Source organism: Cryobacterium breve (genome assembly GCF_004402375.1).
GTDB classification, from domain to species: Bacteria; Actinomycetota; Actinomycetes; order Actinomycetales; family Microbacteriaceae; genus Cryobacterium; species Cryobacterium breve.
This window is the reverse complement of the sequence record NZ_SOGJ01000023.1, coordinates 341385-453003: the sequence shown is the minus strand read 5'-3', so window position 1 is coordinate 453003 and position 111619 is coordinate 341385. Positions and strand designations below refer to the sequence as shown.

The following is a 111619-nucleotide window of genomic DNA, read 5'->3' as shown; positions in this document are numbered from 1 at the left end:
ATCCGTGTGCACCTGGGCCGTGTGCCAGCCCGGAGCGAGGTTCACGGCGATGACAGTGTCAACGACGCCGCCGCGGTCGGCCTGCACGCGGTGCGAGTATCCGTTGATCTCGATGGTCACCGTCACGTCGTTGACCGGCACGCTCGTAAAGCTGCGCCAGCCGCGGATGCCGGCCTCGCGGCGGTCGGTGCGCCAATGCCGGCGAGTCAACGTGGAACCGGACCTGGGCGGCTTGGCCAGAAGTACCCGGCACAGGATACGAACCCACTCGGTGGAGCCGTAGCCCGCATACGGGATGACGGTGGGCAGGTATCCGCGCTTGCGGGCCGCCCGTTCACGTTTGTAGTGCAGCCAATCCTCGATGCGGGCGGCGCGGTGCATCATCTTGGCTGGCGTGCCCGTGGGCAGTATTCGAGGAGACTTCGACTTCGGCACCTCCCTAGTCTGACATGCGCGCGCGGATACTCGGCAGCGCGGAGCCCACGGTCGTCGACGCACGGGCGACGCGCCGGGCGAAGCATCGGGATTTCCAGGTCAGTCCGGGCGTAAACACGAGTCGAGAACGGGGGAGGTGAATTCGCACCCTAGTATTAGTGACTTACTCTCAAGGAGGACAAGTGTCACTCAGTGACCTTTTCGGTGGGGATCCTTTTGTGCCGGCCCAGCAGGTCCGCATCGAGCCGATTCAACAGCGCAGCACAGCACGTCTGTCCGGTCTGCTCGACGCAGCCGCCACTGTCGTGGACGAGGTCGGCTTCGACCGCATCACCACCGCCATGGTGGCGGAACGCGCTGGTGCGTCGATCGGAACCGTGTACCGGTACTACCCCGATCGCGTGGCCGTGCTGCAGGCCTTGCGGGAACGCGCCGTTCTGAGGTTCCGACACCGGGTGTCCGAGCAGCTCAAGATCAGTGCCGCGAAGAACTGGTGGGACACGGTCGATGTGGCCATCACCGCCTTCGTCGACCTGTACCGCTCGGAGCCGGGCTTCCGCATTATGCACTTCTCCGACCGCGAAGGCGCGAGCTCGGTTGAAGATCCCGAATCGGGCTTTTTCGCTCGCCGGGTGGCGGCCATGCTGGTCGAAGAGTTCGGTCTGGCCGGCGGGGACGAGCTTATCCTCCGGCTCGAGGTCGCGGTGGAGATGGGCGATTCGATCCTGTCCCGCGCGTTCCGCATCGATCCCCAGGGCGACGAACGCTTCATCGTGGAATGTCGCGTGGTCACGCACGACTACCTCGCCGGATACTACGGGCCGAACGTTCGCTAGGAATACCGGGATCCGGTTGGTCGGCAGCGCCTAGTGATGGTTGGGTGGTGTACCGTCCCGTGTCGACAGCAGTCGAGGAATGAGCCAGTCCTATGATCGAGTTCCGCTCGGTGAGCAAGCAGTTCCCGGACGGCACCCTGGCTGTCGATGACTTCAGCCTGACGCTGCCGTCACACCAGACCACGGTGCTGGTCGGGTCATCCGGTTCCGGCAAGACCACGTTGTTGCGCATGATCAACCGGATGGTGGATCCGAGTTCGGGCACGATCGAGATCGACGGTGCCGACATCGCCGCACTGGAGCCGGTGCAGCTTCGGCGCAGTATCGGCTACGTGATGCAAAACTCCGGCTTGCTTCCGCACCGCACCGTGATCGACAATGTCGCCACCGTGCCGCTTCTGCGCGGGGTCCCGAGAAGGAAGGCCCGCACCGAGGCCCTGTCCCTGCTGGACACCGTCGGGCTCGACCGCTCCCTGGCCGCGCGCTACCCGAACCAGCTTTCCGGTGGACAGCAACAACGCGTCGGCGTGGCACGCGGGCTGGCCGTCAACCCGAACATCCTGCTGATGGACGAGCCCTTCGGCGCCGTCGACCCGATCGTCCGGGCCGAACTGCAGCAAGAGCTGATCCGGCTGCAGAGCGAGCTCGGCAAGACGGTGGTGTTCGTCACCCATGACATCGAGGAGGCCTTCCTTCTGGGGGACCAGGTCGTCATCCTCCGCGACGGCGGTCGGATCGCGCAGGTCGGGTCGCCGTCGGACATCCTGGCGAAGCCGGCCGACGACTTCGTGGCCAGCTTCGTCGGCGCTGACCGAGGCAAGCGCGCCCTGCACGTGGAACGGCGCGGCGGCTCGGACATCCTGGTCGACACCGACGGCCGCCTGGCCGGCGTGCTCGTGGCGCCGAGCGCAGCCGATGCCACACCGGACCATCGGGCGCCGCGGTGACCTGGATCTGGTCGAACCTCGACCTGCTCTGGGATCGCACCCTCGACCACCTGGTGCTCAGTGTGCCGCCACTCCTGCTCAGCTTCCTGTTCGCGGTGCCGCTGGGCTGGGTGGCCAACCGGTACCGGATCAGCCGCGGGGTGATCCTGACGGCCAGTGGGTTGCTCTATGCCATTCCGTCGCTGCCGCTGTTCTTCGTGATCCCGGCCGTGGTCGGCACCAGCCTGCGGTCGCCGCTCAACCTGATCATCGCCCTCACTCTGTACGGGGTCGCGCTGATGGTGCGCGTGGTCGCCGACGGCCTCGCGTCCGTGGACAAGGACGTGCGGCAGTCCGCCGTCGCCGTGGGATATTCCGGTTGGAGCATTTTCTGGCAGGTTGAGCTCCCACTGGCCGCACCCGTGCTTCTGGCCGGCCTCCGAGTCGTGGCAGTCAGCACCGTCAGCCTGGCCACAGTGGGGGCCGTGATCGGTGCGCAGAGTCTGGGCAGCCTGTTCACGGATGGCTTCCAGCGCGGAATCCAGGCCGAGATCATTGCTGGAATCGTTTTGACGGTGGTCCTCGCCCTGCTGCTCGACGGTGCCCTCGTTCTGCTCGGCCGAATTCTGCTGCCCTGGACTCGGCTGGCGTCGACCAGCCGGCGGGCCCTGCGCGCCGCCCGCGTCACGGAGGTGTCGGAGTGAACCTCTTCGCGGACGCCCTGAACTGGATCTTGGATCCGGCGAACTACGTCGGGCCGGGAGGTATCCCCGTGCGCCTGGTCGAGCACCTCGGGTTCACTGTCGTGGCGGTGTCGCTGGCCGCCCTGATCGCGGTGCCCTTCGGGTTCCTGATCGGGCACACAGGCCGTGGCCGCGGCCTGGCCGTGGCCACCTCCGGAGGCCTTCGGGCCATCCCGACCCTGGGCCTGCTGACCCTCGTGGCGCTCTGGGTCGGAATCGGGCTCGGGGCGCCGTACGTGGCGCTCACGATCCTGGCGATCCCGCCGATCCTCGCAGGGGCCTACACCGGTTTCGAGGCCATCGACCGCACCGTGATCGATTCGGCCCGGTCCGTCGGGATGTCCGAGGCGCAGATCATGCGCACGGTAGAGGTGCCGTTGGGGTTGCCGCTCCTGATTGCCGGGATCCGGTCGGCCACCCTCCAGGTGGTCGCCACGGCGACACTCGCGGCCTACGTGGCGGATTTCGGCCTCGGCCGGTTTTTGTTCGCCGGGTTGAAAACCCGCGACTACGCGGAGATGCTGGGTGGGTCCATTCTGGTGATCCTGCTGGCAGTCCTGCTCGAGGGAATATTCACCGGTGTGCAGCGACTTGTCGTCCCCAAGGGCGTCGCCGCGGCACGCCCCTCAGTCGACCGAGGCCGGTCAGCCCGACCTGCCTCGGGGATGGATCCCGCCATCACGAAAGGAACCCACTAATGTTCACAGCAAACAAAGGCCGGCTCGCGGCGGTCGCCGCGGTCGCGGTTGGGGCCGTCGTAGCCCTTGCAGGGTGTGCGTCCGGTGATCCGCTGGACAGCGGAAATACAGACGAGGGGTCTGCAACCCTGGTGATCGGTTCGCAGGACTACTACTCGAACGAGATCATCGCCGAGATCTACGCCCAGGCGCTCGAGGAGAACGGCTTCACGGTCGACCGCCAGTTCAAGATCGGCCAGCGCGAGGTCTACCTGCCCGAGATCGAGTCCGGCTCCATCGACGTGTTCCCCGAATACACCGGCAGCCTGCTGCAGGCCCTGAACCCAGACGCCGCCGGCGGCACCGCCGCCGAGACCTACGAGCAGCTGCGCGAGCAGCTACCCGACGGACTGAACGTTCTGGACATGGCAGAGGCGACCGACCAGAACTCCTGGACCGTCACCCAAGCCTTCGCTGACACGTACAGCCTGACCGACATCGCGTCACTCACCAACGTCACCGAGCCGATCACCGTCGGCGGACCGTCCGAACTCCAGACCCGCCCCTACGGACCGACGACCCTGACGGAGAAGTACGGCATCCCGATCGCCGGTTTCACGCCGATCGAGGATGGCGGTGGTCCGCTCACGATCAAGGCCCTCGTCGACAACGACATCCAGATCACGAACGTCTACACGGCCAGCCCGAACATAAAGTCGGACAACCTTGTCGCCCTGGACGATCCCGATGGTCTCTTTTTCGCTGACAACGTCGTGCCCCTCGTCTCCGACAAGGTCGACGACAAGGCCGGCACGGTGCTCAACGCCGTCAGTGCCGCGCTGACCGCCGAGGACCTGGTCAGCCTGAACTCAGAGAGCGTGAATGACGAACTCTCGGCCGAAAAGATCGCCACCGCCTGGCTCAAGCAGGCGAAGCTCTTCTAGAGCGCGCACCGTCGTCAGGCGAGCATCAGAAGCAGCGTCGGTAGCAGCAGAAGTGCTGCTGCCGACGCCGCAACGGCCAGAACGGCCGGGGCAGGCAGTGGTGCCGGAGGTGTGATCAGCCGGCGCACGCGCGGCGAGACGAGGTCGAACGGATGGTCCGGGCCGTCGGCGAGTTCGACATCCGTTCCCAGCGGGTCCACCTGGTGAGCCGACCCGACCAATGCGATCGCGGTAGCCAGCGTTCGGTCGTCGACCGCCCGCCGCGCCTGATCATCGGCGAGCATCTCCACCAGCAGCGCGACCGCGTTCTCGGCGCGATTGGCGATCGGGAACCACGGCAGCGCACTGTGCCAGGACTTGAATGCGAGCAGCACCAGGTGGTGCTTTTGCATCAGGTGCGCGTGCTCGTGGGCGATGACCGCGCGCAGTTGATCGTCGTCGAGGAGTTGCAGGAGGCCTCGCGACAACACGGTCGCTGACCGGGTCGCGCCGGGCAGGCAATAGGCGACCGGTGCGTCGTGCTCGATCACCCGCGTTCCGGAATGCTCCGCCAGCGGCTGGCTGAGCAGGCCGATCAGGTGCCGGTGACGACGGTGCTGCCGCTCGGCGCGGAAGAAGGTCGCGGCTAGGTTCAGCAACAGGTGGCTGCCGAGGATCAGGGCTGCGCACAGCATGAGGACCGCGACGAATGACGGTTCGTCGGGCAGCGTGCCTGCCACCAGATGCCCGCCCAGCGAGCGGATGCCGTCGAACAGGTTCATCCCGAAGGGGATCAGCCCGAAGCCGAGCAGGGAGCCGATCATCGACAGTCCGCCCGCCAAGGCGATGGACTGCCACAGAACCAGGGCCACGGCAGGGGAGCGGGCGGGCCAGCGGGCGGCGGAAAGCAAGATCGGGACCGGGCCGGCGAGCAGAACGGCCACTATCCCGAGAATCACAGCAGTGGCGAACACGACGCCTCCGGCCGGTATCCGAGTGGTAGGCCTCTCACTCGTGAGCGAGCGGCGCGGAGTCGAGAAGGCGGCGCAGCGTCGCGGCCTCCTGCGGGGTGACGTCACCGATGAAGCGGGCCAGCGCGGCCTGCCTGTCCGGAGCGGTCCCGAGCACCTCGTGCATCAGGTCCGCCGTGTGCTCGGCGCGGGTCGCCACGGCCCGGTAGCGATGCGGACGCTTTTCGCGGTCCCGGGTGACAAAACCCTTTGCCTCCAGGCGGGACAGCATGGTGAGCACCGTCGTGGTCGCCAGCGGTTTGCGCCTGGCGACCGAGGCCGCCGGTGTGAGCAGGCGGTCTCGGAGGTCGGTCGCAGGCAGCGGCTCCGAGGAGTCCCACAGGACATCCATCAGCAATCTCTCGAGCACACCCAAACTACTCATACGGGGGAGTCTAGCTTGCGATCGTGAACAGTTCTACGGAGTGTAGAAGAGTAATGTTCTACACAGTGTAGAAAACCCGATGACGCTGGAGGGCGCATGAACGAGTGGCTTGATCCGTTACTCCTGTCGAGATGGCAATTTGGTCTGACGACCGTCTACCACTTCCTATTCGTGCCGCTCACGATCGGCCTGGCGTTCACCGTCGCCCTCTTCCAGACCGCCTGGGTGCGCACGGACAAGGCCAAGTACCTGCAGCTCACCCACTTCTTCGGCAAGATCTTCCTGATCAACTTCGCCATGGGCGTTGTCACCGGAATCGTGCAGGAGTTTCAGTTCGGCATGAACTGGTCGGACTACTCCCGCTTCGTCGGTGACGTGTTCGGAGCTCCTCTCGCCTTCGAGGGCATCACGGCGTTCTTCCTGGAGGCCACGTTCATCGGGCTGTGGATCTTCGGCTGGGACAAGTTGCCGCGCGGCCTGCACCTCGCCACCATCTGGCTGACGACGGCCGGCTCCATCGCGTCGGCATACTTCATCCTCGCGGCAAACGCGTTCATGCAGAACCCGGTCGCCTTCCGCATCAACGAGACCCGCGGCCGCGCGGAGCTGACCAGCATCGGTGAGCTCCTGACCAACCCGATCGCCCTGGCCTCATTTCCGCACACGATCTTCGCCTGCTTCATGGTGTCGTCTGGCCTGATCATCTCGGTGGCCGCCTGGCACCTCCTGCGCAAGCAGAACGAGGACACCATGCGTCCTGCGCTCAAGCTGGGCATGTGGATGATGGTCGTCTCCGGTGCACTCACCACGTTCTTCGGCGACTCGCTGAGCCTCGCCATGACGGCGGCACAGCCCATGAAGATGGCCGCAGCCGAGGCGATGTACAAGACGGCGACGGGCGCCGAGGCGTCCTTCTCGATCTTCACCCTCGGCACCCCCGACGGTGTGAGCGAACTGTTCTCGATCCGCATCCCGTACCTCCTGTCCTTCCTGTCGACCCACACGCTCAACGGGACCGTCGAGGGCATCGACAACCTGCAGGCGCAGTATGTGACGCTCTACGGCCCCGGCGACTACACGCCGACCATCTGGATCACCTACTGGGCGTTCCGCTGGATGATCGGTCTGGGCATCGCGCACATCCTGGTCGCCGTCGTCGGCCTCTGGCTGACCCGCAACGGTGGCACCCCGAAGGCCACCTGGGTCTGGAAGATCGCCATCTGGAGCTTCCCGTTCTCGCTGATCGCCATGAGCGTCGGATGGGTCTTCACCGAGATGGGCCGGCAGCCCTGGCTCGTCTTCGGACTCCTGCGCACCCAGGACGGCGTTTCACCCAACGTCAGCGGCGTGGAGATCCTGATCTCATTGATCGCGTTCACGCTGATCTACGGTGCCCTCGCGGTCGTCGAATTCAAATTGATCCTGCAGGCAGTGCGGAAGGGACCTGCCCCGGTGGCGGAACCCGACCCGGTGTCCGGCAAGATCAAGCCACAGGTCACGGTCTACTAGGAGCGCATGATGGAACTCAACATTCTCTGGTTCTGGATCATCGGCGCCCTGTTCATCGGTTACTTCGTGCTCGACGGTTTTGACTTCGGCGTCGGCATGTCCCTGCCCTTCCTGGGGAAGGACGACCTCGACCGCCGGGTCATCATCAACACCATCGGGCCGGTCTGGGACCTCAACGAGACCTGGCTGATCGTGGCCGGCGCGGCCCTCTTCGCCGCGTTCCCGGAGTGGTACGCCACCCTGTTCAGCGGGTTCTACCTGGCCCTGCTCGTGATCCTGCTCGCCCTCATCCTGCGCGGTGTGTCGTTCGAATACCGGCACCAGCGCCCGGAAGCGGCATGGAAGAAGCGCTTCGACCTCATGATCGTGATCGGGTCAGCGGTCCCGGCCCTGCTCTGGGGCGTCGCCTTCTCCAACATCGTGCAGGGCGTGCAGTTGGACGCCGGCCACAACTACATCGGCTCCTTCTTCGACCTGCTCAACCCATACGCCCTCCTCGGCGGGCTCACCACCCTGCTCCTCTTCTTCACCCACGGCGTGGTCTTCATCTCACTCAAAACCGAGGGGGACATCCGTCTGCGCGCTCAGAAGCTGGCCGTGAGGGCCGGGATCGTCACCATCGTGGTGGCGGCCTCGTTCCTGGTCTGGACCACTCTGGAGTTCGGCAGCCTGGCCACCGGCGTCTTCGCCGGTTTGGCCGCCGTCGCCCTGATCGTCTCGTTCCTCGCAAACCTGCGCGGGTCGGAAGGGTGGGCGTTCACGCTGATGGCGGCGACCATCGCCCTCGCCGTGCTGTCGCTCTTCGCCTCGCTGTTCCCCGATGTGATGCCGGCAAGCAATGACGCGGCCAACAGCCTGACGATCGAGAACGCGTCGTCCACGCCTTATACGCTGAAGGTGATGAGCTGGACCGCCCTGTTCGCGATGCCGGTCATCTTCCTGTACCAGGGCTGGACCTACTGGGTCCTGCGAAAGCGGGTCAGTCGCGCGACCGTCTCCGCCGCCGTGGAGACGGCCGTACACTAAACGTAAATGCGCCCCTTCGATCCTCGGCTCCTTCGCTACGCGACCGCCGCCCGGTGGTTCCTGTTGGTCGGGGCCCTGCTCGGACTGGCGCAGACCGTCACGGTCATCGCGTTCTCCTGGCTGCTGAGCCAGAGCGTGACCCTCGCGGTCACGGGCGCGTCTCTGGCGTCGCTGGCCGGCACCATCGGCACCCTGGCCGGCGTGATCGTGGTGCGGGCCGTGCTGGTCTGGCTGCTCGAGGTTGCCTCCACCCGCGGGGCAGCCCAGGTCAAGAGCCAGCTGCGCCGCCAGGTGCTCGACCGGGTCGCCGAGCGAGGCCCGGACTGGCTCAGCGGCCATGCCAGTGCCGCCGTCTCCACCCTGGTCACCCAGGGGCTGGATGCCCTCGACAATTACTTCGCCCGCTATCTGCCGCAGCTCCTCCTGGCAGCCATCAGCACACCCCTGCTCATCCTGGTGATGCTCTCGCAGGACCTGCCCAGCGGCATCACCGTCATTGTGGTGCTGCCGTTCATACCCGTTTTCATGGTGCTGATCGGTCAGGCCACCCAGTCCGTGCAGCGACAGCAGTGGGAATCCCTGCAGCGTCTGTCGACCGGGTTCCTCGACCTCGTCGGCGGGCTCGGCACGCTCAAGATCTACGGTCGGGAGCGGCGCCAGTACGCCCGCGTTCACAGCATCACCGAGGACTACCGCACCCGCACCATGAAGGTGCTGCGAGTGTCCTTCCTCAGCGGCTTCGTGCTCGAACTGGCGGCCAGCCTGTCGGTGGCCCTCGTCGCCGTGTCGATCGGCCTGCGCCTCGTCGACGGCAGCCTCGCCCTCGGTGTCGGCCTGTTCGTGCTGCTGCTTGCCCCGGAGGCCTTCCTGCCGGTGCGGCAGGTCGGCGCCCAGTTCCATGCCGCGGCCGACGGCCTGGCTGCCGCAGAAGAGGTGTTCGCCCTGCTCGAGGACGGCGATGCGGGGACCGCGGCCTCGTCCTCGGCTCCGGCCGCCGCCTCCGCCGCCTCCGCCGCCGCCTCCGCCGCCGCCGCCTCCGCCGGCGCGTCCGGCCCGGCGGAGGACGGTGTGCTCCGGTTCGAGCACGTCACGATCCGGCGGGGCACGGATGTCCCGGTGCAGGACTTCAGCGCCGAGTTCCGCCCCGGCGAACTCGCCGTGGTCGTAGGCCCGAGCGGCGCCGGAAAGTCCTCGCTGGTCGCCGCCCTCCAGGGGTTCGTTCCGTTTGACGGGCGGATCGTACTGAACGGTGCCGCGCAGACCCCGGGAACACCGCGACCCTGGCTGGCGTGGGCAGGGCAACGACCGGGACTGTTCCAGGGAACCGTCGCCGACAACCTGGCGCTCGGCGACGCATCCGTCGACCTGGGAACCGTTCTGCGGTCGCTCGAAAGCGCCGGTGCCGGCGACCTGGACCCGGCAATCGTGCTGGGCGTCGCCGGCGAGGGCCTCTCAGGGGGGCAAGCCCAGCGTGTCGCGACTGCCCGCGCCGTCTACCGTGCGACGACCCACGACTGCGCCGTGCTGGTTCTGGATGAGCCCAGCTCCGCCCTCGACGAGGCCGCGGAAACCGTTCTCGTGGTCGGCCTGCGACGTCTTGCGCGGGAGGGACGGATCGTGATCGTGGTCAGCCACCGGCCGGCCCTGAGGAGCGCCGCCGACCGGATTGTTGCCCTGACCGAGGTGGCCCATGTCTGATTTCCGCACCACAGCCAAGGCCAGGACGGTCGCCGGCACGCCGGCCGCAGTCTCGGCCGAGATGCGCGCCGTTCTGCGCTTCGCCCAGCCGTCTGCCCGCCACTTCGCCCCCGGCCTCGCCGCGGGTGTGCTGAGCGCGTGCTTCGCGGTGGCCCTGCTGGCGTCGTCGGCGTGGCTGATCACGCGTGCGGCCGAGCAGCCGCCGATCATGTTCCTCTCGATGGCGGTCGTCGGAGTGCGGGCGTTCGCGCTCGGCCGATCCGCGTTCCGCTACCTCGAGCGGTTGGCCAGCCACGACGCTGCTTTCCGCCAACTGGCGCACCTCCGCCTGGGCGTGTTCGCGCGCATCCTGCCGCTGGCCCCCGCCGGTCTCGGGGGCACGAGCCGCGGCGACCTGCTCAGCCGCCTCGTGCGCGACGTGGACGACCTGCAGGACTTCCCGCTGCGTGTGGTGCAGCCGCTGGCCACGGCGGGCATCCTCGCGAGCGTGAGTGTGCTCGGTGTCTGGTTGGTGCTGCCCGCCGCCGGCGTCACGCTCGCACTCTCGCTGCTCGCCGGGGGACTGCTCGCCACGATCGCCTCCACTGTGCTTTCCGCCCGGTCCGAGAGGCTGCTGGCACCACTGCGCGGCACGCTCGCCGGAGAAGTGCTCGAGGTGGTCGAGAACCTCGACGTGCTGAGCGCGTTCGGCGCCCTCGATGCCCGCCTCGCCACCCTCGCGGCCGCCGATGACCGGCTGTGCCGCGCCTCGCTGCGACGGTCGCTGGGGGTAGGTGTGCAGGGCGCCGTGCTGTCGCTGTTTGCGGGACTGGCCACGGTCGGCGCACTCTGGGTGGGGATTCCGGCCCTGTCCGGGCCGGGCGGAATCAGCGGTCCGGGCTTCGCCGTGGTGGTTCTCGTGCCGATGGCCGTGTTCGAGGTTTTCGCTGTGATCCCGCTCGCGCTCGGCGTCTGGCGCCAGGTGCGCTCCAGCGCCGCGCGGGTGGCGTCGGCCGTGCCGACCAGCGTCCCCGCGGAGATTCCGGCGGAGTCGGTAAACGTGCCGACGGATGCACCGCCGGATGCGCCGACCACCACGAGCGTCGGCGTCCGCCCGGTGCTCGAACTCACCGACGTCGGCGCCAGCTGGCCCGGTTCCGCCACCCCGGCGGTCACCGGCATCACTCTGCGCCTGGCGCCGGGGGACCGCGTGCACCTGGCCGGTCCGAGCGGCGCCGGCAAGACCACGCTGGCCCAGACCCTGGTGCGCTTCCTCGATTACACGGGCTCATACCGGCTCGACGGCGTTGAGGCGCGCACGCTGGCTCCGGCCGAGGTACGTAGCCGGGTGGGACTGTGTGAGCAGCGTCCCTGGCTCTTCGACGACAGCATCCGACAGAACCTGCTCTTCGCCCGGGAGACGGCCACCGACCCCGATTTGCTGGCCGTGCTCGACCGGGTCGGCCTGGGGGACTGGGCCGCCCGGCGGGGCGGCCTCGACGCCCGGGTCGGTGAGCGGGGTGCCTTGGTCTCCGGCGGCCAGGCTCAGCGAATCGCCCTGGCGCGTGCCCTGCTGGCGGACTTCCCGGTGCTCATCGTCGATGAACCCACCGCCAACGTCGACGAGGAGCAGGGCGACCGGCTCGTGCGGGACATCCTGGTCACGGCGCAGGAGGACGGCCGAGCGGTGCTGCTCATCTCGCACACGCCGGTACCGGACGACCTGATCACCGCGAGGGTCGTCGTTCCCGGCCCGGCCCGCTGAACGCGGCCGCCGAGGAGCGGCGCGGCACCACCTGCGCTGAATTGTCAGACGATCGGGGGCTCAGGCTGCTCCATGTGGCGCTCCTCGCGGCGGTGCAGCCACCGTTTGACCAGGAACACCAGCAGAACGAAGACTGCGATCGCGCCCACGAAGAGGTACCCGGCGAAGTGAAGCCGGTCGGAGAGCTCGCGGTAGCCCTCGGCGGCGGCCGAACCGATCGAGACGTAGGCCACCGCCCAGATCACGCAGGCCGGCACTGTCCACTTCATGAAGGTCCGGTAGGGCATCGGGCTCATACCCACGGTCAGCGGGATCAGCGAGTGCAGCACCGGAAGGAACCGCGACAGGAACACGGCGATTCCGCCGCGCCGGGCGAGGTAGATCTCGGCCCTGGCCCAGTTGCGTTCGCCGAGTCGGCGCCCGAGGCGGCTCATCCGGATCCACGGCCCGAAGTGTCGGCCGAGCGCGAAGCCGATACTCTCGCCGATCAAGGCCCCGACGATCACCGCGACGACGAGCCCCAGGAACTCGGCCGTGTTGCCCACCGCAGTGCTGGCCACAATCACGATTGAATCGCCCGGCACGACCAGGCCGACGAGCACGGATGTCTCCAGCAGCATGCCGAGTCCGGCCAGCAGGGTGCGCAGAACCGGGTCAACGCTGGACACAGTGTCAAGGATCCAGCTGAGGATGTCGTTCACGCATCACAGCCTAAGCCGTGCACCCGCGACGAGGCTGGGGACAGCCCTTGCCCCGCGACCGGGGGATACGCTAGCGTCGCCGCAGGGCCGCTCAACGCCGACCGGCCCACGTTCGATCCAGTCTGAGGGACCCTCATGAAACAGAATCGGAACATTCGTCTCGCAGCCATCGGCACCGCCGTGGCCCTATCCGTCAGCGTCGGGCTACCTGCCCACGCCGACAACGGAACGGACACCGGCGCGCTGCGCGAAGCCGTCACCGCCGCCGGAATCATCGACCACCTACAGGCGCTTCAGGACATCGCGGATGCCAACGGCGGCACGCGAGGATCCGGCACTCCCGGGTACGAGGCATCCGCCGTATACGTCGAAGAGCAGCTCGAGGCCGCGGGGTACACGCCGATCCGGCAGCCGTACTCCTACGAACAGTTCGTGCTGAACGCGGAGTCGTTCGCGCAGCTCACTCCCACCCCCACCACCTACGCCGTCGGCACCGACTTCGCGACGATGAGCTACTCCGGCTCGGGGACGGTCACGGCTCCGGTTCAGGCGGTCGATGTCAACCTGGTTGGCGACCGGGCCTCGACCAGCGGCTGCGAGGCTGCGGACTTCGCCGGCTTCACGCCGGGCAATGTCGCGCTGGTTCAGCGTGGCACCTGCACCTTCCGGATCAAGGCCGACAACGCGATCGCTGCGGGCGCTGCCGGCGTGGTCATCTTCAACCAGGGCAACACCGACGACCGCCTCGGTCTGCTCAACGGCACGCTCGACGCCCCGCGTCCTGCCGTTCCGGTTATCGGAACGACCTTCGCACTCGGCGCGGCTTTGGCCGCACAGCCAGCCCCGTCCGTGCGGCTGGCCGTGGACGCCGAGGTCGTCGTCACTGAATCCTTCAACATCCTGGCCGACTCGGCCGGTCGCGCCGACCGCACGGTCGTGGCCGGAGCGCACCTCGACTCCGTGGCCGAGGGCGCGGGGATCAACGACAACGGCAGCGGTAGCGCCGCCATCCTGGAAACCGCCATCCAGCTTGCCGCCTCCGGCAACGCTCCCACCAACCGGGTGCGGTTCGCGTTCTGGGGCAGTGAGGAAGTGGGACTGGTCGGTTCCGAGTACTACGTGTCGCAGTTGACGAAACGCCAGATCAAGGAGCACGCCGTCAACCTGAACTTCGACATGGTCGCCTCACCGAACTTCGTGCGCTTCGTCTACGACGGTGACGGCTCGTCCTTCGGCACCGCCGGGCCGAACGGGTCGGCACAGGTCGAGAAGGTGTTCCTGGACTACTTCGCCTCGCAGGGGCTGGCAGTTGAACCCACTGAGTTCGACGGTCGATCCGACTACTTCGGGTTCATCGAGAACGGCATTCCGGCCGGTGGGCTCTTCACCGGTGCGGAAGACGTGAAGACGGATGCTGAGGCGGTCACCTACGGCGGCACCGCCGGCGCACCGTACGATGCGTGCTACCACGCGGCCTGTGACGACATCACGAACATCAACGCGGAGGTACTGGAGCAGATGGCCGACGCCATCGCGCACACGACGATGACGTTCGGCGAGACCACGTCCGCGGTCAACGGCACGTCCAAGGGCGGTGGTTCCGGCACCACGAATCTCCAGTACAAGGGCAGCCACGCGGTGAAGTAGCAGCACTGTCGCGCCTGTCACGTCACAGAGAGGGGACCGCCTGCGGGCGGCCCTCTCTCTGCGTCCTCTCTGCGGTCCCGGGTGCGGTCCCGAGTGTGGTCCCGCCACGAAATCGCGTGAGCCCGAACGAATTCGACGGAGATTTTGCCCACATCGGCCAATAGTCATGCGAAAGAGCGCCGGCATGCAAAAATCTCCGTCGAATTGGTTCGTGACCCGGCACAGTGGTCGGCCAGTGGCGTCCGGGGCGGCAGATCGCTGCACACCAGGGAGATCCAGGGCACCTAGGCTGGGAGCGTGATCGGGCCGATTCTACGCATCCCCCTGCCGGAGTGGCGGGAGCCGGCCCGCGTCTTCGAGACGCTCTACCACGACAGCCCGTACGCGTTCTGGCTGGATGCGGGGGACGGCGCCGAAACCGGCCACAGTTACCTCGGGGCCTCGTCGCCCGGGTCCCGGTTCGTGACCGCCTCGGTTCCGGCGGGGACCATCACGGTCTCGGTCGCCGGCACCCCGCCGGTGCCGGGCCAGACTTCGCCCGGTACGGTCTTCGAGTTCCTTCGCGCGGACCTGGCCGGCTCCGCCGCCGATTCCGTCGGCGACTCCAGCACCGGCACCACCCCCGATGCCGGCGGTTTCCGGCTGGGCTGGGTGGGCTGGCTCGGCTACGAACTCGGCGCCCAGACCCTCGGCACACCCGTGCACGACTCGCGTTATCCGGATGCCGCCTTGCTGGAAGTGCACCGGGTTCTCGTGTTCGATCACGCGGCGCGCACGGTGATCGCGCTCGCCCGCCGCGCTCCCGGCGACCCGACGGATGCCCCGCAGGTGTGGGTCGACACCGTGCTGCAGTCTCTCGCCGCGTCTGAGCCGCCGCCCGCGGCATCCGTGCTTAGCCCTGCTGCTGTCCCGGCTGCCGTGGCTGCTGCTGTCCCTGCTGCCGTCGCTGCTGCCGTCGCTGCTGCCGACCTCGACGCCGGTGTCGGCGCGGCTCGGTGGCGGCACGACGCGCACCGCTACGCCGCGCTGATCGACGTCTGCCAGGACTTCATCCGGGCCGGTGACGCCTACCAGCTCTGCCTCACCAACGAGATCTTGGTCGACGTGCGGCCGCACCCGGTCGACGCCTACCTGCAACTCCGAGCCGGCAGCCCCAGCCACCACGGCGGACTCCTGCGCTTCGGTGACACGGCCCTGCTCAGCGCCTCACCCGAACAGTTCTTGGCGGTGACCCCGCACGGCCGGGTCACCACCAAGCCGATCAAAGGCACCCGGGCGCGGTCCGCCGGTGCGGTGCGCGACCGCGCGCTGCGGGACGAGCTCGAGGGCAGTGAGAAGGAGCGCGCCGAGAACCTGATGATCGTGGACCTCATGCGCAACGACCTGGGCCGGATCGCCGAACTCGGCAGCGTTCAGGTCACGAACCTGCTTGCGGTGGAGAGCTATGCGCATGTGCACCAGCTGGTCAGCACCGTCGAGGCGCGCCTGGCCGAGGGGCTGACCGGGGTGGATGCCGTTGCGTCCTCGTTCCCGGCGGGGTCCATGACTGGGGCTCCCAAGATCAGTGCCCTGTCCATCCTCGATGCGCTCGAGGGCGGTCCGCGCGGTCTCTACGCCGGTGCCTTCGGCTATTTCGGGCGGGACGGCGCCGTCGACCTGGCCATGGTCATCCGTAGCATCGTGCTCGGCCCGGACGGTGCGTCCATCGGCACGGGCGGCGGCATCACGGCTCTGTCCGACCCGCTCGAGGAGATCGAGGAAACCCGGCTCAAAGCGGAGGCACTCCTGGCCGTGCTCGGCGTTCACCCGGCCGGTGCCGCAACGAGCCAGGGCCAGGTTTAGTAACCTAGGACCTTGGACGCCGCCTCCGCGCGGCCCTGTGCCTGCTGGCGCAATCCCCACTGCAACGAAGAGAGTCACGTGGCACACGAGTACGAGCACACCCGCACCGGCCAGGACAGCGACGAAGAAGTCTACGATTTCGCCGCCATCCAGGCCAAGTGGCAGCCGATCTGGGAAGAGCTCGAGCCCTTCCGCACCAACGATCCTGGCGATACCCGGCCCCGCAAGTACGTGCTCGACATGTTCCCGTACCCCTCCGGCGACCTCCACATGGGCCATGCCGAGGTCTATGCCCTGGGCGACATCGTGGCCCGTTACTGGCGCCAGCAGGGCTTCAACGTTTTACACCCCATCGGCTGGGACTCCTTCGGGCTGCCCGCGGAGAACGCCGCGATCAAACGCGGAATCGACCCTCGCGGCTGGACCTACGACAACATCGCGCAGCAGAAGAAGAGCATGAAGCTATACGCGGCGTCGTTCGACTGGTCACGCGAACTGCACACCAGCGACCCTGAATACTACAAGTGGAATCAGTGGCTGTTCCTGCAGTTGTACAAGAAGGGGCTCGCCTACCGCAAGGACAGCTGGGTCAACTGGGACCCGGTAGACCAGACTGTGCTCGCCAACGAGCAGGTGCTCTCCGACGGAACGTCCGAGCGCAGCGGTGCCGTGGTGGTCAAGAAGAAGCTGACCCAGTGGTACTTCAAGATCACCGACTACGCCGACCGTCTGCTCGACGACCTCAACCAGCTCGAGGGTACCTGGCCGGCCAAGGTGCTGAACATGCAGCGCAACTGGATCGGCCGCTCCATCGGCGCTGATGTCGACTTCGCGATCGAGGGTCGTGAGGAGCGCATCAGCGTCTTCACGACCCGCCCCGACACGCTCTACGGCGCGACCTTCATGGTCGTCGCCCCCGATGCGGACCTTGCCGCCGAGCTGGTCGCGGATGCCTCGCCCGCCGTCAAGGAACGGTTCCAGGACTACCTGGTGAAGGTTCAGAACAGCACTGAGATCGAACGCCAGGCCACCGACCGGGAGAAGACCGGCGTCTTCCTCGAGCGCTACGCGATCAACCCGGCCAACGGCGAACGCCTGCCAATCTGGGCGGCGGACTACGTGCTTGCGGACTATGGCCACGGCGCGGTGATGGCAGTGCCGGCGCACGACCAGCGCGACCTCGACTTCGCCCGCCGCTTCGACCTTCCCGTGATCGTGGTCGTCGACACGACCGCGACGGTCACCGGCATGATCCCCGTGATCACGCACGAAATGATCGACGGCACGGAAGTGGTCCCAACGCTCGATCCGGCCCGAACGGGCGTCGCGCTCACCGGGGAGGGACGCCTGATCAACTCGGGCGCGCTCAACGGCCTCAGCAAGAACACCGCCGTCAAGCGCATGATCGAGCAGTTGGCCGCCGCCGGCACCGGGCGGGCGGCCAAGAATTACCGCCTGCGCGACTGGCTGATCTCCCGCCAGCGCTATTGGGGCACGCCGATCCCGATCATCCACGGTCAGGACGGCGCCGAGATCCCCGTGCCGGAAGACCAGCTGCCCGTGCTGCTGCCGCCTACCGACGGCCTCGACCTCAAGCCCAAGGGAACGTCACCGCTGGGCGGCGCGACCGATTGGGTCAACGTCCCCAACCCGATCGACGGCACCCCGGCCCGTCGGGACGCGGACACCATGGACACCTTCGTGGACAGCTCCTGGTACTTCCTGCGCTTCCTGAACCCCACGGATGACACGAAGGCGTTCGACCCGAGGGAAGCCGACAAGTGGGCGCCCGTCGACCAATACGTCGGAGGCGTCGAACACGCCATCCTGCACCTGCTCTACGCGCGTTTCATGACCAAGGTGCTCTTCGACCTCGGCTACGTCAGCTTCACCGAGCCGTTCACGGCGCTGCTGAACCAGGGCATGGTCATCCTCGACGGCGCCAAGATGTCCAAGAGTAAGGGCAATCTGGTCTATTTCACCGAGGAGGTCGACCAGTTCGGTGTCGACGCCGTGCGACTCACCATGGCGTTCGCCGGCCCGCCGGAAGACGACATCGACTGGGCCGACGTATCTCCGGTCGGCTCAGCCAAGTTCCTGGCCCGCGCGTGGCGCGTCGCCCGCGATGTCACGAGCGCTCCCGGCGGCGAGTGGAAGACCGGCGACCCTGCCCTCCGCCGGGTCACGCACCGGTTCCTGGCCGATGCGCCCGGCCTCGTCGAGTCGTTCAAGTTCAACGTCGTCGTCGCGCGCCTGATGGAGCTCGTCAACGCCACCCGCAAGGTGATCGACACGGGCGCCGGTGCCGCGGATGCCGCGGTGCGCGAGGCCGCGGAGGTCACCGCCATTGCGCTGAACTTGTTTGCGCCGTACGCGGCCGAGGACATGTGGCAACACCTCGGCTACGAGCCCTGTGTCGCCCTCGTGCAGTGGCGGAAAGCCGACCGGACCCTGCTCGTGGAGGAGTCGGTCACCGCCGTCGTGCAGGTCGACGGCAAGGTGCGGGCCCGCCTCGAGGTGTCGCCTAAGATCTCCGGCGAGGACCTGGAGCGCCTCGCGCGCACGTCGGCCGAGGTCATCCGCCGGATCGGAGACCGCGAGATCGTGAACCTCATCGTGCGCGCGCCGAAACTGGTGAGCATCGTCACGAGCGCCGGCTAGCCTCCCCTCCCCAGAGCGGTGCCATCCGGTGCCGTCCACGGGGCTTGCACGCCCACCTGGCGACGGATGCCCACCGGCCTAGCCTGTCCGGATGGAGCCTGACCCGGTTGTCGCGGCCCTCGAGCGCCTGGCCCCGAGCGCACAGGGGCGCGCTCCGGTGCGCGTGCGCATCGGAGTGGGCGCTGCCGTATTGCTGTTGATCCTCTCGCTGGCCACGGCCGTCGTCCTGTCAGCCGTCGGACAGCAGGCCGGGCACCAGGTCGTGGCACCGTCGGACTCGGTGGGCGGCCAGTCAGGCAGACAGGAGGTCAACGCCGACATCGGCTCCGACTCGTCGGCGGCACCGCACTCCGGGTCGATCATCTTCGTACATGTGCTGGGGGCCGTGCGGCGCCCGGGACTCTTCGAGCTCTCCTCCGGCGCCCGGGTGATGGACGCCGTGGCAGCTGCCGGCGGGCTGACCGAGACGGCCGATCCGTCGGGTGCGAACCTGGCCCGCAAGCTCACCGACGGTGAACAGCTGTACTTGCCTCAAGTGGGCGAGGTGTTGCCGGGGCCGCCGACCGGGAGCGGTGCCGCCGGCGGTGCCGCCGGGACCGGCGCCGCCGGCGGTGTGGCGGTCCTAATCAACCTCAACACTGCCACCCTGGCCGATCTCGACACCTTGCCGCGCATCGGTCCGGCCATGGCGCAGCGCATCCTCGACTATCGCGAGGCCAACGGCCCGTTCGCCGTCGTCGACGACCTCCGCAATGTCACCGGTATCGGTGAGAAGACCTTCGAGGGTCTCAGTACGCTGGTCACGGTGTGAGCGTGCACTCGGGGGCCGGGCGACTGCAGAGCCCGCAACCGACCGGGTGTCTGTGACCGTAGGGGCTGGGGAGAGTGCGCACGGTCGCGGCCAGGCGCCCCAGGCCACCATGCGTGCCCTGGCCCTCCAGACGGAAGCCCACGGGCACCGGCCTGGCGATCACGGCTTCCATCGTCGAAATCTCGGCGTTCGCTACCGGCGCGGAGGTCTACCGGGCGCCCGATGAGGACATCCGCTTCTTCGCGGTCTCGTTCGCGACTCCGGAAGACATCTGCGATGCGATGATCGACGCGGCGATCACGTCGTGGACCTGGAAGCAGCCCTACGCCGGAGGCTCTGATGTATCGTCCCGGCGCGTGCATTCTGTCGTCGCCCCGCAGCCGACCCTTCTCGGTGAGGAGAGCCGCGACAAGGTCGATGTCGTCGCGAACACGCGCGGATCGCACGATCGGTCGGTCCGCCACGGCCGGGGTGCCTCCGGCGAAGACGAGAACTGCCTCCGATGCCTCCCGGCTGGGTCACTCCGCCTCCACAAGCTGACACATTCCTGACGCGGGCACAGAACAGGGGAACCGGAATGCGCACTCCGCCTGCGCACCTAGCCTTCACGCATGGAGCCCACGAACAGGATCGACCTGCGCCTGGTCCTGCCGGCGGTGTTCGCGTGGCTGGCGGCCTGGCTGCTCATCGCGTTCCCGGAGTGGGCGCCCGGCAGCCAGGCCGCGCTGTGGACCGGAGCGGTGTGCCTGGCCCTGGCGGCCTGGCGACGGAACGGATATCGGAGGAGACGAGTTTCGCGACAGGGCGGCGATACCAGGTGGCCGCGCCTCGTCGGCCGGTCGCAGGTCTGGGGAATGGCCCTGGTCTGTTGCGCGGCCGCCGCGCTCGTGGCGTCGGCTGTCACGGTTGCGGCGGCCAACCGCTTGCCGGCGACCGTGCGCGATAGCGCCGCCAGGCAGGAGTCACTGACTGTGATTCTCACCGTGGCGTCCATCCCGGTGCAGACGCAGTCGTTCGGTGCATCCGCACCCTTCGGAACGGCAGGTTTTCGCTCCGGAGAGTCAATGCGGGTGCGCTTTCGTGGCACCCTGACGGGGATCGAGCCAGGCGGGTCCGAGAGGCAGGACGCGGCGCACAGGCTATCGGTTCCGGTCGTTGTGTTCGCGGAGACCGCGAGCGACGAGGCCTCGGCACTGCACATCGGCGGCGTCGTCCGGCTGGATGCCACCCTCCGGCTGACGGCGGCCGGGGATGCGGCATCCGCGCTGGTGTTCGGCAGGGGCCCGCCGGAGACGATCGCGCCACCACCCTGGTGGCTCGGCTGGGCCGGTGAGCTTCGTTCCCGCTTCACCGCCGCCGCCACGGCGCTGCCGGGTGACGGCGGCGATCTGCTGCCCGGCCTGGCCATCGGTGACACGAGTGCCGTGGGGGCGGACCTTGACACGGCGATGAAGACGAGTTCGCTCAGTCACCTTACGGCGGTCTCCGGTGCGAATTGTGCGGTCGTGATTGCGGGGGTCATGCTGCTGACCGGGTTTCTGGGACTGTCCCGGGGCATCCGGATCGGTCTGTCACTGGCGACCCTGCTCGGGTTCGTCGTGCTCGTCACACCCGAACCCAGCGTGTTGCGCGCCGCCCTGATGGCCACCATCCTGCTGCTCGGAATCGCGTCGGGCCGGCCGGGCCGCGGCCTGCCGCTGCTCGCCCTCGTCGTGATCCTGTTGCTGGCGGCGGATCCGTGGCTGGCCCGTAGCTACGGGTTCGCCCTCTCGGTGCTGGCCACGGCGGGCCTGCTCGTGCTGGCCGCGCCCCTGACCCGGATGCTGAGCCGCTTGCTGCCCATCTGGCTCGCCGCGGTGATCGCTATCCCGCTGGCGGCGCAACTGGCCTGTCAGCCGGTGCTCGTGCTTCTCAGTCCTACCCTTCCGCTCTACGGGGTGCCCGCGAACCTCCTGGCCGGTCCCGCAGCTCCGGCCGCGACCGTCATCGGTCTGATCGCCTGTTTGCTGTTGCCCTGGCTGCCCGGCGTTGCCGGGGGAGTGCTCCACCTGGCCTGGCTGCCCGCCGCGTGGATCGCCGCGATCGCCCGCATGACCGCGGAATTGCCCGGCAGCCGGCTGCCCTGGCTGGGTGGGGTGCTCGGAGTGCTCGTTACGGCGCTGCTCACCGTTGCAGTCGTTGCCCTCGTGCTTCGACGGCGCACGGATGCCCGCACGCACGGCGGCAACCACGGTCGAACGCTCTGGCCGATCGCCGCGATCGGGGTTCTGGTGCTGGCCACCGGCAGCTACGCGGGCAGCCTGCTCGGGGCGGGCGTGGGCCGCGCCGTCGTATTCCCGGCTGACTGGCAGATCGCGGCCTGTGACATCGGCCAAGGCGATGCGGTCATCGTGCGCGACCACGACCGCTACGCCCTCGTGGACGTGGGTCCTGACCCGGCCCTTCTCACGGAGTGCCTCGATAGCCTCGGCATCGAGCGGATCGACCTGCTCGTTCTCACCCACTACGACCTGGACCACATCGGTGGGGCCGCGGCGGTGATCGGTCGGGTCGACATGGCGCTGGTCGGGATCCCGGAGAACGACGACGATGAACGCCTGCACGACGCCCTTGTCGCGGGTGGAGCCGAGATCCGAGAGGCCGCCCGCGGGGACACCGGCACCCTCGGTGGCTTGCGCTGGGAGGTCCTTTGGCCGGTTCGCGGGGCACCGTCGATGCAAACCGGCAACGACGGGAGCGTGACGATCGGATTCGATGGGCAGGGCATCCGTTCCCTGTTCTTGGGCGACCTCGGCGCGGAGTCCCAGTCTTCTCTCCGCCGGGTGTCAAGTCCGGGTGTGGTGGATGTCGTCAAGGTCGCCCATCACGGTTCCGGCGACCAGAGCCCAGAGCTCTACGCCGAACTGGGGGCCACGGTGGGGCTGATCTCGGTCGGACGTGACAACGGCTACGGGCATCCCACCGACGAGATCCTCGCCATCCTCGCGTCGGCAGGAACGGTGGCCATGCGCACAGACAGGCAGGGGATGCTGGTGGTCGCGCCCGCGCCGGAGGGTGGCGGGGCGCTGACGGTCTGGACCGAGAGGATCGACGGAGGAGAGGAGGACAAGCCAGTCACCGGCCCCGGTTAGTCTTAACGGATTCCGACCTGACCTGACCTGACCGAAGGACTTCCGCGTGGCAGCACGAACCGCCTCATCCGGCCGGCCCGCACCTCGCGGCGCCTCGAAAGCGGTCGCGATCCCGCAGTTGGCCTGGCACCAGGTGCGTCCGGCACCGATCGTCCTGGTGTCCGGAACTGAGGTCTTCCTTGCCGAGCGTGCCATCCGGCAGTTGCGGGACTTCCTCAAGCTCGAAGATCCCAGCCTGGAGATCAGCGATGTGCAGGCGGACAGCTATGCGCCAGGTGAGTTGCTCACTATGGCCAGCCCGTCCCTCTTCGGCGAGCCGCGTCTGATCCGCGTCAGCTCGGTGGAGAAGTGCAGTGACACCTTTCTCACGGAAGTCCTGGACTATTTGCAGAACCCGGCCGAGGACACCTACGTGGTGCTCCGGCACGGTGGTGGGGTGCGTGGCAAGAAGCTGCTCGACGCCATCCGCTCCGGCGTTGGCGGTGCCGTGGAGGTCGTCTGTGCCGAGCTGAAGAAAGACACCGATCGGCACGACTTCGCATCCGCCGAATTCAAGACGGCCGGCAAGAGGGTCACACCCAGTGCGCTGCGGTCCCTGGTCGCCGCGTTCTCCGGCGACCTGGCCGAACTCTCCGCCGCGTGCCAGCAGCTCATCGCCGACGTCGGCGCCGAGGTGACCGAGACTACCGTGGACCGATACTACGGTGGTCGGGTCGAAGCGAACGCATTCAAGGTCGCCGACGCGGCGATCGCCGGGCATCAGGGCGAGGCGCTCGTCATCCTGCGTCATGCGCTGTCCTCCGGCGCCGACCCGGTTCCGGTGGTGGCGGCGTTCGCCATGAAAATTCGCACCATGGCCAAGCTGTGCGGTGTGCGCGGCGGCTCGGCCCAACTGGCGTCCCAGTTCGGGCTTGCCCCGTGGCAGGTCGAGCGTGCCCAGCGTGATCTGCGTAACTGGTCCGACGAGGGTCTGGCACGCTGTGTCGTGGCGCTGGCCGAGACGGATGCCGCAGTGAAGGGTGCCCAGCGCGACCCCGTGTTCGCGCTCGAGCGGCTCATCGGCGTGATCGCCCGTCGCGGCGAGAGCTGACCCGACCCGGCCGGGCCGGGCCGGTACGGCATCGGTCAGCTGTTCCGGTGTGGGGCCTGCGTTCGCGGATGGAGTTCGATCACGCAGTAGCGGCGCTCGAGTCCGGCGGTGGCGCGACCCCACTCGCTGCCGGCGACTCGTTCCTGCGGTCTAAGCCGGTGGCTCGGCCAGCGAAGTACCGCTCTGGAAACGTCTTCGTGCGTACACCCAAGCCTTGGCGATACACGCAGCGAAGCCGGGTTGTCCTGGAAAACCTCGGACAGGGCCGCGGCCGCTTCGACTAATCGCCGTCGACGCTGAACATCGCGTTCGCCAGGCACGGCAGGGAGACCAGTCTGGCTTCGGACTCTGCCGAGATGGTGGGCTGCAGCTCGATGGCCGATCGCCCGAGTTCCCCCGTGAGCGAGAGGAGCGGGAGGGAGTAGCCCCGAACTCCTGGATCCCTGTCGACGTCGTCCACGCAGGAGAGCGTTTCGAGGGGCGGCAACGCGTCGATGGAAACGGATATCGAGCGATCGTCAGTTTCATACCCGCTCGAATAGCCGTCCATAGAGGAATCGATCACCGTGGCGCGTGCCAGCCTTGGCGGGAACTGCGTGGTGTAGGCCTCCACACCGGCAGCGATCGCGGCCGAGGGAAGCGAACCCGGGCTCAGCGTCGTCACCAGCTCGAGGTGCCTGCCGTCGTCGTCGGCACTGCGGGGATCACCGAGCCACGGGGCACGCAGCCATGCGTGCAAGACGGCGTCGCTCCGAACCGCCTCGTCAACCACCAGAATCCGAGCCCAGTTCGCACCGTCATCCGTTGACAGGCTCACCGCATTCCCGGAGGCGAAAAGCGTCACGTGCACCGTGATTTCCTGATCCTCCTGCACGTTCACCCGCACCCACTGCGTGAGCTGCCGGGCGGTGGCATCCATCTCCTGGGCGGTCGAGTCTTCCTTCACGATCACATCGAACACGACGATTGTTCCGGGTCCCAGCGGGCCCGAGTTCCGGGCGCGAGTGCGCGTGTCCACGACGCCCCTGATCGACTCGGCGAAGTCCGTGAAAACGGAGTCAACCGTCATCGGTCGCACCGAAGGCGTGGCCGGATTGGGAGCGCACGACACGATCAGCGTGGCCAGTGGAACACAGGCAATGGCCGCCAGGGCCGCCCTGCGGGTCGATCCGGCGCGTCGAACCTGGGTCTTCTGTGATGAATTCATGTCGTGTCCCCCAACAATTCGAGCCTAGGCCCGGGGAGCACAGCGCGTTCGACACGACCCGGTCAAGAACGCTCGGTCGAGAACGCCCTGTCAAGAAGGCCCGGGTACACGAAAGCCCCCACCGAAACGGAGGGGGCTTGCGCGCGTACGCGGGTCAGGGCCGATGAGCGGTCCTGCGCCAGGTCAGGCGGGGACTAGACGAGAGCGTTGACCGACTTGGCGATCGCGGACTTCTTGTTCGCGGCCTGGTTCTGGTGGATGACGCCCTTGCTGACGGCCTTGTCGAGCTTCTTCGAAGCAACGGCGAGGCTGGCAACAGCCTTGTCCTTGTCGCCCGAGGCGATCGCAAGGCGGGTCGCACGCACAGCGCGCTTGAACTCGCTCTTGACGGACTTGTTGCGCTCCTGGGCCTTCTTGTTGGTGCCGATACGCTTGATCTGCGACTTGATATTTGCCACGTTTATACGCTTTCGTTAGGTTCTTGTTCGGATGGGCCGCTTGGCGGTAGAGGGCGCCGTGCGACAATAATCGTGTGGGGTGGGACCCAACACGCAAGCCAACAGGAAACGATACCAGTTAATCGCCCAGGTCGACAATCGAACCGGTCCGTTCAGCGGTGACGTGATCCAGGATGCCCTTCAGCACCTCGGCAAACCGCTCCGGCTGGGCCAGGCTGACCAGGTGCGATGCCCGGGGGACAACCACGAGGTGGCCGTTGCGGCAGGCGCCCAGAAAGCGCCGCTCATGCAGCCGGAATTGATCGAATCTGCCGTTGACCAGCCACACAGGGCCCGGATAGCGAGCCAGGCTGTCGAGCGGGCGCAGGGTGCCGGTGGCGCCGAGGGCGGCATCCATCACATGCAGGGGAACGCCGTCGGCCAGCGTGTCGGCGGCCCCCTCGGACGTCAGGAGTATCCGCACGAGTGTGGTGTGGAGCCACAATCCGTGGTCAGGTAATCGGCGGATCAGCCGAGCCAGGCGCCGGTAGGCGTTGAGCGGCCAGCCGGTCGGTTGCGCACAGCTCCCGGCGGCGACCAGCCCGGCCACCTTCTGCGGGTGTCGGGCGGCGTACTCGATGGCGTAGTAACCGCCGAGGGAGAGCCCGACCAGCAGAACCTGCCCCCCGAGGGCCTGGACGCCCTCATCGATGGCAGCCAGGGCTCCCGCCACGGTAAAGGGTTCGTTCATGCGCGAGCCGTGCCCCGGCAGATCGATCGCGAGTGCCGGGTGTTCGTACTCGCCCAGCCTGGCAAGCTGTCGCCGCCACATGGTGCCCGACGTTCGGATCCCATGCACGAAGAGAACCGGGACTACGAGTGTCATGCCTTCCTCCTCTGCGAGCGACGGCCCCAAAGCGCGACGGCCCTATAGAGTGCCGGCGATGCCGATGATAGCCACCAGCGGCCCACCAACACCATTGGGTAGCCGAAGGCCACGGTGATCGCGAACCCCGGGATGCTCAGCCGAACGTGGGTGCCAGGATCTCCAGGGCGACGAGGGCGCTGTGGACCTCGCTCAGAACCGGGGAGGACCCGCGATGGGAGACCCGGTCGAGAGCACCTGCGCATGCCGGGAGCTGATCAGGCCCTCAGGCAACGGGTCCAGCGTTGCCGGCATTCCCTCGGCCGGCAGATTCAGGGCGGCGGGCCTCGGCAGCCGCCGCGAGGCACCGCGCGTTCCCGAGCGCGGGCTTGAAACGATGAGCAACCGCGGCGAAACCGGGACGCAGTCAGCTATGGGAGAATTGCCAGACCATGTCACCGAGACCCCTCACGTCGCTTGAACCGGCCGCCACCCCGCCCGAGTTCATCCGCAACTTCTGCATCATTGCCCACATCGACCACGGTAAGTCCACACTGGCCGACCGGATGCTGCAGATCACCGGCGTCGTCGACGACCGTTCGATGCGCGCGCAGTACCTCGACCGGATGGACATCGAGCGCGAGCGCGGCATCACGATCAAGAGCCAGGCCGTGCGCATGCCGTGGGAACTGGACGGTCAGACCTACGCCCTGAACATGATCGACACCCCCGGACATGTGGACTTCACCTACGAGGTGTCCCGCAGCCTGGCTGCGTGCGAGGGAGCCATCCTCCTCGTCGACGCCGCCCAGGGCATCGAGGCGCAGACCCTCGCCAACCTCTACCTGGCGCTGGAGAACGACCTCACCATCATCCCGGTGCTGAACAAGATCGACCTGCCTGCCGCCGACCCCGACAAGTACGCGAAGGAGCTTGCCAGCCTGATCGGCGGCAGCCCCGACGACGTGCTCCGGGTCTCCGGTAAGACCGGCGTCGGCGTCGCCGAACTCCTGGACCGGGCCACCCGCCTCATCCCGGCCCCGGTGGGCGACCCGGCCGCCCCGGCCCGCGCGATGATCTTCGACTCGGTCTACGACAGCTACCGCGGCGTCGTCACCTACGTGCGCATGATCGACGGCAAGCTGGGCCCGCGGGAGAAGATCCAGATGATGTCGACCCGGGCCACGCACGAGATCCTCGAGATCGGCGTCACGTCTCCTGAGCCCACGCCCAGCAAGGGCCTCGGCGTCGGCGAGGTCGGCTACCTGATCACGGGTGTGAAGGATGTGCGCCAGTCCAAGGTCGGCGACACCGTCACCACGGCGCTCCGCCCCGCGACCGTCGCCCTGCCCGGTTACACCGAGCCCAAGCCCATGGTCTTCTCAGGCCTCTACCCGATCGACGGCAGCGACTACCCGGCCCTGCGCGAGGCCCTTGACAAGCTCAAGCTCTCCGACGCCTCCCTCGTCTACGAGCCCGAGACATCCGTCGCCCTCGGATTCGGTTTCCGATGTGGGTTCCTCGGCCTGCTGCACCTCGAGATCATCACCGAACGCCTCGACCGTGAGTTCGGCCTCGACCTGATCACCACCGCGCCCAGTGTGATCTACGAGGTCACCACCGACGACAAGAAGACCGTTACGGTCACCAACCCGAGCGAGTTCCCGAACGGCAAGATCGCCAAGGTCGAGGAACCCATCGTGAAGGCCGCCATCCTCGCGCCGAAGGACTATGTCGGTGTGATCATGGAACTCTGCCAGAGCCGTCGTGGAACCCTGCTCGGCATGGACTACCTCGGTGAAGACCGGGTCGAGATCCGCTACACGATGCCGCTCGGCGAGATTGTGTTCGACTTCTTCGACAACCTCAAGAGTCGCACGGCCGGCTACGGCTCGCTCGACTACGAGCCCATCGGCTCTCAGGAGGCCGACCTGGTCAAGGTCGACATCCTGTTGCAGGGCGAACAGGTCGATGCGTTCAGCGCGATCGTGCACCGCGACAAGGCCTATGACTACGGCGTCCTGATGACCGGGCGGCTGCGGAAGCTCATTCCGCGCCAGCAGTTCGACGTTCCCATCCAGGCCGCGATCGGCGCGCGCATCATCGCGCGGGAGTCGATCAGCGCCATCCGAAAGGATGTTCTGGCCAAGTGCTACGGTGGCGACATCTCCCGCAAGCGCAAACTGCTGGAGAAGCAGAAAGAAGGCAAGAAACGCATGAAAATGGTCGGCCGGGTCGAGGTGCCCCAGGAAGCGTTCATCGCAGCACTGTCCGGCGACGAGCCCCCGAAGAAGAAGTAGACGGATGCGCCGCTCCACCTTCACGGATACCGCCGTCACCTACGCATCCATCGGCGGCACCCTCGCCCCCGACCTGCTCCGGTACCCACCCAAGGGCTACCGGCCCATCGAGCGCGCCGTGCGCCTCGGCAGCGGTGACGAGCGTTTCCAGCTTGCCTCGAAGTCACTGATGACCTGGGGTGTGCAGCGCGGCAGCGGCATGACCGTCACCGACCTGCTGGACGGCACTGGCCAGCAGTACACGGGTCTCGTCTTCGACGCCGACGGCCACGCCGCCCGCGACCAGAAGGCGGCGCCGGACGAGGCTACCTTTGCCGAGGACGGCACGCCGTACATCGTGAACGGCATGTCCGCGCACCTCACGACCAAGTTCGGGCCGTTCACCATCGACGCCCCCGTGCGCGTGGTCTACGTGATCGATGAGCCCGACCGCGTCGGGTTCGCCTACGGCACCATGGCCGGGCATCCGGCCAGCGGCGAAGAATCCTTCGTGGTCGATAAGCGCGAGGACGACTCGGTCTGGCTCACCATCCGCGCCTTCTCGCGGCCCAGCACCTGGGTCTACCGCCTCGGCTGGCCGCTCGTTCGGCGGCAGCAGGCCAAAATGACCGCCCGGTACCTGCGCGCTCTGCACCCGATCGGCGCGGTCTAAGCGGGTGGGCAGTGCCCTTCCCGTCGGCGATCCCGCACCCAGCGACGGCCTGCTGCCGGCGTCGGCAGCGGTCGGAGCTCATGAGCGTGACTTCGGCGTCTACCTGCACGTGCCGTTCTGCCGCGTGCGGTGCGGGTACTGCGACTTCAACACCTATACCGCCACCGAGTTGCGCGGCGCGTCCCAACACGACTACGCGGGCCAGGCGATCAGCGAGGTCGAGGCGGCCGGTCGCATCCTCTCGCTGTCCGGTGTGCCCCCGCGCAAGGTGGCGACTGTCTTCTGCGGCGGGGGCACACCCACCCTGCTTCCGGCCGGCGACCTGGTGCGGATGCTGCACGCCGTGCGTTCCACTTGGGGGCTGGTCCCCGGCGCTGAGGTGACCACAGAGGCCAATCCCGACTCTGTCGACGCCGCGTACCTCGGCCGCCTCGCCGAGTCCGGCTTCACCCGGGTGTCCTTCGGCATGCAGTCCGCGGTACCGAGCGTGCTCGCGACCCTGGAACGCACCCACGACCCCGAGCGCGTTCCGTTGGTGGTGCAGTGGGCGCGCGAGGCCGGCCTCGACGTGTCCCTCGACCTGATCTACGGCACACCGGGGGAGACCCTGGCCGATTGGCGCACCAGTCTCGAGCACGCCATCCGGCAGGCCCCGACGCACATCAGTGCCTACTCGCTCATCGTCGAGGAGGGCACCAAATTGGCCCGACAAATCAAGCGTGGCGAGCTGGCCCCTGTCGACGACGATGTGCAGGCGGAGTTCTACGAGCTGGCCGACGACCTGCTGTCGCAGGCGGGTTACGGCTGGTACGAGGTGAGCAACTGGGCAACGGATGACGTGCACCGCTCCCGCCACAACCTCGCTTACTGGCGAAGCCAGGACTGGTGGGGCGTTGGGCCCGGGGCGCATAGCCACATCGGTGGGGTTCGCTGGTGGAACGTCAAGCACCCGTCGGCGTACGGCGATCGCATCCGCGACGGAATTTCTCCGGCCGCCGGACGAGAGACCCTCGACGCGGCCACCCAGGAGGTGGAGCGAGTGCTGCTGCTCACCCGCATCCGCGAGGGCATCCCCGTCGACTCGCTCAGCCCGCTCGGCCGCCGAGAGGTCGCCGGCCTGATCGCCGACGAGCTCATCGACGCACGAGCCGCCCTCTCCGGTTCGATCGAGCTGACCCGAAGAGGACGCCTTCTGGCGGATGCCGTCGTGCGGCGCCTGCTCGCCGACTGACTAGTTGACGAACTTGATCGTGAGTGGATACGTGTAGTACTCGCCACGGTTCGCGGCCAGTGCAGCCATGATGCTGAACACGATCGCCAGCACAGATGCGGCCGTCAGGATCAGGAAGCCGACGAAGACGATGATCAGGACCCCGCCGACAACGTACGCGATCAGCAGGGTGAGCTGGAAGTTCAGTGCGGCCGCGGTGTGCGCCCGGATGAACGGGCCGCGGTCCTTGAGCACGACGTAGCCGATCAGGGCCGGCAAGAACGAGAAAACAATCCCGCCAATGTGGATCAATGTGGCCCACAGCTTCTCGTCGGACGGACTCAACGGCGCCGGGGCGGAGTAGGCATTGGCCGGCGGTGGGGTGGAATTAGACATGTGTGCTCCTTCTGGGTGAAAAATTTCGTGTCGGGGGGCTAGCTGATCAGGCGCAGCGCGAACGGGTACCGGTAGTGGTTCCCGTCCTTGGCCTGGAGGTAGCCGAGCACCGAGAAGACCACGCCGACGATGTACAGCACCCAGCCAAGGCCGCCGAGCACGCCGCCGATGCCGAACGTGAGAAAACCGATGATCGTCGAAACGATGTTGACGCCGACATAGCCGATCAGGAGCGTGATCTGGAAGTTGAGCGCCTCTTTCGCCTCGACGTTGGTCAGAGGACCGCGATCCTTGAACATCAGCCACAGCACCAGCGCGGGCGCGAACATCAGGATCCCGCCGAGATGGGCCAGGGACGCCCACTGGCGGTCCGCCGCCTCGGACAAGGGCGCCGAGGGCCCTGGGGCCGCCGGCTGATAAGGCGGCTGCGGCGGTCGTTGACCCTGATTCGGATCGTCGGATCCGGGACCGGAGAAATTGCTCATGATCGTGCCTTTCAGTGCACAGAGGAGGGGTGCTATACAACTAAGCTACTGCTCCAAAACAACGGCGAGCAATGGGGAACCTCAACCGGTCGCGGTATGATTGGCAGTCACATACTTCGAGTGCCAACCGGTGACGCACTCACGACGGACGGAGGAGGCGAGAATCATGGTGTCCGATCGCAGTCTCGAAGTCCTGCGGGTGATCGTTCAGGACTACGTCGCTTCCCGCGAGCCCGTCGGTTCCAAGTCGATCGTCGACCGGCATTCCTTCGGTGTCTCGGCGGCCACCATCCGCAACGACATGGCTCTGCTCGAAGAGGAAGAGCTGATCGCGGCGCCGCACACCTCGTCGGGCCGGATCCCGACCGACAAGGGCTACCGCCTCTTCGTCGATCACCTCGCCGATCTGCGACCGCTGTCCGTCGCCCAACGCCAGGCGATCGAGACCTTCCTCGGCCAGTCGGCCGACCTCGACGAGGTGCTGGCCCGCAGCGTCCGGCTGCTCTCCCAGCTCACCCACCAGGTGGCCCTGGTGCAGTACCCCTCGCTGTCCCGCGCGAAGGTGCGCCACATCGAACTCGTTCCGTTGTCCGACACGCGCCTCCTCTCCGTGCTGATCACGGACGCCGGACGGGTCGAGCAGCGCGTCGTCGACCTGCCCCGTCCGCTGGGTGAACCCGTTCTGATCGAACTGCGGTCCCGGCTCAATTCCGCACTCGTCGGGCTCGCCATGTCCGAGGCCGCGAGCGCGCTGAGCGATACCGCCGGCACGGGACCGTTCGAGCAGCAGGAGACCGTTGACCTGATCGCCGGCACCCTGAGGGACCAGGTCGGCGCGAACCGACAGGACCGCCTCGTCATGGCCGGCGCCGCCAACCTCGTGCGCACAGAGGAAGACTTCACCGGCAGCATATTCCCGGTGCTCGAGGCCATCGAAGAACAGGTCGTGCTTCTGCGACTGTTCGGTGAGATGGCTTCCGACCAGCACGGCGTCTCCGTCAGCATCGGCCGGGAGAATGCCCCCTTCGGGCTGGCCGAGACCTCGGTGCTCACCAGCGGGTACTCCTCCCAGGGAGGCAACCTGGCCCGCCTCGGCGTGCTCGGCCCCACCCGCATGGACTACTCGAATAACATGGCGGCCGTTCGTGCGGTCGCCCGCTACCTTTCACGCCTCCTCGGCGAGAATTGACCAGAACCACCGGCCCCAGTGGCCGTGGCGCCACCACATTTCAGAACACACCTAGGAGAGCCAGCTTTGGCTGACCATTACGAAGTACTCGGCGTCGCGCGCGACGCCTCGACCGACGAGATCAAGAAGGCGTATCGCAAGCTCGCCCGGCAGCTCCACCCCGACGTCAACCCTGGGGCGGATGCATCCGAGCGCTTCAAATCGGTAACGCACGCCTACGACGTGCTGAGCGACGCCAAGCAGCGCGACAACTACGACCGCGGCGGCAACGGCCGCTCGGGCGGCGGGGGTGCCGGCTTCGACGGCAACTTCGGCAACTTCGGCGACATCTTCGAGACCTTCTTCGGCGGCGGGGGATCGTCCCGCGGGCCTCGGTCCCGCCGGGAGCGCGGACAGGACGCCCTGATCCGGGTCGAACTCGATCTCGATGAGATCATCTTCGGCACGCACCGCGACCTCGAGGTCGATACGGCCATCGTCTGCACCACCTGCAATGGAACCTGCTGCCAGCCGGGCACCGCGCCCGTCACCTGCGACATCTGCCACGGAACCGGCAACATCCAGCGAGCCGTCCGGTCGTTGCTGGGCAACGTGATGACCTCCAGCCCCTGCGGTTCCTGCCGCGGCTACGGCACCGTCATCGCCACCCCCTGCGTCACCTGCCAGGGCCAGGGTCGCGTGCGCGCACGCCGCTCGGTACCGGTCGACATCCCCGCGGGCGTCGACACCGGTCTGCGCCTGCAGATGCCCGGCAGTGGCGAGGCCGGCCCCGCCGGCGGTCCCAACGGCGACCTCTACCTCGAGATGAAGGTGCGCCACCACGACGTTTTCAGCCGCGACGGTGATGACCTTCTCTGCACCCTCGAGGTGCCTATGACGGATGCGATCCTTGGCACGACCGCCACAGTGAAGGCCCTCGACGGCGACATCGACGTGGAGATCAAGGTCGGCACGCAGAGCGCCGAGGTCATCACGGTCAAGGAGCGCGGCGTCACCCGTCTGCGTGGGAACGGCCGCGGCGATCTCAAGATCGGCGTACACGTGGCCACGCCCACGCGGCTCGACCATAAGGAGCGTGAGCTTATCGAAGCCTTCGCCGCCCGCCACAAGGCCCCGGCACCCGCGCTCAGCGCCTTCCAGCAGGGACTGTTCGCGAAGCTGCGCGATCGATTCCGCGGCTAGTCCTCCATGGCACATTTCTTCATCGATGAAACGCTCCTGGCTGCCGACTGCGTCGCCGGATCGCTCGTCACGGTCGGCGGGGCTGAAGCCCGGCATGCGGTCACGGTCAGCCGCGTGCGGCCCGGCGAACACCTGAAGATCGGGAACGGTGCCGGGCTGATGCTGACGGCCACCGTGATCGGCGCGGAGGCCGCCCAACTCACCCTGCGGGTGGATGCGGTAGCCGTGACGGCGCTGCTGACCCCGCGCATCCGTCTCGTTCAGGCACTCGCCAAGGGTGACCGGGACGAACTTGCCGTGCAGGCCGCCACCGAACTCGGCATCGACGGGGTCATTCCCTGGGCGGCAGCCCGGTCGGTGACCCGATGGGAAGGCGCCAAAGTCCAGAAGGGCCGGGACCGTTGGTCCAGCATCGTGCGCGAGGCGTCCAAGCAGTCGATTCGCGCCTGGCTGCCCACCGTCGGCGAACTGACCGGCACGAAGACGCTGGCGGCCCTGGCCGGCGCGAGCCGGATGCTGCTGTTGGAGCCCACAGCGACGGAGCGTCTCACGTCGCAGGCCGCTCCCACCGACGACAGGGAGATCCTGCTCGTCGTCGGCCCCGAGGGCGGCATCTCCCCGGCCGAGCTCACCCTGCTCGAGCAGGCCGGCGCCACCCGAGTGCGGCTCGGCGACAATGTGCTGCGCACGTCCACCGCCGGACCTGCCGCCCTGTCCATCCTGAACACCACGCTCGGCCGCTGGTAACGCGCGCTTAAGATAGAGATATGCCTTCCACCGGAGAACCGTCCATCTTCAGCCGCATCGCCGCGCGGGAGATTCCGGCGACCATTGTCGCCGAAACCGACCGTGTGATCGCCTTCAACGACATCGCCCCTCAAGCCCCCGTGCACGTGGTGATCACGCCGAAGACTTCCGAGTACGCAAATGTGGTCGAGCTCGCGGCCGGGGACCCCGACCTGCTGGCCGAACTGGTCGCCGTGGCCAGCGGCCTTGCCGCCACACTATCGAACGGCCAGTTCCGTCTCGTCTTCAACACCGGAGAAACCGTCGGCCAGACAGTCTTCCACGTGCACGCGCACCTGCTCGCTCCGCAGGGCGCCGGCGGCCCACTCGAGGAGGGCACCCTTGGTTTCCGCTGAGTCGCAGCTCCCCGGCTCGAGTGACTTCGGCCAGACCGAGGCGCGCATCACGGTCGACGGCGTCGCCATGGTGCGCCTGCTCGGCGCCGACGACCGGCTACTGACCACCGTTGAGAAGGAACATCCGGGCGTCAGCGTTCACGTGCGCGGCAACGAGATCACCCTCACCGGAGCGACCGACCAGGTCGAGGCGGCGCGCCGTCTTATCGAGGAGCTCCTGCTGGTGGTGCGCGGCGGCCGCGACCTCGCCGAATCCGAGGTGAGCACGTCAGCCCGGATGCTGCACGAGGACAGTTCCACAAGCCCGTCCGAACGCCTCGGCCCGGCCATCCTCAGCTCCCGCGGCAAGAGCATCCGTGCCAAGACCCTCGGGCAGAAGGAGTACGTCGACGCCATCGACACCGACACCATCGTGTTCGGCATCGGACCGGCCGGAACGGGCAAGACCTATTTGGCGATGGCGAAGGCCGTGCAGGCGCTACAGCGTAAAGAGGTCGAACGCATCATTCTCACCCGTCCGGCCGTCGAGGCCGGGGAACGCCTCGGCTTCCTGCCGGGTAGCCTGACCGAGAAGATCGACCCGTACCTTCGCCCGCTCTACGACGCCCTCAACGAGATGATGGACCCCGAGCTCGTGCCCAAACTGCTTGCTGCCGGAACCATCGAAGTGGCGCCGCTCGCGTATATGCGCGGCCGCACGCTGAATTCCTCCTTCGTTGTGCTCGACGAGGCGCAGAACACCACACCCGAGCAGATGAAGATGTTCCTCACTCGGCTCGGGTTCGGTTCGAAGATGGTCGTCACCGGGGACATCACTCAGATCGACTTGCCGGCCAGCTCCAGTGGGCTGCGCTTGGTGGGCCGGGTGCTCGACAAGGTCGACGACATCCGTTTCGTGCGTCTGACCAGTGCCGACGTCGTTCGGCACTCCCTCGTGGGCCGCATCGTCGACGCCTGGACCGAGTACGACGCACAGAAGCAGGCCGACCGCTACGAAAGCGACCAGGCACGCGATTTCGCAGGTCGCGGTCCCGGCCGCCCCAACACTCCCCGCGAACGCCTTCCGAAACGGAGATCCTCTTGAGCATCGAAATCAACAACGAATCGACCATCCCGGTCGACGAGGCAACCATTCTGCGCCTCGCGGCCCACGCTCTGGACTCCATGCACGTGCACCCCGACGCCGAATTGGCCATCGTGCTCGTCGACGAGGGCGCGATGGAACAGCTGCACGTGCAGTGGATGGACGAGCCGGGCCCCACCGACGTGCTCAGCTTTCCGATGGACGAACTGCGCCCGGGCACGGAAGACGCGCTGACCCCGCCGGGGCTCCTCGGCGACATCGTGCTCTGCCCGCAGGTTGCCCAGGGCCAGGCCGAGACCGCCGGGCACAGCACCCTCGAGGAACTTCTCCTGCTGACCACGCACGGCGTGCTGCATCTGCTCGGATTCGACCACGCGGAACCCGCTGAAGAGAAGGAAATGTTCGGCATCCAGCGCGACATCCTGATCAGCTTCGCCCTTCAGGAACGACTCCGCGACCGATGATCGGGTGGTTTCTCACGGCGGCCATCCTATTGGTCGCCTTCGGCGGCCTGATGGCCGCGGTGGACTCCGCCATCACCATTCAGTCCCGGGCCGACATCTCGGACCTGGCCGAGAAGTCCCGGGCGAGGCGCTCTCTCACGGCGATCGCCGCGGACACCGGGGCGCACCTGAACACGATCAGCTTCGTGCGGATCATCGCCGAGACCACCGCGGCCGTTCTGGTCACCCTGGTCTTCGCGACCACGTTCGTTGAGTTGTGGTTGGCGCTGCTGTTGTCCTCACTCCTGATGACGGCCGTCTCCTTCGTACTCGTCGGCGCCAGCCCGCGCAGTGTGGGCCGGGCACATCCGGTGCAACTGGTCGCCGCGACCGCACCCCTCGTGCACTTTCTCCGGGTGCTGCTCGGCCCGATCGCCAATGCGCTGGTGGCCCTCGGCAACCGGGTCACTCCCGGGCGCACCCGACTGGCCACGTTCACGTCGGAGGACCAGTTGCTCAGCATGGTCGACGAAGCCACCGAACTCGACGTCCTCGAGGAGGACGATCGGGAACTGATCCACTCCATCTTCGAGTTCAACGAGACCGTTGTGCGCGAGATCATGATCCCGCGCACCGACATGGTGACCGTCGAAGCCGACTCGTCGCTCGGTGCGGCGATGGGCCTGTTCCTGAGTAAGGGTTTCTCTCGGGTTCCGGTCATCGACGGCGAGGTCGACGATGTCACGGGCATCCTGTACCTGCGCGATGTGGCTCGCCTCGTCTACGAACGCCCGCCGAACGTGGAGAGCCTCACGGTGCGCGAACTGGAACGACCCGCCGTCTTCGTGCCCGAATCTAAGAAGGCCGACGCGCTGCTCCGGCAGATGCAGCTCGAGTCGAACCACCTCGCCATGGTGGTCGACGAGTATGGTGGAATCGCCGGACTCGTCACCCTTGAAGACCTGATCGAGGAACTCGTGGGAGACATCTCAGACGAATACGACCGCGACGTCGTGGAAGTCGAAGACCTCGGCCACGGTCGTTTCCGGGTGAGTGCTCGGTTGCCGGTCGATGAACTCGGCGAACTGTTCGACCTTGAACTGGACGACGACGAGGTCGACTCGGTGGGTGGACTGTTGGCCAAGGCGCTCGGTCGGTTGCCGGTCGCCGGCTCTGTCGCCAAGACGAGCGGACTGATCCTCACCGCGGAACGAACCGAGGGCCGCCGCAAGCGAATCAGCACTGTGCTGGTAGAACGAGACCAAGCGCTGATTGACGCGCAGAACGCATTCCTCGGAGTGTCGGACGATGAGAGAGTGAACGGTCATGACTGAACAAGATGGATTCCGAGCGGGGTTCGTGTCCTTCGTGGGACGCCCCAATGTGGGCAAGTCCACCCTGACGAACGCGCTGGTGGGGGAGAAGGTCGCGATCACATCGTCGAAGCCCCAGACCACCCGACGCGCCATCCGCGGCATCGTGCACCAGAAGGACGGCCAGCTGATCCTGGTCGACACCCCGGGCATCCACAAGCCGCGCACCCTGCTGGGCGAACGGCTGAACAGCCTGGTGCAGTCGACCCTCTCCGGCGTGGACGTGGTCGGCCTGTGCATCCCAGCCAACGAGCCGATCGGCCCGGGTGACAAGTTCATCAACGAGCAGCTCGACAACTACCCGCGCGCCAAGAAGGTGGCTATCGTCACCAAGATCGACATGTCCTCCAAGACGAGTGTCGCCAACCAGCTCCTCGCGGTTTCTCAGCTGCGTGACTGGGAAGCCATCGTGCCGATCTCGGCGACCAGCCGCATCCAGCTGGACATCCTCGGCGCGGAGCTGCTGCGCCTGCTGCCTCTGTCGGATGCCCCGCTCTACCCGGCCGACGCGGTCACCGACGAAAGCCTCGAGTCGCGCATCTCCGAGTACATCCGCGAGGCGGCGCTCGAGGGCGTGACCGACGAGCTGCCGCACTCGATCGCCGTGACCATCGACGACATCATCGAGCGTGATGACCAGGAACTCGTGGAGATCTACGCGAACCTGTTCGTCGAGCGCGACAGCCAGAAGGGCATCATCATTGGCAAGTCGGGCAGCCGGTTGAAGGATGTCGGCATGCGGGCGCGCAAGCAGATCGAACCTCTCGTTGGCAAGCGGGTCTTCCTCTCGCTCCGGGTCAAGGTCGCCAAGGAATGGCAGCGGGACCCCAAGCAGCTGGGACGCCTCGGCTTCTAGCCCGGCCCTCCGCTGCGCCCTGACCAGTGCGCAGCCCGAACGAATTCGACGGACATCTTGCCCGGATCGGCTCCAGACAGCCCGAAAACGGGCCATATTCCGAAAATCTCCGTCGAATTCGTTCAGTGTCGTACCTGATCCGGCGGGCGTGACACGATCCACGGCCAACGCTGCAGCCGAGGGTGGTAGCCTGCACGTATGTTGTTCGGTCTGCTGCGTCTTCGCTGCCGCGACGAGTCCTAATCTGAGGCCTCCCTCGTCGCGGAGTTTGCCGTTGGCTACCCACCATTCGCGAGGAGATCACAGAGCATGAAGAACAACCAGACAGCATCACAGATGCCGATCCACAAGTACCGTCCGTACCAGGAGCGGTTCCTGGTCGAACTGCCCGATCGCACCTGGCCGGCAAAGCACATCACCGTGGCCCCGCGCTGGTGCGCCGTCGACCTGCGCGACGGCAACCAAGCGCTGATCGACCCGATGAGTCCCGAGCGCAAACGCATCATGTTCGACATGCTCGTGCGGATGGGCTACAAGGAGATCGAGGTCGGCTTTCCGTCGGCCAGCCAGACCGACTTCGACTTCGTGCGCAGCCTGATCGACGACAACGCCATCCCGGATGACGTGACCATCCAGGTGCTCACCCAGGCGCGTGAGCACCTCATCCGTCGCACCTACGAGTCCATCGCAGGCGCCAAACAGGCCATCGTGCACCTCTACAACTCCACCAGCGTGCTGCAGCGCGAGGTCGTGTTCCGTGAAGACAAACAGGGCATCATCGATATCGCACTGGCCGGTGCGCGTCTATGCCGCGAGGCCGAGGCGAGCGTGCCCGGCACCACCGTCTACTACGAGTACTCTCCGGAGAGCTACACCGGCACCGAACTCGAGTTCGCTGTCGACGTCTGCAACCAGGTGTTGGAAGTCCTCGAGCCAACCCCCGAGCGCAAGGTCATCATCAACCTGCCGGCCACGGTCGAGATGGCCACGCCCAACGTCTACGCCGACTCGATCGAGTGGATGTCCCGCCACCTCGCCCACCGTGAGAACGTGCTCATCTCCCTGCACCCGCACAATGACCGCGGTACTGCCATCGCGGCCGCGGAGCTCGGTTACCTGGCGGGCGCGGACCGCATCGAAGGTTGTCTGTTCGGAAACGGCGAACGCACCGGCAACGTCGATCTGGTCGCCCTTGGCGTGAACCTGTTCACGCAGGGCATCGACCCGCAGATCGACTTCAGTAACATCGACGAGGTCAAGCGAACCGCCGAATACTGCAATCAGCTGCCCGTGCCCGAGCGCAGCCCCTGGGCCGGCGACCTGGTCTTCACCGCATTCAGCGGCTCGCACCAGGATGCCATCAAGAAGGGCTTCGAGGCCATGGCCGCGGATGCCGCCACGCAGGGCTGCAGCGTCGATGACCTGGTCTGGGCAGTTCCCTACCTGCCGATCGACCCGAAAGACCTCGGCCGCAGCTACGAAGCCGTGATCCGGGTCAACTCGCAGTCAGGCAAGGGCGGAGTGGCCTACCTGCTCAAGACCGACCACGCGCTGGACCTGCCGCGAAAGCTTCAGATCGAGTTCTCCGGCGTCGTGCAGGCCAAGACGGACCAGGAGGGTGGTGAAGTCACCAGCGAGCAGATCTGGGAGATCTTCAACGACGAGTACCTGCCGGCCAGCCACACCACGCCCGACGCCAAATGGGGCCGGTTCGAGCTGCACGCCACGCGCACGTCGAGCGACCTTTCCGGTTCGGTGGAACTGTCGGTCGACATGCGCGACGACATGACCGTCGCCAACGCTGTCAGCTCAGGCAACGGCCCGATCGCCGCGTTCCTCGGGGTGATGGCCGCACGCGGAATCGCGATCACGCTCTACGACTACGTGGAGCACGCCATGTCCGCCGGCGGCGACGCCCTCGCCGCGGCCTACGTCGAACTCGATGTCAACGGCAAGCGCTACTGGGGCGTCGGCATCGACGCGGACATCTCAACGGCGTCGCTCAAGTCGGTCGTCTCCGCAGTCAATCGCGGCATCCGTGCCGGGGTCGGCCAGCGCGCCCTCGCCGATGCGACCGCCTGAGCATCGCATGGCTCCACTCGCCATCCACTGACAATCGCCGTTCCGGTCGCGTGTCACCCCTCGGGGAGACATTCGACCGGAACGGCGCTTCTGTATGGCGTCAATGCGATTCTCAGGTCAGCGGCGCGCCGTGGCGGTCGCCCTGGCGTGCTGCGCCGGCGTGACGTGGGCCGGCTCCGCTGTGGGCATGCCCGATCGCGCTTGGGACGCTGGGTGCAGCATCATCGTGCAGTCCTCGATCGCCCCCGCGAGAAGTTCGAAGAGCTGCCCGTCCGGGTCGGGAACGCACGCCTCGGCGATGCCCTGCACGGACACCCGGATGATGGTCTCGGCCGTGCGGTCTGTGAACTTGCTCCGAGACCAGGACCCCATTGACGCGATGAACTCCCGGGCCCAGCGTTCCGTTTCCGGTGCGGCATCGAACGAGATTCGGATGCGGTCGGCCACGTCCGCGGGAATCGTGCCGTCGGGCTCGGTCAGGTGGCGTTCGCAATTGAGGATACCCACGGCCAGAGCCCGCTGGTGGTCCGCGCTGGTCACAGGCAGGGCTGACGTGGCCGCGCGCAACGCGATCAGCAGCCGCACCCTCGCGTCGTCGCCGCGAAGGCCGATCACCGAAGGGATTAGCGGTACCAGCCGAGCACGGGCGGTGTCTGAGGTGCAGTCGTTCACCATGCGGGCCACGGAGGAGAGAAGAGGGTGCGTGCAAGCTGGATGGTCGCTCCAGGCCTCACCGGCGAGATAGGAGGCGAACTCCATGAAACAGGCGCCGGAGCGCGGGTTCCTGTGCTTGCCTCGGGACAGGACCGGCATCACATCCGGCATCGAATCGGGCGCATTGCCTTTCAGTATGTTCATGAGGATCCTCCAAATGACGTGAGTTCTTCTCACCAGTCTCACCCGAGAGCGCGCGAAAGGCGAGTGCAGAATCCGTCGTATGTCGCACCAGTCTCAGGCTGCTGGAAAGGTCACGCCCCGCGGCCCCGGCGCCGACGGAAGGCAACGAAATTTTCGCGACGCCACCGTGGCCAACTTCCGATCGCCCGCTGCTGCGGCAGACTCCAGCCGTACCGTGCCGCCAGCACACGGATGACCGTCGTCACCACGACGCAGGCGATTCCCGCGATGGTGATGGGAACCTGCAGCAGGAACAGCACCACGAGCAGGCCGCTGCCGACCCCGGCAGCGACAGCGTAGAAGGATCCGACGTGCATCACTGCGATCGGCACATTGAGCATCATGTCGCGGAGGGCCGACCCACCCACGGCGGTGACGATCCCGACGAACAGGGCCGGGATCTCCGGCAGGCCGGCGGCCAGCGCCTTGCTGGTGCCCAGGGCGCCGAACAGGCCGATGGTGACCGCATCCAACGCGATGATGAACGGGCCGAGTCGGTTGAACAGGCTCTGCAGCAGCATGCCGAGCAGCGCCGCCCCGGCGCACACCGGCAGATACCAGTTGCTCTGCAGCGCGGCAGGCACACCGCCCAGCAGGATGTCGCGCAGCAGCCCTCCGCCGAGCCCCACGGTGACGCCGATCAGGGCGATCCCGAGCAGATCGAAACGCCGGTCGGTGAACCGGCCGGCGAACATGGCCCCCTGGATCGCTCCGATCGCGACGGCCGTCAGGTCGAGCCAGAGAGGAATGAAGAACGAGGTGGAGGGCACCCCCCAATGAAACCATTGAAACGGGATCGTCGGCGCGGAGGACGCCACCGGGCCCGCCGGGTGGGACAATCAATGGGTGCCCGTTTACCGTGATGAAGTTGTCGTGCTGCGCACCCAGAAGCTGGGCGAAGCCGATCGTATCGTTACCATGCTCACCCGCCAGCACGGGAAGGTGCGGGCAGTCGCAAAAGGGGTGCGCCGCACCGCGTCGAAATTCGGAGCCCGCCTCGAACCGTTCATGGTCGCCGATGTGCAGCTCTACGAGGGGCGCAGCCTCGACGTGATCACGCAGGCGGAGTCCATCGGTTCCTACGGCGCCCTGATCACGGCCGACTATCCGAGCTACACCGCGGCCAGTGCCATGGTCGAGACAGCAGACAAGCTGACCGAAGCGGAGGGGTCGCTGCAGCAGTACCTGCTTCTCGTCGGTGCACTGCGGTCGCTGTCCCGCCGGGAGCACGGTGCCGGCCTGACTCTGGACTCCTACCTGCTCCGGTCCCTGTCCATGGCCGGCTGGGCCCCCAGCTTCCAGGACTGTGCCCGGTGCGGTGCGGTGGGCACCCACTCAGCGATGGTCGTGCAGGTCGGCGGGATCGTCTGCGACAACTGCGCCGCCCCCGGGTCGCCCCGGCTCGATCCCGCGACCGTCGCCCTGCTCGGCTCACTCCTGACCGGCGACTGGGAACACGCCCAGTCCGCCCCAGACCAGACCAGAGCACAGGCCACCGGAGTCGTCGCCGCGTATACGCAGTGGCACCTCGGACGCGGCCTTCGATCCTTGGAGCACGTGAGTCGATGAACCCCAAGCCCTTCGGCCAGAAGCCCTTCACCCACAAGGACGCGGTTGCGTTCAAAACCGTCGATTGGACGGGTCTGTACCCGCCTGCCTTGCCGAAGAAGGTGGTGCCCGATCATGTGGCCGTCGTGATGGACGGCAACGGGCGCTGGGCGAATGCTCGCGGGCTGCCGCGCGTGGAGGGTCACAAGGCAGGGGAGGCCGCACTCCTCGACGTGGTCGCCGGTGCCATCCAGATGGGCGTCAAACACCTGAGCGTCTACGCCTTCTCCACCGAGAATTGGAAACGCTCGCCCGACGAGGTGCGCTTTCTCATGGGCTTCAACCGGGATGTTCTGCACCGCCGGCGTGATCAACTCAACGAGTGGGGGGTGAGAGTTCGGTGGGCCGGCCGCAAGCCGAAGCTGTGGGCATCCGTCATCACGGAGCTGCAGTATGCCGAACGGCTGACCGCCGGCAACGACGTGCTCACCCTGACCATGTGCGTGAATTACGGGGGACGAACCGAGATCGCGGATGCCGTGCGCGCGCTGGCCGAGGACGTCGCAGCGGGCAGGCTGAAGCCCTCCGGCATCACCGAGAAGTCCATTCAACGGCACCTGTATACGCCGGACCTTCCCGACGTGGACCTGTTCGTGCGCAGTTCCGGGGAGCAGCGCACCAGCAACTTCATGCTCTGGCAGAGCGCCTACGCCGAGATGGTGTTCCTGGACACCCTCTGGCCGGACTTCAGTCGCGTCGACCTGTGGCACGCGATCGAGCTCTACGCGTCCCGTAACCGGCGCTACGGCGGCGCGGTCGACGCCCCGACGCCCTGATCAAGATCCCCTCCGGGAATATCTGAGGGGCCAACCAGAGTTGCTCCCACAGTGAGCGAAACAATCAAAGTAGACATCTGGTCCGACGTGCAGTGCCCCTGGTGCTACATCGGAAAGCGCAAGTTCGAGGCCGGGGCAGCCCTGTTCGACGGCAACGTCGAGGTCGAATATCACAGCTTCGAACTTGCGCCGGACACCCCGGTCGACTTCGACGGCAGCCCCGTCGACTATCTGAGCCAGCGCAAGGGCCTGCCGGTCGCCGAAGTCGAGCAGATGCTCGAGCGCGTCACTGGTATCGCCGAGAGCGTCGGCCTGCACTATGACTACGACTCGGTGCACCAGACCAACACCGTCATCTCTCACGAGTTGCTGCACTACGCGAAAGCGCACGGTCGCCAGCTTGACATGAAGGAACGCCTGCTCAAGGCATACTTTGTGGATGGCCTGCACGTGGGCCGGATTGAAGACCTCGCCAACCTCGCCGCCGAAATCGGACTGGACCGCGACGACGTCGTGCGCGCCCTCACCGCTCATGACTTCCTCGCGGACGTCAAGGCCGACGTCGCTCAGGCCAACGCCTACGGCATCCAGGGCGTGCCCTTCTTCCTCATCGACGGGAAGTACGGCATCTCCGGGGCCCAGGACCCCGACACCTTCGCCCAGGCGCTCCGCCAGGCGCACACCGAAAAATCCGAGGAGAAGAACAATTGAGCACCGTATCCAACACCGTCACCCCGGCCGTCCCCGTCGAGAAGTCCACCGCTCCCACGATCGAACTCCTCGGCCAGGTCGACGCCGGCGGATGCTGCGGCGGCGGCTCCTGCGGCATCTGAAGGGAGCCGTTCGCGGGGCGTCCCGGCGTGGGAGAGAATTGAACGGATGACCTCTGTAACCGATACCCGCCCGGCACCCCTCAAGATCGGCCCGCTCACGCTCGATGTGCCCGTCGTTCTGGCGCCCATGGCCGGAATCACCAACACGGCATTCCGCCGGCTGTGCCGCGAATTCGGCGCGGGCCTCTACGTCAGCGAGATGATCACGTCCCGCGCCCTGGTGGAACGCACGACCGAGTCGATGCGCCTGATCAACCACCACGAGAGCGAGAAGACGCGCTCCATCCAGCTGTACGGGGTCGACCCGAAGACCGTTGCCGACGCTGTGACGTTGCTGGTGGCCGAAGACCGCGCCGACCATATCGACCTGAACTTCGGCTGCCCCGTGCCCAAGGTCACCCGCAAGGGCGGCGGCGCAGCCCTGCCGTGGAAACTGGGGCTCTTCCGACAGATTGTGGAAGCGGCCGTGGCGGCGGCCGGGCCCGTGCCCGTGACCGTGAAGATGCGCAAGGGAATCGACTCCGACCATCTCACCTACCTGGAGGCCGGCAGAGCGGCCGAAGGCGCCGGTGTCGCGGCCATCGCCCTGCATGCCCGTACGGCGGCCGAGTTCTACTCCGGTCAGGCCGACTGGTCCGCAATCACAAACCTCAAGAACACAATCACCAGTGTGCCCGTGCTTGGTAACGGCGACATCTGGTCCGCCGCGGACGCATTACGCATGGTGGCGGAGACAGGATGCGACGGCGTTGTCGTCGGCCGCGGCTGCCTGGGTCGCCCGTGGTTGTTCGGCGACCTCGCCGCGGCCTTCCGCCCGGACGCGTCGGGTGCACCGGCCGCCAAGATTGAACCAACGCTCGGTCAGGTCGCCGACGCCTTCCGCCGCCATGCCGAGCTCTTGACTGAGTTCTTCGAGAGCGAGGAACGGGCGTGCCGGGACATCCGCAAGCATGTGGCCTGGTACTTCAAGGGTTACCCGGTAGGCGGGGACCTGCGGGCCAGCCTGGCCTCGGTCGTCTCCCTCGCCCAGCTCGACGATCTGCTCGGCACGCTCGACGGTGACCAGGAGTACCCCGGCGTCGGCGCCGAGGGCCCACGGGGACGCGCCGGCACACCGAAGAAGACATCCCTGCCCGAGCACTGGCTCGATTCCCAGGAGCTCGTGTCGGCCGAGCGTGTCAATCTGACCGAAGGCGAAGGGGACACCAGCGGTGGCTAACGAGACCGGTTACACGAGGCACGACGAGGAACGTTGGCTTCCGGAGGAACACGACTCCCGCCGCAGCGATTTCGCCCGCGACCGTGCGCGTCTCCTGCACTCAAGCGCCCTGCGCCGCCTGGCAGCCAAGACGCAGGTGCTCAGCCCCGCCGCTGGGCTCGACTTCGCACGCAACCGGCTCACGCATTCCCTCGAGGTGGCGCAAGTCGGGCGCGAACTCGCGCTGCGGCTGGGTCTGGACCCGGACATCGTCGACACCGCCTGCCTGGCGCATGACATCGGCCATCCGCCGTTCGGTCACAACGGCGAGAAGGCCCTCAACACCTGGTCCGCTGACATCGGCGGATTCGAGGGCAACGCGCAGACCCTGCGCCTGCTCACCCGACTGGAGCCCAAGGTCTTCGGCCGGGACGGACGCAGCTACGGGCTGAACCTCACTCGAGCGAGCCTTGACGCCAGCTGCAAGTACCCGTGGCCGGCTGAATCGTCGGTGGCCGATCCCAGCGGACGCGCCAAGTACGGGTTCTACCCCGACGACCGTGAGTCCTTCGAGTGGATGCGCACCGGTGCGCCCGAACGCCGGCTCAGCATCGAGGCCCAGGTCATGGACCTTTCCGACGATATCGCGTATTCCGTGCACGACTTCGAAGACGCCGTGGTGAACGGCTACATCGACGTGGGACTGCTCAGCAGCCGCGCCGACCACGACGAGCTTCTCGCCACGATGACGGAGTGGACCGGAGACGGTTTGTCGGAGGAGGACCTGGTGGACGCGTTCAACCGGCTCGACTCCCTGAACGCGTGGCTGGAGAGCTGGACCGGCAGCCGGCACGACCAGGGTCGACTGAAGAACCTGACCAGTCAGCTGATCGGCCGTTTCAGCGGCGCTGCCGTGCGCGCCACCCGTGAGGCGAACCCGGGAGCGCGTCTGAACCGGTTCGGCGCGCACGTGGAAGTTCCCCGGGAGGTGGAAGCGGAGATCGCCGTGCTCAAGGGCATCGTGGCGACCTTCGTGATGACGCGCCAGACCCGCAAGCCCATCTACGTCGAACAGCGGCAGGTGCTTACTCTCCTGGCACGCACCCTTCACGCGACCGGGGACGAGCACCTCGACCCGGGCTACCAGGAAGACTGGCAGGCGGCCACCGATGACGCGGCCCGCAAACGCGTGGTCGTCGACCAGGTGGCCAGCCTCACCGACCAGTCGGCGTTGGCCTGGTTCGAGCGACTGGTGAAGCACTGAGTCCTGCACGGAACGACAGCACCACACAGAACCACAGCACCGCACCGCATACCGACACGGGCAGGACTAACATTCAGCTATGGCAGGCCTGATTCGACAAAACGACATCGAAGAGGTCAAGGCCCGCACCAACATTGCCGACATCGTCGGCGACTACGTGAGCCTGAAGTCCGCTGGCGTCGGCTCGATGAAGGGGCTGTGCCCCTTTCACGACGAGCGCAGTCCGAGCTTCCACGTGCGCCCGCAGGTCGGTTTCTACCACTGCTTCGGCTGCGGCGAGAGCGGCGACGTCTACTCCTTCCTGCAGAAGATGGACCACGTCAGCTTCAGCGAGGCGGTCGAACGGCTCGCCGGGCGGGTCGGCATCGAACTGCACTACGAGGGCGGGGCCGGCGAGGCACCCGACCATACGAATCGGGCGCGCCTCTACGCCGCCAACCAGGCAGCGTCCGATTTCTTCGTGGAACGCCTCGGCAGCGCCGGAGCCCTGGTCGGTCGCGCCTTCCTCGGCGAACGCGGCTTCGACTCCCTCGCGGCCGCCCGGTTCGGCGTGGGATTCGCCCCGAAGAGCTGGGACGAGCTCACCAACCACCTGCGCGGCAAGGGTTTTTCCACCGAGGAACTGACGCTGTCCGGCCTTGTCACCAGCGGCGATCGGGGCGTGTACGACCGTTTCCGCGGTCGGTTGGTCTGGCCGATCCGGGACATAACCGGGCAGACCATCGGATTTGGGGCCCGGCGCCTCCTCGACGACGACAAGGGACCTAAGTACCTGAACACCCCCGAGACGCCGATTTACCACAAGTCCCAGGTGCTCTACGGCCTGGACCTCGCCAAACGTGACATCTCCCGCGGACACCAGGTCGTGGTCGTCGAGGGCTACACCGACGTCATGGCGTGCCACCTCGCCGGGGTGACGACCGCGGTCGCCACCTGCGGGACATCCTTCGGGGTCGATCACATCAAGGTGCTCCGCCGGGTGCTCGGCGATGACAGCGGGGTCGGCGAGGTCGTGTTCACGTTCGACCCGGATGCCGCCGGCCAGAAGGCCGCGATGCGTGCGTTCAGCGAGGAACAGCGTTTCTCGGCCCAGACATATGTGGCCGTCGCCCCGGAGGGGCTCGACCCCTGCGACCTGCGGCTGCACCGCGGCGACGACGCCGTACGCCGACTGATCGACTCCAAGAAGCCGATGTTCGAGTTCATGATCCGGCAGTTGCTAGGCCAGTACAACCTCGACACTGTGGAGGGTCGCGTGGCCGCGCTCCGCGCCGCGGCGCCGATCGTCGGGGACATCCGCGACCCGGCCCTGCGCCCCGGCTACACGCACGAGCTGGCCCGTATGCTCGGCATGGAACTCGGTGAGGTCGGCAGGGCCGTTTCCGCCGCCGTCTCCCGCTCCCGCTCCTCGGCGACCACCACCGTCAACGGGCCGCCCCGCGCCGACGAGCCTGCGCCCCGGGAACAGCCGTTCTCCATGCTCGACCTGGCCACCGACCCGGTCACCCGGATGGAACGCGACGGCCTCATGGCCATGCTGCAGCGCCCGACCCTCGTCGGCGCCCCGCTGATTCAGCGGGCCGTGCAGACGCATTTCTCGAACTCCACCCTGGCTCTGGTGCGTGACGCCATCGCGGCCACCGTGCCGCACCACGATGCCGCCGACTGGCTCGACCGCATCGTTGCGGAGGTTCCGCCGCCCGTGGAGAACCTGGTCAAGGAGCTGGCCATGGCCTCCCTGCCGGAACGTTCCGAGCGCGAAGTCGCCCGGTACGTGCGCGACATCACGGTTGCGCTGATCCACAGCGACCTCCTGCGCCAGAAAGCCGAGCTCTTGGGTCGGCTGCAGCGGGCGGATGCCACCAACCGGGAGGTCTACGTGGCTCTTCAGCGCGAACTGGTGCGGGTCGAGGCCGAGCGGCGCAATCTCCGCGAGGATTAGGCCGCCCGAGCGCCCCCTCCTCGCACCGGCATACGTTGCAGCTCGATAAAGATGCCTGTCATTGGGCCGGTCGACCGGGCATTCTGTGCTAATTCTTTTCCTACAGCAATGCTGTTCGTGCACGATTCGTGCGTCCAGCATCGGTTTTCTAGAGGAAGAGGCTCACGGCTATGGCATTCTCATCCACTTCACGCACGAGAGGGCTCAGTGCCGCAGCGGTTGTCGCTGTCGCCGCATTGACCCTGGCAGGTTGCTCCGCCGGCGGAACAGACAACGAGACCACCGCGGGTGGCGACGCCATCACAATCGGCACGACCGACAAAATCACGTCGCTCGACCCAGCAGGTTCCTACGACAACGGTTCGTTCGCTGTGCAGAACCAGGTCTTCCCGTTCCTGATGAACACGCCCTACGGCAGCCCCGACGTGGAGCCCGACATCGCCACGGCCGCCGAGTTCACCAGCCCGACGGAATACACCGTCACCCTCAAGCCCGGCCTGAAGTGGGCCAACGGCAACGACCTCACCTCCTCTGACGTCAAGTTCACCTTCGACCGCCAACTGGCCATCGCCGACGACAACGGCCCCTCCTCGCTGCTGTACAACCTGGACAGCGTCGCGGCCCCCGACGACACCACCGTCGTCTTCACGCTCAAGCAGGCGGACGACCAGATTTTTCCACAGATCCTCTCCAGCCCGGCCGGCCCGATCGTTGACGAGGACTCGTTCTCGGCCACCGAGCTCACGCCCGACCAGGACATCGTCGACGCGAACGCGTTCGCCGGCCAGTACGTCATCACCAGCTACGACTTCAACAATTTGGTCGGCTACAAGGTCAATCCCGACTACGAGGGTCTCCTGGGCGCTGCCAAGACCGACGTCGTCAACGTGAAGTACTACGCCGACGCATCCAACCTGAAGCTCGAAGTGCAGCAAGGGGATATTGACGTAGCCTTTCGCAGCCTGTCGGCCACCGACATCGAAGACCTGCGTGGTAACGACCAGGTGAAGGTCGTCGACGGCCCCGGCGGTGAGCTTCGTTACATCGTCTTCAACTTCGACACGCAGCCTTACGGCGCGAAGACCGCCGAGGCCGACCCAGCCAAGGCTCTCGCCGTGCGCCAGGCCGTCGCCGACCTGGTAGACCGGGAGGAAATCGCCAAGCAGGTCTACAAGGGCACCTACACCCCGGTTTACTCCTTCGTGCCCGCCGGACTGACCGGTGCCACCGAATCCCTCAGGACGCTCTACGGCGACGGTGAGGGTGCCCCCGACGTCGACAAGGCAAAGTCCACCCTCGAAGCCGCAGGGGTGACCGGCCCGGTCGAGCTGAACCTCCAGTACAGCAACGACCACTACGGCCCCTCGTCCGGCGACGAATACGCCCTCGTGAAGGACCAGTTGGAAGCATCGGGCCTCTTCACGGTCAACCTGCAGACCACCGAGTGGGTTCAGTACTCCAAGGACCGCACGACGGATGTCTACCCCGTCTACCAGCTCGGCTGGTTCCCGGACTACTCCGACGCCGACAACTACCTGACCCCGTTCTTCCTTGAAGGCGGCTTTCTGAAGAACCACTACAGCGACCCGGAAGTCGACGCCCTGATCCTGAAGCAGGCCGTCACCACCGATCCCGCCGAGCGTACCGCGATCATCGAAGACATCCAGGACAAGGTCGCAGCGCAGCTGTCGACCGTACCGCTGCTCCAGGGTGCCCAGGTTGCCGTCACCGGTACCGATGTGACCGGAACCAGCGACACACTCGACGCGTCGTTCAAGTTCCGCTACGCGGCGCTGGCGAAGGGTTAGAGCATCCTTCGCTAGATTTTCTTCAATCGAACAACCGGGGGCATCCAGCGGCGTGCGCGCTGGGTGCCCCCGTCCTAGTGCATTCGTTAGGCAGGAATGACCTCTGTGACCACCCGGTCCGCGCCACCTCGGGCGCTGGGCCGAAAGAAGCGCCCCGCATCAGACGGCGGGATCGGTCGGTACATCCTGATCCGGTTCCTGCTGATCTTCCCCACCATCTTCATCCTGGTCTCCATGGTCTTCTGGCTGATGCGCACAACCGGCGACCCGATCACGGCCGCGCTCGGCGGCCGACTCGGACCGGAACAGCTCGCGGAGCGCATCTCGGCGGCCGGTTATGACCGGCCCATCTTCGTGCAGTACATCGAATATTTGGGCCAGATCTTCACCGGCAACTTCGGAACCACTATCAGCACCAATCGGCCGGTTTCCGAGATCCTCCTCACGTACGGGCTCGCCACACTCGAGCTCGTCTTCTACTCGCTTCTCGTCGCGTTCATCGTCGGGATTCCGCTGGGCATGGTCGCCGCATACTGGCGTGACAAGTCTCCAGACGCCTTCCTGCGGGTCTTCGCGATCCTCTGCTACGCCACCCCGGTGTTTTTCTCCGGTCTGCTGTTCAAGCTCGTCTTTGCGGTCTGGCTCGATGTGCTGCCCGTCTCCGGGCGAGCCTCTACCGGCGCCGAGCTGCAGATGCAGGTTCTGCCCAATGAAACCGGCCTGTACACGATCGACGCCATCAGGACCGGTGATCCTGGTGTGCTTATCGACGTGCTCCAGCACGCCGTCCTTCCCGCCCTCGCCCTGGGACTTCTCACGGCAGGCGTCTTCCTCCGCCTGGTGCGCACCAATGTCATCGGCACGCTCGGCACTGACTACGTCGATGCCGCCCGTTCGCGGGGGGTGAGCGAGTTCCGTCTCGTACGCAAGCACGCCTATCGTCCGGCGCTGATTCCGATCATCACCGTGATCGGCCTGCAGATCGCCCTGCTGCTCGGCGGTGCCGTGCTGACCGAGACCACCTTCGAGTGGAAGGGCCTGGGCTTCATGCTCTCCGAGTTCCTCAAAGCGCGGGACTTCGTCGCCGTCCAGGGCATCGTCGCCCTGCTCGCGGTGATCGTCGCGCTGACCAACTTCGTCGTCGATATCATCGCCGCGTTGATCGACCCGAGGGTGAGGTACTGACATGAGCGCCGCACCATCCGCCACGTCTGTCTCGTCCGCGCCCAAGCGCAGCCTGTGGTCCCGACTCCCGGTCGTTCACCAGCTCCGGCAGAGCATGGGACTCCAGCGCGGCATGTTGATCGCCGGGCTGATCATCACGACCGTGTTCGTGCTCACCGCCATCTTCGCTCCCGTGCTCGCTCCCTACGGGTACAGTCAGCTGCGCGACGCCGACGGCGCCTTCGGAGCCCAACAGCCGCCCGGCGGATCGCATCCGCTCGGCACCACCGTGAGCGGCTATGACGTGCTTTCACGCGTGCTCTGGGGTGCCCAGACGGCACTGTTCGTGATCATCGTCGCCGTGGTGCTGTCGATCTTTGCCGGAGTGTTCCTCGGGCTGGTCTCGGGCTACTTCGGCGGTTGGTTCGACCGCATTATGGTGGTCGTTTCCGACGCCGTCTACGCGTTCCCGTCGCTCCTCCTCGCGATCGTGATGTCTATCGTCATCTCCGGCGGCAAGTCGAACCTGATCGGTGGCGTCTTCGCGGCGGCCATCTCGATCACCGTGGTGTTCATACCTCAATATTTCCGTGTGATCCGCGCCGAGACGGTGCGGATCAAGGCAGAGGCCTACGTGGAATCCGCACGTGTGCTGGGTGCCAGCAATACCCGCATCATGTTCCGTCATGTATTGCGCAACGCCACCCGCACCCTGCCCCTGATCTTCACCCTGAACGCGTCGGAGGCGATCCTGACCCTCGCGGGCCTGGGCTTCCTCGGCTTCGGAATCGAACCGACCGCCGCCTCCGAGTGGGGGTTCGACCTCAACAAGGCCCTCTCGGACGTGACCAGCGGAATCTGGTGGACGTCACTGTTCCCCGGCCTGGCCATCGTTCTCGTGGTGCTCGGCATCACGCTCGTGGGCGAAAGCCTCAACGACCTCGCCGACCCGCGGCTACGCGGACGGCGAGCGGTCGCCCAGGCGGCCGGTGTCGTCGCCCAGACTTCGGTCGTACCCGGTGGCACCCTGGCGGCCGGCCCGGGCGGCCTTGGCGGTCTCGAAGACGCCGTCACCCTTCCCTCCGACGGACTCGAGGCCGGATCATGACCGACGTGCTCACCATCGCCGATCTCGGCATCTCCTTCGCCACGGACGCGGGTGCCGTGCGCGCCGTCGACGGGGTGACCCTCCGGGTCGCCCCGGGTGAGGTGCTCGCCATCGTGGGCGAGAGCGGTAGCGGCAAGACCGTGACCGCCAAAGCCATCCTGGGGCTGCTACCGGAAACGGCGACCGCCTCGGGTGCCGTCATTCTGAGCAGCAAGGACGGCTCGAGCGAGAGCGACATCATCTCCCTGAGCACTAAGCAACTGCGGCAGGTGCGCGGATCCGACGTATCCATGGTTTTCCAGGAGCCGTCAACCGCCCTGAACCCCGTGTACACCGTGGGCTGGCAGATCATGGAGGGCATTCGCGCGCACGGCCGGGTGGGCCGTCGGGAAGCGCGCACGAAGGCCGTCGAGATTCTCGGACGGGTCGGTATCCCCGACCCGGAGACGCGCGTCGACTATTACCCACACCAGCTCTCCGGCGGCCAGAAGCAGCGCGTCGTGATCGCCATGGCCCTCGTACTCGACCCCGGTCTGATCGTCGCCGACGAGCCGACCACTGCCCTCGACGTGACCGTGCAGGCCGAGATTCTTGACCTGCTGCGCCGCTGCCGCGACGAATTCGGCACGGCCATCGTTCTCATCACGCACAACATGGGCGTGGTCGCCGACCTCGCCGACCGCGTGGCCGTGATGTACCAGGGCAAGGTCGTCGAAGAGGCGGACGCCCAGACGCTCTTCAGCTCCCCGCAAGACGATTACACCAAGAAGCTGCTCGCGGCCGTGCCACACATCGGCCAGGGCGTGGTTCACGCAGCAGCCCGGGCGAGTGCACGCACGAGCGACTGGGACCAGCAGGCCCCGGTCGTCATCGCCGACCGGCTCAAGATCGAATACCCCGGCCGGCTCGGTCGATCCGGTTTCACCGCCGTCGACGGGGTCAGCTTCCTGATCCGGCCCGGCGAGGTCCTCGGTTTAGTGGGGGAGAGCGGCTCGGGAAAGACCACGATCGGCCGGTCCATCGCCGGGCTGACGCGTGTGACGGGGGGATCTCTCACCGTTCTCGGCCACGAGATGAACGGCTTCAAGGAACGAGCGTTCAAGAAGTTCCGCAGTGACATCGGCTTCGTGTTCCAGGACCCGGCATCGAGCTTCAATCCGCTGCTGACCATTGCCGAATGCGTCGCCGAACCGCTGGTGGTGCACGGGCGGGCGCGGAACGCGGCCGACGCCCGCAAGCGGGTCGACGAGCTGCTCGAGGCGGTACAGCTACCGCGCGCATACGGTGACCGGTACCCGCACGAGCTCAGCGGCGGGCAGCGCCAACGGGCGAGCTTGGCCCGTGCGCTGGCATTGGAACCGCCCCTCCTCATCGCCGATGAGCCCACGAGTGCCCTCGACGTGTCCGTGCAGGCAAGGGTGCTGGAGCTCTTTGCGGAGCTGCAGCGTGAATTCGGTTTCGCCTCGCTGTTCATCAGTCATGACTTGGCCGTCGTGGACCTCGTCGCGGACCGGATCGCGGTGCTCTACCGCGGCAAACTGGTCGAGGAAGGCACCAGCGCCCAGGTTCTCGGAGCACCCCAGGACCCGTATACCCAGCGGCTCCTTGCCTCCCTGCCCGTGCCGGACCCGGCCGAGCAGGCTCTGCGTCGAGAGGGGCTTCGCCGACTGCGTGCGGCAGGATAGAGACCATGACCCGCGGCGCCGCACCGATTCCTGCTTTTTCCACCAGCGACCTGACGATCGAATATCCTCCCCACGGGGCCAGTGGCGCTTTCGTGGCCGTGCACGGCCTCTCCCTGAGCCTCAAGCCCGGTGAGGTGCTCGGTCTGCTCGGCCAGAGCGGCTCGGGCAAGAGCACGCTGGCCCGGGTGCTGTCCGGCGCCGCGTTCACGGCGCGCGGCAGCGGGGACGTCCGGCCCCAGATCACCGGGGGAGAAGCGACGGTGCAGGGGTACCGGATGCGCGGCATCCGTCGGCGCAAGCTGGCCCGGCTCACCTTTGGGGTAGGGCATCTGGCCCAGGACGCCGCCGCGACCCTGCCGTCGACCCTGACGGTCGCGGAAATCGTGGCTGAGCCCGTGCTCAACCGGGACCGGCGGTACGACCGGACCGAGCTGGAGACCCAGGTGGCGACCATGGTCGACGCGGTGCGCCTTCCCTTGACGGTGCTCACTAAATTTCCCTACGAGCTCAGCAACGGCCAGCGCCAACGGGTGGCTCTGGCCCGGGCCCTCGTGTTCGGCCCGTCACTGCTGATCGCCGACGAACCCACGGCCGGCGTCGACGCCACCGTTCGGGACGCCGTGGTCGATTTGCTCGGCGAATTGCAGCGAGAGCGGGCCTTTTCAGCGTTGGTGATCAGCTCCGATCTCAGCGTCCTGCGCCGGGTTGCCGACCGCATCGCCGTTCTGCACCAGGGAGTCCTGGTCGGGTTGGGCACGATCGACGAAGTGTTCGAGGACCCGCAACACCCGTATGTGGCCGGCCTGGCCGCAGCCCTCCTGGGGGACGCGGCGGGCGATGACGAAAACTACTACGAAAACGACTACGAGAACGACGAGAACGACGAGCACGACCATGAGAGTGAACCAGGCGAACATGTCAGCGAGAGGTGACTTCGAGCAGCACCGGGCGGTGCTCGCCGATGAGGTCTCGCCGCTGCCGGAGGAGCGCCGGCCTGATCCGGGGCCGATCGCGATTCTGCCCTGGCCCAAGGAGACCTTCGCCAGGGCCGTCCGCGATGCCGGCGGAACGCTCGCCGAGCTCTCCGCGGACACCCGCGGGCTGATCTGGCTGGACTACGGTCGGGCCGACGAGCTGCGTTCCACTCTTGAGGCCCATCCGGGGATCGGCTGGGTACAGCTGCCCTGGGCCGGCGTGGACGCCTTCAGCGGAGTTCTGAGGGAATACGATCGCACAGACGTGCTCTGGACCAGTGCGAAGGGCGCCTACGCGCAGCCCGTGGCTGAGCACGCCCTCGCCCTGACCCTGGCCCTGCTACGGGTGCTGCCGAAGCGCGCGCGATCCTCCAGCTGGAGCACGCGTGCGGAGGGACGCTCTCTCTACGGGCTCAACGTAACCGTCATCGGTGCCGGGGGGATTGCGCGTGAGTTGATCCGACTGCTGGAGCCCTTCGGCACCCACGTGACCATCGTGCGGCGCAGCAGCGAGCCGGTGTCGGGGGCCGAGTTCACGGTGGAGACCGAGGCCCTGCCGGACGTGCTTCGCGTAAGCGACGTGGTTGTCGTCGCGGCCGCACTCACGAGCAGCACCCGGCACCTGATCGGAGAGGCCGAACTCGAGTTGATGCGCCCAGACGCCGTGCTCGTCAACATAGCGCGCGGTCCACTCGTCGACACGGAGGCACTGGTGGCGGCCCTCACGGCAGGGACCATCTCGGGGGCAGCCCTCGATGTGACCGATCCGGAGCCGCTGCCGCAGGGGCATCCGCTGTGGAGCGAACCGAGGTGCCTGATCACGCCGCATTCGGCCGACACGCCCGAGATGACCGCACCGCTTCTGGCTGAACGGATTCGCATCAATGTGGGTGCTTTCCTTACAGACGCGCGGTTCGTCGGCGTCGTCGACCCCCGAATCGGCTACTGACGGCCGTCATCGATTTGGCAGATCGCGAACGTTTGATAAAGTAACAGAGCTGTTCAAGCAGTATTCCTCGATAGCTCAATTGGCAGAGCAGCGCACTGTTAATGCGCAGGTTCTTGGTTCGAGTCCAAGTCGGGGAGCGAAAGGCCACCAAGGGCTCCACCCCTGGTGGCCTTTTTTGTATCCCGTTCATTCCCGTGCGACGTGGGTTAAGAAAAGGCGGCATCCGTGGAGACCTGGCTCAATCTGAGTACCGTGCTGATCGGTCTTGTCATCGTGCTGCTGGCCCTCTGGCTGGTCACCCTCATCCGTGCCCGCCGCGTGGTCTTCGACCGCACTGCGGCAGAGCGGATGCGAATCGACCTGCAACTGTCCCTCGCCGAGCAGCAGGGTCGGCTCGGCATCATTCGGGAGTTGCAGGACGTAGCCGTTCTATCTGTTGCCCGGTTGGTCACCCGTGCCGAGGGAGCCCGATACACGGCCGAGAGCGACCCGTCCAGTGCCGTGCGCGTGGCGACGGCCATGGTCGACGAAGGCCGGGTGGCCCTGGCTGACATGCGCCGTGTACTCACGATCGTGCGCGAGGGCGAATCCGTGGCCATCCCCCAACCGGGCCTGCAGTCGGCGCGTGACCTGTTCCGGGTGATGCGCGGTGCAGGCGTGACCGTGGACTTCACCGAATCCGGCGAACGGTTCGACCTCAAACCAGGCGCCGAACTGGCGATCTTCCGCATCCTGCAGAGTGCGCTGGCCAATTGCGTCACGCACGGCGGCGTGGGAACGGAGGCCCGGGTCACATTCACCTGGACCCAGGACGGCCTGACACTGCTGGTGGCCGATGATGGCATCCGTGCAGCCGCCCGCCGCAACAGTGCCGACGCCGCCGACTTCGCCGCCCGCACCGCCTACACGATCGACGACGATCTCAAGGCGCTCAGCGGCAGCATCTCCGGGGCAGGCATCACCCAAATGCGCGAGCGCACCGAGATGTTCGGGGGCATCTTCAGTGCGGGTACCGTGCCGGGAGTGGGCTTCACCGTCTCGGCGATCTTCCCGTCATTGCGCTTCCACAACGGCATCCATGGTGTGGATCTCGCCCGCGGCTGACACCCGGCTCAGTCTTCGAGGTTGTCGACGCCCGGCATCCAGCTGAGGCCGGGGATGCCCCAGCCCCGCTTCCGTGTGATCTTGGTGGCGATCTTCGCGTAGAAGTGATCCAGCCGGTCCACGTAGAGGGTGCCGTCGAGGTGGTCGTACTCGTGCTGGAAGACACGGGCGAGCCAGTCCTCGGCGTGGATCTCGACGGGGTTCTGCTCCAGGTCCACCGCACGCAGGATCGCGGAGGGTGAACGTAGCAGCGGGAACCGCTCACCAGGGTAGGACAAGCATCCCTCGACGTCCTCGTCCTCGTCGGCCTCACCAGCAGGAACCGGGGTGATCCACAGTTCGGGGTTGATGGCCACGCCGCGCCACAGGCAGTCGTCGTCGTCGAGGAAGTTGTAGGTGAACAGCCGAAGCGGCACGCCCACCTGCGTCGCCGCCAAACCGACGCCGGGCGCGGCATCCATCGTTTCGAACATGTCCTGCACGAGTTCTCGCAGATCATCGTCGAAATCCACGACGGGGAGGGCGGGGGAGTGGAGAACGGGATCTCCTGAAATCACAATCGAACGAACGGCCATTCACCAAGGATATCGGGCTGGTTCTCGATAGGGTCAATGAGTGACTCCCGACCTGACCGACCTGGCAACAGAAATTGCCATCAACCCTCGTCAGGCCATCGGTATTCCGCTTGCTCTCGTGGGTGCGATCTTCCTGTCACTGGGCGCTCAGTTCCAGCACCGCGGGGTCACCAAGGTCGAAGCCAATACCGTGGAGGTCACCCGCGGCCTGAATTCGCGTCAGCTGATGCTTCTGCTAGCCCGGCCGTCGTGGGTGTTCGGCACGCTTATGCTGGGCCTGGCCATCGTGTTCCAGCTCACCAGTCTGGCATTCGCCCCCATCATCATGGTCCAGCCGCTCGGGGCCGTGGCCCTGGTGATCACATCAATCCTCAACGCTCGGATCACCCGGGTTCCGGTCAACCGGGCCTCGAAGATCGCGATCGCGATGTGTGTCGGCGGGGTGGGCCTCTTCGTCACCGTTGCCGCCTTCACCGCTGTGGACAAGCCGGTCACCGACCGGAAACTGATTACCATCCTGCTGGTTCTGGGAGTCGTTCTGCTGCTCTTCGCCGCCTCGTTTGTCTATTTGCGCAGCCGGTTCAAGGCAATGTTCTACATCGTTGGTGCCGGCGTGCTGTACGGTTTCGTCGCGACCCTGGCGAAGGTTGTAATCAACCGCACCCAAAACGGCAACTTCGAGTGGCTGACGCTGATCTGTGTGCTGGGTTTACTGCTGGCGGCGGCTCTCGGTGCCTACTTCGTGCAGAACGCCTACTCTTCCGGCCCGCCCGACCTCGTCATTGCCGGACTCACCGTGATCGATCCCCTCATCGCCGTCGGGATCGGAATCGTCGTTCTGGGCGAGGTCGAACAGGCTCCGGCCGGGGCTGCCATCGCCTTCATCGTCGCCGGCATCATCGCGATCGTCGGGGTGTTCCTGCTGGCCCGATACCACCCCCTCGCCGCCGACTGACCAATGGCCCGGCCGACACCACGCGTCATCGACGGTGGCGCGCCGTTGCCGCGATAGCGGTTGTGGGTGCGGTTTAGAATAAGGTGCTAGAAGACCTCGTCAGCGTACGCGCCGTCGAAAACATGAATACCTGCCGGATGACGAACTCCGGCTCACATACGTTGGGACAGTGTCTTTTGTCAGATTCGACAGATTTGCCGAGCGAGTCGACCCGCATTGCGCCGGTGTCCAAGAAGCCGCTCCGGATCCTGATCGCGGCGGACACCTTCGCCCCCGACGTGAATGGCGCCGCACGTTTCGCTGAGCGTCTCGCGGCCGGAATGGTGGCCCGCGGCCATGAGGTGCAGATCATGGCACCGGCCGCGTCGAGCAAGTTCGGCACCTGGACTGAGGTGCACGAGGGCCAGCCGATGGTCGTCCACCGCTTGCAGAGTTGGCGCTGGTACCCGCACGACTGGCTGCGCTACGCACTGCCGTGGTTTATCCCCCGGGAGACCCGCCGCATCCTCGACACGTTCAAGCCGGACGTCGTGCACTTCCAGTCCCACATCAACGTGGGACGGGCCGTGACGATTGAGGCGGCGAAGCGCGGCATCCGAATCATCGGAACGAACCATTTCATGCCGGAGAATATGCTCGAGTTCACGCTGGTGCCCAAGGGACTGCACGACCGCATCATCAAGGGCGCCTGGCGGGCAGCGAGGCGAACCTTCGGGCGGGCCGAGGCCGTTACCACGCCGACCCTGAGAGCAGCGCAGTTCCTGGAGCGCTACACCGGCCTTGAGGGCGTGCTGGCAATCTCCTGCGGCATCGACGCCCACAACTACGTGCCAAGCTTCGAGCCCCGCACCGAGAACCGCATCCTCTTCGTCGGCCGCGTGACCGGTGAAAAGCAGATCGACGTGCTGTTGCAGGCCGTCGCCCTGCTCTCAGCCGACCTCAAGGTCAAGGTGGAGATAGTCGGCGGCGGAGACCAGAAACGCAACCTGCAAAACCTCTCGCAGACCCTCGGCCTGAGCGGTCGGGTCACGTTCACCGGCTACGTGACGGATGCCGAGCTGGCGACCGCGTATACCCGCTCGACAGTCTTCGCGATGCCTTCGATCGCGGAATTGCAGAGCATCGCGACCATGGAGGCCATGGCCTCGGGCCTGCCGATCGTGGCGGCCAACGCCATGGCGCTGCCGCACCTGGTGCACGACGGCCAGAACGGTTACCTATTCGAACCCGGCCACGCCCAGGACCTTGCGGACAAGTTGACGACCGTGCTGACGGCCACGCCAGACGACCTGAACGCGCTCAAACGTGAGTCTCTTCGGCTGATCGGAGCGCACGACATCAACCGCACCCTGAACACGTTCGAGTCGCTGTATCGCGGGGAGCCTGTCATCGACGCCGTGACTTCCGCGGCCGCTGCGCACTCGGGGGAGTAGTCGGGCACCCGAACCATTCGTGGGCCTGTATCGTGGGAGCCGGTGATCCATCCGATCACCGGCAGTCATGTTGCACACTCGTCAGAGTGAGCGATAGGGGCGGTAGCTCAGCTGGTTAGAGCAGCGGACTCATAATCCGTCGGTCCTGGGTTCAAGTCCCAGCCGCCCTACTATGAATTAGATCTGATCAGGGTTTCTTGTCCTCACTGAAAGGACAAGACTTGATATATACGTGGTTTATCCATGGTTTATTCGAAAGTGACCGCCTGATACCGGCGCTCACTATGAAGGTGCACGACCAGGTTCGATTGAGCTGGAGTGGCCTCGAACACCTTCTGATCATGGACACTGAACGACTCTTCGGGCTCGGTTTAGAGCCTGTACTGACGACAAGTGAGCTCGCCGGGTATCTCGGCGTGCAGGTGCGGGTGCAGGCCATCTATGACCTGCGCACCGACGGGCGCGGCCGTTCTGGCATTCGAGTTGGGCGGGAGATCCGCTATCGAGTCTCCGACGTGCGCCGATGCCTGGACGGCCTCCACGAGCCTGAATCATTCTTGAGCAGTCGAGGGGGCGAGCACTGATGGTCGGACGACCACGACTTCCGATCAGCACGTTCGGTGCCACCAAGACGACCAAGGTCGGTCCAGACCGGTACCGGGCAACGACTGTCTTCCGCGACTGGGACGGCCAGTCACGGCAGGTGGGCGCGACCCGCTCGAGCCGCAATGCGGCGCAGTCAGCGCTGAAAGTCGAACTGGGAGGGCGAATGCGTGCCGGTGGGGTCGGCGACTCGCTGAACGCGGGCTCGCCGTTCCCGATGCTCGCCGACGCCTGGCTGGAGGACATGATGCTCGACGTCGACCGCGCCCAAGGGACCAAAGACACCTACAAGCGGGAGCTGCGCGTGCTCGTGCTGCCCTTCTTCGAGCACTACACCATTCGCGAAGTGACCGTCGGACGCATCGAATTCTTCCTGAAGAAGCAGCGCGAGAAGTCCTACACGCGAGCGAAGCACTCCCGCACGATCCTCAGCATGATCTTGGCTTTCGCAGTTCGGCGAGAGATCATCCCGCGCAATCCGGTGAAGGAAACCTCGCGAATGAAGAAGCCTCCTCACATCCCCAAGGCGCTCACGACGGAGCAGATCGCCGCCATCCGACTCGCGGCCCGCGACTGGCGCACGGGGGAGGGCACGATGGGACCGCCATCCGACGGGCAGGTGAGAGACATCATCGAGGTGATGCTCGGCACGGCGACACGCATCGGTGAGGCGCTCGCGCTTCGGCAATGCGACGTGGACATGGCTGCCGACCCGCCGCGAGTGAACATCAGCGGCACGCTCGTCGTGCACAACGGAGCCGGTGTTCTCCGTCAGGCACACCCCAAGACACACGAGTCGAACAGGGTCATCGCTGTGCCGCAGTTCGCGGCCGATGTGATTCGCCAGCGTTTGGCGCTACTCGATCCGGAGGATACCGAGCACCTGCTCTTTTTCTCGCGGGTTGGTACGCCGCTCGCACCGTACAGTGTCAGGCGCTCGTTTCGGGGGATACTCCTGAACGCTGGACTCGAGGGTCTTGAAATCACTCCTCATTCTTTTCGGCGCACGGGGGCGACGCTGCTGGCCTGCGAACTCGGCATTCAGGCTGCGGCCGACGTGCTCGGTCACACCTCGACTTCGACGACCAAGGCGCACTATGCCGAGCCCGACCGCACGGTGAAGTCCGGGCCGGCGGATGTCCTCCAACAGCTGGCGCCACCCGCGAAGTGAGGGAACGGCGCCATCCGGATCATCGTCACTCTGGCGAGAACTGCCGAACCGCCATCGGGCGGTCTGGGTCTGATTCTTCAGACCGATGCGTGCCAGGTTTGTCGAGTGGCGAGCCGGGCGGTCAGGAAGAGCGCAATGCCAAGTACTCCGAGGATCGCGGCGAGCGTGATTCCCCAGCCCCACACGCTCGACTGGGTGTGCACCAGGAGGAGTTCGTGATCGGTCGCGAAATAGGAGCATCGGACTCCAACGGGAAAGGACGAAAATGCACCGTACGCGGTCCATCCTGCTGAGGGCAGAGCCAGATTGCCTAGATCGGGATTCTGATAGCAGGATTCACCGATGCCCGCATGTGAGATGAACGCGAACTGCAGCCCAGCCAAGGCCAGGAGGGCCATCGACGAAATGCCGAGGATCCAAGACCGCGCAGTCACGGCGAGGAGCACGGGAAGAGCCAATCTTGGCAGTTGCATTTCGTGTACCCCCTCCTGAATAAACTACGTGTGCCAGACACCGAGCAAGCGCTTTGAGACTGGAAGGAAGGAAGTCGCCGGCCTACAGAGTCAAGGTCCGTAGCCGAACCCTCCGCGGGGCGCCTCCCGCCCGCTACCTCCCTGGGCCGGCACCTCCCTGACATTTTGTGGATTCGTTTGCTTCAAGAATCGGGCTCTTGCGCCGTCCCCAGCGGATAAAGAATGCCAGGGCCACGATGATCCCAACCACAAGGAAAACCTAAACGACCACCCAAAAGTTCCACCAAGCCAAAGAACCGAATCCCATCTCGACCACCCCTCGACTCGCGGGCATTCGATTGCCCGTTCTATCGCGAGCCTACGATCCGCGTTCACGGGGCATGCAGGCTTGCGATCAGGTGGAGAAGTCGGTCGCGGTCGCGGCGGTACAGTGCGGCATGCTCCAGGAAATCTATGCGGCCCATGTCGGCGGCCCGTTGATCCGTGAAAACGGCCAGATCCTCCATGCGGTCCGCTGCTGCCCGAAGAACGGCAGCCTGGTCAAACTCATGGCCATAGGCACGGATGAGCGCATCGAGCCGGCCCAGGCGAGGATCTCGTCCGGACGCGTCTGGGTTTGAGTACTCGCCGAGCGGGACGAGTCGATACGCGAGGTAAGCCAGATCCCAAATCCGTGGCCCGGGGGAGGCCATGTCAACGTCGATGAGACCCGCGATGTGCCCGTCTTGGAAAACCATGTTGTACGGTGCGACGTCGTTCAGACACACCACCTCGATTGGCTCGTGTGCAGGCAACTGCCACGTGGCGGCGGCGTACGCGAGGGGCTCGCTGGCGTCATGCGCTCGTCGGAGCAAGGACCCAGCCTCGTGCAGGATCGTCGGCGACCCGATCCGGCTGGGCAGTGGGAAGTTGCCGACGATTCCCGGAAGGTAGGAGAGCACTTCGCGGCCCTGCTTGTCCATGCCAAAGGGCTCAGGTACTTCCGTCACGCCGGCCGCGCGGAGTGTGGTCAGAAGTCGATGTACCGCGGGAGTCCATGGCCCCGCGGGGCGGGGAACGGTGTTACCCACCCGAATGACCATGCTCGAGTTTCCCCCGGCCAGAACTTCTTCATCCATCCCACCAACCTAAAGGCTGCAAGCGGAACCGTAGGGCGAAATGTCGTGCATGAGGGTCAGACGGAGCCTCGCCAGTTCGTGACCGCAGCCCTGTTGGCCTCCTTGAGCTCCGGGGATACGAGGAGCGTGACGAGGTCGAGGCCGAGGAGTGCTGAGCGAAATGCGCCCTCTGTTGTCGTGCCGAAGGTCTGGCACAGCGCGTCGATCTCAGGTTCGGCGTTGTTCCGTTTCGATGTTGCTGCCCGACGATCCGCGAGTCTGACTGTTTCTAGATAGTCGTCCACGATCGCGTCTGGCTCAGTATCAATGGCAGCCAGAAGCAGCATTGCGATAAGTCCCGTTCGATCTCTTCCGCCCATGCAATGAAAGAGAACTCCGCCTTCTAGCGCGCTGGCCAAGGCAGACAGAACGGCGACGCTACGCTCGGGCATCGCGTGGAGGTGCGGCAAGAAGTACAGTGCCGTGCCGCTGAACCCGTTGCTCCAGAAGTCCTTCCAGAAATCGGCATCATCGAGGCCGTCCAGATCGACTGTGACAGTGGTCAGCCAGGCGGGCCGCGTCTGGGTGTCCTGCGCCTGTTCTTCTGCCTGGCGGAGGTCGACGATGGTGCGGATGCCGGCTTCACGAATCTGGTCCCATCCTGCCGGGGTAACCGAGTCAACATTCTCGGAACGGAAGAAAACGCCCCTGGGAGTCAGTGTTCCATTTTGACGGGGGAGGCCACCGAGATCGCGGGCGTTCACCAAACCTTCGACCCGAAGAGCCCGGACTTCACGTTCCGCCCCGTTGACCATGGGCTCAGTTTAGGAGCCGAGAGGGCGCTCGAGTTATCGCGCAACAGTCATTGCGCAATAACTGTTGTTCTTATAGTGTCATCGGTATGACCCCCCGTGACGCCTCACGCACCACGCTCAACTCGGCCGCCTCCATGCGGGTCCTCGCGCATCCAACCCGCCTGCGTCTGCTCGGCCTGCTTCGCGAACGCGGCCCGCTGACCGCTGCCCAGCTCGGCGACGTCGTTGATGAGGCCCCCGGCACCATCAGCTACCACCTTGGCAAGCTTGCCTCCATCGCCCTGATCGAGCCGGCCGAGGCTCAGAGCACCGACCACCGCGAACGCTGGTGGAAGGCCACGACCCTGCTGACCAGCTGGGAGCCCGCCGATCTGCTCGACGACCCCGACAAGCTGGCGGCGTCATCCGTTCTACAGAAGTCGATTGCCCAGGCCTACGCCGCCCGGTATACCGACTACATCGACGCGACGCCTGCCCTGCCCCGCGAGTGGGTCGCAGCGGGCGCGAGTGGTGACCGCAGCCTGCGTCTCACCGTCGAGGAACTGGGCACCATGCGGACCGAGCTCGAAGCACTGGTCAACCAGTGGGTCGACGCCAGCGCCGCCCACGACCCGGCCACGGCCGATGGCGCCGAGCCCGTGGTGCTGGTCTACCAGGCCTATCGCCGACCCTGAATCAGACCGCCGATGAGGAAGAACATGAAGGACGCGCTGCCTCGTGACCGCCGCGCAACCGGCTCCCTGTCGGCGCTCCTGGCTGCGCACGCGATCTCGCAAACAGGCAACGTGATCACAGCGTTCGCCATCCCCTTTTACGTCCTCGGCCTCGGCGGGTCGGGCATCGAGGTGGGAATCGCGGCATTCTTCGCCACCGCCCCGGTTGTGGTCGGCGGGGCGCTCGGCGGGGTCGTCGTGGACCGGGTGGGTCACCGCAGAGCGGCGATCGTTGCTGACCTCGTGAGTGGTGCCACCGTGCTGGCCATGCCGGTACTGGCGCTGACCGTCGGGCTGCCATTCTGGGCCCTTCTCCTCCTGGTATTCGCGGGCGGTCTGCTCGACACCCCCGGGCAGACTGCGCGGCGCGTCATGCTGCCCGGGTTGACCGTAAGGGCCGGCGTGCGGATCGAGCAGAGTGTCGGGCTGTTGGATGGTTCTGAGCGCTTCGCCAAGCTGATCGGCGCCTCCATCGCCGGCCTGCTCGTCGCGCTCCTGGGGCCGATCGCAGCCCTCTTCGTCAACGCGGCCACGTTCGCGGTCTCAGCCCTGCTGACCTGGGCGTTCGTGGCAGCAGTCCCTGCCGCCGTCAGGCTGAGCGGCGACAGCGTTGACGCTCCCCGTTCCTCCTATTGGGCCGACCTGGCCGAAGGCTTCCGCTTCGTCATCCACGACCCGCTGATGCGGTTGGTCGTCGGCCTCGTCCTGGTCACGAATCTGCTCGACGCCGCCCGCGGCTCGACCCTGATGCCCCTCTACGCGAACGATCGTCTGGGAGGCGCGGCCGCTCTCGGTCTGCTGGTGGCGGTCATGGGCGGATGCGCCCTAGTGGGCAACGTGGCCTTCGGCTTCGTCGCTCACCGGGTGCCCCGCCGTGTGACCCTGGCGGTTTGCTTCGCCCTGGCTGGCGGCCCGTCGAGCGCTGCCTTCGCCGTCGGTGCACCGCTTCCCGTGCTAGTCGCAATGACCGCGCTCTCCGGCCTGGCGGCTGGGGCGATCAACCCGATACTCGGCACGGTGGAACTCGAACGCGTTCCCGAACACATGCGCGGCCGGGTGTTCGGCCTGATCAACGCCGGTGCGTGGGCGGGTGTGCCGTTCGGCGCCCTGCTCGGCGGCATCGCCGCCGACTCGATCGGCCTGTCGCTCGCCTTTGGGATCGTCGCGGTCGTCTACACGCTCGTCACGCTGAGCCCACTGTCCGGAGGAGCCTGGCGGGAAATGGAGCGGCGTCCGGTCGTGGTGGCCGCGAACTGAATGGCCCGAACGCTCGCCCGTCCACGCTGACAACCTGAGCCCCGATAGTTCGACGCGTCCACCAACCGGAAACGGAACGCGGAGCGGGCACTATAAGAAATCACGCGGGCTCTAGGAATCTCCGCTTCAAGTGATTCGGCGAGGTGCCATCTTGTAGCCTCAAGGCATGAAGCCTCGTCGCGCTCTCGCTCTCGCCGGATTCGCAACTGTGTGCGCAGTGGTCTTGAGCGGGTGCTCCGTAGACACGCTAATTTGGGGGAACGACGGTGCTCAAGTTATCCAAACTACCGAGAACCTCATCAAAGACCTCGCTTCTGGCGGGACATCTGATCTCGTTTGCGAAGACGCCGAAGCCGATCTCGGTACGGCAAAAGATTGGGAAGGCCGCTCTGCAGGCGAGCCGGAACGGTTCTTTGCCGACTACTGGGATGAACAAGTACCACTCGATCCGCAGTGGAACATCAACCTGGAGGGTCTTCCCGAGGGGGCGACTCCCGGTGACAAACATCCCGGCTACGTCTTTTACCGCGAAACCGACGATGGTCTCTGCGTGATCGATGTCGCATGGTCGACACTCATCGGCTGACGCAGCCGAATTTTCCCGCCACCCCTGTGGCTATTGAAGAAGAGTGGCGGTGCTCTATTGCCGCAGAATAGCGGCATCACCGCCCGGGAGCGGAACGGCCATAGAACCGGAGCGCTACTGGGTCAGCCGATTCGCTTGACTTGTTTCAGGGTGGACGGGCGCAGTAGGGACGTGGCGCCGAGGATCTCGACCCCTGGAAGCTTGCCGTCTTTATCGAAGTCAAGGATGACTTCGCCGCGGCCGTCGATTTCGTGAACGTCCTGCCGAACGGCCTCCCCAGCTTTTATGCGAGGTGAGATGTTGAAGTAAGCCGCATCCGCGGACCGGTCATAGGAGCCTCGCCGCAATTTCTTCACGGCGCAAGAATACGGTACTGGGCACCCGCAAGACGGACGTCTACGGCAGCAGATTCGGCGCTAATTCGTCGAAGTTCCGAAGCCTCGGGGGAGTGGCGTTGGGGAACGTCAGGCGGGACTCTTCAGTTCTCAGCGCCGTGGAAAGGCAGCGAGTTCCTCCCGCCAGGTCGCAGCGGCTCTAAGCGCATCCACGAGTGTGATCTCAATTTCGACCCGGAAGGCGTACTCGGCGAAATGATCGATTTCCGAGCCGCGCCGAGTCGGAGGCAACGACTCTAGAGAGAAATGGACTCGAATGACAGCAGTGTCTTCCCTGTAGCTTCTGACGCTGAATGCAAGGTTCGGCTCGGTGAAAGTCAGGGACGGGTCAATGCCAGCACTGTCACTAACATCAGTGGGCGCCTCAAGCTGAGTGCCAACCCGCTCAAGCCAATTTGCGATCTCCAGTGCTTCGTCGACAACCAACGACGGATCTCGAAACGACCACTTCGCTTCTCCCGAATCGACATCACCTTCAATGATGAGCCAATTGTCATCCCATATGTCACCGACCACCGATTCGAACTGGTACTTGACCGGATGAAGGACGACCCGCACCGATCCGGAAAGGTCCGTGAGTTCCATGCCACGATCATCCCATCGCGCGCGGCTCTCGCTCGCCTGCTCCGCGTACATGTCGCGCCGCATCAGTCAAACAAGGAACCCTCAACGGTAACAAGGGCCGTGTTGGATGGTGATGCGGCCTTAGCGGGTCTGGGCGATGATCGCCTCAGCGACCGTAGCCGGTCCGTCGGACGAGACGCCGTAGAGCGTCTGGCCGAGAGTGAAGTAGAGGGGTGAGTGGGGGCCGTCGTCGCGACGTGCCTGCAGAGCAGTCTCGCCTTCTACCGATCCTTCGAGAACGATCGGTTCGAGCGCCGATGCCATGTCGGGCAGCGTCGTCAGCTCCGCGAGGATCGTCTGGAAGTCGCGTACGACGGTGATCTCGGTGTAGCCGAACCCTTCCGCGAACAGTTCACACCGGAACACTCCAATGCGCGCCTCCACAGCGTCGGAGAGTGCGTCGATGGTCTTTTCACGGGAGTCGAGCAGGCTGTATTCCACCGGCGCACCGTTGAGTTGCAGTGCGTTCTCAATGCCCACTTGGTTGAGGCCGCCGTCGCAGCGCGCCTCGCTTTCGCGGAATGGAAGGGCAGGCCAACTCATTTGCTTGGATGTTGCCGCAGTGACGGCCGCAAAGGACTCTTCCGCGGCGGGCATCATTCCATCGAGAACGCTCATAAGAGGAGCGCCCTCGAATCGGCTGCCACCACTGATGACAGCCGACGAGGTGACCCTGACGTCCACCCAGGCGGACTCGACGGGTGCGGAGATCCGCCACCCGCTCTCACCGGCAGCGGTTGTTGCCTCGATCTGGCCAACTTTCCTGTGCTCGGCGGACGGGGCGTCGCCGGCATACGGGGGGACCCAATCCAACGCAGCGTCGGGCAGCACATCAATACTCAGATAGGCCCAGTCGCCTTGTTCGGCGCCAATAGCCAGCTGCCCCGCTCCGACGCGCCAGGAGCAGGCGAGTCCGCCTGCTCCAGTGAGCAGCGCGTGCTCGAGTGCATGGGAGGGTTGGACAGCCTTCGCCACGTCGGGAGTCACACCATTCGAGCCTGTGAGAGCGGCCACTGCGGCGTCTGGTGAAACCAGATCGTCACACGTGAGTGGCGATGTGTCTGCGGGTGCGGCCGTGGCGGTTTGCCCTCGAGGGGTACTTGGCACGGGGGCGGGCGTACACGAAGCCAGTGACGCGGTCAGGGCAATAACGACAACGGCGGAGACGGCACAACGCAAAGTTCTCATACCTTGACACTAACGACGCACATTTCCAGCGGGGCCGGGTGGCGGTCGAAGATCTAGTTGTGTCGCAGTGGAACCTGCCATCGTCACGCCGCCCGTTCCCGCGTCCCGCCTTGCGTAGTCACGGGGACCGCCGTCCATCCCGCTACTCAGGAGTTCATGAGGGCGGGGCGCCGTCGGCAAATTCTGAAGCGAAGGGTGGCACCAGCATGAGTATGAGGGGATTCTGTACGTAGTAGAGAACTCCGTCACGCCAAGCGAATCCACTGCCCATTGTCGGGTCGTCGCTGGGCTTAGACACGTATACCCATCCTTCGACGAATTCATCGACCCTTTCATGACCGTCGGCAGCGAACTTGGACTGAGCCTCAGCCCACTGAGTCTCGTTCATCGCCAGTTAACCAATCATCACAGCACCATCGCTAGTCTGGGCCTCGCTGACAATGCCACCGCAGGCAATGCCATCGGTGACCATTCTGTCGACGAGGGGGTCGACTGCGTCAGGCTCCTTGTCGTGGAGTTGCACGACCGTGCCGGACCTCCCGAGGATATCCTGCGCCAATTTCTTCGGGAGAATTTTGTCGCAGCTGGCCAAGGGGGTCTGGGTGCTCTTGTCGGGTTGAGATTGGGTCGCACATCCCGTGATAACGGTTCCCAGAATCACTACAAGGACAGCGGCGAAACAGGTCTGGGCAGGCGATCTCATGAAATTGATCGTATCGCCGCTCCGTTTCAGCATGGACAGGGCCCCTCGATCAAGGTTGGTCGTCCGGCCGCCACTCTGTGAGACACCGTAAGGCGCTATCTGCACTCGCCGATCCGTCGGACTTGTCGACCTCTATGCTGTGGCTTGATGGGAAACATTAGAGACCTGATGCCCGACGCCGTTGAACAAACTGCTTTGCCAGGGCACACCGGTCGGGTAAGCAAGGCCCTGTTCACCGTGATCATGCTTGTTGCTGTGTGCGTGATGCTGATTTTCGCTGGCTGGTTCGCCGTCAAAGCTTTCATCTGGCCCATGCAAGAAACGTCTACGGGAACTTGCGCGGTCTATGACCCGAACAGCTGCGTCGACCTGAAGTTGTCTTTTCTCGAGGGCGTAGGGCGACTCGACCTTCCTGATAACAGCGAAGTTCTTGATTCCGGAACGGGTAAGTTTCTCTTCGCCGGATCTGAGTGGGGGCTCGTGCGGTTGCCTGAGGCTGCTGAACCACCTGAGCTTCCGCCTGTTCCGGCCGGAATGTTCAACGCGTACCGAATGGAGCGATTCGAGCGACTTGGTTTTGTATCCACCGACGGTGTGATGTCCTTCTCTCACGGCCGATATTTTACCGAGGTAATCACAGGGACCGACAGCTCAGGGCGGACCCTGATTCTCATCGATCGCGACTGGAATGGATAACGCAGTTCACGTAGAGGGGACGTCCACAGACGCAGATTCGGCGCCACTGCGCCGAGGTTCCGAAATATCGGGGGAGTGGCGTTTGGGAACGGTTGATGGAACGGCTGAGGAGTTCCGACGGTGGATCGTAGAGCGTGCGCTTGGAGCGCCGCAGTTCAGTCGCGTAGTGGTGATCCGACGACGTTGAAGCGAAACCCGCCAAAAGCGCCCGACAGAAGCGGCCGTGCGGTCGCTATAGATGCTTGGACCTCGGGCAAGGCGAGCGAAGCTTGATGCGCTTCGGCGCTGTCCCATAGTTCCACGACGAACACCGTGTCGAGGTCGTCGTCGCTGACCCCTACCTCATACGCCAGGCAGCCGATCTGTTTGAGGGTGTCGCTGCGCTGAGTCAGATGAGCAACCAGCTCATCACGTTTACCGGGGACGACACCGAGTGTTCCCGCGTTTGCGAAAGTCATGGCACAACCCTACCCAGCGCCCGAGCATGCCGATGCTCTGTCTTTTGGCAACCCTTGACGCGGCAGGTTCGTCCCGCAGCCTGTCCGCATGGAAGCGCAGCGTTTGGAATACTCGAAGCATGGTCGACGTCACCCTCACCCTGTCCTCTGGTTCGGCAATTCTCCGGCGCGCTAGACAAGAAGACTTGTCGGCAGTCCTTGGACTGCTCGCGGATGACTCGATCAGCGCCTCCCGAGGCGACACTGGTCGATCGGAGGACCTTCCCGCCTACGAGCGTGCGTTCGCCGCCATCGACGCAGATCCGGCGCAGCAACTGCTCGTCGCGACTTCGATTCAGGGTGAAGTGATTGCCACGATGCAGCTCACCGTTATTCCGGGACTCGCTCGAGTCGGGTCCTCGCGTTTGCAGATCGAAGCCGTCCGGGTTCGGTCTGATCAGAGGAGACGCGGAGTTGGTGGAGCAATGATTCGTTGGGCTGTGGACAATGCACCGACATTCGGTGCCCAGCTCGTTCAGCTCACCTCTGACGCCGCACGCGTGGATGCGCACCGATTCTATGAACGGCTTGGCTTTACGGCATCGCACGTCGGGTTCAAGTACGCCGTGCCGGAGATACGCTGACACACGGGCTCAAGTCCGAGTCACCAACCCTTACGGGGCGATTAGGACCGCTGGGTCAGCTCCGTGCCGCCCGATCTGTCGAGCCGATGCCGATTGCGGCAATTATGCCCGCTGGTAGCGCCAGCAGAAGCCCGACGAATGCGGTGAAGGTGCTGCTCTGCGCGAGCCCCAACGCGATGCCGACGATGCCCACTCCGGCTGCTGAGCCCAAGCCGCCCGCGACTATTCTGGCCGCGCTCGCGCGGACTAATCTCCGGTCAATCAAGGCGACTGAAAGAGCCCCTCCGAGCACAGACAAGGCTGCTACCACCAGGCCAACCACGCCGAACTGCGTGGCACCGTTCAAGACTGCGCCCAGCGTCAGGTATGCCCGCCAGTCGGGGTTGCCGAAGACTGAAAACCCCAGGAAGACGATTGCTCCTAAGAGGAAACCGCTCGGTAGCGCTGCGATCAGAATGACTCGGTAGCGCTGGGTGAGTTCCATGCCTGCAGTCTCCTGCATCGGAGCTACAACGTTTCATTCGGGCTGAACCCGTCCGCGAGAGCGTCCGCCATTTCAGTCCAAATGCCAACCCGGAACGCGTCACCAGGCCATCGATACGAGAAGTCCGAATCCGATTCCCGCAAAACGACTCCGATTACGAGCGCCCCGACGGCCCTCGTCCAGCGGGTGGTCGACCAGGGAACAAGAAAGATGGGCAGCCCAATCAGAAACGGGATTGGCAGGAGGTTGCCGATCGTGCCGCCGACATTCCGACTGACTCCAAATCCGGCACCCGTGCATCCGTTGATTCCGCAGAAGTCCCACAGAGCGCTGATTAGAAGGACCGAACTCACAATCACTGGAATCGGAAGAACCCAGAGTAGGTGGAGCCAGGTGCGCTGCTCCGGCGCAGTTTCAGACATCTAGGGCCTTTTTGCTTACGATCGGGGCATTCATGGCGACGCCATCAGCCTTATGAGACCACGTTCGCATACGCCACGGATGTTGCACCACTGCTGACGGAGATATCCTGCATCCCAGGTTCGGAGTCGTGGCACCTGGGACAATCGACCGCTTGACAATTGGGCACCCTGGAAGCAGATTCTCAGGCCGATTCGGCTAGGTTTCTAAGTTTCGGGGGAGTGGCATTCGGGAACCTTGAGCGGGCATCAAGCCTTGGGTATTCGTTCTCGGCCGACGGCCGACGGTCGCTGGTCAACTTGAGTGCTGCCCACGCAGCTGGCGCCCGCGACGCCGAGTCAGTCAGGCCAATGCGGCCAACTGTTCCCGCACCCATGACGACAGCGTGTCAGCTGCCACCTCGCGCCCGGACAAAACAACGCCGAGGGCTTCCTTGTATACGACATCACGCACGGGAAGCGGTCGTCCTATTCCCACCTCGAGCATTGTGAGCCCGTTCCTGAAATCCCGCTTGTGGCCCTTGTAGATCACCCAGTGCGCACCTGGAATCGCGGTAGTCAGTACTTCCCCGAGATACGCCTGCACCTCGTCGATGAGCGCAAGCTGACTTGACGTGAACGGGCCGCTACCCGGAGTGCCGAGTGCAGGAAGCGGGTCCCACCACGCGGGCAACTCCACAGTCTCCGTGTCTTGCCGCTCCTTGATGTGCGTCAGGAACCATTCGTTCACGGCATCCAGGCTTTCGACACTGCCATCGAGTTGCGGATCGCTGGGTGAACTCAACCGTGCCCGGAGACGGTCTCGCGCCGACTCCAAACCGCTGACATACGCCTCGTGCAATTCCTCGCGCTTCTCGCGACTGGCGCTCATGGTGTCCCACATGACATCAGGCTACCCAAAGGACGAAAAGGAACGTCCATGGACGTAGATTCGGCGCCAACCCGTCGAAGTTCCATAGTCTCGGGGGAGTGAGGTTGGGGAACGCCCAACGGTCGCCCACAGAGGATCGATTCCGTGACAGACGCACCGGAGCCGTTGAGCAGTACCGATCATGGGAGTGCACCCGTGCTTGCCCGACGGGTGCGGACCCTCGAGCGAATACGCGCGTTACGTGGAGGATTTCAAACCGGCCAGACGGAGAACGGCCGTTAGCCCGTCGGGCGTTCCTGGCCAGTGCCGTTGGACCGCATCGCTGCCTGCCCGACGAGTCGCGAATCGAAGAGCGATCGCGACAACGATGGCGTCGTCCGCGTAGCCGAGAACAGGGACGAAATCCGGAATGACGTCTATCGGCGACAGCAGGTAGACCAACAGAACGGTAAGCCAGATTCGAACGCCAATCGACAGGGTTGGGTCGGCCGTGAGGCGTTTGAGTAGCCGTGCGACGTCGGGCGCGAGACGAAGGAGGTCACGAAGCGAAGCACCGCTGGCATGCCTTCGCTGTTCGATCCAAAGGACCAGAACGAGGGCCAGCCACAGCACCAGCAACCCGCCGAACACGCCGAGTGCGACTTCCCACCAGGTGGTCATGAGGTGCCGCCGCGCAGATGAATGACCGCGATGGCTTCACGAGCGTCGGTTGAGGTCATGTTCTGATTCTCGCAGTGGGGACGACCGCTGAGCCCTGCGCGGGAACCTTCAGCGCGCCGGTGCCGCAGGTTGATCCCGGTGTCGAGCCGAGGGAGTCACTCTTCGGGGTTGACGATCAGGAAGTCGCCGAGCTTCGTCCACCCGTCCGGGATGATGTCGTCGGCGACCACGACTCTGGCACTGCCCGTCGCGGAGCTGCTAACCCACAAACGTGTTGCGTTGACATCTGATGCGCAGCTGGATGCTGCACCCTCCGTCGGGTTGGAGATCACGAGGCAGTAGCCGGGTGCCCCGGAGGTTGGATCGACGTGCTTCGCGAGGAAGTAGCTGACACCAGCGAGCTCGCCGACGAAACGGCTGGATTCTGGATCGCTCGTCGCGTCCTCGGCCGCGGGCGGGAGCACGTCGTCCGGGCCGCTCTCGGCGGCCAAGAAGCTTCGGATCTGCGAGATCGAATCATCGGGTGCGCACCCGGTGAGGACCAGAGCCGCCGTGCAGATCAGTGCGCCCGCCCGAACCCCTAAACGAACCATTGCCCACGCTCCAGTCCTGTTGTCTGTACTGACGGTACTGTGTCGCGGCACCAAAGATGATGACATCCACGGCCAGTTCTTGGCTCGCGCCGACCGGAGCCACGTTCAATGAGCGAGAGTCCGGGCCGCCAGCCAGCTGCGGAAGTTCCTCCGACTGGGTCAGTAGCCGAATCCGCTGAGGCGGTGCTGGTCGTCTACGGTCGATACTCTTTCGGCGGCGGCGGCGATGTTGGCAGGTCGCCGGGGGCAGCTCGGCCTCCGAAAGTCAGGGTAGCGATCGAGGACAGCCCGGCACCGATGCCCTTGGCAAGGAAGGACAGGATTGCCCCCAGTACTTGCCCTACCCCGGAATGGGCTCGTGGCTGAGTCATGCGGTGCCCCGATCTCCAAGTCGTGTGCGTCTCGGCGTCGAGAGCATGCACGATCGCGCAGCTACTTCACGGCGCGCATTTTTCACTCTACGAGGGTGATCAACGTGTATCCAATAGCCACAAGTAGAAGATCGTCTTTGCGTCTCCCAAGTGCCTCCGGCACCGACGCTGTTGAAGACATTCTGCCGTCACGCGTGGGCTCATCCGCAGTCCCGGAAGCCGGACGTGGACGGACGCAGATTCGATGCCCCCTCGTCGAAGTTCTGAAGTCTCGGGGGAGTGGCGTTTGGGAACCTTGTGCGGGCGGCGAAAGACCTTGGTGTTCCTCAGCGGTCGTTTGACGGTTCCAGGGGCTCGAGTTGAGACAGGAGCATCCGAATGAACGTCGTTCCTTCGCGTGCGGGCCGTGCGTGACCGTCTGGCTGCCAGCCCCGAGAAGTGTAAAAACGGATCGCACGGTCGTTCTCGTTCCACACCTCGAGGACTGCAGTGGCGGAATCGGCGGCCAGCCATTTCGCCTCAAAGGCTTCATAGAGTCGGCTGCCGATTCCCCGACCCCAGGCGTGCGGGTCCACATACAGACCTACCAACTCGAAAGCGTCGGCTCGCGCACCATCCGGAAGTGACGTTGCTTTCATCGCGGCGAAGCCAAGGATCTGGCCGGCGACGGAGGCCGTCATGACGGTGTGTTCGTGCGACCTGAGACGGTCCCGCCACACAGGTTCGTAATCCCACTCCTGACCGGGAACCCCCAGCAGCCGGGGACTCTCCAAGTAGTAGGCATCTCGCGCTGCTACATGGATGCGAGCTATGTCCCCAGCGAACTCGGGACCAGCCTGAGCGATTCGGATATCGGGCATGGACGGAAGTCTAAACGAGCGGCGCAGAGATCCGGGTGGAGACCCGGCCCAGATTCCCCCGATGGGGAGCAATGCTCAAGCCCAACCTCATCCGGGCGTGCGTTCTTGTTCTAGTGCGGCATAGTGAGGCTGAGCCAGCGTTCTTCGATGGCATAGCCGAGATGTTCATTCATGCGGATGCTGCCGGCGTTGATTTGAGCTCCACCCGTGCCGAAGATCCTTACTCCGTCGTTGGCCAACGCCGTGATCGATGCAGCCTTGACGGCAACGGCGAGCCCTCTGCGGCGGTAAGAGCGGTGGACGGACGTGAATTCGGTTTCTGCGCGCGCGGTAGTCAGGCAAAGAGCGCTGACGGCCACGAGTTGCCCGTCATTGATGGCGCCAAATAGGCGGCACCCGGATCTCCACAGTTCGAGCACAGCGGACTCGTCGCGCTCCGGCACCGCCGTCGCTGGCGTGTAGGGGTAATCGGCGTGATTCAAAGCTTCGAGCGCTGTGACCTGGGGCGCCCAGCTGGCGTCGAGTTCCTCGATCAGGAATCCTTGGTCCGTTGCCGCCACGACCGCCGCATTTAGCACCGTCAGGTCGGGCGGATCGCGCAGGCGCAGGCGGGCGCCCCAAGATTCGCCGACAACGACGTACCCCGCCTGGGTTAGGTGTTGCAGGCGCGGATCATTGACTTGGATTACCTGGATATCTGCGTTCACGAGGCCTACTGGCTTGCAATCATGTCGAGAAGTCGGACGCGATCGCGTCGGTATAGTGCGGCATGCTCCACGAAATCACGGCGACCCGTGTCGGCGGCACGTTGATCCGTGAGAACGGCAAGATCCTCCAGGCGATCCGCTGCGGTCCGGAGCACGGCAGCCTGGTCGAACTCATGGCCGTAGGAGCGAATGAGCGCATCAAGCCGGCCGGGGCGAGAATCCGAGCCTGGAGCGTCATCGTCTGCGTACTCGCCGAGCGGGACGAGCCGATATGCGAGGTAGGCGAGATCCCAAATCCGAGGCCCGGGGGAGGCCATGTCAACGTCGATAAGACCCGTGATGTGCCCCTCCTGGAAAACCATGTTGTACGGTGCGACGTCGTTCAGGCACACCACCTCGATTGGCTCGTGCGCAGGTAACTGCCATGTGGCGGCCGCGTGCGCGAGGGGCGCGCTGGCGTCATGCACCCGTCGAAGCAAGGACCCAGCCTCGTGCAGGATCATCGGCGACCAGATCCAGCTTGGCAATGGGTAGTTGCCAACGGCCCCCGGAAGGTAAGAGAGCACTTCGCGCCCCTGCTCGTCCAGGCCAAAGGGCTCAGGTACTTCCGTCACGCCCGCCGCGCGGAGTGTCGTCAGAAGTTGATGAACCGCGGGAGTCCAAGGTCCGGCGGGGCGGCGAACGGTGTCGCCTACCCGCACGACCATGCTCGAGTTTCCCCCGGCTAGAACCTCTTCATCCATTCCTTCAACCTAAGGGCTGTAAGCGGAACCCTCTCCGGGCCATTTTTCCTAGCTGTCAGCCTGGTCGGGAACTTTCACGAGCAGTTGGCCGACCTCGCAGTCGAGCGCGACGCAGATCGCTTGAAGCGTGGAGAAGCGAATTGCGCGTGCACGATCATTTTTCAGGACCGACAGGTTCACGATACTTAGCCCGACCAGTTCACTCAGCCGGGTGAGCGTCATCTGGCGCTCTTCCAACAGTTCGTCAAGCCGGCAATGGATGCCACTGGATAACTCGTCCGCCATCCCGGCTAGACCAATCCTTCTGTCTCGCGCTGCAGGCTGGCGCCGGCGCGGAAGACGCTGGCGATGATGCCCAGGGTCAAACCGACAAAGACGGGCGTCCAATCGAACGCAGGCGCACCTAACCAGCCGGCCAGAAAGGGCGTGTCAGACAGCAGCTCCCATCGGGCCTGGCTCGTGCCGAAACTAACGAGCAGTTGATTCGCGCTCCCAATGATGGCGATAGTCAGGGCGGAAATCGTCATTCCTGAAATGACGGGCCCGGCAAAGGGCTGTCCGCTGCGAACATTTCGGGCGAGCACCATGATGGCCAGGGCAACGACTCCGTGCGCAAGAGGGGTGAGCGCCCTCGGAGCGTAGTAGAGCAGCGACGTGCCGAGGCTGAGATCCTGGGCGGTGAACTCGACCTCGGTGAAATACCCGTCGGGCGACTGCGCACTGACGGCGAGACCCGAGACTGAAGTTGCCGGGCTGGCGCCGACCGGCAGGGTGATGGCTGAACCGCCACCGGCCAGTCCCGAGCTGAGCACAACAAAAAGCATGAAAGTGGCGAAAACGAAGGCGCCCATCGCGTAGATACCTACCGCGACCTGCACGGCTACCAGGGTTCGTGCCTGTCGATTTGAAGTCGATGTCTGCATAGTGACCCTCCTGGCTACTTAACGATTATCGATAATCTAGCCGAGACTGCCTTGGACTGCCAAGACCCGATCAAGCTGTCCACACGCGGAACGCTTCACGAGGCCATCGACATGAGAAGTCCGAATCCGAGTCCCGCGAAAGCGACTCCGATCACGAGTGCCACAACGGCCCTGACCCAGCGGTTGGGCGACCAGGGAACGAGGAAGATGGGCAGTCCGATCAGAAATGGGATTGGCAGAAGGTTGCCGATCGTGCCGTCGATATCCCGGCTGATTCCAAATCCGCCACCCGTGCATCCGCTGATTCCGCAGAAGTCCCAAAGCGCGCTGATCAGAAGGACCGAGCTGAAAACCACCGGAATCGGAAGAGCCCAGAATAGGTGGAGCCGAGCGGGATGCTTCGGCGCAGTTTCAGACATCGGGGGCCTTCTACGCACAATCGGGGCACTCATGGCGGTGCCATCAGCCTGATGTGACCACGTTTGCATACGCCACGCGTGTTGCACCACTGCTGGCGAGAGAGACAGAGTGAATCGCAGGTTCAGAATCGCGGCACCTCAAAGCACCTGGAGGCCGATTCGGCGCCAACCCGTCGAGGTTCCGAAGTCTCGGGGGAGTGGCGATGAGGAACCCCCTGCGGGGGACTTCCACTCGCTACTTACCGGCAGCGGGCCGGTGACCTTCCGTGGGTTGGCTCGCCTCAAGAATGGCGCTCTTGCGCCGCCCCCAGCGGATGAAAAGCCCCAGAGCCACGACGACCCCAACCACAATGAGAACCTGGACTACCACCCAGAAGTTCCACCAAAAAAGAGCACTGAATTCCATCTCGACCACCCCTCGATTCGCGGACACCTGAGTGCCCTACTTAGCGCGAGCCTACGACCGCGTGGTCGTTCGGGGCAATACGCCGTCGATTGCCTGGCCAGTCCGGAGCAGCTCGCCAGACGGAACCCTCGCCGGGACTTGGTTGCTTTGGGACGGTTCAGCTGGTGGGCTGGCCTGCTCGCCAGTTGCGTGCATGGGTCAATATCTGCTGGATGACTGCACTCTTGGCGTCGGCGTAGTGGTCCATGTCGCTCCATGTGTTGGCCGCGAGCGTCCGCTTTGTGGATTCGTAGAGTGCACGGTCTGCCGCGCTGACCCGGAGCCAGTCGCGGAGGTCGAGATAGTCGGTCCGCTCGGCGGTCTCTGGCGGAAGAACATGCACGTGGAAGTCCAACTCCGCCGTGCGGAGCATCCGGTGGCCGTCTTCTCAAACACGGAGCCGCAACCCGATGGATTCCAGGGGCACAAGGTAGGACTCCTCGTCGTCAATGTCGGCCACGACAAGAAGCATGTCGATCACCGGTTTCGCAGCCAGTCCAGAGACTGAGGTCGAGCCAATGTGTTCGACCGACAGCGCAGCCGGGCCCAAGGAGCCCTGGATCTTGTGGGCCATGGAAGCGGCTTTCGCGGGCCATGTGTCGTTGTAATCGACGATGACGATCGCTCGTGGCTCACGACCGCCGATCAGGATGGTGTCGAGTTCCGTGCCTCTTGCCTGGTCCATCCAGCGAGTCTGGCACGACAGACTCGACCGTTGAGGCCTCATTGAAGTCCGCCAGCAGGGAACGCTGAACGCCGAACGCCGAACGCCGAACGTCCTGCGGGCGCCCGAGCACCTGAATCGCCAGAAGCTACATCTTTTGGAGGCGGACGATCTCAACGGTTTCGCCAGCATTGGGGTTGCTTCCAAGCATCCGAATGAGCCCAGTCATTCGCGGGCTCTGGAACGAGCGCTCTGGTTCCTCGTTCATCTCCACAAATACCTCGAAACGGCGTCCGGCTGCGTGCTCGTCCACCCATTGGAGTACTTCGGTGATGTCCTCGACGTCTGTGAGGACGTAGGCGTCCAGATTCCATCCATGCTCGGGTGAGGGCCGTTGCCAGAAGTTCACGCGATAGGCAGGCGAGTCAATGGAGTCGCGCGGCTCGGCATGCACTGTTTCTGTTGCTCGCATGCTCAGTACTCTACGAGCCAGGGTCATTCCCAGAGGAACCCTCAGCGGGAGATGGTTTGCATCAGGGCGTCCAGTGTGAGGGATCCGTTGTCGGACGTCTTGGGGGTTGAACGAAATGCGCGTGCTCGGTCTGTTTCGGCTCCGGTCCCGGTGAGATACCGGTCAATGTCGTTGGGGGAGGCAAAGTTGAAAGGCTTCAATCGCAGTGCGGTGAGTGGTGCGTTGATCTGGAAGGCGATCTTGGGAGCATCCTCGGGATGTTGATCGAGCACCGCTTCCAGGAGGGCCGAGGGGATGTCTCTGTGGAGGTTGTAGAGCATGTGTCTTACTGTCGCCTCGGCATCATGGACGAGCAGTGCGATGACGTCCGGTGCGAGGTTCACCTGGAGCGCGACCTGAGCACGATCCTCCCAGACCAGACTGACGGCCATCTCCTGGTGCATGTCAGCCGGGAGCGAGTCGCTGGGGACCTCACGCATGAACACCTTGACCGGATTCAGTTCATCGTTTTCCACTTGATCAGTCAATCATCGCCGCTGTCGGTTCGTCGAGGCTTGCCTCGGGTCGAGTGGTACTCCGTGGCGTGGATTCTAACGGATTGAGGCTGAATTGTTCAGCTCTGGGGGCGCGCAGGACGAACCCCTTGTGGTCCGATTTCGTAAACCGATAGGTTTGCCTAAATTGGGGGAGATATATGGCCGACAAGTGGACGTTTGTGTGGTTGGTCGTCGTGTCGGCCACGGTATTCACCCTGATGGGCTGTTCGCCTGCTAATGGCTTCTCCGACCTGAGTAGAACGCCCAGTGCTGAGGATGCCATCCCAAGCGGCCTTCCTGACTACGCATTAGACGATTTCGACCCCGGCAGCCTGAGGTTTGTAAATGCCGTTGACGGCACCCGGCTGTACTTGGCACGAGGGCGCGACTACCCGGTGTGCCTGCTCGCCTACAGGACGGCCACTGACTGGCAAGGAGCGTGCGGCTCGAACATGACGACCATGAAGTCGCCAAGCTTTGAAGTCATGGTTGTTCAGGATGGCATGCCCAATCGAAAGGGCTGGAGCAAGGCAGGCGAGAACCTCCGCATCAAGGACCAGTAGGTCCAGCGTTGCCGAAAGGGAAGCTTTGCCGGTCCTCAGCCCCCGCGTCGAAGGAAGGATATTCATGGCTTCTCGAACACCTAGGCTCTCTCTGGTCGTACTTGTCGTGTTGGCCCTCAGTGGGTGTTCGGCTGGAGTTGGCACCGGTGATTCAGCGTCGGTTGCCGGGGGAGCGATCGAGTTGGCGGTATCGCAGACTTGCGCTGATGGGGTGGCCCCGCAATGCGTTCAGGTCAATGGCGAAAATGTTGTTCTCCCATCCGCACTTGAGCGAGCTGGAGTGAAGGAAGCCACCATCGCCGAAGGTGAGGGGCAGAACGCGGTTGTCGTGACGTTCACCGAAGACGGGGCGGTCGTCTTTTATGCCCTCACGGTGAAGGCCGTCCAAGCCGGGGATTCGGCGCGCCTGATTATCAAGATCGGCGGGGAGATACAGGCTGCCGTCGTGGTGATGGGGGCCATGGAGGGTGATCAGGTGCAGATCAGCGTCTCTCCAGACGACAACGCCCAGGAACTCGTAGACCTGATTCACAAAGGCTGAGAAGCGTCGGTGCATCCGGACAAATTCGGGAGAGTGTGGAGGATGAGCGGTGCTTAGCCCAGGTCCTAGCGGCGCCCATGGGGAAAGAAAATTGAGGTCAAACGTCGATGCATAAGAAGCGAATGCAGCAATCCAACCGGGTCTTGAAGGCAGGGTCGCCAGCTTCCGGGCAACTGGCTAGGCCAGCGGCGGTGACTTACGCCTTTCTTTCGATCACGGCAGGCGCTGGTCTAGCCTTCATCGTCGCGACAGGGGGACTCGTCAATGCGCCGTGGGCTACAGCGCAGGCCGTAACCATAATCTTGGTGGCCGTGAGCTTCGCCGTGGCTAGTGTGTGGTTTGTTGTGCTGCCCGTTGTAGCCGGGCTTCTTGCGACTAGGGGGCGTCGCTGGCCAGTGATCTATCTGACCGTGTTCGCAGTGACTCAGGTACTTACGATCGGGTTGTCGCCCGTGTTGGGAGTGCTATCGTCGCTCCTCACTGTGCTCGGTTGTGTGCTGCTCTGGTTGCCAGAATCACTCGCCTATTCAAAGTCGATTTCATCTCATCGACGTGAGTTGCGCCGCTCATGACGGCTGCCAGGTCCGTTTCCTGGCCGGGCTGGGTGGACTTGTTGAGGCAGGCAACCGTGCGCGGGACGAGGACTGCCTCGGCCTGATGCAACCTGCCGGTCAAGCGGTGTCAATCCGTGATCGCCACCGCGAGAGCAAACCCGGTAATTGCTAACCCTCTGTGCGCTCTGTCACATCGTGGAACCGGTGTGTCATCTAGCATGGCCACATGGGCGAGATACAGGCTGGGCAAGGCGGAGTTTTCAGCTCAAACCGCTGGCGTCGGGTGAGCGTTTCCATGGTCGTCCTCGGCGCCGTGGCTGCCGTCATCGGACTCGTGTTCCTTGTCGTGCCGAGTGACCAAGCGAGCTTCGGCTGGTTCGCCTACGCGCCGCTCAGCAACACGACGTTCTCTCCAATAGGCCTACAACTTTCGCCACGGAGTCAGATCGGGATCGCGCTGTTCATTGTCGGGCTGGCAGTGCTCGCATTCGGTGCCGGCTGGATGTTCGGTCAACGTCAAGCTGCCAGCCAGCAACGATTGCCCGATCCGGGCAGTTCAGGCAACTGAAAGGGCCCCCTCCTTCGCCCGCTAGCCCAACCTTCAGCGGGTCAAAACCTTAAGACCATCGTGTCCGAATTGCCGGATCGTCCCGCGACCGCGAATCCGTTGCTCACATATAGAGCGCGGGCTCGCTCGTTTTCATCCTCGACACTCAAGCTCAGTCCCCGGAGGCCACGATCCGCTGAGGCCCGTACGGTCCGCTCAAGAAGAACGCGGCCCACGCCCTGGCCTCGATGAGTGCTCACTACGCCCATGCCCAGCTCGGGGATGTCCTCGTCAACGAATCCATACCCAGGATCTTCGGCGGTCATGAACCTCACCCACGCGGCACCGACCGGCTTGTCCGCCTCGTGTGCAAGGAAACCGAAATCTGAGCTCCGTTTCCAATCGGAGAGGTAGTGCCACAGGTCGGGGGTATTCATGATCGATTGCAGAGTCGCAGTCTGCCGGTCCTGGCGCCAGTTCACTGCTTCTAACAGCATCGCAGCGAGAAAATCGATGTCCTCAGTTGAAGCATCGCGGATATGCAAGGTCATGACAGTGTTCCTCGATTCAGACAAGTGGCTAGGTCGATTCGTCGACATGGATTTGCACGCTTATCGAAGGAACATGTATCGAGTGTTGCAGTCATTGCGCGGGACGTCCAGCCTCAAACAACCGGGTCCTACGTAGGCAATGGACGAACGCACTGCGGGCAGGCTCGCGCTCCGGTTCGGTTCTCTCCTCATAGAACGACTCCAGCGCTGCGCGAGACTAGGCGCCAGTACAACGGCTTGAAGTGGCGGATCTCGGAGGCGATCACGCGAGCAGCGTCATCCAGCGCCTCGGCCGAAACGGTTAACTGTTCAAGGATGAGCATCACAATAATGGCGCGCGTCTCCGCGTTTACCCGATCGAGTTTGTCACTAGCGTCCCGGTGTCGTCGGTCGACGTGCGATGCTGTGTGGGCGAGCTTGTCTCGCATGTCCTTCACGCCCTCGATCCATCGCAGCTCGTCGATTCCAATGAGCTTCAGCCGATCCACTGTGACCTGGCCCACCACCTCGTTAGGGCGAGTCGTAAGCGTTGGTCTGTCGTTGCGGAGCGACTCGTGTAAAAACGCCCTGAACTCGGCGTTCTCTGGTCCGGGACAGAACTTTTTCAGTTCCTTGTCTTTTGCCGCAAGGAAGCCCTCGGGGAAGCGGGTCTGCGTTTTCCCCACCAGCCCGTGGAGATGCTCGACGACTGCGATCGCTGACGATACCGAACCTTCGAGCACGCCCCGCGAACCGTGATGGTAAGCAGTAACCACTTGTGGCGCAGGAAAGAGGTTGTCGACAATGCGCCACCATGCAGGAAAAAGGAGGTCGGTTCCAATCGTAGAAGCTGTGAGCACCATCTGACTCGGGTGCAGCCTTCGCGTCTCAGTACCGCTTGGCTCGAGAACGGTGAAGCTGCCGGTGTCTTCGCGACGGACGTGCGGTAGGCCGACGCGCTCGTAGAAGCGGGTTTCACCGTGCTCGGTCACCGATTGCTGCGGATCCTACGAAATGAAACCGGACAGCCCCGTAGAGATCCAATTCGCCGCTCACCCCGTGTCTACTCTCCGGAGTCAAGGCCGCGCCGCCTGCCCCCCGATTAGTGCACGCCTGGCCGTGGCATTAGTGGGGTTCTATAGGTGGCGGTGGGCACCACACCGGGTGCCCATCGACGAAGGCCGCTGGCGGTGATGCGCCGGATTCGGGCAGCGCCGCCGAACGTTACTGATTAGGAGGAACGGAGTCACTCAGAAGGGCTACGTCGAGGCCGTCGAGAATCAGTTCGAGACCGAAGCCAAATTCGTTGCCGAAGGCGTATCCGGGCTGCAGGATCAGCGATACTGCCATCGCGGCGAGGTTCTGGAAGGAGTCGGCCATGGCTTCATGCTGCGCCATAATGGCTTCGGTCGCGTCGCCGATGTCGCCGGACGGGTCGAGCGGTAGTGAGGCCTCCTGCTGGGCGAAGCCCAGTACGTAACTGTCCAGGATCGACATGGCGTGGCCCGTCATGGCCATCGAGAAGCCCGCAGCCGTTAAGCAGCCGATGACGGAATCGAGGTGACGAAGGGTCGCCGGTCCAGGCGATGTGCGGGCCTTCATGCTGATGGCCCAGGGATGCAGTGCCAGGACACTGCGCGTCGACCCCGCCCGCTTCCACATGGCCGCTCGCCACTCGTCCCCGGCACTCGGCGTGGCGAATTCGGAGTGCACGATGTCGAGCATCCCGTCGAGAAGATCTTCCTTGTCCTTTAAATGGTAGTAGAGCGACATGGCCGTTATGTCGAGTTCGGCGGCCAGCTTGCGCATGCTGAGCGACTCTATCCCGACGGCATCAGCAAGGGCCATGGCGACCCTGACCGCTCGCTCACGGGTGACCGGTGTTCTATCTTCAAGCTTCGCCATAGACACCACCATACGCCGTATGGTACTTTCACACTATTCACCATACACCGTATGGTGCGACGACTGGAGATGAGAAACGTATGGGTAATACACGCACAATCGCCCGCACCGTCGGCACGCTGATGCTTGCCGCCTTTGTCCTTTATTTCATTGGAAGCTCTATCGCGACGACCGCTTCCCCCGGCGGCCTCCTAACCGCAGGAGTGGTGCTCATGGTGTTGAACTCGGTGGCCGTGGTCACGATCGGAGCGGTCCTGCTTCCTGTCCTTCGGCCACACGCTCCAGTAATCGCGGCCACCTACCTCGCCACCCGGATCTTCGAGGGTGGGATTTTGGCGGTCGGCGCGGTCGCGCTACTCGCCGGAATGGGCGGCACCAACTTCCTCGCATACAACATTGCGATGGCGGGCCTTGGCGTCGGTAGCCTGCTGTTCTGCATTGCGCTCTACCGCTCACGCCTCGTGCCACGGTTCCTGGCCGTGTGGGGATTTATCGGCTACGCGTTGTTCGCGGGCGGGTGCGTTCTCGAACTCGCCGGCGTAGTGGGTGCCAGCCTCGTTTCCACCGTTCCGGGTGGCCTGTTCGAGCTATTCTTCGCCATCTGGCTCATTGTGCGGGGCTTTGGCACGACCGCAGCCGTAACGGCGCGGGCATGACCGTACCCTGTCCCACATAAGGCCAGCCGTGCTCGGGCACCGCTCCGTCCCGGCCACCGGTCGCGTCAGCCCGCACCGAGGTGTCCCGTCAGCGCGATCACCGGGGTCTGCCGCATCACGGTGCTCGTTGCTGGTGTCCGACATCGCCGCTCGAGAGCTGCCCCGCGACGTGTGGTGTGCACCGGTCGGTCCTGAGCCTGGGCGCGACGAAGCCGGATGGTGGGTTCTCGGTGGACCGTCGGCTGCGGATCAGGAGTGCCCGGATGATGGTCAGGTGGGGGAACTCGACCAGCATGCCGATGATGATGGCCGCGTAGATCAGGGGCTGATCGGGCAGGGCGATCATGGTCAGGGCGAGCATGAGCGGCGCGTTTCGGGCCGCAGTCGTCATCGTGAGCAGAGCATGCTCCGGGTAACGGAATCTGAAGATCTTCGAGAGTGTGTGGCCGAGAAGAAAGGTGAGGGTGAAGAAGACCACGACGGCGGTGAGGATGGACGCGAACGCGTCAGCCCGGCCGAGGATCTCGCCGATATGGGCTGCGAAGATCTCGACGATCACCACGGCCAGGATCCAGGGAATGGTGGCGCCGACAACGCGGAGGAGCCGGTCGAAAGCCGCTTTTAAGAGATACCGGGTGAGCACAGCGCGGGTGCCGACGGCGATGGTCGCCGGAACGGCGAACCACAAGCCGATCGTCTCGAGCATTGTGCCGGGACCCGCTGCGGAGGCCGTGCGGGAGAACAGCATGAGGACTATCGGAAACAGTGCGAGCTGGGTGATGAGGTTCACCGGCAAGAGAACGGTGCCGAGCGCCGTGTCACCTCCGGCCAGTCGGGTGAACCCGAGAAACCAGTCCGTGCACGGGGCCAGGAAGTAAATCAGCAGACCGGTGAACAGCAAGGGTTCTGCCGCCAGAAAGAGGGAGGCGATGGCCAACCCGACAATGGGGATCAGAATGAAATTCGCGCACCAGGCGACCATGAGGAATCGCGGTGCCGCGCGCATCCGCCGAATATCGGAGAAATGCACCTCGAACAGGAGCAGGCACATCAACGTGAGCACGGTGGCGTCGACCCCTCCACTGAACACCTCGCCCGTGCGTGGGCTGACGGTCCCGAGAATGGAGCCAGCCACGATCGCAGCCAGCAGCAGCGCCGTGAGCGCCCACGGTGTCTTCCCGAGCGTGCGTGCGAAGGCGAAGGGCGAGGGCGGTGCGCTGGTGGGGCTCAGCAGGCGCATTCCACGCCGCAGCAGCTCAGATCGTCGGTCAGCATTCCGGCCGTGCGCCACGCTTCCAATCCAGAACAGTCCCGGCCAAGTCGTTCTCCGATCACCCGGGCAACATGTGCGAAACGCTGCCGATACTTGTAGACGAAGCAGAACTTCAGACTCTCGTGGCGCAGCGCCGCCCCCGTGAGGAAGAGCCCGGGGGTCAGGGTGGATTCGTCGTTGTCATCCAGCAGTGGCCAACCGTTCCCACGATCCTCGAACAAGTGCGTGGCCGGGCCCAGTCCCGGTCCAAATCCTGTTGCCAGGATGGGCCGGGAGTCAGCCGTCACGGCAGTTCCACCGGCAATGGCCACCGTATAGAGACCCTTGGCATCCGGCCTGATTCCCGTTGCCCGGCCGGCGTCCGACAGGATCAGCCGACCGGTGGCAAGAGCCGCCTTGACGCGCTGACGCGTGCGCGGAGACAGGCGGAAAGACGGATCAGATCCGTTCCCGGCCTGCCACGGATGGTCCGGGTCGACGACCGTGACGCTGGCGCCCCCGGCCACGTGGTGACAGGCGACGTCCAGGCCGGACTCGTATCCGCCGACAATCACGATCCGGCCTGATCGGGCCGCCCAGGCCGCCGCGGTCGCGGAATGGTCGGCGTGCTCGCCGCCGGCCAGTCTTGGTTGACGCGGGTTGTGAAATTCACCGCCCGCCCAGACCACGGTGCGCGCCACAACCGAGCCCTTACTCGTTGCCAGAGAGAACCCTTCAGCCGTGGCGGTGATGGTGGTGACTTCGGTATTGGGCATGACGGGCACCGCGAAATGCTTGGCGAGCCCTCGGAGGTACCAGGCGTACTGGGCGCCGGTCGGGTAGTCAACACCCAAACTGAACGCCGGGGATGTGTCCGGGTGCACGGATTTCAGGTCCGTCGCCCCGAATCCGTTGCCCGTGAAGGACGGGGTCAGGAAAGTCACATGTTCGGGCCACTGCAGGAACGTTTCCCCCAGTTGGCCACGCTCGACTGCCCCCTGGACCAGCCCTTCCACGGCCTGAAGCGCAAGTGCGGTCCCAATGCCGGCGGGCCCTGCACCGATATCGAGCGTGTCGAGGATTGCAGGATCGTCCCTCACGCTAACCCTGTCGAGCCTTCAACCGCGGGTTCTTCTTGTTGATTACGAAGACCCGGCCCCGTCGGTGCACGACCTGTGCGCCTGGGAGCTTCTTCAGTGCTTTGAGTGAATTGCGAACTTTCATGGCCAACTCTTTCCTAATGAGAATGAATATCAATTAGGGTAGCAGTCATGACCATGTCGCCTTTTCTCACAGTGAACCTCGTCAGCGGACTTGCCGGAGTCGGTAAATCGTCCACCGCCAGGGCCAACGGCACCACCAGCATCAGCCTCGACGGATCCGACCACAGCGTCGTCCGCGACGCCATTGCCCGCGTCACCCCGGCCGAATTGATGCTGGAGATCCACCCGTCCGCAGTCCCGATCGAGGTGGCGATTTCTGTCGTCGCTGCCAGTGACGACAGAGCATTGCGCTCCGGAAGCGAAGCACTCCGCATCGGCAATTTCGTCAGCGTGCTGGATGCGTCCACATTCTGGGCGGACATCCGTAGCGACGCTCTCGCGCCGCTTCCTCCCGTTCCCTGTGCCACTCATGGCGAGCATGACCGCACGATTGCCGATGCGCTCGTCGAGCAGATCGAATGGGCCAGCGTCGTGGTCATCAATAAGACCGACCTGTCGTCCGCCGCCGACAGCGCTGACCTGCGTGACTTCGTGCGGCTGCTCAACCCTGCCAGCCACGTCGTGTTCGCCCGGCACGGGCGCAGCTCGACTGGTCCGTGGCTCCCACCCAGGGACAACATGCTGACCTGGCTGCAACAAAGTCCCGGTTGGGTTCGGCAGCTGAACGGTGAAGGGCTGCTCACCTCGAGCCGGACCGGGCTCGGATGTGTCGTCTACCGTGACCCCCGACCATTCCACCCGGGCCGGCTGGCTGACTTCCTCAGCACACGGACCACAGAATCGGGGGAGATCCTGCGCTCCCGCGGCCTCTTCCGTCTTGCATCCCGTCCTCACATCGTCGGCTCGTGGAACAGCGCCGGCCCGACCATCGGCTTCGAACCGACGAGCATGGGAAGCCACGATCCCGAATCGCCCTGGGGTCAGGAGATCGCATTCTTCGGCAAGGACCTCGACGCTGCCCTGCTCACCGCGAACCTCGACGCGTGCCTGCTCACCAATCGCGAATTCGTCGGCGGCCCGATCGAATGGAAATGCCTCGCTGACCCGTTCCCGGGCTGGAACGTCGAGAGCGACTCCAGCCCCACCACATGACATCCACTCCGACAGAACGGATACCCGCCATGAAGCACACAGACGTTTCATCCCCGACCGGCCAGGGTGCCAGCGGTCCGCTCGTAGCACTGTGCGCGGGACACCGCTGCAACGCGCTCCACCGGCTTGCGGATGGCCAGGACGGCTCCGACCGGTTGCGGTCAACAATCGCGACTGGCAAGGGTGCAGTCCTTCTCTCCACAGAATGCCTGGGAGCCTGCGCCCACGGCGCGGTGGCCGCGGTGGCCCGCCGCGACGGAACCACCGGAATGACTGGGCCGGCACTCTGGCTAGGCGGCATGGACCACCCCGACACGCTCATTGCCCTCCTGAGCTGGATAGCATCCGGCGGTCCACCACCCATCGACATGCCAGCAGGCGACGTCCCACCCGCACTGCACGGGGCCATTCTCGGAATCGGCAAACCCATCCAAACGCACACTCCCACAGCCCGACTCTGGCTGTGACCGCGGATGGTGTACTCCTCACGAGTACGGGCGTTCACCATGGGAAGCACCCGCGGGGAGTTCACTCCCGAATTTACGGACGAGGCCGTCAGGCTGGTAATCAACACCGGTCGGCCCGTGTCGACCGTGGCTTGATGAGCGGCCGTGGGTGAACCCACTCATGGCCAGCCAAGACGCCGGCGAAGCCGAGATCACAGAGACCGAGGAGGCTAGAGCGACCCAGAAGGTCGACAGGGCAGGGAGCCGGCTTCGGTCGTGTCACCCCTACGCTCTACCACCAGATCAGACTGAACCTGCGGCTTCATTTCCGGTTTCACCATCCCCAGCGGTTGCCACTGTGCTTTCAGGCTGGAGCGGCAGGCGTAGCCGCTTGAGCAGCAGCGCGTTGACCGCGACGATGACGCTAGAGCCTGACATGGAGATGGCCGCGATCTCGGGACTGAGCCGGATACCGAACGTCGGGAAGAAAACGCCGGCAGCAATGGGGAGCGCGATCGCGTTGTAGCCGACCGCCCAGGCGAGGTTCTGGCGCATCTTGCGCACGGTGCCTTTCCCGATGCGCAGTGCGACGGAGACGTCCAATGGGTCGGACCGCATCAGAACCACGTCAGCCGTATCGATGGCGACATCCGTTCCCGCCCCGATGGCGATGCCCAAGTCCGCCTGTGCCAAGGCCGGAGCGTCGTTGACCCCGTCGCCGACCATCGCAACTCGTTTGCCGGAGGCCTGCAGTTCCTTGATCTTTGCGGCTTTGTCCTCCGGGAGTACCTCGGCGATCACACTGTCGATCTGGAGCATGGAAGCAATCCTCTGCGCGGTCGCCTCGTTGTCGCCGGTGAGCATGACGACCTTAATGCCCGTTTCGTGAAGAGTGGCAACGGCGGTCGCCGCGGTCTCACGAACGGCGTCTGCTAGGGCGATGACCCCAACGGCCTTCCCATCGACGGCGACGAGGACCGCCGTCCGTCCCGTCGCAGCCAGCGTCTGCCGCTGTGCGGCCACCGGATCAATGTCGATGCCCTGGGTGACCATGAGTTTTCTGTTGCCGACAAACACCTGGTGCCCCGCGACTCTGGCACCCGCACCGTGTCCCGGAACATTGCGGAACGCGGTTGCTTCCAACGGCTGTGCGCCGCGTCCGACGGCATAGCTGACGACGGCTGCGGCGAGGGGATGCTCGGACTCCCGTTCCACTGCAGCGACCAGGGCCAACAGCTCGACCTCGGCTATCTCGACAGCAATGAAGTCCGTCACCTCTGGTTCGCCCTTGGTCAGTGTTCCCGTCTTGTCCAGGACGACCGTGTCGATGCGAGCTGAGGTCTCCAACGCGGTTGCGGTTTTGAAGAGCACTCCGCGTTTGGCGCCCAGGCCGGTGCCGACCATGATGGCAGTCGGTGTCGCCAGGCCCAGCGCATCCGGGCAGGTGATGACGACGACCGTGATCGCAAACAGAATTGCGGTCGGAAGGCTTGCGCCGGCGAAGAGCCACGCACCCAGGGTGACACTACCGCCGATCAGGGCCACGAGCACGAGCCAGAACGCCGCACGGTCGGCCAGTCGTTGTCCGGGTGCCTTGGAGTTCTGCGCTTCCTGGACCAGGGCCACGATCTGCGCGAGCGCGGTATCGGCGCCGACCTGAGTCGCGCGCACGCGCAAGGTTCCCGTGGTGTTCACGGTTGCGCCGATCACCTTGGATCCGATGCTCTTGGCGACGGGAAGGCTTTCCCCGGTGACCATGGATTCGTCAATGTCGGACTCGCCGTCCTCCACAATTCCGTCGGTTGGAATTTTTGCACCGGGCCGCACAAGGAGCAGGTCGTTCGGGACAACCTCCGCGGTCGGGACCTCGACCGGTTCTCCGTCCCGGATGACGAATGCCAGTGATGGTGCCAACTCGAGCAGCGTGCGGATGGCATCGTTGGCTCCGCCTCGAGCCCGCATTTCGAACCAATGGCCTAAGAGGACGAAGCTGGTCAGAACGGTCGCAGCCTCGTAGAAAACCTCCCCGCCCCCGGTCAGTGTGACAGACAGACTATAGAGCCAGCCTGCTCCGACACCGACGGCGACCAGAACCATCATGTCCAGGGTTCGGGCCCGCAGCGCCCGGAAGGCTCCATCGAAAAATATCCAAGCCGAATAGAAAATCACCGGAAGAGACAGAATCAACGCGAAAACGTCATCCCGCATCCCGAACGGAGCGGGTGCCGCGAAACCGAAGACGTCCCGTCCGATCGGCGACCACAGAGTGATCGGAACCGACAGGATCGCCGCGATAACGAACCGGTTGCGCATGTCCCGGATCATGCCGACCATGGACATGTTCTCGTGCGAGCCGCCATGTCCCATAGTCTCCTGCATGGTTCGAGGCGGTTGCCCGGCTTGCATGCCAGGGGCGGTGCGGTCGGTGGCGGATTCCGCCATCGGATCGCAGATGTGATCAGGCACGGAGCGTCCAGAGCAGTGGTATCCGCATTCCCGGATCCATTTCGTCAAATCAGTGACGGAGGTCTGGCCGGGATCGAAGGTCACACTCGCGGTTTGGGCTACCGGATTCGCATCAACGCTCAAAACGCCGGGGCGGCGGCCGAGCACCGACTCTACGATTGCCTGCGAGGACGCCCACTGAACGCCCTGCACTTCGAGGACGGTTGTCTCAGTTTCTAGAGTCATGTGCATCTTCCATTCTGAAAAATCGGCGCCACAGCGACAAGCTCTCCCGTGGAACACTTTCACCCTATACCCAGGGGGGGTATGTATGACGGTGATCTGCCTCGTCGGCGGGAGGCTGCCGACGAACTCCTATGACACCAGGCTGGCAGGGCTACTAGGATAGATAGTATTCCGGCCTGCTCCTCTCGACTCGCGGTTCGTTTGTCGCCTGGTGCCACCCAGGATGATGTAACGCACACTGAATCATCACCCACTGCCCGAGTGCACCATGCGCACGTGCGGGGTGGCGTGCGCCGCTGTGATGTCAAAAATACCCCAAGGGGTATAATTTTTAGGGATTGTCTATTCTCGGTCAACGAGGCGAAGGAGTCTGATCATGATGTGGGGCTATGGAGGAAATATGGGGCTGTACTGGCTCTTCGGGCTGCTGGCAATCGTTGGCATCTCGTTGCTGGTCGTGCTCCTGGTTCGGCTCTTTTCTGGTGACCGTAGTGCCGGGCAGAAACTGGGGGGAGAAGTCGAGCCGAGCCGCGCGCGCCAGATCCTCGACGAACGATTTGCCCGGGGTGAGTTGACCGCAGAGCAGTACCGCGAACAGCGCGCAGTCCTGGGCGATGACAAGTACTGAAGCCTCTCAGTCGTCGAAGCGCTCTTCCGCTCGGAGGCTCGAGGTGGCTGGAGAACGGCCTCAACGAACCAAGCGATCTGCACCTGCACGGATTGCATATTTCTCCGTTGGACGACGGCGACTACCTATTCGCGACCGCGTCGGGTCGATGACTTCGCCGGTCGAACTGTCCATCACTGACACATCCCCGATCACGAGGGCTGCTACCGGTGACTTTCCTGTGTTACGGCGCAAAGCTGTGTCGGCAGCCAACTCCGGCGACTACTATGAAAGATAGTAGACAAAGAAGGAGGCGCTCATGCGCTCACGAATCTGGATTACCTCCCTGGCCGTTGGTGCGTTGCTTGCAGCAGGCACCGTCGCTCCGGCCTACGCGGTCGAGGGCAATGCCCCCTCGGCACCGGCCAGTCAGACCGAGGACAACGTCCGCGGTCACATGGCTGCCATGCACAGAGCGCCCGGCTTGGTGAAGATGCACGAGCAGATGATGGCCGGGATGTCCGACACGGCCGCTGTGATCGCCGGCGCACCCGGCATGGCGAAAATGCACGAGCAGATGATGGCCCATCACCCGGCTGGCGAGGCGTCGACGGAGGCTGGCGGCGGAAGCCCGGAGGTGCAACGGTGAGTGCGGCACTCTATGGTCTGGCTCTCCTGGCCTGCCCAGTCGCTATGGGCTTGATGATGTGGTTCATGATGCAAGGGAAGAAGACAGTTGATGCGCCGAAGACGCTGTCGGCGGCCGATGAAACGGAGTTGACAGCGCTGCGCGCCGAGGTGGACCAGCTGCGGGAGAGTGGCGTGAAGTCAGCGCAACAGTCGGATGCGAGCGCCAGGTGAGTGAGCTCATCCTCCCCGCGGCCGTTTTGTTGGCATCATTGTCCTTCACCTATTTCTTCTGCATTCGCCCGATGCTGAGGGATAGGTGCGGCAGCCCCAATATCGTGGAGCTGGCCGAGCGTGCCCGTTTGCGCAAGGAAGTCGCTGCTTTGCGAGCATAGGGCTGACTTGGACCCCAATCCGGCGACTGCCGGATTGGGGTCTTTTCTGCCTGAACGGATCATGTGTGGTGGCCGTGAGGGCAGGTACGGAGTGATCCGGGCTTCCTGGTCGAATGCTCGGTGGAGATCACATGGTCATAGACTGCGTGTCCTTCGGGCACGGGTCCATTGTTCCTGCTGCGGACGCGGGGGCCATGGCGAGGAATATAGGCGATGCGACTAAGAGCCCCATAGCCAAAACTGCGACGGTTGATCTGCCGGCGCCGAGAGGCCGAAACGGTGAAATGAGCCTCCTGACTCGACTGGGGGCTGACTCTCCGCCCGCACCGAGGGCGGCCGCGGGGGTCAGGCCGTGTTCGGCCAGGCGCACCAGGGCGGTGGCCACCGTAGTCCGGTCACTGTGACGCGCTGCACTGTCATCGGCCAGCATCTCGACGAGCCGCCCCAGTTCTCTGCGTGCGGTTCGGAATATTGTGACACGGGGGAACGCATGCTGTAGCGCGTCGGCCGCCGCGAGGATGAGGTCGTGACGTCCCCGCAGATGGGCCCGTTCGTGGGCCAGAACGGCGAGGAGCTGATTGTGATCCAACGCCGACAGGGCGGCACTGGTCAGAACGATCTGACGGACCCTGCCCGGTAGGCAGTACGCGGCGGCCGCGGCATGGTCGATGACGAGAGCGTCGTAGTGCAGGTGAGGTCGGGCAATAAGGGCCAGGGCGTTCACTTGCGTTCTCCTGGTGCGGGCTGCGACTGCCCGGTCCACGGCCAAGCAGTATGTGACTCGAACGATGATGGCACCTGCGGCGGCGGCCCCGGTAGCACTGACAACGGCCCCGCCCGGCGTGGAGTACTGCGCGAGGAGAGCCATCGCGCAGGTTCGGATCCAGTCGGCGAGATTGATGGTCCAGGGAATCGCGGGGACGGCCAGGCTCAGACCGGCAAGCAGCACCGCCAAAACAATTGAGACGCTCAGCGTTTGCCAAGCCGCGATCCCGATCCGGGGGGACCGCTCGAGCCACGAAATCCGGCGCAGGAGTGCTGGCCCCATGACGGTCAGCATCACAGTGAGGACCATCAACACGGCTGGAGCAATCATGGCGTGGTGCTTGTGCGACCCTGAAGATGCGTGTCAAGGGCGAGACGAAGGCTGGCGACTTCCTCTGGCGGAATATGGTCAAGGAAGTGCAAGAGTGTCACTGACGTGTCAGCACCTCCGGCAAGGACTTCCCCCATAAACGCGGCGGTGTGCTGCTCGCGAGTCTGCGCAGGTCGGTAGACGTAGGCCCGGCCATCCTTCGCCCGGGTCAGCAAGCCCTTGCGGCGCAGGTTGTCCATAACCGTCATTACCGTCGTGTAGGCGAGTGTGCGTTCGCGCTGGAGATCTTCCAACACCTCGCGGACGGCGACGGGGTGGCCCCACGACCACATGCGATCCATGACCAGCTGTTCCAGCGTGCCGAGTGGACGCACCATGGGTGGCTCCCTTCTGCGCTCTGATGGTATCGAAGTACCCCTAATCAACTAACTTCCATAGTAACGTACAGTCTCTGCTGCGCCCGCGAGTTCCTGTGAAGATCAGCCCTGGACGCCACCAGAGCAGGGTGCACCTGGTTCGGGTGTCTGCGGGCCCTGCAGGTAGGTTTGCAGGAACAGCCGCAGACGGAGATCATCCACACTGTCCAGTTGAAGTTGTTTTCCCCAGGCGCTGGCGATGATCGGGGCGGGGAGGTCGGGATACGGGCTCAGCAACTCGTATGGGTTCGACGCCGCATCCGCCGTCAGGGTGTCAATCTGCTCCTGCGGCAGATCGGACCGGTAGGTGACCCAAACGGCGCCATGCTCGAGGGAGTGCACGGCACGCCAGGAATCAACCGGCTTCTTATACACGCCACAGTTCGTCAGCTCGGCGGAATGACCTCCGCCGACAGGGGGAAGCGTCGGAAACGCAACCTCGTTGACCACGTGGTCTCGGCTCAACCCATCGAAACTCTCCACGCCACTGATCGGCTGCTCTGCTGCCGTCCTGGCTGCATCCTGGTCCTTCTGATCAACGATGAAGATGGAGACCACGCCCACCACGAGGGCGATCGCAATGATGGCCCCCGAGCCGTAGGTCCAGAGACTTCGACGCCGCTTGCTCCGCTTCATCTCTGCTCGTGCGGCCGCAACGATCGCCTGCCGGTGTTCACTGTCTTTATTGCTCGAGTCTCTCATTCGGACGGTCCAATCTATTTGTGTAGTTCGTTGTGATGCGCGGCTGCGCTGGGTCGCCGGCGGTCCGGCCCCGGCTGTCCAGGAGTGTCCACGGCAGAGCGGGACAGATGGCGCCGAAGCCTTTTCTCCGAAAGGCGCCCGTAGCTGAACATGACGCCGTCGATCAGGACGCCGGGGGCGAACATGACACCGTTCCGAGCGGCAAGAGCCCGGCCCTCATCGGTGTCCAGGCCTATCGTCTCGACCCGGAAGGAATAGTCCGCGGCGAGCCTGGACAGCACCAGCTTGGCTTGATCGCAGGCATGGCACGAGGCTTGCGTCAGTATGGTGATTCGCATTAGGCGTCGGTCCGGCCAGCCTGCATTTGGGTGACGATCTCGTCTACCGGCACGTACATGGTGTAGTTCGGCGGGCCACCATAGTCGGCGCGCCACTCAATTTCCCCAGTCGGCCCCACCAGAACGAAGCTGTGTCCGTTACGGGATTCGCCCATCATTCCGTACTTGTTGGTCTGGTAGGTCACGGAGACATCCAGACGGGTGTCGGCCAAGGCGACCGCTGTCAGCCTGTCGTCGGTCATCTTCTGGGCAATCAGATCTACCGGCCCGCTGGTGATGGTGAGGAGCTGATCGACGCCGGCAGACTGCAGTTCCGTCTGGGCGGCGTCCAGATCGCGGATCTGATCCCAGCACGGCTGGCACCCGATCCCCTCATGGAAAAAGAGCAGAACGGACTCGCCCCGGTAGTCGCTCAGATTGACCGTCCCACCCGCCGTGGATGCGAGAGAAAAGTCGGGCGCTTCCGCGCCCGGGCCGGGAGCACCCACGGCGTAGCTGACGGAGGCGGTGTCGTCCACCGCCGCGGGGGGCTCGTTCCAGGTGGTCTCCATGAAGACCAGGACGGTTGCTGCCACTGCCATGATGCCCAGTGTCATAACTGTCCGCCGCAATCCGGTGCGCTTGACGCGTGATTGCCGGCCCGCGCCCAGACGGCCGTTCTCTCGTGATGCCATCACTCTGGCTCCTCTCGTTGCATGCGCTCATGCGCATGGTCGGGCCGATCGCCGGAGGCGGCTGGGGTGGTCGACGGTGTTGATGCATTGGTGTGCTCGTCATCGCACGAGTCACAGGGCCCTGCTGTGATGGCAGTAGTGGCCTGCCCTGCTGTGTTCCTGCGGCTGCGGAGCGCCATCCAGACCAACGCGCCGAGTGTGGTGAAGACGGCGAGCGTCGAGATCCACCCCGGAATGAAGGATAGGAACTGTTGGATAGTGGCTGCCCAGTGACCCAGTGCAGCGGCAAGTTCTACCTGCCACCCATCCGGTGCCATACCCGGTCCCCGCACGGCGAGAATGACGGTGATCACGCCCATGGCCATCATTAATCCACCTGAGAGCACTGTTCCCAGCGGCAACCGCCAGCGGGCTCCAGGTCCGATCTGAATGGTCGTTGCCGAGAACAGGTGGCTGGCACCCCAGTCTCTCCTGTCCCACACCAACGCCAAGGCGCACAGGGGAGCGACCATCCCGAAAACGTAGGCAACGCCCACTGCTGCAGCGGCCGGGAAGGATGAAGCGGCGCCTGACAGCGCCGCAACCCCGGCAAGGACTGGAGCGCAGCATGCACTGGCGGCACCGGAGAACACTCCGAGTCCGTACACAGAGCCGATCCCCGTTCCGCCACCGCGTCCAGACGGCATTGGCAGCATCATTTTCGAGCCCGCTAGTGTGGCAACACCCACTGCCACCATCGCGAGGCCGACGACACTGAAAATTCCGAAATGGTACTGGAACAGGATGCGGCTGAGGATTGCAGCGCCCACAGCGATGGGGAGGATGATGGTACCGACCCCGGCGGCGAACACCAGGGTCATGCCGAGGATCTGGCTCCGGCTGCGGAAGCTGGAAGCGAAGAACGCCGGCAACATGACGGAGGCGCAACACGGGGCCAGGAGGGCCACCACACCGCCGAGAAACGCTGCCAGGATCGTCGTCGAGAGCAAGACCTGCCCCATGAACGAGCTCCAATCACTCCTAGTCGGGCACTTCCCGAACTACTATCTCTCATAGTATTTCAGCCTGGCTGAGCGTTTACCTTACGGCCGAAAATGATTCCTGAATGCTGGCGCTCGTCCCGCAATGACGACCCTCGGAGGGGCCGCAGAGGTGACCGCCTGGACGTTTTCGAGTGCAATCGAGGCGCGGAGTATCTCGAAGGCCCGTCTTCCGAGATCAGCGACGCTTCGGTTCAGAGTCGTGAGCGTGGCCAACTAGCCCTCCGTGAGCAAATTGACTCTGATTCCCTCGTCACCTTTGACCAGCTTGGTGTCGTGGTGAGTATCAGGCACTAGCCAGCGCTTGGATAATGTGAACGGGTGCTCCACGGGTAGAGGCTCCGGAGCCCGGTGGATAGGGGTTTGTCCCAGCTTCCCGAGAGCGGCGGGCTTGGCCGACGATTAGATCAATCCGATGAGCGCAACGGAAGCGGCGACGGGCGCATTGATTTTCAAGCCCGATACCTCGAATTCGGTGGGATCCCAACGGAACGATTCGAACCAGGTGCGACCTGCCCCATACCCGATCAGATAGAGGCAGAAAGGGTTCCCCCCAGCGCAGGTTGTATTGACGCACAGTGTGCCGGATGACGACAGCGCCGCCAGGGCGCCTGCAAACGAGAAGAAGCGCAAGGTGAGAGCTCGACGGATGTTGCCGTGCGGCTTCGCAACGCCGGCCGGGGCTAGCCAAGGGTGATGCCTCGTGCGCTCATGAAGGGTGCCGGGTCAATGCGCGCTCCATCAACCCGAGTCTCGAAGTGCGAATGGCAACCGCTGGACGCCCCGGTCGTGCCCACGAGGGCGATCGTCTCGCCGGCTGCCACGCTCTGGCCGTTGCCGACAAGGATCTGGCTGTTGTGGGCATAGCCGGTCTGCACGCCGTTGCCGTGATCGAGGAGAACCCAGTTCCCGTAACTGCCGAGATAACCGGAGTAGATGACTGTGCCGCTGGTGGCCGCCGAGACCGCCTGCCCGCACCCGGCAGCGATGTCGGTGCCGTAGTGAAAGGCTCCGACACCGGCGACAGGTTTGGAGGGGCGGGGGCCGAAGGAATCGCTGATCCATCCGGCCACCGGAAGCGCCCATCCCTGACCGCTGAGCTGACCGGAGTCACGGTCCGCGGCCCCAGAGCTGCCGCCGGTGCCAGGGGCTGCTGCGGCTGCTGCCGCTGCCGCTGCTGCCGTTCGTCGTACTTCTTCGCCCGTGGCAAAGTCGGCCTCTGTCGCCGCACGATTTTCCGTCAGGACCGCTAGTTGTGCCTGGAGGGTGCCCGAATTCTGTTCCTGTTCGGCGAGCTTGGCCTCCAAATCGGAGCTGGCTGTGGTGGCGTCGGTCAGAGCCGTCTCCGCTTTCTTGGCCAACGCGCCAAGTGCCTTCTGTGCAACATTCGCCTGGTCGGTCAGCGAGGACGCGGAGTTCCGGTCAGCTGCGGCCTGGTCATAGATCGTGCTTGAACGCTCGGTGAGCTTGCTCATGGCACCGAGCTGATAGAGCAACGCGTCGGATTCTTCTCCCTGAAGGAAGATGTTCATCGAGAGGTCGGAGGCACCCGCCCGCGCCAGCATGGCCGCCAATCGACCGGCTTGCTTTTGTGAAATGTCGGCGCGTTGGGTGGCCTCATCGGCCTGTCCCTGGAGCGTCGTGGCACGGTAGGTGGCCTCGTCGAATGCGCCTTGAGCGTGCTCGTATTCAGCGCCCCGGCGCGTGGCCAGGTCACGGGCCGCAGCGACCTCGGTCGTCAGCCCGGCGACGAGGTTCTTGAGCACTGTGATTTGAGTTTGCTTCGCCGTCTCGGTTGAACGGGAGGTCTCCACGTCCGACCATGACGGGTACTCGGCTGCAGCCGCACGCGGTGCGACACCGATGAGGGCGAGAAGGGTAAGAGTGGCCACCGTCGCTCCAGCCCACTTCAGGAGAAGAGGGTGTCGAGGTCGTAATTCAGTCTGCGTCATTGGGGCGAACTCTTTCTGTGAGCCAGGTAAATGGGTCTGTCGGCTGTGAACCGCCGAGTAGGATCTCGAAATGAAGGTGTGGACCGGTGCTCTGACCGGTGCTGCCGACGTTGCCGACGAGCTGGCCGACGAGTACGGGCTGGCCGACTTCGAGAGCCAGGGTGCCTTCCGACATGTGGGCATAGAGGCTGCTGACCAGGCGGCCGTCGATCAGATGCTCGATGACGGCGTACACGCCGAGGCCGCTGTCGTCGGTTGCCGAGACACCCTTCACGATGCCGTCCGCGATTGCCTGGATCGGAGTGTTCACTCCGGGATTCATGTCCAGGCCTTTGTGGAAGCTTGAGCAGCCGTCGCAGGGCGGCACACGCGGACCGAAGTCCGTCGTGATCGGAACCCCGACTGTGAACGGCCACTGGACCGGCGAAGTCACGTCATTGACATAGGTGCCTGCCGTTTGGGTGTACGCGCCAGGCAAGGACGGCTTCGGCACTCGGCCCACGGTGAATCCGTCGCGGAGGATGGTGACGGCCTCCACTTCGTTGACCGGCAAGTCTTGGGGTGCGTCAGAGACCGGCTGACTCTGCCGAGTCGCCGTGGCCGAGCCGGGGTTCACCGCGAGAGCGGGGAGTGAGACGCTGACGGCGAAAAGTGCGACGAATGCCATCGCCCCGACGCCGAGCAACCGTTGCCGTATTGGTGGCGGCGCCGGGCGGTCGGACTGTCGCAGATGCGACTTGAGGGTCGGCCTGCGGCGCTGCTGCTGACGCCGGTGTTCTTCAGCTGCTCGCAGAAGGCGACGAGATGTGTCTGGGGGAGTGTTCATGACTGGTGTTCCTTGTGGCGATGGCGCCGGGCGGCGAAACCTCAGCGAGGGTTCGCGGCGCGTGAGCTCACGACAGTGAGCGGGGACCGCAATGCGGTCCCCGGGTGGTGGGACGCCCTACAGGGTGGAGAGGATGTCCTTCATGACATCGATCTCATTGGTCTGGCTCGTGACGATGTTCGACGCCATGGCCTTGGCGTCCTCATTCTGGCCCTCATCCAGTTCCAGTTCAGCCATCATGATCGCGCCCTGATGGTGGACGATCATCTGTTCCAGGTACAGCTCGCCGGCCTGCGGCCCCGACGCATTCTCGAGGGCCATCATGTCGTCGTCGGACATCATTCCGTCGGAACCGTCACCCATTCCCGACATCCCATCCATGCCGCCGGTGCTGGTCTCATCGGTGCCCCACTCGGCGAGCCAGTCTCTGAGCTGCTCGATCTCTGGCTCTTGGGCGGCCGTGATCTGGGTGGCAAGATCGGTAATGCGAACGTCGACCCCGTCTCTGGCAAGGATGTCCTCGCTCATCTCGACGGCTTGCTCATGGTGGGGGATCATCATCTGCGCAAACGTGACATCAGCTGGCGCAAAGGAGGCGGACGCCGTGGGAGAGCTGGATGACCCGGACGAACTGCTGGGTTCCGTCCCGTTGGTGCAAGCGCTGAGTGTGAGCACGGCGGCGATGGCCGCCCCCGTCAGAAGGTACGTACGTGATTTGCGCATTGTTTTTCCGTTCATTAGTCAGACCTGAGAAACCGAGGCGCCGGCGGGCGCGAGGATGCCGCGCGTCCGCGAGGGCGCGTCGGCGGCGGTTCGGTCTAAATGCGACTAATAGAGAGAACGGTCAGATTCGGCCTGTGAATATCCAGGACGAGGCGGTGAGAGAGTCGAGCGATGTGTCCGCCTGCGTCGAGCAGTCGTCGGTATGTTGACGGTAACCGAGCCAGAAGGATCAGCGATGCGATCACCAGCAGGATGGTGCAGGTCATCGCGAGGATCGCACAGTCCAACATGCAATCGGAACAATCGACGGGGCCGAGACCGGTGTGTGCGATAACGGAAACCGCCGAGACAGCGCCCGCCATGACGACGGGGGAGACACCGACCTGCGCGGTGGGGTCAGATGCAACCGCGGTCCCACCAGTCTCGTGACCGGCATGCGTGGAGTTCATGGCGAGCACACCGAACAGAAGTGCGGCCAGGGCGACCAACGCCACCAAACCGGACAGGAGGACAGGCCTTCTGGGGGGAGCGATGTGTGTTGTGGTATCCAGCTTCATGTCACCTCCGGTTCCGTGACTGGCGCGGTCGGTTCCCGCACATACCCCCCTACAGTATCCACTCTCACACCGCTCGACCTGTGAATGCGATCTTCCAGGTCACCCGATGGTCACGGGTTGCACCGTGAGCACGCCAGTGGACGTCGGAGCACCCGACACGGTGAGCCCGCGGAAGCCGCGCAGCCGCAGGCTGTTGCTCACTACGAAAACCGACGACAGCGCCATGGCCGCACCGGCGATCAATGGGTTGAGCAAGCCGAGCATGGCGAGTGGGATCGCCGCCACGTTGTAGGCGAAGGCCCAGAACAGGTTGGCCTTGATGGTCGACAGGGTGCGCCGGGAGAGTCGGATCGCGTCCGCCGCTGCTATCAGGTCGCTTCTGACCAAGGTCAGATCGCTGGCCTCGATGGCGACGTCCGTTCCCGTTCCCATCGCAATACCCAGGTCCGCGGTGGCTAGTGCCACAGCGTCGTTGACGCCGTCGCCGACCATGGCAACCACGCGTCCCTCGCTCTGCAGCTCCCGGATGATCTGCGCCTTCTCGGCCGGCAGCACACCGGCACGAACGTCGCTGATACCGACTTCAGATGCGACGAAGGCCGCGACGGTCTCGTTGTCGCCGGTGAGGAGCACTGGCTGCAGGCCCAGGCGACGAAACTCCGCGATCGCGGCGGCGCTGGTGTCTTTGACGACGTCAGAGACGGCGAGGATTCCCCTGGCCTGGCCGTCCCAGGCGACGGCGACCGCGGTTCGACCCTGCGTCTCGAAGGCGGCCAAGGCAGCCTGGAGCTCGGACGGAAGTGGGATAGTCCACTGCTCCGTCAGCCAGCGTGGACGCCCCACGAGAACGACCCGACCGGCTACCAGGGCCTGAACGCCGAGACCGTCCGTCGAAGCGAAGGACTCGGATGGCGGTAGTTCGCCGGCGCGTTCCCGGGCACCAGACACAATTGCTTGGGCGATGGGATGTTCGGAACCCGTTTCGGCCGCCCCGGCGAGGTGAAGCAGGAGCTGCTCGTCGCCGCCGGTAACGGGAACGGCGGCCACGAGCGTCATCCGGCCGGTCGTGACCGTGCCGGTCTTGTCGAGCACGATGGTGTCTACCCGGCGGGTTGATTCGAGAATTTGGGGTCCCTTGATCAGGATGCCCAACTGTGCTCCACGCCCGGTGCCCACGAGCAGTGCGGTAGGGGTCGCCAGACCGAGCGCGCACGGGCACGCGATGATGAGTGTTGCCACGGCCGCGGTGAATGCGACGACGGTGCCTGCCCCGAGCAGCAGCCAGACCATAAGGGTGGCCAGCGACAGCCCGATCACGATCGGGACGAAGATCGCTGAGACCCGGTCGGCGAGGCGCTGTACCTCGGCCTTGCCGGTCTGCGCCTGTTCGACCAAGCGGCCTAGCTGGGCGAGCTGCGTGTCCGCACCGACGCGGGTGGCCTGCACGACCAGGCGACCGCCTGAGTTCAGGGTGGCTCCGACCACTGCTGCGCCGGGCCCGACTTCGACCGGAACGGATTCGCCGGTGAGCATGCTGGCGTCGATGGCCGAGTTGCCTTCCAGAACGGTTCCGTCGGTAGCGATCTTCTCACCGGGACGAACGACGAACTGGTCGCCCACGACCAGCGACGAGGTGGGGACGGTGGTCTCGACACCATCCCGCAGAAGGGTCGTCACTTTCGCCCCGAGTTCAAGCAGTGCCTTCAGCGCTGCTCCGGACTGTTTTTTGGCACGGGCCTCGAAGTAGCGGCCGGCCAGAATGAACACCGTGACGGCGGATGCGACCTCGAGATAAATTTCATCGGCTCCACCTCCCGGGGAGGCGGTAAAGCTGAAGGCCATGGTCATGCCCGGGACTCCAGCCATGCCGAAGAAGAGGGCGTACAGCGACCAGCCGAGTGCGGCGAGCACCCCGATACTGATCAGGGTATCCATGGTCGCAGCACCGTGGCGCGCATTCAGCCAGGCAGCGCGATGGAACGGCCATGCTCCCCAGACGGCGACCGGGGCGGCAAGGGTGAGGGCCAACCACTGCCAGTTGGTGAATTGCAGCGGGGGGATCATCGAGAGTAGGAGCACGGGCGCGGCGAGCACGGCGGACAGGATTAGCCGCTGGCGAAGACTGGCCACTTCACGGTCCTGATCCGTGGGTACATCGGGTGCCGGCGCCTCCGGCGCTTTCGGACGTGCAGCCGTGTAGCCGGTCTCCTCGATCACCGAGATGGCCTCCTCCACCGTGGTGCCAGCTGGAATGAACACGCTGGCCTTCTCGGTGGCGTAGTTCACGGATGCCTCGACCCCCGGCATGCGGTTGAGCTTCTTCTCTATGCGCGACGCACAGGAGGCGCAGGTCATGCCGCCGACGAGAAGGTCGACCTGCTCCCCGCTCATGGGGTCGCCGTGACCAATTCGTAACCGGCCTCGTCGATGGCGGCGGCCACGGCGACTGGATCAATGGGTTCGGAGCTGGAGACGGTTACCACAGAGACGCCGCCCGGAACAAGGTCAACGACCACGGCTTCGACTCCGGCAACCTGGCCCACTTCAGCCGTCACACTGTTCACGCAGTGAGAACAGGTCATTCCAGCCACCTGGAAAGTGGTGGTCATGCCGGTGGGTTCCGCAGTGCGCTCGGATGTGTGCCCGTGCGACTCGCAAGAGCAGGAAGAGTCGGTAAGGCCAAGGTTTTTCCCGGTCAACGTCGACAAAATGTTCACGATTCCTTTCGTTCCTCGGCGATCGAAGCAACCGCCGGGACGTACCCCCAGGGGGTACATTTAGGGTATACCCCAGGGGGGTACTCGGTCAACATGGGCGCAGCGCGCTTCACCGCGTGGGTCTTCGCACTCGAGGCATACCACCCGGGGGAAAATCACGAAAATACGAGGCACGGCCACTGGCGAACGGGAATCCAGGATCGAGCGGCACAGGCCCATACGAGCTACCGCATTGTTGCCGCTGTCGCTGCCGGCGGGGAAGAGGGCGACGCCAAGATCCAGGAAGCGTCAAAAGCAATCGCGCCCCTGGTCCGGTCTTAACCTCCCGGAAACAATGCGCAACCAACGCCCGACACTGCCTAATGCTCCATCGTCGACGAGTTGCCAGACTCCACCGGGAGGTCGAGCTTCGTTTCCGAGGTCGGTTTGAGGGTCTGCGTGGAGAAGCTGATTCCATTCGGTGTGGCTCCGACCGGGATACGTGCCACGACGGCAAGCGATTTCAGGTCGAGGACGGCGACCGTGTCTGCCGCCATGTTGGTGATGTACGCGTGTCGACTGGACGGATCGATGACGACGCCGTGAGCGCCGTCACCGGTGTTCACGCTCTTCACAACTGCGAACGTATCGACGCTGAGGACCGAGACTGTTGTGCCCGGTTTGTCGTCCGTGCCCTGGTTGGCTACGAGCAAGTACTTGTTGTCCGGGCTCACGAACGTTTGGATCGGTCCGGGGCCGACCGCGGTCTTCCCTACCAGGGAGCGGGTGGAGACGTCTACCTTGGCAATGGCGTCCTCCCCACTGAGCGAGGCGTAGACGAAGCGGCCATCCGCCGAGAATGCCACTTGGGCGGGCGCAGTCCCGACTTCAATCTCTGCGACCTGTGAGTTGGTAGCGGTATCGATGACGCTCAAAGTCGTTCCGCCGATATTGGCGACATAGATCCATTTTCCGTCGGGACTCGGTCGAAGCCCGTGGGGGCCTGTTCCGACGGGAATGGTGGTTATCGGCTGCATCGTCGAGGCATTCACTGCCGTCACGGAGTCGTCGGCGTTGTTGGTTATGTAACTTGTGGCGAGATCCGGAGTGATGACAACGTGAGCAGGCATGGTGCCGGTGGCGACCATTCCCGTGACGGCCAGCGTTGAAGCGTCGAGCTTGATCGCCATGGACGTGGTGCCACTGACAGCCCATACGGAATCCCCATCGGCTGTGGCCTGAACGTTGTGCGGGCTTTTGAGACCGGTCAGGGTTGTTGAAACCTTGTTCGTCGCCGTGTCGATCAGAGTCAGACTGGATCCGTCTTCGTTGGCGACCCAGACCGTCCCAGACACGAGGCCCTTATGGAGGGCTGCCCGGGCATCCGGGTCATCGGCTGTGCTCATCAGAATTGCTGCCCCGGCTGCCACGATTACAAGGGGGATTGCACCCATAGCCACTGCACGTCGTCTGTTCATTGCACTCCCATCAATAGTGTCAAGCAACTACTATTTACAATAGTATTGCTTTTAATTCAGGTGAGAGTCAATGCGCGCCTCGGCAGAGGATGGTGCGTCGCCAACTACAGCGGTTCAATACGCACTCGTTTCGCGGCAATGGCTGTGCGCATTTGGTCAAGCGTCGGGGCGCCAGCGAATCCAGCGGAGGTGGCATAGATGCGACAGGAGAGTCCCACTGCGGCCGAGGGATCGGGAAAGAGGTCTAGTGCGCCGACGAGGATGCTAGGTGACCCCCGGAAGTGGATAGCCTCCGCGTCGTCCACATTGCCGACCAACCGACGCTTCACGATTACATCGGGTTGTTCTGCCGCGATTATCGCCAGCCTTTCGGCCGCGACCAACCAATTCGGGCACCCGTCGAAATACTGCAATGTGATCTCCATGTACTCAACATAAACATTGCACCGGGATGCAAGGTCAAGTGGTGGAATGAGAGTATGCAGATTAGAGACCTCGCCGTCGCGAGCGGCGTGACCGCACAAACCATCAGGTTCTACGAACGCCGCGGCCTGCTGCCCGTCCCCGCCCGTGAGGGCAATGGCTACCGCCAGTACGACGAGACGGCCGTCTCCCGGCTCAGATTCATCCGTTCCGCCCAGATGGCAGCCTTGACGCTGGCAGAAATCGGCAGCATCATCACTATCCGCCAAGCCGGTGACGTGCCGTGCGAGCACGTCTCCACCCTCCTCTTCACGAAACTTGACGATGTGCACCGCCAACAACACGCACTCGTGCTCCTCGAAGCAGAGCTTCAGCGCCTCATCAGCGCGAGTCAAGGCCTCGACCCGGCCGACTGCGGAGCAGACACCGTCTGCCACTTCATTCCCCAACCACCGCACGCGGTGGACCTCACGCCACGCCATGGAACGCTGGGAACTTCGCGTGAATGACTAGCGACCCTTATCCCCGGCAGAGCCTGGCCGTGGGGGGCACCTGTTCATTCAGCTCATGGGCCCGTCCGGTCCTGCGGCGGGGCGTGGCTCGGCCCATTCCGGCGGGTCTGCGCCCCACGGACGGCCGATCCACCCGTAGCGATTCGGACCGCCTTTGATGCTGATCGCAGGTGCGGCACAGGTGACAGTCCCGTCTGGCGTCTCCGCCACCACGGTGCGGATCTCGTAACGGCCGCCTTCGGCTGGCGGGGATTGAGGCTGGGCGAGTAGCTCTTGAGCGACCCGGGCCAGTGAAATGTCGATTGTCCAACCATGCCCGTCCAGATGCCGACGCCGAAGTGCTGACATGATCCCGGCGGAAAGTAGGTACCCGGCGGAATGATCCAGAGCCTGGGCAGGCAAAGCACCGGGTCTACCTGCTTCGTCTGCGTGGATCTGGGCGATGCCGCTGACTGCTTGGACAATACTGTCGAATCCTCGGCGCTCGGCCCACGGTCCGTTCATGCCCCACGCACTCACCCGCCCGATAACGAGTCCTGGATGGCGGTCGTGGAGTTCGACCGGAGAGAGGCCGAACCGGTCGAGGCTATTCGGCCTGTATCCCGTAACAACAACGTCGGCTTGCATGAGCAGTCGTTCGAAGCAGTCTCGATCTGGTTTGTATCCAAGGTCGAGAAGAGCGGACCGCTTCCCCTGCCCGGTATCGAGGTATTGCCACGGAAGTTCCGGCATGCGGGGGCTGTCGAGGCGCAGAACATCTGCCCCGAAGAAGGCGAGACTGCGAGTGGCCACCGGACCGGCTATGACCCGGGTCAAGTCGAGCACCCGAACGCCCTCCAGCGGAGCAAAACTGTCGGCCGATCCCAAGCTATGGAGGCACGAGTCTGCCGCCTGCTGCTTCAGGCTGATGAAGGGGTCCGTTGTCAGGCTTTGGGCTTGAGGATGTCCTATCCAACTGCTCGGGCTGCGAACCGAGCTGATGAGCGCACCAGAAGCTGCTGCTTCATCCTCCAGGTCGAGGGCGCTGCGGCGCGAAATCGCGTGAGCGACAGCCTCGGCGGTTCCGAAAACGTCCAGCCCCAGAACTGAGCGCAAAGCTGCTTCGTGGTGAGGATAGTTTGCATGGGTGCGAACCCAGCCGTCGCTCGAGGCGAAGAATCCAGACAGGGGCGCCCACGCTGGCGCGGGCCTCCCGTTCCACCGGAACAGTCTGTCGCTCTGGTAGGCGCCGGCGACGAGGTGAGGCGAAATGCTCACCCGCGGGACTTCGCTCGCCTTCGGATCACGCGCTCCCGTGCGGACAACATGAAGCAAGGAGGCCATGAGCTTGGCTGCCGCGATGCTGTCTCGGGCAAGGTCCGCGACTGGAAGTGGCGAGGCGAGCGGCACCGGCCCGGCCGTGCGAACGCGCGTGGCTAGGTCTGAAAGTTCCGCGGCATCAGAGAGGAATGTGCTGAGGAAGGTGTCCATCGGTTGCCTCCCAGTCCCTTGACCGTTCACACGTGGGTGTGATGCCAGGCGACCATCGTTGGCCCCACTTTATCCCCACGGCGCGAATCGCAATTGATGTCAGGAGGCCGTGCAGTCATCGTGCGCAATCAACGGAAGGAGAAGCGGTATATCGCCCGCCGAGGGACCGCGAACGGGGCAGGGTCGACGTGAGGTGCCCAACCGGATGCAATGTGCCGTCATGGATGAATCCTTCGGTGCACGGCGGAATGCCGCCGGAATCAGACGGCACCAGCGATGGCCAGCACGATGCCCGCGATGAATGCAATCCCGTCCAGGACCAGGCGTGCCTTCTCGGCAGTGAACAGCTCGCTCAGCTCGAAGTCGAGAGCGGATATCTGGAAGGCGGCGCGCTTCCGATCGAGCGAATCGGAGGCTGCGACTTTAGGAAATTTCGTATCAGATACCGACTATTCAATATCAGGCTCCTCGAGCCGCATCGCCAAGAAGGTGGCCGCAAACCGGCTGTGCGGGGCAACGCGCGCAACGGCATCAGCGTCTTCAATCGTATCGACGTCGGTGAGCAATGGCAGGTGACGTACGCGCAGTCCCGCGTTGCGCAGACGGGCGAGCTGGCGGTCGCCGGTGTCAGGACGGGACATCGGGACACCACGGATCAGATGGCCTCGCTGGAGTCCTGGGGTGGGTTTGCCGAGGGCGAGAGCCCAGAACCCTCCGTCGTGCGCTGCCCCGAACCAGGCGTCCGTTGAGTCGTCCCACTCGGTGAAGACCGGGTCGAGCAGGTCCGCGGTCAACTGCGGGGTATCCATTCCGATGAGGAGTACCGAATCCGAGAGGGAATCGAAGATGGCCGAGAGACGCTCGTCGAGGGTGCCGGAAATCTGGGGAACGATCTCAAAGTCTGCAGCGGCGGGCGGCGGGATAACCCCGTCGAAGGCGAGAATTCGGCGGTTCGCAGGGAGGGCAAGCGCGACAGCGAGGGTGTCGTCCAGGCTCGCGGCGGCGAGTTCGGCGGCCTGCTCATAGGTGAGTGCAGGGTGCAGTCGGGTCTTGACCCGGCCAGGCAGACACTCCTTGGCGATGACAACAAGAGTTGTCATCGGTCGGGCGACCTAGGCACAGGGGAACCACTCCGCGGCGCTGTCAGCCGCGCGGCGGTGTGCGACGAACCGACGGGTGATTTCGGCGATCGCGTCGGCAAGGGGGAAGATGTCGCGGGTCACGAACTGGTCGTCGTGATCGGCCGCCACCGGATGCCAATACACACCGTCGGCTGTGATCGTCACCTCGGGGATCAGCGAGTTGACCGTGAGCTCGATGCCGGAGTCGGAGACTCCTCGGTGCGCAAGCGCGCGAATGACCTGATCCTCGCGTGAGATTGCGAGGGTGTCGAGAAATACGTGGAATGGGTCGAGCTCGTGCATCTGATCGGCTGGGAGGGTCGCAGCAACCTTTACGCGGAACCCCTCCTCGTGGGCGATGCGGATGCCGTTGACGGCCTTCGCCCACGACCCGGTTCCGCGGTGGCTGTCGTGGATAGCCGGAGT

The 111619-nt window shown here is 64.8% G+C and carries 116 protein-coding genes, 2 tRNA genes and 1 pseudogene (2 of these 119 only partly in view); 64 read left to right on the top strand and 55 right to left on the bottom strand.

What is annotated here, in order from left to right; genetic code table 11:
- Positions 1-384 carry the start of an App1 family protein gene (locus tag E3O65_RS12155; RefSeq protein WP_166785742.1) on the bottom strand. It extends 642 nt beyond the left edge of the window, so the window shows 384 of its 1026 coding nt (coding positions 1-384); the start codon lies at positions 382-384; its stop codon lies off the left edge, out of view.
- Positions 385-617: 233 nt separating this feature from the next.
- Between E3O65_RS12155 and E3O65_RS12150 the strand changes: the two genes are divergently transcribed.
- The 5 genes from E3O65_RS12150 (at position 618) to E3O65_RS12130 (ending at position 4561) form a co-directional block, all read left to right on the top strand.
- Positions 618-1271 (top strand): TetR/AcrR family transcriptional regulator, encoded by a 654-nt coding sequence (locus E3O65_RS12150; RefSeq protein ID WP_134363961.1) that lies wholly within the window; start codon positions 618-620, stop codon positions 1269-1271.
- A 92-nt stretch (positions 1272-1363) separates the two neighbouring features.
- The gene (locus tag E3O65_RS12145) at positions 1364-2218 is read left to right on the top strand and encodes an ABC transporter ATP-binding protein (RefSeq protein WP_134363960.1); all 855 of its coding nucleotides are present in this window, start codon (positions 1364-1366) and stop codon (positions 2216-2218) included.
- The gene (locus E3O65_RS12140; RefSeq protein ID WP_134363959.1) at positions 2215-2901 is read left to right on the top strand and encodes an ABC transporter permease; all 687 of its coding nucleotides are present in this window, start codon (positions 2215-2217) and stop codon (positions 2899-2901) included. The genes E3O65_RS12145 and E3O65_RS12140 overlap by 4 nt, the downstream gene beginning before the upstream one ends.
- The gene (locus tag E3O65_RS12135) at positions 2898-3638 is read left to right on the top strand and encodes an ABC transporter permease (RefSeq protein WP_134363958.1); all 741 of its coding nucleotides are present in this window, start codon (positions 2898-2900) and stop codon (positions 3636-3638) included. Before E3O65_RS12140 ends, E3O65_RS12135 begins: the two co-directional genes overlap by 4 nt.
- Entirely contained in the window at positions 3638-4561 is a 924-nt protein-coding gene (locus E3O65_RS12130; RefSeq protein WP_134363957.1) for an ABC transporter substrate-binding protein, read from the top strand. The genes E3O65_RS12135 and E3O65_RS12130 overlap by 1 nt, the downstream gene beginning before the upstream one ends.
- Positions 4562-4575: 14 nt before the next feature.
- Here E3O65_RS12130 and E3O65_RS12125 read toward each other — a convergent pair whose 3' ends face one another.
- Complete coding sequence (locus tag E3O65_RS12125; protein WP_134363956.1) at positions 4576-5514, bottom strand: M56 family metallopeptidase; 939 nt, start codon at positions 5512-5514, stop codon at positions 4576-4578.
- A 34-nt stretch (positions 5515-5548) separates the two neighbouring features.
- Positions 5549-5935 (bottom strand): BlaI/MecI/CopY family transcriptional regulator, encoded by a 387-nt coding sequence (locus E3O65_RS12120; protein WP_134363955.1) that lies wholly within the window; start codon positions 5933-5935, stop codon positions 5549-5551.
- 96 nt (positions 5936-6031) lie between these two features.
- Between E3O65_RS12120 and E3O65_RS12115 the strand changes: the two genes are divergently transcribed.
- Genes E3O65_RS12115 through cydC form a run of 4 tightly spaced genes read left to right on the top strand, consistent with a single transcriptional unit; the run spans position 6032 to position 11912 of the window.
- Positions 6032-7444 carry a cytochrome ubiquinol oxidase subunit I gene (locus E3O65_RS12115; RefSeq protein ID WP_134363954.1) on the top strand — a complete coding sequence of 471 codons (1413 nt, stop codon included), beginning with the start codon at positions 6032-6034 and terminating at the stop codon, positions 7442-7444.
- Positions 7445-7453: 9 nt separating this feature from the next.
- Positions 7454-8470, top strand: coding sequence for a cytochrome d ubiquinol oxidase subunit II (gene cydB / locus E3O65_RS12110; protein ID WP_134363953.1), 1017 nt, complete (start codon positions 7454-7456; stop codon positions 8468-8470).
- Between the two features lie 6 nt (positions 8471-8476).
- Positions 8477-10168, top strand: a complete 1692-nt coding sequence (cydD, locus tag E3O65_RS12105; RefSeq protein ID WP_134363952.1) for a thiol reductant ABC exporter subunit CydD — start codon at positions 8477-8479, stop codon at positions 10166-10168.
- Complete coding sequence (cydC, locus tag E3O65_RS12100) at positions 10161-11912, top strand: thiol reductant ABC exporter subunit CydC (RefSeq protein ID WP_422386420.1); 1752 nt, start codon at positions 10161-10163, stop codon at positions 11910-11912. Before cydD ends, cydC begins: the two co-directional genes overlap by 8 nt.
- A gap of 44 nt (positions 11913-11956) precedes the next feature.
- Here the strand turns inward: cydC and E3O65_RS12095 are convergent, their stop codons facing one another.
- Positions 11957-12613 (bottom strand): DedA family protein, encoded by a 657-nt coding sequence (locus E3O65_RS12095; RefSeq protein ID WP_134363951.1) that lies wholly within the window; start codon positions 12611-12613, stop codon positions 11957-11959.
- Between the two features lie 135 nt (positions 12614-12748).
- Here E3O65_RS12095 and E3O65_RS12090 point away from each other — a divergent pair, with 135 nt between their 5' ends.
- The 7 genes from E3O65_RS12090 (at position 12749) to holA (ending at position 23795) form a co-directional block, all read left to right on the top strand.
- Positions 12749-14260 (top strand): M20/M25/M40 family metallo-hydrolase, encoded by a 1512-nt coding sequence (locus E3O65_RS12090; RefSeq protein WP_134363950.1) that lies wholly within the window; start codon positions 12749-12751, stop codon positions 14258-14260.
- 297 nt (positions 14261-14557) lie between these two features.
- Positions 14558-16102: an anthranilate synthase component I family protein gene (locus E3O65_RS12085; RefSeq protein ID WP_134363949.1), complete on the top strand. Its 1545-nt coding sequence runs from the start codon at positions 14558-14560 to the stop codon at positions 16100-16102.
- 78 nt (positions 16103-16180) lie between these two features.
- Positions 16181-18763, top strand: coding sequence for a leucine--tRNA ligase (leuS, locus tag E3O65_RS12080; RefSeq protein ID WP_134363948.1), 2583 nt, complete (start codon positions 16181-16183; stop codon positions 18761-18763).
- A 91-nt stretch (positions 18764-18854) separates the two neighbouring features.
- The gene (locus tag E3O65_RS12075; protein ID WP_134363947.1) at positions 18855-19574 is read left to right on the top strand and encodes a helix-hairpin-helix domain-containing protein; all 720 of its coding nucleotides are present in this window, start codon (positions 18855-18857) and stop codon (positions 19572-19574) included.
- A gap of 113 nt (positions 19575-19687) precedes the next feature.
- A complete protein-coding gene (locus E3O65_RS12070) occupies positions 19688-20125 on the top strand; it encodes a hypothetical protein (RefSeq protein ID WP_134363946.1) in 438 nt (145 codons plus the stop codon).
- A gap of 60 nt (positions 20126-20185) precedes the next feature.
- Positions 20186-22705, top strand: a complete 2520-nt coding sequence (locus E3O65_RS12065) for a ComEC/Rec2 family competence protein (RefSeq protein ID WP_134363945.1) — start codon at positions 20186-20188, stop codon at positions 22703-22705.
- Between the two features lie 46 nt (positions 22706-22751).
- A complete protein-coding gene (gene holA / locus E3O65_RS12060) occupies positions 22752-23795 on the top strand; it encodes a DNA polymerase III subunit delta (protein WP_134363944.1) in 1044 nt (347 codons plus the stop codon).
- Positions 23796-24075: 280 nt separating this feature from the next.
- On the opposite strand, the gene E3O65_RS12055 is transcribed toward holA, so the two are convergent.
- The 3 genes from E3O65_RS12055 to E3O65_RS12045 all read right to left on the bottom strand — a co-directional run bounded on the left by E3O65_RS12055 (position 24076) and on the right by E3O65_RS12045 (position 26325).
- Positions 24076-25002, bottom strand: coding sequence for a hypothetical protein (locus tag E3O65_RS12055; RefSeq protein WP_134363943.1), 927 nt, complete (start codon positions 25000-25002; stop codon positions 24076-24078).
- Positions 25003-25196: 194 nt separating this feature from the next.
- Positions 25197-25460 carry a 30S ribosomal protein S20 gene (gene rpsT, locus E3O65_RS12050; RefSeq protein WP_104100003.1) on the bottom strand — a complete coding sequence of 88 codons (264 nt, stop codon included), beginning with the start codon at positions 25458-25460 and terminating at the stop codon, positions 25197-25199.
- Positions 25461-25578: 118 nt separating this feature from the next.
- Entirely contained in the window at positions 25579-26325 is a 747-nt protein-coding gene (locus E3O65_RS12045; protein WP_134363942.1) for an alpha/beta fold hydrolase, read from the bottom strand.
- A 431-nt stretch (positions 26326-26756) separates the two neighbouring features.
- Between E3O65_RS12045 and lepA the strand changes: the two genes are divergently transcribed.
- From lepA to hemW, 3 genes are read left to right on the top strand one after another with little or no spacing between them, the layout of a single operon-like run.
- Positions 26757-28604 carry a translation elongation factor 4 gene (gene lepA, locus E3O65_RS12040; protein WP_134363941.1) on the top strand — a complete coding sequence of 616 codons (1848 nt, stop codon included), beginning with the start codon at positions 26757-26759 and terminating at the stop codon, positions 28602-28604.
- Positions 28605-28608: 4 nt separating this feature from the next.
- Positions 28609-29256: a DUF1990 family protein gene (locus tag E3O65_RS12035; protein WP_134363940.1), complete on the top strand. Its 648-nt coding sequence runs from the start codon at positions 28609-28611 to the stop codon at positions 29254-29256.
- A 4-nt stretch (positions 29257-29260) separates the two neighbouring features.
- Positions 29261-30487 carry a radical SAM family heme chaperone HemW gene (gene hemW / locus E3O65_RS12030; protein ID WP_134363939.1) on the top strand — a complete coding sequence of 409 codons (1227 nt, stop codon included), beginning with the start codon at positions 29261-29263 and terminating at the stop codon, positions 30485-30487.
- Here hemW and E3O65_RS12025 read toward each other — a convergent pair whose 3' ends face one another.
- Positions 30488-30862, bottom strand: coding sequence for a DUF4870 domain-containing protein (locus tag E3O65_RS12025; RefSeq protein WP_134363938.1), 375 nt, complete (start codon positions 30860-30862; stop codon positions 30488-30490).
- A 38-nt stretch (positions 30863-30900) separates the two neighbouring features.
- The gene (locus E3O65_RS12020) at positions 30901-31347 is read right to left on the bottom strand and encodes a DUF4870 domain-containing protein (RefSeq protein ID WP_134363937.1); all 447 of its coding nucleotides are present in this window, start codon (positions 31345-31347) and stop codon (positions 30901-30903) included.
- A 166-nt stretch (positions 31348-31513) separates the two neighbouring features.
- On the opposite strand from E3O65_RS12020, the gene hrcA reads away from it, so the two are divergent.
- The 9 genes from hrcA to leuA all read left to right on the top strand — a co-directional run bounded on the left by hrcA (position 31514) and on the right by leuA (position 40698).
- Positions 31514-32536, top strand: coding sequence for a heat-inducible transcriptional repressor HrcA (gene hrcA, locus E3O65_RS12015; RefSeq protein WP_134363936.1), 1023 nt, complete (start codon positions 31514-31516; stop codon positions 32534-32536).
- Positions 32537-32602: 66 nt separating this feature from the next.
- Positions 32603-33718, top strand: a complete 1116-nt coding sequence (gene dnaJ, locus E3O65_RS12010; RefSeq protein WP_134363935.1) for a molecular chaperone DnaJ — start codon at positions 32603-32605, stop codon at positions 33716-33718.
- 6 nt (positions 33719-33724) lie between these two features.
- Entirely contained in the window at positions 33725-34465 is a 741-nt protein-coding gene (locus tag E3O65_RS12005) for a 16S rRNA (uracil(1498)-N(3))-methyltransferase (protein WP_134363934.1), read from the top strand.
- Positions 34466-34485: 20 nt separating this feature from the next.
- Positions 34486-34860, top strand: coding sequence for an HIT domain-containing protein (locus E3O65_RS12000; protein ID WP_134363933.1), 375 nt, complete (start codon positions 34486-34488; stop codon positions 34858-34860).
- A 67-nt stretch (positions 34861-34927) separates the two neighbouring features.
- Entirely contained in the window at positions 34928-35944 is a 1017-nt protein-coding gene (locus E3O65_RS11995) for a PhoH family protein (protein WP_134364115.1), read from the top strand.
- Entirely contained in the window at positions 35941-36408 is a 468-nt protein-coding gene (gene ybeY, locus E3O65_RS11990; RefSeq protein ID WP_134363932.1) for an rRNA maturation RNase YbeY, read from the top strand. The genes E3O65_RS11995 and ybeY overlap by 4 nt, the downstream gene beginning before the upstream one ends.
- Positions 36405-37721 carry a hemolysin family protein gene (locus E3O65_RS11985; protein ID WP_134363931.1) on the top strand — a complete coding sequence of 439 codons (1317 nt, stop codon included), beginning with the start codon at positions 36405-36407 and terminating at the stop codon, positions 37719-37721. Before ybeY ends, E3O65_RS11985 begins: the two co-directional genes overlap by 4 nt.
- Entirely contained in the window at positions 37714-38616 is a 903-nt protein-coding gene (gene era, locus E3O65_RS11980) for a GTPase Era (protein ID WP_134363930.1), read from the top strand. Before E3O65_RS11985 ends, era begins: the two co-directional genes overlap by 8 nt.
- Before the next feature lie 309 nt (positions 38617-38925).
- Complete coding sequence (gene leuA / locus E3O65_RS11975) at positions 38926-40698, top strand: 2-isopropylmalate synthase (RefSeq protein ID WP_134363929.1); 1773 nt, start codon at positions 38926-38928, stop codon at positions 40696-40698.
- A 117-nt stretch (positions 40699-40815) separates the two neighbouring features.
- On the opposite strand, the gene E3O65_RS11970 is transcribed toward leuA, so the two are convergent.
- Positions 40816-41556, bottom strand: coding sequence for a hypothetical protein (locus E3O65_RS11970; RefSeq protein WP_174722303.1), 741 nt, complete (start codon positions 41554-41556; stop codon positions 40816-40818).
- A 110-nt stretch (positions 41557-41666) separates the two neighbouring features.
- Positions 41667-42365, bottom strand: a complete 699-nt coding sequence (locus E3O65_RS11965) for a trimeric intracellular cation channel family protein (RefSeq protein WP_241985575.1) — start codon at positions 42363-42365, stop codon at positions 41667-41669.
- Positions 42366-42441: 76 nt separating this feature from the next.
- On the opposite strand from E3O65_RS11965, the gene recO reads away from it, so the two are divergent.
- The 15 genes from recO (at position 42442) to E3O65_RS11895 (ending at position 58008) form a co-directional block, all read left to right on the top strand.
- A complete protein-coding gene (recO, locus tag E3O65_RS11960) occupies positions 42442-43164 on the top strand; it encodes a DNA repair protein RecO (RefSeq protein WP_134363928.1) in 723 nt (240 codons plus the stop codon).
- A complete protein-coding gene (locus tag E3O65_RS11955) occupies positions 43161-43979 on the top strand; it encodes an isoprenyl transferase (RefSeq protein WP_134363927.1) in 819 nt (272 codons plus the stop codon). Before recO ends, E3O65_RS11955 begins: the two co-directional genes overlap by 4 nt.
- Before the next feature lie 51 nt (positions 43980-44030).
- Positions 44031-44690 (top strand): DsbA family oxidoreductase, encoded by a 660-nt coding sequence (locus E3O65_RS11950; RefSeq protein ID WP_134363926.1) that lies wholly within the window; start codon positions 44031-44033, stop codon positions 44688-44690.
- The gene (locus E3O65_RS17435) at positions 44687-44812 is read left to right on the top strand and encodes a hypothetical protein (RefSeq protein WP_277870388.1); all 126 of its coding nucleotides are present in this window, start codon (positions 44687-44689) and stop codon (positions 44810-44812) included. Before E3O65_RS11950 ends, E3O65_RS17435 begins: the two co-directional genes overlap by 4 nt.
- A gap of 46 nt (positions 44813-44858) precedes the next feature.
- Positions 44859-46031, top strand: a complete 1173-nt coding sequence (gene dusB / locus E3O65_RS11945; protein WP_134363925.1) for a tRNA dihydrouridine synthase DusB — start codon at positions 44859-44861, stop codon at positions 46029-46031.
- Positions 46024-47274: a deoxyguanosinetriphosphate triphosphohydrolase gene (locus E3O65_RS11940; protein ID WP_134363924.1), complete on the top strand. Its 1251-nt coding sequence runs from the start codon at positions 46024-46026 to the stop codon at positions 47272-47274. The genes dusB and E3O65_RS11940 overlap by 8 nt, the downstream gene beginning before the upstream one ends.
- Positions 47275-47353: 79 nt before the next feature.
- Positions 47354-49216: a DNA primase gene (dnaG, locus tag E3O65_RS11935; protein WP_134363923.1), complete on the top strand. Its 1863-nt coding sequence runs from the start codon at positions 47354-47356 to the stop codon at positions 49214-49216.
- A 170-nt stretch (positions 49217-49386) separates the two neighbouring features.
- Positions 49387-51024, top strand: coding sequence for an ABC transporter substrate-binding protein (locus tag E3O65_RS11930; protein WP_134363922.1), 1638 nt, complete (start codon positions 49387-49389; stop codon positions 51022-51024).
- 96 nt (positions 51025-51120) lie between these two features.
- On the top strand, positions 51121-52209 hold the full coding sequence (locus tag E3O65_RS11925; protein ID WP_134363921.1) for an ABC transporter permease: 1089 nt from the start codon (positions 51121-51123) through the stop codon (positions 52207-52209).
- 1 nt (position 52210) lies between these two features.
- Positions 52211-53296, top strand: coding sequence for an ABC transporter permease (locus tag E3O65_RS11920; protein WP_134363920.1), 1086 nt, complete (start codon positions 52211-52213; stop codon positions 53294-53296).
- Positions 53293-54981: an ABC transporter ATP-binding protein gene (locus E3O65_RS11915; protein WP_134363919.1), complete on the top strand. Its 1689-nt coding sequence runs from the start codon at positions 53293-53295 to the stop codon at positions 54979-54981. The genes E3O65_RS11920 and E3O65_RS11915 overlap by 4 nt, the downstream gene beginning before the upstream one ends.
- Positions 54982-54986: 5 nt before the next feature.
- The gene (locus tag E3O65_RS11910) at positions 54987-55913 is read left to right on the top strand and encodes an ATP-binding cassette domain-containing protein (protein ID WP_134363918.1); all 927 of its coding nucleotides are present in this window, start codon (positions 54987-54989) and stop codon (positions 55911-55913) included.
- On the top strand, positions 55897-56904 hold the full coding sequence (locus tag E3O65_RS11905; RefSeq protein ID WP_134363917.1) for a D-isomer specific 2-hydroxyacid dehydrogenase family protein: 1008 nt from the start codon (positions 55897-55899) through the stop codon (positions 56902-56904). The genes E3O65_RS11910 and E3O65_RS11905 overlap by 17 nt, the downstream gene beginning before the upstream one ends.
- A gap of 64 nt (positions 56905-56968) precedes the next feature.
- A tRNA-Asn gene (locus E3O65_RS11900) sits at positions 56969-57041 on the top strand.
- An 88-nt stretch (positions 57042-57129) separates the two neighbouring features.
- On the top strand, positions 57130-58008 hold the full coding sequence (locus E3O65_RS11895) for a sensor histidine kinase (RefSeq protein ID WP_241985576.1): 879 nt from the start codon (positions 57130-57132) through the stop codon (positions 58006-58008).
- Positions 58009-58016: 8 nt separating this feature from the next.
- Here E3O65_RS11895 and def read toward each other — a convergent pair whose 3' ends face one another.
- Positions 58017-58583, bottom strand: a complete 567-nt coding sequence (def, locus tag E3O65_RS11890) for a peptide deformylase (protein WP_134363916.1) — start codon at positions 58581-58583, stop codon at positions 58017-58019.
- Between the two features lie 40 nt (positions 58584-58623).
- Between def and E3O65_RS11885 the strand changes: the two genes are divergently transcribed.
- The 5 genes from E3O65_RS11885 to E3O65_RS11865 all read left to right on the top strand — a co-directional run bounded on the left by E3O65_RS11885 (position 58624) and on the right by E3O65_RS11865 (position 62745).
- A complete protein-coding gene (locus tag E3O65_RS11885) occupies positions 58624-59538 on the top strand; it encodes a DMT family transporter (protein ID WP_134363915.1) in 915 nt (304 codons plus the stop codon).
- 224 nt (positions 59539-59762) lie between these two features.
- A complete protein-coding gene (locus E3O65_RS11880; RefSeq protein ID WP_241985577.1) occupies positions 59763-60971 on the top strand; it encodes a glycosyltransferase in 1209 nt (402 codons plus the stop codon).
- 96 nt (positions 60972-61067) lie between these two features.
- Positions 61068-61141, top strand: a tRNA-Ile gene (locus E3O65_RS11875).
- A 114-nt stretch (positions 61142-61255) separates the two neighbouring features.
- A complete protein-coding gene (locus E3O65_RS11870; RefSeq protein WP_241985578.1) occupies positions 61256-61555 on the top strand; it encodes a helix-turn-helix domain-containing protein in 300 nt (99 codons plus the stop codon).
- Positions 61555-62745 (top strand): tyrosine-type recombinase/integrase, encoded by a 1191-nt coding sequence (locus E3O65_RS11865; RefSeq protein ID WP_134363913.1) that lies wholly within the window; start codon positions 61555-61557, stop codon positions 62743-62745. The genes E3O65_RS11870 and E3O65_RS11865 overlap by 1 nt, the downstream gene beginning before the upstream one ends.
- Before the next feature lie 77 nt (positions 62746-62822).
- On the opposite strand, the gene E3O65_RS11860 is transcribed toward E3O65_RS11865, so the two are convergent.
- The 3 genes from E3O65_RS11860 to E3O65_RS11850 all read right to left on the bottom strand — a co-directional run bounded on the left by E3O65_RS11860 (position 62823) and on the right by E3O65_RS11850 (position 65130).
- Positions 62823-63218: a hypothetical protein gene (locus tag E3O65_RS11860; protein WP_134363912.1), complete on the bottom strand. Its 396-nt coding sequence runs from the start codon at positions 63216-63218 to the stop codon at positions 62823-62825.
- Positions 63219-63589: 371 nt separating this feature from the next.
- Positions 63590-64336, bottom strand: a complete 747-nt coding sequence (locus tag E3O65_RS11855) for a phosphotransferase (RefSeq protein WP_134363911.1) — start codon at positions 64334-64336, stop codon at positions 63590-63592.
- Between the two features lie 56 nt (positions 64337-64392).
- Positions 64393-65130 carry a tyrosine-protein phosphatase gene (locus E3O65_RS11850; protein ID WP_134363910.1) on the bottom strand — a complete coding sequence of 246 codons (738 nt, stop codon included), beginning with the start codon at positions 65128-65130 and terminating at the stop codon, positions 64393-64395.
- 86 nt (positions 65131-65216) lie between these two features.
- Between E3O65_RS11850 and E3O65_RS11845 the strand changes: the two genes are divergently transcribed.
- From E3O65_RS11845 to E3O65_RS11835, 3 genes are all read left to right on the top strand, one after another.
- Complete coding sequence (locus E3O65_RS11845; protein WP_134363909.1) at positions 65217-65804, top strand: helix-turn-helix domain-containing protein; 588 nt, start codon at positions 65217-65219, stop codon at positions 65802-65804.
- Positions 65805-65828: 24 nt separating this feature from the next.
- Positions 65829-67100, top strand: a complete 1272-nt coding sequence (locus tag E3O65_RS11840; RefSeq protein ID WP_174722301.1) for an MFS transporter — start codon at positions 65829-65831, stop codon at positions 67098-67100.
- 166 nt (positions 67101-67266) lie between these two features.
- On the top strand, positions 67267-67686 hold the full coding sequence (locus E3O65_RS11835; protein ID WP_104129527.1) for a hypothetical protein: 420 nt from the start codon (positions 67267-67269) through the stop codon (positions 67684-67686).
- Positions 67687-67808: 122 nt separating this feature from the next.
- Here the strand turns inward: E3O65_RS11835 and E3O65_RS11830 are convergent, their stop codons facing one another.
- From E3O65_RS11830 to E3O65_RS11820, 3 genes are all read right to left on the bottom strand, one after another.
- Complete coding sequence (locus tag E3O65_RS11830; RefSeq protein ID WP_134363908.1) at positions 67809-68042, bottom strand: DUF2283 domain-containing protein; 234 nt, start codon at positions 68040-68042, stop codon at positions 67809-67811.
- Between the two features lie 129 nt (positions 68043-68171).
- A complete protein-coding gene (locus E3O65_RS11825) occupies positions 68172-68666 on the bottom strand; it encodes a WapI family immunity protein (protein WP_134363907.1) in 495 nt (164 codons plus the stop codon).
- Between the two features lie 120 nt (positions 68667-68786).
- Positions 68787-69680: a hypothetical protein gene (locus tag E3O65_RS11820; RefSeq protein ID WP_206750830.1), complete on the bottom strand. Its 894-nt coding sequence runs from the start codon at positions 69678-69680 to the stop codon at positions 68787-68789.
- 547 nt (positions 69681-70227) lie between these two features.
- On the opposite strand from E3O65_RS11820, the gene E3O65_RS11815 reads away from it, so the two are divergent.
- Entirely contained in the window at positions 70228-70677 is a 450-nt protein-coding gene (locus tag E3O65_RS11815) for a hypothetical protein (protein ID WP_134363905.1), read from the top strand.
- Positions 70678-70764: 87 nt separating this feature from the next.
- Complete coding sequence (locus tag E3O65_RS11810; protein WP_104102336.1) at positions 70765-71292, top strand: hypothetical protein; 528 nt, start codon at positions 70765-70767, stop codon at positions 71290-71292.
- 155 nt (positions 71293-71447) lie between these two features.
- Here E3O65_RS11810 and E3O65_RS11805 read toward each other — a convergent pair whose 3' ends face one another.
- Complete coding sequence (locus E3O65_RS11805; RefSeq protein ID WP_134363843.1) at positions 71448-71750, bottom strand: putative quinol monooxygenase; 303 nt, start codon at positions 71748-71750, stop codon at positions 71448-71450.
- Positions 71751-71869: 119 nt separating this feature from the next.
- On the opposite strand from E3O65_RS11805, the gene E3O65_RS11800 reads away from it, so the two are divergent.
- Complete coding sequence (locus E3O65_RS11800; protein WP_134363904.1) at positions 71870-72373, top strand: GNAT family N-acetyltransferase; 504 nt, start codon at positions 71870-71872, stop codon at positions 72371-72373.
- A 55-nt stretch (positions 72374-72428) separates the two neighbouring features.
- Here the strand turns inward: E3O65_RS11800 and E3O65_RS11795 are convergent, their stop codons facing one another.
- The 13 genes and pseudogenes from E3O65_RS11795 to E3O65_RS11730 all read right to left on the bottom strand — a co-directional run bounded on the left by E3O65_RS11795 (position 72429) and on the right by E3O65_RS11730 (position 81519).
- The gene (locus E3O65_RS11795; protein ID WP_134363903.1) at positions 72429-72857 is read right to left on the bottom strand and encodes a hypothetical protein; all 429 of its coding nucleotides are present in this window, start codon (positions 72855-72857) and stop codon (positions 72429-72431) included.
- A gap of 762 nt (positions 72858-73619) precedes the next feature.
- Positions 73620-74159, bottom strand: coding sequence for a hypothetical protein (locus E3O65_RS11790; protein WP_134363902.1), 540 nt, complete (start codon positions 74157-74159; stop codon positions 73620-73622).
- 225 nt (positions 74160-74384) lie between these two features.
- Positions 74385-74807: a YkvA family protein gene (locus tag E3O65_RS11785; protein WP_134363901.1), complete on the bottom strand. Its 423-nt coding sequence runs from the start codon at positions 74805-74807 to the stop codon at positions 74385-74387.
- 155 nt (positions 74808-74962) lie between these two features.
- A complete protein-coding gene (locus E3O65_RS11780; RefSeq protein ID WP_134363900.1) occupies positions 74963-75400 on the bottom strand; it encodes a hypothetical protein in 438 nt (145 codons plus the stop codon).
- 697 nt (positions 75401-76097) lie between these two features.
- Positions 76098-76631: a GNAT family N-acetyltransferase gene (locus tag E3O65_RS11775; RefSeq protein WP_134363899.1), complete on the bottom strand. Its 534-nt coding sequence runs from the start codon at positions 76629-76631 to the stop codon at positions 76098-76100.
- 110 nt (positions 76632-76741) lie between these two features.
- Positions 76742-77338, bottom strand: a complete 597-nt coding sequence (locus E3O65_RS11770) for a GNAT family N-acetyltransferase (protein ID WP_166785735.1) — start codon at positions 77336-77338, stop codon at positions 76742-76744.
- Positions 77339-77343: 5 nt separating this feature from the next.
- A complete protein-coding gene (locus E3O65_RS11765; protein ID WP_134363897.1) occupies positions 77344-78081 on the bottom strand; it encodes a phosphotransferase in 738 nt (245 codons plus the stop codon).
- A 48-nt stretch (positions 78082-78129) separates the two neighbouring features.
- Positions 78130-78366, bottom strand: a complete 237-nt coding sequence (locus E3O65_RS11760) for a helix-turn-helix domain-containing protein (protein WP_134363896.1) — start codon at positions 78364-78366, stop codon at positions 78130-78132.
- Positions 78367-78371: 5 nt separating this feature from the next.
- Positions 78372-79004: a hypothetical protein gene (locus E3O65_RS11755; protein WP_134363895.1), complete on the bottom strand. Its 633-nt coding sequence runs from the start codon at positions 79002-79004 to the stop codon at positions 78372-78374.
- 95 nt (positions 79005-79099) lie between these two features.
- The gene (locus E3O65_RS11750) at positions 79100-79423 is read right to left on the bottom strand and encodes a hypothetical protein (RefSeq protein WP_134363894.1); all 324 of its coding nucleotides are present in this window, start codon (positions 79421-79423) and stop codon (positions 79100-79102) included.
- A 563-nt stretch (positions 79424-79986) separates the two neighbouring features.
- Positions 79987-80553, bottom strand: a pseudogene (locus tag E3O65_RS17220) (GrpB family protein).
- 127 nt (positions 80554-80680) lie between these two features.
- Entirely contained in the window at positions 80681-81004 is a 324-nt protein-coding gene (locus E3O65_RS11735) for a hypothetical protein (protein WP_134363891.1), read from the bottom strand.
- Positions 81005-81045: 41 nt separating this feature from the next.
- Positions 81046-81519: a hypothetical protein gene (locus tag E3O65_RS11730; protein WP_134363890.1), complete on the bottom strand. Its 474-nt coding sequence runs from the start codon at positions 81517-81519 to the stop codon at positions 81046-81048.
- 179 nt (positions 81520-81698) lie between these two features.
- On the opposite strand from E3O65_RS11730, the gene E3O65_RS11725 reads away from it, so the two are divergent.
- The 3 genes from E3O65_RS11725 (at position 81699) to E3O65_RS11715 (ending at position 83766) form a co-directional block, all read left to right on the top strand.
- Positions 81699-82103, top strand: a complete 405-nt coding sequence (locus tag E3O65_RS11725) for a hypothetical protein (RefSeq protein WP_134363889.1) — start codon at positions 81699-81701, stop codon at positions 82101-82103.
- Positions 82104-82383: 280 nt separating this feature from the next.
- Complete coding sequence (locus E3O65_RS11720; RefSeq protein ID WP_134363888.1) at positions 82384-82644, top strand: hypothetical protein; 261 nt, start codon at positions 82384-82386, stop codon at positions 82642-82644.
- A 780-nt stretch (positions 82645-83424) separates the two neighbouring features.
- Entirely contained in the window at positions 83425-83766 is a 342-nt protein-coding gene (locus tag E3O65_RS11715; protein WP_134363887.1) for a hypothetical protein, read from the top strand.
- Positions 83767-83807: 41 nt separating this feature from the next.
- Here E3O65_RS11715 and E3O65_RS11710 read toward each other — a convergent pair whose 3' ends face one another.
- From E3O65_RS11710 to E3O65_RS11700, 3 genes are all read right to left on the bottom strand, one after another.
- Positions 83808-84296 (bottom strand): GNAT family N-acetyltransferase, encoded by a 489-nt coding sequence (locus tag E3O65_RS11710; protein ID WP_134363886.1) that lies wholly within the window; start codon positions 84294-84296, stop codon positions 83808-83810.
- A gap of 188 nt (positions 84297-84484) precedes the next feature.
- Positions 84485-85267, bottom strand: coding sequence for a HEPN domain-containing protein (locus tag E3O65_RS11705; protein WP_134363885.1), 783 nt, complete (start codon positions 85265-85267; stop codon positions 84485-84487).
- A 232-nt stretch (positions 85268-85499) separates the two neighbouring features.
- Positions 85500-86192, bottom strand: a complete 693-nt coding sequence (locus E3O65_RS11700; RefSeq protein ID WP_134363884.1) for a TetR/AcrR family transcriptional regulator C-terminal domain-containing protein — start codon at positions 86190-86192, stop codon at positions 85500-85502.
- 68 nt (positions 86193-86260) lie between these two features.
- On the opposite strand from E3O65_RS11700, the gene E3O65_RS11695 reads away from it, so the two are divergent.
- Positions 86261-86836 (top strand): DUF4386 domain-containing protein, encoded by a 576-nt coding sequence (locus E3O65_RS11695; protein WP_134363883.1) that lies wholly within the window; start codon positions 86261-86263, stop codon positions 86834-86836.
- Between the two features lie 115 nt (positions 86837-86951).
- Here the strand turns inward: E3O65_RS11695 and E3O65_RS11690 are convergent, their stop codons facing one another.
- Genes E3O65_RS11690 through ykgO form a run of 3 tightly spaced genes read right to left on the bottom strand, consistent with a single transcriptional unit; the run spans position 86952 to position 89312 of the window.
- A complete protein-coding gene (locus E3O65_RS11690) occupies positions 86952-88076 on the bottom strand; it encodes an arsenic resistance protein (protein ID WP_134363882.1) in 1125 nt (374 codons plus the stop codon).
- On the bottom strand, positions 88064-89188 hold the full coding sequence (locus E3O65_RS11685; protein WP_134363881.1) for an NAD(P)/FAD-dependent oxidoreductase: 1125 nt from the start codon (positions 89186-89188) through the stop codon (positions 88064-88066). The genes E3O65_RS11690 and E3O65_RS11685 overlap by 13 nt, the downstream gene beginning before the upstream one ends.
- Before the next feature lies 1 nt (position 89189).
- A complete protein-coding gene (gene ykgO / locus E3O65_RS11680) occupies positions 89190-89312 on the bottom strand; it encodes a type B 50S ribosomal protein L36 (RefSeq protein ID WP_134363880.1) in 123 nt (40 codons plus the stop codon).
- Between the two features lie 47 nt (positions 89313-89359).
- Here ykgO and E3O65_RS11675 point away from each other — a divergent pair, with 47 nt between their 5' ends.
- Complete coding sequence (locus E3O65_RS11675; RefSeq protein ID WP_134363879.1) at positions 89360-90403, top strand: GTP-binding protein; 1044 nt, start codon at positions 89360-89362, stop codon at positions 90401-90403.
- A gap of 29 nt (positions 90404-90432) precedes the next feature.
- The gene (locus E3O65_RS11670) at positions 90433-90870 is read left to right on the top strand and encodes a hypothetical protein (RefSeq protein ID WP_134363878.1); all 438 of its coding nucleotides are present in this window, start codon (positions 90433-90435) and stop codon (positions 90868-90870) included.
- 282 nt (positions 90871-91152) lie between these two features.
- Here the strand turns inward: E3O65_RS11670 and E3O65_RS11665 are convergent, their stop codons facing one another.
- Positions 91153-93540 carry a heavy metal translocating P-type ATPase gene (locus tag E3O65_RS11665; protein WP_134363877.1) on the bottom strand — a complete coding sequence of 796 codons (2388 nt, stop codon included), beginning with the start codon at positions 93538-93540 and terminating at the stop codon, positions 91153-91155.
- A gap of 376 nt (positions 93541-93916) precedes the next feature.
- Between E3O65_RS11665 and E3O65_RS11660 the strand changes: the two genes are divergently transcribed.
- From E3O65_RS11660 to E3O65_RS11650, 3 genes are all read left to right on the top strand, one after another.
- Entirely contained in the window at positions 93917-94168 is a 252-nt protein-coding gene (locus E3O65_RS11660; protein WP_134363876.1) for an SHOCT domain-containing protein, read from the top strand.
- A gap of 298 nt (positions 94169-94466) precedes the next feature.
- Positions 94467-94796, top strand: coding sequence for a hypothetical protein (locus tag E3O65_RS11655; protein WP_134363875.1), 330 nt, complete (start codon positions 94467-94469; stop codon positions 94794-94796).
- Entirely contained in the window at positions 94793-95008 is a 216-nt protein-coding gene (locus E3O65_RS11650; protein WP_134363874.1) for a hypothetical protein, read from the top strand. Before E3O65_RS11655 ends, E3O65_RS11650 begins: the two co-directional genes overlap by 4 nt.
- Before the next feature lie 288 nt (positions 95009-95296).
- Here E3O65_RS11650 and E3O65_RS11645 read toward each other — a convergent pair whose 3' ends face one another.
- From E3O65_RS11645 to E3O65_RS11580, 13 genes are all read right to left on the bottom strand, one after another.
- Positions 95297-96265, bottom strand: a complete 969-nt coding sequence (locus E3O65_RS11645; protein ID WP_134363873.1) for a M56 family metallopeptidase — start codon at positions 96263-96265, stop codon at positions 95297-95299.
- Complete coding sequence (locus E3O65_RS11640; protein WP_134363872.1) at positions 96262-96642, bottom strand: BlaI/MecI/CopY family transcriptional regulator; 381 nt, start codon at positions 96640-96642, stop codon at positions 96262-96264. The genes E3O65_RS11645 and E3O65_RS11640 overlap by 4 nt, the downstream gene beginning before the upstream one ends.
- Before the next feature lie 102 nt (positions 96643-96744).
- Positions 96745-97317 carry a DUF3105 domain-containing protein gene (locus E3O65_RS11635; protein WP_198411638.1) on the bottom strand — a complete coding sequence of 191 codons (573 nt, stop codon included), beginning with the start codon at positions 97315-97317 and terminating at the stop codon, positions 96745-96747.
- Between the two features lie 80 nt (positions 97318-97397).
- Positions 97398-97721: a glutaredoxin family protein gene (locus tag E3O65_RS17615; RefSeq protein WP_134363870.1), complete on the bottom strand. Its 324-nt coding sequence runs from the start codon at positions 97719-97721 to the stop codon at positions 97398-97400.
- A complete protein-coding gene (locus E3O65_RS11625; protein ID WP_198411639.1) occupies positions 97721-98317 on the bottom strand; it encodes a redoxin domain-containing protein in 597 nt (198 codons plus the stop codon). Before E3O65_RS11625 ends, E3O65_RS17615 begins: the two co-directional genes overlap by 1 nt.
- A gap of 77 nt (positions 98318-98394) precedes the next feature.
- Positions 98395-99396, bottom strand: coding sequence for a cytochrome c biogenesis CcdA family protein (locus tag E3O65_RS11620; protein WP_134363868.1), 1002 nt, complete (start codon positions 99394-99396; stop codon positions 98395-98397).
- Positions 99397-100118: 722 nt separating this feature from the next.
- Complete coding sequence (locus tag E3O65_RS11615) at positions 100119-101327, bottom strand: M23 family metallopeptidase (RefSeq protein WP_166785733.1); 1209 nt, start codon at positions 101325-101327, stop codon at positions 100119-100121.
- A gap of 46 nt (positions 101328-101373) precedes the next feature.
- Positions 101374-102054 (bottom strand): M23 family metallopeptidase, encoded by a 681-nt coding sequence (locus E3O65_RS11610; protein ID WP_166785732.1) that lies wholly within the window; start codon positions 102052-102054, stop codon positions 101374-101376.
- A 276-nt stretch (positions 102055-102330) separates the two neighbouring features.
- Positions 102331-102936 carry a DUF305 domain-containing protein gene (locus tag E3O65_RS11605; protein ID WP_134363865.1) on the bottom strand — a complete coding sequence of 202 codons (606 nt, stop codon included), beginning with the start codon at positions 102934-102936 and terminating at the stop codon, positions 102331-102333.
- Positions 102937-103031: 95 nt separating this feature from the next.
- Complete coding sequence (locus tag E3O65_RS11600; protein ID WP_134363864.1) at positions 103032-103493, bottom strand: hypothetical protein; 462 nt, start codon at positions 103491-103493, stop codon at positions 103032-103034.
- Between the two features lie 99 nt (positions 103494-103592).
- Positions 103593-105884 (bottom strand): heavy metal translocating P-type ATPase, encoded by a 2292-nt coding sequence (locus E3O65_RS11595; protein ID WP_134363863.1) that lies wholly within the window; start codon positions 105882-105884, stop codon positions 103593-103595.
- On the bottom strand, positions 105881-106102 hold the full coding sequence (locus tag E3O65_RS16890; RefSeq protein WP_174722300.1) for a heavy-metal-associated domain-containing protein: 222 nt from the start codon (positions 106100-106102) through the stop codon (positions 105881-105883). The genes E3O65_RS11595 and E3O65_RS16890 overlap by 4 nt, the downstream gene beginning before the upstream one ends.
- 467 nt (positions 106103-106569) lie before the next feature.
- On the bottom strand, positions 106570-107667 hold the full coding sequence (locus E3O65_RS11580) for a YVTN family beta-propeller repeat protein (RefSeq protein ID WP_166785731.1): 1098 nt from the start codon (positions 107665-107667) through the stop codon (positions 106570-106572).
- Positions 107668-107948: 281 nt separating this feature from the next.
- On the opposite strand from E3O65_RS11580, the gene E3O65_RS11570 reads away from it, so the two are divergent.
- On the top strand, positions 107949-108599 hold the full coding sequence (locus E3O65_RS11570) for a heavy metal-responsive transcriptional regulator (protein WP_241985580.1): 651 nt from the start codon (positions 107949-107951) through the stop codon (positions 108597-108599).
- 51 nt (positions 108600-108650) lie between these two features.
- Here the strand turns inward: E3O65_RS11570 and E3O65_RS11565 are convergent, their stop codons facing one another.
- The 3 genes from E3O65_RS11565 to E3O65_RS11555 form a co-directional block, all read right to left on the bottom strand.
- The gene (locus E3O65_RS11565) at positions 108651-110072 is read right to left on the bottom strand and encodes a CoA transferase (protein ID WP_134363859.1); all 1422 of its coding nucleotides are present in this window, start codon (positions 110070-110072) and stop codon (positions 108651-108653) included.
- A 449-nt stretch (positions 110073-110521) separates the two neighbouring features.
- On the bottom strand, positions 110522-111172 hold the full coding sequence (locus E3O65_RS11560) for a TIGR04282 family arsenosugar biosynthesis glycosyltransferase (RefSeq protein ID WP_134363858.1): 651 nt from the start codon (positions 111170-111172) through the stop codon (positions 110522-110524).
- A 12-nt stretch (positions 111173-111184) separates the two neighbouring features.
- Positions 111185-111619, bottom strand: the 3' end of a protein-coding gene (locus tag E3O65_RS11555; RefSeq protein WP_198411640.1) for an Rv1681 family radical SAM protein. The gene runs 591 nt beyond the window's last position; only the last 435 of its 1026 coding nucleotides appear in the window; its start codon lies beyond the right edge, outside the window; its stop codon occupies positions 111185-111187.

What these genes read in the sequence shown, in the direction of transcription:
- E3O65_RS12145 (WP_134363960.1), top strand. Translation starts at nt 1,364, where the DNA reads ATGATCGAGTTCCGCTCGGTGAGCAAGCAGTTCCCGGACGGCACCCTG.
- E3O65_RS12130 (WP_134363957.1), top strand. Translation starts at nt 3,638, where the DNA reads ATGTTCACAGCAAACAAAGGCCGGCTCGCGGCGGTCGCCGCGGTCGCG.
- E3O65_RS12120 (WP_134363955.1), bottom strand. Translation starts at nt 5,935, where the DNA reads ATGAGTAGTTTGGGTGTGCTCGAGAGATTGCTGATGGATGTCCTGTGG.
- E3O65_RS12115 (WP_134363954.1), top strand. Translation starts at nt 6,032, where the DNA reads ATGAACGAGTGGCTTGATCCGTTACTCCTGTCGAGATGGCAATTTGGT.
- cydB (WP_134363953.1), top strand. Translation starts at nt 7,454, where the DNA reads ATGGAACTCAACATTCTCTGGTTCTGGATCATCGGCGCCCTGTTCATC.
- cydD (WP_134363952.1), top strand. Translation starts at nt 8,477, where the DNA reads ATGCGCCCCTTCGATCCTCGGCTCCTTCGCTACGCGACCGCCGCCCGG.
- cydC (WP_422386420.1), top strand. Translation starts at nt 10,161, where the DNA reads ATGTCTGATTTCCGCACCACAGCCAAGGCCAGGACGGTCGCCGGCACG.
- E3O65_RS12090 (WP_134363950.1), top strand. Translation starts at nt 12,749, where the DNA reads ATGAAACAGAATCGGAACATTCGTCTCGCAGCCATCGGCACCGCCGTG.
- E3O65_RS12075 (WP_134363947.1), top strand. Translation starts at nt 18,855, where the DNA reads ATGGAGCCTGACCCGGTTGTCGCGGCCCTCGAGCGCCTGGCCCCGAGC.
- E3O65_RS12065 (WP_134363945.1), top strand. Translation starts at nt 20,186, where the DNA reads ATGGAGCCCACGAACAGGATCGACCTGCGCCTGGTCCTGCCGGCGGTG.
- E3O65_RS12055 (WP_134363943.1), bottom strand. Translation starts at nt 25,002, where the DNA reads ATGAATTCATCACAGAAGACCCAGGTTCGACGCGCCGGATCGACCCGC.
- E3O65_RS12045 (WP_134363942.1), bottom strand. Translation starts at nt 26,325, where the DNA reads ATGACACTCGTAGTCCCGGTTCTCTTCGTGCATGGGATCCGAACGTCG.
- lepA (WP_134363941.1), top strand. Translation starts at nt 26,757, where the DNA reads ATGTCACCGAGACCCCTCACGTCGCTTGAACCGGCCGCCACCCCGCCC.
- E3O65_RS12035 (WP_134363940.1), top strand. Translation starts at nt 28,609, where the DNA reads ATGCGCCGCTCCACCTTCACGGATACCGCCGTCACCTACGCATCCATC.
- E3O65_RS12025 (WP_134363938.1), bottom strand. Translation starts at nt 30,862, where the DNA reads ATGTCTAATTCCACCCCACCGCCGGCCAATGCCTACTCCGCCCCGGCG.
- E3O65_RS12020 (WP_134363937.1), bottom strand. Translation starts at nt 31,347, where the DNA reads ATGAGCAATTTCTCCGGTCCCGGATCCGACGATCCGAATCAGGGTCAA.
- hrcA (WP_134363936.1), top strand. Translation starts at nt 31,514, where the DNA reads ATGGTGTCCGATCGCAGTCTCGAAGTCCTGCGGGTGATCGTTCAGGAC.
- E3O65_RS12005 (WP_134363934.1), top strand. Translation starts at nt 33,725, where the DNA reads ATGGCACATTTCTTCATCGATGAAACGCTCCTGGCTGCCGACTGCGTC.
- E3O65_RS12000 (WP_134363933.1), top strand. Translation starts at nt 34,486, where the DNA reads ATGCCTTCCACCGGAGAACCGTCCATCTTCAGCCGCATCGCCGCGCGG.
- E3O65_RS11995 (WP_134364115.1), top strand. Translation starts at nt 34,928, where the DNA reads ATGGTGCGCCTGCTCGGCGCCGACGACCGGCTACTGACCACCGTTGAG.
- E3O65_RS11985 (WP_134363931.1), top strand. Translation starts at nt 36,405, where the DNA reads ATGATCGGGTGGTTTCTCACGGCGGCCATCCTATTGGTCGCCTTCGGC.
- era (WP_134363930.1), top strand. Translation starts at nt 37,714, where the DNA reads ATGACTGAACAAGATGGATTCCGAGCGGGGTTCGTGTCCTTCGTGGGA.
- leuA (WP_134363929.1), top strand. Translation starts at nt 38,926, where the DNA reads ATGAAGAACAACCAGACAGCATCACAGATGCCGATCCACAAGTACCGT.
- E3O65_RS11970 (WP_174722303.1), bottom strand. Translation starts at nt 41,556, where the DNA reads ATGAACATACTGAAAGGCAATGCGCCCGATTCGATGCCGGATGTGATG.
- E3O65_RS11955 (WP_134363927.1), top strand. Translation starts at nt 43,161, where the DNA reads ATGAACCCCAAGCCCTTCGGCCAGAAGCCCTTCACCCACAAGGACGCG.
- dusB (WP_134363925.1), top strand. Translation starts at nt 44,859, where the DNA reads ATGACCTCTGTAACCGATACCCGCCCGGCACCCCTCAAGATCGGCCCG.
- dnaG (WP_134363923.1), top strand. Translation starts at nt 47,354, where the DNA reads ATGGCAGGCCTGATTCGACAAAACGACATCGAAGAGGTCAAGGCCCGC.
- E3O65_RS11930 (WP_134363922.1), top strand. Translation starts at nt 49,387, where the DNA reads ATGGCATTCTCATCCACTTCACGCACGAGAGGGCTCAGTGCCGCAGCG.
- E3O65_RS11925 (WP_134363921.1), top strand. Translation starts at nt 51,121, where the DNA reads ATGACCTCTGTGACCACCCGGTCCGCGCCACCTCGGGCGCTGGGCCGA.
- E3O65_RS11920 (WP_134363920.1), top strand. Translation starts at nt 52,211, where the DNA reads ATGAGCGCCGCACCATCCGCCACGTCTGTCTCGTCCGCGCCCAAGCGC.
- E3O65_RS11915 (WP_134363919.1), top strand. Translation starts at nt 53,293, where the DNA reads ATGACCGACGTGCTCACCATCGCCGATCTCGGCATCTCCTTCGCCACG.
- E3O65_RS11910 (WP_134363918.1), top strand. Translation starts at nt 54,987, where the DNA reads ATGACCCGCGGCGCCGCACCGATTCCTGCTTTTTCCACCAGCGACCTG.
- E3O65_RS11905 (WP_134363917.1), top strand. Translation starts at nt 55,897, where the DNA reads ATGTCAGCGAGAGGTGACTTCGAGCAGCACCGGGCGGTGCTCGCCGAT.
- def (WP_134363916.1), bottom strand. Translation starts at nt 58,583, where the DNA reads ATGGCCGTTCGTTCGATTGTGATTTCAGGAGATCCCGTTCTCCACTCC.
- E3O65_RS11870 (WP_241985578.1), top strand. Translation starts at nt 61,256, where the DNA reads ATGAAGGTGCACGACCAGGTTCGATTGAGCTGGAGTGGCCTCGAACAC.
- E3O65_RS11865 (WP_134363913.1), top strand. Translation starts at nt 61,555, where the DNA reads ATGGTCGGACGACCACGACTTCCGATCAGCACGTTCGGTGCCACCAAG.
- E3O65_RS11860 (WP_134363912.1), bottom strand. Translation starts at nt 63,218, where the DNA reads ATGCAACTGCCAAGATTGGCTCTTCCCGTGCTCCTCGCCGTGACTGCG.
- E3O65_RS11855 (WP_134363911.1), bottom strand. Translation starts at nt 64,336, where the DNA reads ATGGATGAAGAAGTTCTGGCCGGGGGAAACTCGAGCATGGTCATTCGG.
- E3O65_RS11850 (WP_134363910.1), bottom strand. Translation starts at nt 65,130, where the DNA reads ATGGTCAACGGGGCGGAACGTGAAGTCCGGGCTCTTCGGGTCGAAGGT.
- E3O65_RS11845 (WP_134363909.1), top strand. Translation starts at nt 65,217, where the DNA reads ATGACCCCCCGTGACGCCTCACGCACCACGCTCAACTCGGCCGCCTCC.
- E3O65_RS11840 (WP_174722301.1), top strand. Translation starts at nt 65,829, where the DNA reads ATGAAGGACGCGCTGCCTCGTGACCGCCGCGCAACCGGCTCCCTGTCG.
- E3O65_RS11835 (WP_104129527.1), top strand. Translation starts at nt 67,267, where the DNA reads ATGAAGCCTCGTCGCGCTCTCGCTCTCGCCGGATTCGCAACTGTGTGC.
- E3O65_RS11825 (WP_134363907.1), bottom strand. Translation starts at nt 68,666, where the DNA reads ATGGAACTCACGGACCTTTCCGGATCGGTGCGGGTCGTCCTTCATCCG.
- E3O65_RS11815 (WP_134363905.1), top strand. Translation starts at nt 70,228, where the DNA reads ATGACCGTCGGCAGCGAACTTGGACTGAGCCTCAGCCCACTGAGTCTC.
- E3O65_RS11810 (WP_104102336.1), top strand. Translation starts at nt 70,765, where the DNA reads ATGCCCGACGCCGTTGAACAAACTGCTTTGCCAGGGCACACCGGTCGG.
- E3O65_RS11805 (WP_134363843.1), bottom strand. Translation starts at nt 71,750, where the DNA reads ATGACTTTCGCAAACGCGGGAACACTCGGTGTCGTCCCCGGTAAACGT.
- E3O65_RS11800 (WP_134363904.1), top strand. Translation starts at nt 71,870, where the DNA reads ATGGTCGACGTCACCCTCACCCTGTCCTCTGGTTCGGCAATTCTCCGG.
- E3O65_RS11795 (WP_134363903.1), bottom strand. Translation starts at nt 72,857, where the DNA reads ATGGAACTCACCCAGCGCTACCGAGTCATTCTGATCGCAGCGCTACCG.
- E3O65_RS11790 (WP_134363902.1), bottom strand. Translation starts at nt 74,159, where the DNA reads ATGTGGGACACCATGAGCGCCAGTCGCGAGAAGCGCGAGGAATTGCAC.
- E3O65_RS11785 (WP_134363901.1), bottom strand. Translation starts at nt 74,807, where the DNA reads ATGACCACCTGGTGGGAAGTCGCACTCGGCGTGTTCGGCGGGTTGCTG.
- E3O65_RS11780 (WP_134363900.1), bottom strand. Translation starts at nt 75,400, where the DNA reads ATGGTTCGTTTAGGGGTTCGGGCGGGCGCACTGATCTGCACGGCGGCT.
- E3O65_RS11775 (WP_134363899.1), bottom strand. Translation starts at nt 76,631, where the DNA reads ATGCCCGATATCCGAATCGCTCAGGCTGGTCCCGAGTTCGCTGGGGAC.
- E3O65_RS11765 (WP_134363897.1), bottom strand. Translation starts at nt 78,081, where the DNA reads ATGGATGAAGAGGTTCTAGCCGGGGGAAACTCGAGCATGGTCGTGCGG.
- E3O65_RS11760 (WP_134363896.1), bottom strand. Translation starts at nt 78,366, where the DNA reads ATGGCGGACGAGTTATCCAGTGGCATCCATTGCCGGCTTGACGAACTG.
- E3O65_RS11755 (WP_134363895.1), bottom strand. Translation starts at nt 79,004, where the DNA reads ATGCAGACATCGACTTCAAATCGACAGGCACGAACCCTGGTAGCCGTG.
- E3O65_RS11750 (WP_134363894.1), bottom strand. Translation starts at nt 79,423, where the DNA reads ATGTCTGAAACTGCGCCGAAGCATCCCGCTCGGCTCCACCTATTCTGG.
- E3O65_RS11735 (WP_134363891.1), bottom strand. Translation starts at nt 81,004, where the DNA reads ATGCGAGCAACAGAAACAGTGCATGCCGAGCCGCGCGACTCCATTGAC.
- E3O65_RS11725 (WP_134363889.1), top strand. Translation starts at nt 81,699, where the DNA reads ATGGCCGACAAGTGGACGTTTGTGTGGTTGGTCGTCGTGTCGGCCACG.
- E3O65_RS11715 (WP_134363887.1), top strand. Translation starts at nt 83,425, where the DNA reads ATGGGCGAGATACAGGCTGGGCAAGGCGGAGTTTTCAGCTCAAACCGC.
- E3O65_RS11710 (WP_134363886.1), bottom strand. Translation starts at nt 84,296, where the DNA reads ATGACCTTGCATATCCGCGATGCTTCAACTGAGGACATCGATTTTCTC.
- E3O65_RS11700 (WP_134363884.1), bottom strand. Translation starts at nt 86,192, where the DNA reads ATGGTGGTGTCTATGGCGAAGCTTGAAGATAGAACACCGGTCACCCGT.
- E3O65_RS11695 (WP_134363883.1), top strand. Translation starts at nt 86,261, where the DNA reads ATGGGTAATACACGCACAATCGCCCGCACCGTCGGCACGCTGATGCTT.
- E3O65_RS11690 (WP_134363882.1), bottom strand. Translation starts at nt 88,076, where the DNA reads ATGCGCCTGCTGAGCCCCACCAGCGCACCGCCCTCGCCCTTCGCCTTC.
- ykgO (WP_134363880.1), bottom strand. Translation starts at nt 89,312, where the DNA reads ATGAAAGTTCGCAATTCACTCAAAGCACTGAAGAAGCTCCCAGGCGCA.
- E3O65_RS11675 (WP_134363879.1), top strand. Translation starts at nt 89,360, where the DNA reads ATGACCATGTCGCCTTTTCTCACAGTGAACCTCGTCAGCGGACTTGCC.
- E3O65_RS11670 (WP_134363878.1), top strand. Translation starts at nt 90,433, where the DNA reads ATGAAGCACACAGACGTTTCATCCCCGACCGGCCAGGGTGCCAGCGGT.
- E3O65_RS11665 (WP_134363877.1), bottom strand. Translation starts at nt 93,540, where the DNA reads ATGACTCTAGAAACTGAGACAACCGTCCTCGAAGTGCAGGGCGTTCAG.
- E3O65_RS11660 (WP_134363876.1), top strand. Translation starts at nt 93,917, where the DNA reads ATGATGTGGGGCTATGGAGGAAATATGGGGCTGTACTGGCTCTTCGGG.
- E3O65_RS11655 (WP_134363875.1), top strand. Translation starts at nt 94,467, where the DNA reads ATGCGCTCACGAATCTGGATTACCTCCCTGGCCGTTGGTGCGTTGCTT.
- E3O65_RS11645 (WP_134363873.1), bottom strand. Translation starts at nt 96,265, where the DNA reads ATGATTGCTCCAGCCGTGTTGATGGTCCTCACTGTGATGCTGACCGTC.
- E3O65_RS11640 (WP_134363872.1), bottom strand. Translation starts at nt 96,642, where the DNA reads ATGGTGCGTCCACTCGGCACGCTGGAACAGCTGGTCATGGATCGCATG.
- E3O65_RS11635 (WP_198411638.1), bottom strand. Translation starts at nt 97,317, where the DNA reads ATGAAGCGGAGCAAGCGGCGTCGAAGTCTCTGGACCTACGGCTCGGGG.
- E3O65_RS17615 (WP_134363870.1), bottom strand. Translation starts at nt 97,721, where the DNA reads ATGCGAATCACCATACTGACGCAAGCCTCGTGCCATGCCTGCGATCAA.
- E3O65_RS11625 (WP_198411639.1), bottom strand. Translation starts at nt 98,317, where the DNA reads ATGACACTGGGCATCATGGCAGTGGCAGCAACCGTCCTGGTCTTCATG.
- E3O65_RS11620 (WP_134363868.1), bottom strand. Translation starts at nt 99,396, where the DNA reads ATGGGGCAGGTCTTGCTCTCGACGACGATCCTGGCAGCGTTTCTCGGC.
- E3O65_RS11610 (WP_166785732.1), bottom strand. Translation starts at nt 102,054, where the DNA reads ATGGCATTCGTCGCACTTTTCGCCGTCAGCGTCTCACTCCCCGCTCTC.
- E3O65_RS11605 (WP_134363865.1), bottom strand. Translation starts at nt 102,936, where the DNA reads ATGCGCAAATCACGTACGTACCTTCTGACGGGGGCGGCCATCGCCGCC.
- E3O65_RS11600 (WP_134363864.1), bottom strand. Translation starts at nt 103,493, where the DNA reads ATGAAGCTGGATACCACAACACACATCGCTCCCCCCAGAAGGCCTGTC.
- E3O65_RS11595 (WP_134363863.1), bottom strand. Translation starts at nt 105,884, where the DNA reads ATGAGCGGGGAGCAGGTCGACCTTCTCGTCGGCGGCATGACCTGCGCC.
- E3O65_RS16890 (WP_174722300.1), bottom strand. Translation starts at nt 106,102, where the DNA reads ATGACCACCACTTTCCAGGTGGCTGGAATGACCTGTTCTCACTGCGTG.
- E3O65_RS11580 (WP_166785731.1), bottom strand. Translation starts at nt 107,667, where the DNA reads ATGAACAGACGACGTGCAGTGGCTATGGGTGCAATCCCCCTTGTAATC.
- E3O65_RS11565 (WP_134363859.1), bottom strand. Translation starts at nt 110,072, where the DNA reads ATGGACACCTTCCTCAGCACATTCCTCTCTGATGCCGCGGAACTTTCA.
- E3O65_RS11560 (WP_134363858.1), bottom strand. Translation starts at nt 111,172, where the DNA reads ATGACAACTCTTGTTGTCATCGCCAAGGAGTGTCTGCCTGGCCGGGTC.